Annotated in this window: 111 protein-coding genes, 1 tRNA gene and 1 pseudogene; 65 read left to right on the top strand and 48 right to left on the bottom strand. The window is 60.0% G+C overall.

Annotated features, from left to right (window positions below):
- Positions 1-277 precede the first annotated feature (277 nt).
- From AC13CE_RS08545 to miaA, 10 genes are all read right to left on the bottom strand, one after another.
- Entirely contained in the window at positions 278-1,093 is an 816-nt protein-coding gene (locus AC13CE_RS08545) for a hypothetical protein (RefSeq protein WP_221540560.1), read from the bottom strand.
- Positions 1,094-1,225: 132 nt separating this feature from the next.
- Complete coding sequence (gene leuA, locus AC13CE_RS08550) at positions 1,226-2,905, bottom strand: 2-isopropylmalate synthase (protein ID WP_221540558.1); 1,680 nt, start codon at positions 2,903-2,905, stop codon at positions 1,226-1,228.
- Between the two features lie 180 nt (positions 2,906-3,085).
- Positions 3,086-4,234, bottom strand: a complete 1,149-nt coding sequence (locus AC13CE_RS08555; RefSeq protein ID WP_221540556.1) for an alpha-hydroxy acid oxidase — start codon at positions 4,232-4,234, stop codon at positions 3,086-3,088.
- Complete coding sequence (locus AC13CE_RS08560) at positions 4,231-4,839, bottom strand: DUF4329 domain-containing protein (RefSeq protein WP_482972153.1); 609 nt, start codon at positions 4,837-4,839, stop codon at positions 4,231-4,233. The genes AC13CE_RS08555 and AC13CE_RS08560 overlap by 4 nt, the downstream gene beginning before the upstream one ends.
- 72 nt (positions 4,840-4,911) lie before the next feature.
- Positions 4,912-5,556, bottom strand: a complete 645-nt coding sequence (locus AC13CE_RS08565) for a YceI family protein (RefSeq protein WP_221540552.1) — start codon at positions 5,554-5,556, stop codon at positions 4,912-4,914.
- A 109-nt stretch (positions 5,557-5,665) separates the two neighbouring features.
- On the bottom strand, positions 5,666-6,700 hold the full coding sequence (gene ilvC / locus AC13CE_RS08570; RefSeq protein WP_221540590.1) for a ketol-acid reductoisomerase: 1,035 nt from the start codon (positions 6,698-6,700) through the stop codon (positions 5,666-5,668).
- Between the two features lie 97 nt (positions 6,701-6,797).
- Positions 6,798-7,313, bottom strand: coding sequence for an acetolactate synthase small subunit (gene ilvN, locus AC13CE_RS08575; RefSeq protein WP_221540550.1), 516 nt, complete (start codon positions 7,311-7,313; stop codon positions 6,798-6,800).
- Positions 7,313-7,609, bottom strand: coding sequence for a hypothetical protein (locus tag AC13CE_RS08580; RefSeq protein ID WP_221540548.1), 297 nt, complete (start codon positions 7,607-7,609; stop codon positions 7,313-7,315). Before AC13CE_RS08580 ends, ilvN begins: the two co-directional genes overlap by 1 nt.
- A complete protein-coding gene (ilvB, locus tag AC13CE_RS08585; protein WP_221540546.1) occupies positions 7,609-9,357 on the bottom strand; it encodes a biosynthetic-type acetolactate synthase large subunit in 1,749 nt (582 codons plus the stop codon). Before ilvB ends, AC13CE_RS08580 begins: the two co-directional genes overlap by 1 nt.
- 94 nt (positions 9,358-9,451) lie before the next feature.
- On the bottom strand, positions 9,452-10,405 hold the full coding sequence (gene miaA, locus AC13CE_RS08590) for a tRNA (adenosine(37)-N6)-dimethylallyltransferase MiaA (RefSeq protein WP_221540544.1): 954 nt from the start codon (positions 10,403-10,405) through the stop codon (positions 9,452-9,454).
- Between miaA and serB the strand changes: the two genes are divergently transcribed.
- On the top strand, positions 10,398-11,282 hold the full coding sequence (gene serB / locus AC13CE_RS08595; protein ID WP_221540542.1) for a phosphoserine phosphatase SerB: 885 nt from the start codon (positions 10,398-10,400) through the stop codon (positions 11,280-11,282). The genes miaA and serB overlap by 8 nt on opposite strands.
- A gap of 59 nt (positions 11,283-11,341) precedes the next feature.
- Positions 11,342-12,175, top strand: a complete 834-nt coding sequence (locus AC13CE_RS08600) for a Coq4 family protein (RefSeq protein WP_482972154.1) — start codon at positions 11,342-11,344, stop codon at positions 12,173-12,175.
- A 4-nt stretch (positions 12,176-12,179) separates the two neighbouring features.
- Here the strand turns inward: AC13CE_RS08600 and AC13CE_RS08605 are convergent, their stop codons facing one another.
- The 4 genes from AC13CE_RS08605 to AC13CE_RS08620 all read right to left on the bottom strand — a co-directional run bounded on the left by AC13CE_RS08605 (position 12,180) and on the right by AC13CE_RS08620 (position 16,231).
- Positions 12,180-12,776, bottom strand: coding sequence for a nitroreductase family protein (locus AC13CE_RS08605; RefSeq protein WP_221540538.1), 597 nt, complete (start codon positions 12,774-12,776; stop codon positions 12,180-12,182).
- A 70-nt stretch (positions 12,777-12,846) separates the two neighbouring features.
- The gene (locus AC13CE_RS08610) at positions 12,847-13,254 is read right to left on the bottom strand and encodes a DUF3052 family protein (RefSeq protein WP_221540536.1); all 408 of its coding nucleotides are present in this window, start codon (positions 13,252-13,254) and stop codon (positions 12,847-12,849) included.
- The gene (gene purL, locus AC13CE_RS08615; protein WP_221540534.1) at positions 13,255-15,501 is read right to left on the bottom strand and encodes a phosphoribosylformylglycinamidine synthase subunit PurL; all 2,247 of its coding nucleotides are present in this window, start codon (positions 15,499-15,501) and stop codon (positions 13,255-13,257) included.
- A 49-nt stretch (positions 15,502-15,550) separates the two neighbouring features.
- Complete coding sequence (locus AC13CE_RS08620; protein ID WP_221540533.1) at positions 15,551-16,231, bottom strand: hypothetical protein; 681 nt, start codon at positions 16,229-16,231, stop codon at positions 15,551-15,553.
- A 142-nt stretch (positions 16,232-16,373) separates the two neighbouring features.
- On the opposite strand from AC13CE_RS08620, the gene AC13CE_RS08625 reads away from it, so the two are divergent.
- The 11 genes from AC13CE_RS08625 (at position 16,374) to AC13CE_RS08675 (ending at position 24,778) form a co-directional block, all read left to right on the top strand.
- Positions 16,374-16,628, top strand: a complete 255-nt coding sequence (locus tag AC13CE_RS08625) for an exodeoxyribonuclease VII small subunit (RefSeq protein WP_221540531.1) — start codon at positions 16,374-16,376, stop codon at positions 16,626-16,628.
- Between the two features lie 21 nt (positions 16,629-16,649).
- Positions 16,650-17,540 carry a polyprenyl synthetase family protein gene (locus AC13CE_RS08630; protein ID WP_221540588.1) on the top strand — a complete coding sequence of 297 codons (891 nt, stop codon included), beginning with the start codon at positions 16,650-16,652 and terminating at the stop codon, positions 17,538-17,540.
- Positions 17,540-18,052 (top strand): pantetheine-phosphate adenylyltransferase, encoded by a 513-nt coding sequence (gene coaD, locus AC13CE_RS08635; RefSeq protein ID WP_221540529.1) that lies wholly within the window; start codon positions 17,540-17,542, stop codon positions 18,050-18,052. The genes AC13CE_RS08630 and coaD overlap by 1 nt, the downstream gene beginning before the upstream one ends.
- Before the next feature lie 84 nt (positions 18,053-18,136).
- Complete coding sequence (locus tag AC13CE_RS08640; protein WP_221540527.1) at positions 18,137-18,823, top strand: peptidylprolyl isomerase; 687 nt, start codon at positions 18,137-18,139, stop codon at positions 18,821-18,823.
- 37 nt (positions 18,824-18,860) lie between these two features.
- The gene (gene queA / locus AC13CE_RS08645; protein ID WP_221540525.1) at positions 18,861-19,889 is read left to right on the top strand and encodes a tRNA preQ1(34) S-adenosylmethionine ribosyltransferase-isomerase QueA; all 1,029 of its coding nucleotides are present in this window, start codon (positions 18,861-18,863) and stop codon (positions 19,887-19,889) included.
- A gap of 9 nt (positions 19,890-19,898) precedes the next feature.
- Entirely contained in the window at positions 19,899-20,840 is a 942-nt protein-coding gene (locus AC13CE_RS08650; protein ID WP_482972155.1) for an ABC transporter ATP-binding protein, read from the top strand.
- Positions 20,837-21,601 (top strand): ABC transporter permease, encoded by a 765-nt coding sequence (locus AC13CE_RS08655; RefSeq protein ID WP_221540522.1) that lies wholly within the window; start codon positions 20,837-20,839, stop codon positions 21,599-21,601. The genes AC13CE_RS08650 and AC13CE_RS08655 overlap by 4 nt, the downstream gene beginning before the upstream one ends.
- A gap of 62 nt (positions 21,602-21,663) precedes the next feature.
- Positions 21,664-22,605 (top strand): DUF481 domain-containing protein, encoded by a 942-nt coding sequence (locus tag AC13CE_RS08660; protein ID WP_482972156.1) that lies wholly within the window; start codon positions 21,664-21,666, stop codon positions 22,603-22,605.
- On the top strand, positions 22,606-23,742 hold the full coding sequence (gene tgt, locus AC13CE_RS08665) for a tRNA guanosine(34) transglycosylase Tgt (protein ID WP_221540518.1): 1,137 nt from the start codon (positions 22,606-22,608) through the stop codon (positions 23,740-23,742). It abuts the gene before it with no gap.
- Entirely contained in the window at positions 23,742-24,056 is a 315-nt protein-coding gene (locus AC13CE_RS08670; protein WP_221540516.1) for a Rossmann-fold NAD(P)-binding domain-containing protein, read from the top strand. Before tgt ends, AC13CE_RS08670 begins: the two co-directional genes overlap by 1 nt.
- Positions 24,053-24,778, top strand: a complete 726-nt coding sequence (locus AC13CE_RS08675; RefSeq protein ID WP_221540514.1) for a M50 family metallopeptidase — start codon at positions 24,053-24,055, stop codon at positions 24,776-24,778. The genes AC13CE_RS08670 and AC13CE_RS08675 overlap by 4 nt, the downstream gene beginning before the upstream one ends.
- Positions 24,779-24,784: 6 nt before the next feature.
- Here AC13CE_RS08675 and AC13CE_RS08680 read toward each other — a convergent pair whose 3' ends face one another.
- From AC13CE_RS08680 to purB, 6 genes are all read right to left on the bottom strand, one after another.
- Complete coding sequence (locus AC13CE_RS08680; protein WP_482972157.1) at positions 24,785-24,976, bottom strand: hypothetical protein; 192 nt, start codon at positions 24,974-24,976, stop codon at positions 24,785-24,787.
- Between the two features lie 113 nt (positions 24,977-25,089).
- Positions 25,090-25,704: a 30S ribosomal protein S4 gene (gene rpsD, locus AC13CE_RS08685; RefSeq protein WP_221540510.1), complete on the bottom strand. Its 615-nt coding sequence runs from the start codon at positions 25,702-25,704 to the stop codon at positions 25,090-25,092.
- Between the two features lie 173 nt (positions 25,705-25,877).
- Complete coding sequence (locus AC13CE_RS08690; RefSeq protein ID WP_482972158.1) at positions 25,878-26,519, bottom strand: phosphoribosylanthranilate isomerase; 642 nt, start codon at positions 26,517-26,519, stop codon at positions 25,878-25,880.
- 9 nt (positions 26,520-26,528) lie between these two features.
- A complete protein-coding gene (gene pyrF / locus AC13CE_RS08695; RefSeq protein WP_221540507.1) occupies positions 26,529-27,203 on the bottom strand; it encodes an orotidine-5'-phosphate decarboxylase in 675 nt (224 codons plus the stop codon).
- A complete protein-coding gene (locus AC13CE_RS08700; protein WP_221540505.1) occupies positions 27,200-27,562 on the bottom strand; it encodes a DUF1049 domain-containing protein in 363 nt (120 codons plus the stop codon). Before AC13CE_RS08700 ends, pyrF begins: the two co-directional genes overlap by 4 nt.
- Positions 27,563-27,621: 59 nt before the next feature.
- Positions 27,622-28,932, bottom strand: a complete 1,311-nt coding sequence (gene purB / locus AC13CE_RS08705) for an adenylosuccinate lyase (RefSeq protein WP_221540503.1) — start codon at positions 28,930-28,932, stop codon at positions 27,622-27,624.
- A 168-nt stretch (positions 28,933-29,100) separates the two neighbouring features.
- Between purB and AC13CE_RS08710 the strand changes: the two genes are divergently transcribed.
- Complete coding sequence (locus AC13CE_RS08710) at positions 29,101-31,911, top strand: DUF3857 domain-containing protein (protein ID WP_482972159.1); 2,811 nt, start codon at positions 29,101-29,103, stop codon at positions 31,909-31,911.
- Position 31,912: 1 nt separating this feature from the next.
- On the opposite strand, the gene radC is transcribed toward AC13CE_RS08710, so the two are convergent.
- On the bottom strand, positions 31,913-32,647 hold the full coding sequence (gene radC / locus AC13CE_RS08715) for a RadC family protein (protein ID WP_482972160.1): 735 nt from the start codon (positions 32,645-32,647) through the stop codon (positions 31,913-31,915).
- A 61-nt stretch (positions 32,648-32,708) separates the two neighbouring features.
- Between radC and AC13CE_RS08720 the strand changes: the two genes are divergently transcribed.
- The 8 genes from AC13CE_RS08720 (at position 32,709) to AC13CE_RS08755 (ending at position 39,317) form a co-directional block, all read left to right on the top strand.
- On the top strand, positions 32,709-35,894 hold the full coding sequence (locus AC13CE_RS08720; protein WP_345719464.1) for an intermembrane phospholipid transport protein YdbH family protein: 3,186 nt from the start codon (positions 32,709-32,711) through the stop codon (positions 35,892-35,894).
- 5 nt (positions 35,895-35,899) lie between these two features.
- On the top strand, positions 35,900-36,154 hold the full coding sequence (locus AC13CE_RS08725) for a YnbE family lipoprotein (RefSeq protein WP_247710480.1): 255 nt from the start codon (positions 35,900-35,902) through the stop codon (positions 36,152-36,154).
- An 11-nt stretch (positions 36,155-36,165) separates the two neighbouring features.
- On the top strand, positions 36,166-36,558 hold the full coding sequence (locus AC13CE_RS08730; protein ID WP_221540584.1) for a YdbL family probable chaperone protein: 393 nt from the start codon (positions 36,166-36,168) through the stop codon (positions 36,556-36,558).
- 188 nt (positions 36,559-36,746) lie between these two features.
- Positions 36,747-37,067, top strand: a complete 321-nt coding sequence (locus AC13CE_RS08735) for an AtpZ/AtpI family protein (RefSeq protein WP_221540496.1) — start codon at positions 36,747-36,749, stop codon at positions 37,065-37,067.
- Positions 37,068-37,120: 53 nt separating this feature from the next.
- Positions 37,121-37,909: a F0F1 ATP synthase subunit A gene (locus tag AC13CE_RS08740; RefSeq protein ID WP_345719463.1), complete on the top strand. Its 789-nt coding sequence runs from the start codon at positions 37,121-37,123 to the stop codon at positions 37,907-37,909.
- A 38-nt stretch (positions 37,910-37,947) separates the two neighbouring features.
- The gene (locus AC13CE_RS08745) at positions 37,948-38,175 is read left to right on the top strand and encodes a F0F1 ATP synthase subunit C (RefSeq protein ID WP_006832363.1); all 228 of its coding nucleotides are present in this window, start codon (positions 37,948-37,950) and stop codon (positions 38,173-38,175) included.
- Positions 38,176-38,257: 82 nt separating this feature from the next.
- The gene (locus tag AC13CE_RS08750) at positions 38,258-38,752 is read left to right on the top strand and encodes a F0F1 ATP synthase subunit B family protein (RefSeq protein ID WP_221540494.1); all 495 of its coding nucleotides are present in this window, start codon (positions 38,258-38,260) and stop codon (positions 38,750-38,752) included.
- Entirely contained in the window at positions 38,745-39,317 is a 573-nt protein-coding gene (locus tag AC13CE_RS08755; RefSeq protein WP_482972161.1) for a F0F1 ATP synthase subunit B family protein, read from the top strand. The genes AC13CE_RS08750 and AC13CE_RS08755 overlap by 8 nt, the downstream gene beginning before the upstream one ends.
- A 55-nt stretch (positions 39,318-39,372) precedes the next feature.
- Here AC13CE_RS08755 and AC13CE_RS08760 read toward each other — a convergent pair whose 3' ends face one another.
- From AC13CE_RS08760 to aroA, 7 genes are all read right to left on the bottom strand, one after another.
- The gene (locus tag AC13CE_RS08760) at positions 39,373-40,347 is read right to left on the bottom strand and encodes an NADPH:quinone oxidoreductase family protein (protein WP_482972162.1); all 975 of its coding nucleotides are present in this window, start codon (positions 40,345-40,347) and stop codon (positions 39,373-39,375) included.
- 1 nt (position 40,348) lies between these two features.
- Positions 40,349-40,675, bottom strand: coding sequence for a DOPA 4,5-dioxygenase family protein (locus AC13CE_RS08765; protein ID WP_247710478.1), 327 nt, complete (start codon positions 40,673-40,675; stop codon positions 40,349-40,351).
- A 2-nt stretch (positions 40,676-40,677) separates the two neighbouring features.
- Entirely contained in the window at positions 40,678-41,433 is a 756-nt protein-coding gene (gloB, locus tag AC13CE_RS08770) for a hydroxyacylglutathione hydrolase (RefSeq protein WP_473821662.1), read from the bottom strand.
- Positions 41,434-41,530: 97 nt separating this feature from the next.
- Positions 41,531-43,234: a 30S ribosomal protein S1 gene (gene rpsA / locus AC13CE_RS08775; RefSeq protein ID WP_221540486.1), complete on the bottom strand. Its 1,704-nt coding sequence runs from the start codon at positions 43,232-43,234 to the stop codon at positions 41,531-41,533.
- Positions 43,235-43,679: 445 nt separating this feature from the next.
- On the bottom strand, positions 43,680-44,315 hold the full coding sequence (locus AC13CE_RS08780; RefSeq protein ID WP_221540484.1) for a (d)CMP kinase: 636 nt from the start codon (positions 44,313-44,315) through the stop codon (positions 43,680-43,682).
- A complete protein-coding gene (locus tag AC13CE_RS08785; RefSeq protein ID WP_221540481.1) occupies positions 44,312-44,581 on the bottom strand; it encodes a CBU_0592 family membrane protein in 270 nt (89 codons plus the stop codon). The genes AC13CE_RS08780 and AC13CE_RS08785 overlap by 4 nt, the downstream gene beginning before the upstream one ends.
- Positions 44,578-45,867, bottom strand: coding sequence for a 3-phosphoshikimate 1-carboxyvinyltransferase (aroA, locus tag AC13CE_RS08790; RefSeq protein ID WP_221540578.1), 1,290 nt, complete (start codon positions 45,865-45,867; stop codon positions 44,578-44,580). Before aroA ends, AC13CE_RS08785 begins: the two co-directional genes overlap by 4 nt.
- Before the next feature lie 177 nt (positions 45,868-46,044).
- On the opposite strand from aroA, the gene AC13CE_RS08795 reads away from it, so the two are divergent.
- The 6 genes from AC13CE_RS08795 to AC13CE_RS08820 all read left to right on the top strand — a co-directional run bounded on the left by AC13CE_RS08795 (position 46,045) and on the right by AC13CE_RS08820 (position 50,014).
- Positions 46,045-46,386 (top strand): TIGR02300 family protein, encoded by a 342-nt coding sequence (locus AC13CE_RS08795; RefSeq protein WP_221540479.1) that lies wholly within the window; start codon positions 46,045-46,047, stop codon positions 46,384-46,386.
- A 92-nt stretch (positions 46,387-46,478) separates the two neighbouring features.
- Positions 46,479-46,554: transfer RNA gene (locus AC13CE_RS08800), tRNA-Ala, on the top strand.
- A gap of 177 nt (positions 46,555-46,731) precedes the next feature.
- The gene (gene ffh, locus AC13CE_RS08805; protein WP_221540477.1) at positions 46,732-48,222 is read left to right on the top strand and encodes a signal recognition particle protein; all 1,491 of its coding nucleotides are present in this window, start codon (positions 46,732-46,734) and stop codon (positions 48,220-48,222) included.
- Positions 48,223-48,260: 38 nt separating this feature from the next.
- A complete protein-coding gene (gene rpsP, locus AC13CE_RS08810) occupies positions 48,261-48,749 on the top strand; it encodes a 30S ribosomal protein S16 (RefSeq protein WP_221540475.1) in 489 nt (162 codons plus the stop codon).
- 8 nt (positions 48,750-48,757) lie between these two features.
- Entirely contained in the window at positions 48,758-49,243 is a 486-nt protein-coding gene (rimM, locus tag AC13CE_RS08815; protein WP_221540473.1) for a ribosome maturation factor RimM, read from the top strand.
- 33 nt (positions 49,244-49,276) lie between these two features.
- On the top strand, positions 49,277-50,014 hold the full coding sequence (locus AC13CE_RS08820) for a DUF5818 domain-containing protein (RefSeq protein ID WP_482972163.1): 738 nt from the start codon (positions 49,277-49,279) through the stop codon (positions 50,012-50,014).
- Here AC13CE_RS08820 and AC13CE_RS08825 read toward each other — a convergent pair.
- Positions 50,011-50,931: an NAD(P)/FAD-dependent oxidoreductase gene (locus AC13CE_RS08825; protein ID WP_221540469.1), complete on the bottom strand. Its 921-nt coding sequence runs from the start codon at positions 50,929-50,931 to the stop codon at positions 50,011-50,013. The genes AC13CE_RS08820 and AC13CE_RS08825 overlap by 4 nt on opposite strands.
- Before the next feature lie 55 nt (positions 50,932-50,986).
- On the opposite strand from AC13CE_RS08825, the gene trmD reads away from it, so the two are divergent.
- From trmD to rimK, 11 genes are all read left to right on the top strand, one after another.
- Entirely contained in the window at positions 50,987-51,730 is a 744-nt protein-coding gene (gene trmD, locus AC13CE_RS08830) for a tRNA (guanosine(37)-N1)-methyltransferase TrmD (RefSeq protein WP_221540576.1), read from the top strand.
- The gene (gene rplS, locus AC13CE_RS08835) at positions 51,727-52,095 is read left to right on the top strand and encodes a 50S ribosomal protein L19 (RefSeq protein WP_247710477.1); all 369 of its coding nucleotides are present in this window, start codon (positions 51,727-51,729) and stop codon (positions 52,093-52,095) included. Before trmD ends, rplS begins: the two co-directional genes overlap by 4 nt.
- Positions 52,096-52,513: 418 nt before the next feature.
- Positions 52,514-54,757, top strand: a complete 2,244-nt coding sequence (locus AC13CE_RS08840) for a S9 family peptidase (protein ID WP_482972164.1) — start codon at positions 52,514-52,516, stop codon at positions 54,755-54,757.
- An 85-nt stretch (positions 54,758-54,842) separates the two neighbouring features.
- On the top strand, positions 54,843-55,868 hold the full coding sequence (locus AC13CE_RS08845) for an aspartate-semialdehyde dehydrogenase (RefSeq protein ID WP_221540465.1): 1,026 nt from the start codon (positions 54,843-54,845) through the stop codon (positions 55,866-55,868).
- Complete coding sequence (locus tag AC13CE_RS08850; RefSeq protein WP_482972165.1) at positions 55,865-56,446, top strand: hypothetical protein; 582 nt, start codon at positions 55,865-55,867, stop codon at positions 56,444-56,446. Before AC13CE_RS08845 ends, AC13CE_RS08850 begins: the two co-directional genes overlap by 4 nt.
- Before the next feature lie 25 nt (positions 56,447-56,471).
- The gene (locus AC13CE_RS08855) at positions 56,472-57,119 is read left to right on the top strand and encodes a 2-hydroxychromene-2-carboxylate isomerase (protein ID WP_221540461.1); all 648 of its coding nucleotides are present in this window, start codon (positions 56,472-56,474) and stop codon (positions 57,117-57,119) included.
- Entirely contained in the window at positions 57,116-57,871 is a 756-nt protein-coding gene (locus tag AC13CE_RS08860; protein WP_221540459.1) for an alpha/beta fold hydrolase, read from the top strand. Before AC13CE_RS08855 ends, AC13CE_RS08860 begins: the two co-directional genes overlap by 4 nt.
- Before the next feature lie 69 nt (positions 57,872-57,940).
- The gene (locus AC13CE_RS08865) at positions 57,941-59,800 is read left to right on the top strand and encodes a M2 family metallopeptidase (RefSeq protein WP_221540457.1); all 1,860 of its coding nucleotides are present in this window, start codon (positions 57,941-57,943) and stop codon (positions 59,798-59,800) included.
- Complete coding sequence (locus AC13CE_RS08870) at positions 59,794-60,804, top strand: YncE family protein (protein ID WP_221540455.1); 1,011 nt, start codon at positions 59,794-59,796, stop codon at positions 60,802-60,804. Before AC13CE_RS08865 ends, AC13CE_RS08870 begins: the two co-directional genes overlap by 7 nt.
- Positions 60,801-61,262: an ATP-dependent zinc protease family protein gene (locus AC13CE_RS08875; RefSeq protein WP_221540453.1), complete on the top strand. Its 462-nt coding sequence runs from the start codon at positions 60,801-60,803 to the stop codon at positions 61,260-61,262. The genes AC13CE_RS08870 and AC13CE_RS08875 overlap by 4 nt, the downstream gene beginning before the upstream one ends.
- Positions 61,259-62,164 carry a 30S ribosomal protein S6--L-glutamate ligase gene (gene rimK / locus AC13CE_RS08880; protein ID WP_221540451.1) on the top strand — a complete coding sequence of 302 codons (906 nt, stop codon included), beginning with the start codon at positions 61,259-61,261 and terminating at the stop codon, positions 62,162-62,164. Before AC13CE_RS08875 ends, rimK begins: the two co-directional genes overlap by 4 nt.
- Positions 62,165-62,259: 95 nt before the next feature.
- On the opposite strand, the gene AC13CE_RS08885 is transcribed toward rimK, so the two are convergent.
- From AC13CE_RS08885 to rpsF, 4 genes are all read right to left on the bottom strand, one after another.
- Positions 62,260-63,699, bottom strand: a complete 1,440-nt coding sequence (locus AC13CE_RS08885; protein ID WP_221540449.1) for an AMP nucleosidase — start codon at positions 63,697-63,699, stop codon at positions 62,260-62,262.
- 125 nt (positions 63,700-63,824) lie between these two features.
- The gene (rplI, locus tag AC13CE_RS08890) at positions 63,825-64,463 is read right to left on the bottom strand and encodes a 50S ribosomal protein L9 (protein ID WP_221540448.1); all 639 of its coding nucleotides are present in this window, start codon (positions 64,461-64,463) and stop codon (positions 63,825-63,827) included.
- 12 nt (positions 64,464-64,475) lie between these two features.
- Complete coding sequence (gene rpsR, locus AC13CE_RS08895) at positions 64,476-64,700, bottom strand: 30S ribosomal protein S18 (RefSeq protein ID WP_221540446.1); 225 nt, start codon at positions 64,698-64,700, stop codon at positions 64,476-64,478.
- On the bottom strand, positions 64,700-65,065 hold the full coding sequence (gene rpsF, locus AC13CE_RS08900) for a 30S ribosomal protein S6 (protein WP_221540444.1): 366 nt from the start codon (positions 65,063-65,065) through the stop codon (positions 64,700-64,702). Before rpsF ends, rpsR begins: the two co-directional genes overlap by 1 nt.
- 204 nt (positions 65,066-65,269) lie before the next feature.
- Between rpsF and AC13CE_RS08905 the strand changes: the two genes are divergently transcribed.
- Positions 65,270-66,229 (top strand): DUF808 family protein, encoded by a 960-nt coding sequence (locus AC13CE_RS08905; protein ID WP_221540442.1) that lies wholly within the window; start codon positions 65,270-65,272, stop codon positions 66,227-66,229.
- Between the two features lie 3 nt (positions 66,230-66,232).
- Here the strand turns inward: AC13CE_RS08905 and AC13CE_RS08910 are convergent, their stop codons facing one another.
- Entirely contained in the window at positions 66,233-67,660 is a 1,428-nt protein-coding gene (locus AC13CE_RS08910; RefSeq protein ID WP_221540440.1) for a Mur ligase family protein, read from the bottom strand.
- A 29-nt stretch (positions 67,661-67,689) separates the two neighbouring features.
- Here AC13CE_RS08910 and AC13CE_RS08915 point away from each other — a divergent pair, with 29 nt between their 5' ends.
- The 5 genes from AC13CE_RS08915 (at position 67,690) to AC13CE_RS08935 (ending at position 72,226) form a co-directional block, all read left to right on the top strand.
- Entirely contained in the window at positions 67,690-68,553 is an 864-nt protein-coding gene (locus AC13CE_RS08915; RefSeq protein ID WP_482972166.1) for an LD-carboxypeptidase, read from the top strand.
- Between the two features lie 25 nt (positions 68,554-68,578).
- On the top strand, positions 68,579-69,517 hold the full coding sequence (gene fabD, locus AC13CE_RS08920; protein WP_221540438.1) for an ACP S-malonyltransferase: 939 nt from the start codon (positions 68,579-68,581) through the stop codon (positions 69,515-69,517).
- The gene (fabG, locus tag AC13CE_RS08925; RefSeq protein ID WP_221540436.1) at positions 69,517-70,269 is read left to right on the top strand and encodes a 3-oxoacyl-[acyl-carrier-protein] reductase; all 753 of its coding nucleotides are present in this window, start codon (positions 69,517-69,519) and stop codon (positions 70,267-70,269) included. The genes fabD and fabG overlap by 1 nt, the downstream gene beginning before the upstream one ends.
- A 147-nt stretch (positions 70,270-70,416) precedes the next feature.
- Positions 70,417-71,541: a DNA polymerase III subunit beta gene (gene dnaN / locus AC13CE_RS08930; RefSeq protein WP_221540434.1), complete on the top strand. Its 1,125-nt coding sequence runs from the start codon at positions 70,417-70,419 to the stop codon at positions 71,539-71,541.
- Between the two features lie 100 nt (positions 71,542-71,641).
- On the top strand, positions 71,642-72,226 hold the full coding sequence (locus AC13CE_RS08935) for a hypothetical protein (protein WP_482972198.1): 585 nt from the start codon (positions 71,642-71,644) through the stop codon (positions 72,224-72,226).
- A gap of 24 nt (positions 72,227-72,250) precedes the next feature.
- On the opposite strand, the pseudogene brnA reads toward AC13CE_RS08935, so the two are convergent.
- The 5 genes and pseudogenes from brnA to AC13CE_RS08960 all read right to left on the bottom strand — a co-directional run.
- Positions 72,251-72,424, bottom strand: a pseudogene (brnA, locus tag AC13CE_RS08940) (type II toxin-antitoxin system BrnA family antitoxin); the annotation flags it as partial.
- A gap of 505 nt (positions 72,425-72,929) precedes the next feature.
- Positions 72,930-74,684: an N-acyl-D-amino-acid deacylase family protein gene (locus tag AC13CE_RS08945; protein WP_482972167.1), complete on the bottom strand. Its 1,755-nt coding sequence runs from the start codon at positions 74,682-74,684 to the stop codon at positions 72,930-72,932.
- 77 nt (positions 74,685-74,761) lie between these two features.
- Complete coding sequence (locus AC13CE_RS08950; RefSeq protein WP_482972195.1) at positions 74,762-75,619, bottom strand: alpha/beta fold hydrolase; 858 nt, start codon at positions 75,617-75,619, stop codon at positions 74,762-74,764.
- Positions 75,620-75,649: 30 nt separating this feature from the next.
- The gene (locus AC13CE_RS08955) at positions 75,650-77,338 is read right to left on the bottom strand and encodes a PHA/PHB synthase family protein (RefSeq protein WP_482972168.1); all 1,689 of its coding nucleotides are present in this window, start codon (positions 77,336-77,338) and stop codon (positions 75,650-75,652) included.
- Between the two features lie 41 nt (positions 77,339-77,379).
- Positions 77,380-78,687, bottom strand: coding sequence for an FAD-dependent oxidoreductase (locus tag AC13CE_RS08960; RefSeq protein ID WP_482972169.1), 1,308 nt, complete (start codon positions 78,685-78,687; stop codon positions 77,380-77,382).
- A gap of 173 nt (positions 78,688-78,860) precedes the next feature.
- On the opposite strand from AC13CE_RS08960, the gene AC13CE_RS08965 reads away from it, so the two are divergent.
- From AC13CE_RS08965 to AC13CE_RS08985, 5 genes are all read left to right on the top strand, one after another.
- Complete coding sequence (locus tag AC13CE_RS08965) at positions 78,861-81,059, top strand: EAL domain-containing protein (protein ID WP_482972170.1); 2,199 nt, start codon at positions 78,861-78,863, stop codon at positions 81,057-81,059.
- Positions 81,060-81,163: 104 nt separating this feature from the next.
- Positions 81,164-83,377 (top strand): putative bifunctional diguanylate cyclase/phosphodiesterase, encoded by a 2,214-nt coding sequence (locus AC13CE_RS08970; RefSeq protein ID WP_482972171.1) that lies wholly within the window; start codon positions 81,164-81,166, stop codon positions 83,375-83,377.
- Between the two features lie 53 nt (positions 83,378-83,430).
- Positions 83,431-85,248: a translation elongation factor 4 gene (gene lepA / locus AC13CE_RS08975; protein WP_221540425.1), complete on the top strand. Its 1,818-nt coding sequence runs from the start codon at positions 83,431-83,433 to the stop codon at positions 85,246-85,248.
- A 184-nt stretch (positions 85,249-85,432) separates the two neighbouring features.
- A complete protein-coding gene (locus tag AC13CE_RS08980) occupies positions 85,433-85,762 on the top strand; it encodes a DUF6481 family protein (protein ID WP_482972172.1) in 330 nt (109 codons plus the stop codon).
- Positions 85,763-85,830: 68 nt separating this feature from the next.
- Positions 85,831-89,430 (top strand): class I SAM-dependent DNA methyltransferase, encoded by a 3,600-nt coding sequence (locus AC13CE_RS08985; RefSeq protein ID WP_482972173.1) that lies wholly within the window; start codon positions 85,831-85,833, stop codon positions 89,428-89,430.
- A gap of 3 nt (positions 89,431-89,433) precedes the next feature.
- On the opposite strand, the gene AC13CE_RS08990 is transcribed toward AC13CE_RS08985, so the two are convergent.
- From AC13CE_RS08990 to AC13CE_RS09000, 3 genes are all read right to left on the bottom strand, one after another.
- Positions 89,434-90,219, bottom strand: a complete 786-nt coding sequence (locus AC13CE_RS08990; RefSeq protein WP_482972174.1) for a death domain-containing protein — start codon at positions 90,217-90,219, stop codon at positions 89,434-89,436.
- A 122-nt stretch (positions 90,220-90,341) separates the two neighbouring features.
- Entirely contained in the window at positions 90,342-91,607 is a 1,266-nt protein-coding gene (locus AC13CE_RS08995) for a glutamate-5-semialdehyde dehydrogenase (RefSeq protein WP_482972175.1), read from the bottom strand.
- A gap of 43 nt (positions 91,608-91,650) precedes the next feature.
- Positions 91,651-92,493 carry a pyrroline-5-carboxylate reductase family protein gene (locus AC13CE_RS09000; RefSeq protein WP_482972176.1) on the bottom strand — a complete coding sequence of 281 codons (843 nt, stop codon included), beginning with the start codon at positions 92,491-92,493 and terminating at the stop codon, positions 91,651-91,653.
- Between the two features lie 153 nt (positions 92,494-92,646).
- Between AC13CE_RS09000 and proB the strand changes: the two genes are divergently transcribed.
- From proB to recN, 5 genes are all read left to right on the top strand, one after another.
- Positions 92,647-93,795 (top strand): glutamate 5-kinase, encoded by a 1,149-nt coding sequence (gene proB, locus AC13CE_RS09005; RefSeq protein WP_482972177.1) that lies wholly within the window; start codon positions 92,647-92,649, stop codon positions 93,793-93,795.
- A gap of 67 nt (positions 93,796-93,862) precedes the next feature.
- Entirely contained in the window at positions 93,863-94,663 is an 801-nt protein-coding gene (locus AC13CE_RS09010) for an outer membrane protein assembly factor BamD (RefSeq protein ID WP_221541164.1), read from the top strand.
- Positions 94,664-94,897: 234 nt separating this feature from the next.
- Positions 94,898-95,071 carry a DUF465 domain-containing protein gene (locus tag AC13CE_RS09015; protein WP_221541165.1) on the top strand — a complete coding sequence of 58 codons (174 nt, stop codon included), beginning with the start codon at positions 94,898-94,900 and terminating at the stop codon, positions 95,069-95,071.
- 174 nt (positions 95,072-95,245) lie between these two features.
- The gene (locus AC13CE_RS09020) at positions 95,246-96,268 is read left to right on the top strand and encodes a TerC family protein (protein ID WP_473820555.1); all 1,023 of its coding nucleotides are present in this window, start codon (positions 95,246-95,248) and stop codon (positions 96,266-96,268) included.
- A 54-nt stretch (positions 96,269-96,322) separates the two neighbouring features.
- A complete protein-coding gene (recN, locus tag AC13CE_RS09025) occupies positions 96,323-97,987 on the top strand; it encodes a DNA repair protein RecN (protein WP_482972178.1) in 1,665 nt (554 codons plus the stop codon).
- Here the strand turns inward: recN and AC13CE_RS09030 are convergent.
- Entirely contained in the window at positions 97,984-98,475 is a 492-nt protein-coding gene (locus AC13CE_RS09030; RefSeq protein ID WP_221541167.1) for a DUF2165 domain-containing protein, read from the bottom strand. The genes recN and AC13CE_RS09030 overlap by 4 nt on opposite strands.
- Before the next feature lie 91 nt (positions 98,476-98,566).
- Here AC13CE_RS09030 and ligA point away from each other — a divergent pair, with 91 nt between their 5' ends.
- Genes ligA through AC13CE_RS09045 form a run of 3 tightly spaced genes read left to right on the top strand, consistent with a single transcriptional unit; the run spans position 98,567 to position 101,974 of the window.
- Positions 98,567-100,639: an NAD-dependent DNA ligase LigA gene (ligA, locus tag AC13CE_RS09035; protein ID WP_221541168.1), complete on the top strand. Its 2,073-nt coding sequence runs from the start codon at positions 98,567-98,569 to the stop codon at positions 100,637-100,639.
- 4 nt (positions 100,640-100,643) lie between these two features.
- Positions 100,644-100,820, top strand: a complete 177-nt coding sequence (locus tag AC13CE_RS09040) for a glycine zipper domain-containing protein (protein WP_482972179.1) — start codon at positions 100,644-100,646, stop codon at positions 100,818-100,820.
- 44 nt (positions 100,821-100,864) lie between these two features.
- Complete coding sequence (locus AC13CE_RS09045; RefSeq protein WP_482972180.1) at positions 100,865-101,974, top strand: serine hydrolase; 1,110 nt, start codon at positions 100,865-100,867, stop codon at positions 101,972-101,974.
- Here AC13CE_RS09045 and AC13CE_RS09050 read toward each other — a convergent pair.
- Genes AC13CE_RS09050 through AC13CE_RS09065 form a run of 4 tightly spaced genes read right to left on the bottom strand, consistent with a single transcriptional unit; the run spans position 101,971 to position 105,155 of the window.
- Complete coding sequence (locus AC13CE_RS09050; RefSeq protein WP_345719481.1) at positions 101,971-102,675, bottom strand: DUF2459 domain-containing protein; 705 nt, start codon at positions 102,673-102,675, stop codon at positions 101,971-101,973. The two genes, AC13CE_RS09045 and AC13CE_RS09050, sit on opposite strands and share 4 nt — an antisense overlap.
- A complete protein-coding gene (locus AC13CE_RS09055; protein ID WP_221541171.1) occupies positions 102,648-103,550 on the bottom strand; it encodes a 50S ribosomal protein L11 methyltransferase in 903 nt (300 codons plus the stop codon). The genes AC13CE_RS09050 and AC13CE_RS09055 overlap by 28 nt, the downstream gene beginning before the upstream one ends.
- A complete protein-coding gene (gene bla / locus AC13CE_RS09060; RefSeq protein WP_221541172.1) occupies positions 103,550-104,455 on the bottom strand; it encodes a subclass B3 metallo-beta-lactamase in 906 nt (301 codons plus the stop codon). The genes AC13CE_RS09055 and bla overlap by 1 nt, the downstream gene beginning before the upstream one ends.
- Positions 104,445-105,155 (bottom strand): SDR family NAD(P)-dependent oxidoreductase, encoded by a 711-nt coding sequence (locus AC13CE_RS09065; protein WP_221541173.1) that lies wholly within the window; start codon positions 105,153-105,155, stop codon positions 104,445-104,447. Before AC13CE_RS09065 ends, bla begins: the two co-directional genes overlap by 11 nt.
- A gap of 110 nt (positions 105,156-105,265) precedes the next feature.
- Between AC13CE_RS09065 and sdhC the strand changes: the two genes are divergently transcribed.
- The 5 genes from sdhC (at position 105,266) to AC13CE_RS09090 (ending at position 109,365) form a co-directional block, all read left to right on the top strand.
- Positions 105,266-105,646 (top strand): succinate dehydrogenase, cytochrome b556 subunit, encoded by a 381-nt coding sequence (sdhC, locus tag AC13CE_RS09070; RefSeq protein ID WP_160726327.1) that lies wholly within the window; start codon positions 105,266-105,268, stop codon positions 105,644-105,646.
- Positions 105,647-105,654: 8 nt separating this feature from the next.
- Positions 105,655-106,041 carry a succinate dehydrogenase, hydrophobic membrane anchor protein gene (sdhD, locus tag AC13CE_RS09075; protein ID WP_221541174.1) on the top strand — a complete coding sequence of 129 codons (387 nt, stop codon included), beginning with the start codon at positions 105,655-105,657 and terminating at the stop codon, positions 106,039-106,041.
- Positions 106,041-107,882 (top strand): succinate dehydrogenase flavoprotein subunit, encoded by a 1,842-nt coding sequence (gene sdhA, locus AC13CE_RS09080; protein ID WP_221541175.1) that lies wholly within the window; start codon positions 106,041-106,043, stop codon positions 107,880-107,882. Before sdhD ends, sdhA begins: the two co-directional genes overlap by 1 nt.
- A gap of 140 nt (positions 107,883-108,022) precedes the next feature.
- On the top strand, positions 108,023-108,475 hold the full coding sequence (locus AC13CE_RS09085; protein WP_221541176.1) for a hypothetical protein: 453 nt from the start codon (positions 108,023-108,025) through the stop codon (positions 108,473-108,475).
- Positions 108,472-109,365, top strand: coding sequence for a glycoside hydrolase (locus AC13CE_RS09090; RefSeq protein WP_247710525.1), 894 nt, complete (start codon positions 108,472-108,474; stop codon positions 109,363-109,365). Before AC13CE_RS09085 ends, AC13CE_RS09090 begins: the two co-directional genes overlap by 4 nt.
- Here the strand turns inward: AC13CE_RS09090 and AC13CE_RS09095 are convergent.
- On the bottom strand, positions 109,362-109,997 hold the full coding sequence (locus tag AC13CE_RS09095) for a peptidylprolyl isomerase (RefSeq protein ID WP_221541177.1): 636 nt from the start codon (positions 109,995-109,997) through the stop codon (positions 109,362-109,364). The two genes, AC13CE_RS09090 and AC13CE_RS09095, sit on opposite strands and share 4 nt — an antisense overlap.
- 285 nt (positions 109,998-110,282) lie before the next feature.
- On the opposite strand from AC13CE_RS09095, the gene AC13CE_RS09100 reads away from it, so the two are divergent.
- Positions 110,283-110,672 carry a BlaI/MecI/CopY family transcriptional regulator gene (locus AC13CE_RS09100; protein WP_221541178.1) on the top strand — a complete coding sequence of 130 codons (390 nt, stop codon included), beginning with the start codon at positions 110,283-110,285 and terminating at the stop codon, positions 110,670-110,672.
- Entirely contained in the window at positions 110,669-112,312 is a 1,644-nt protein-coding gene (locus tag AC13CE_RS09105; protein ID WP_482972181.1) for a M56 family metallopeptidase, read from the top strand. Before AC13CE_RS09100 ends, AC13CE_RS09105 begins: the two co-directional genes overlap by 4 nt.
- Positions 112,313-112,390 lie beyond the last annotated feature (78 nt).

Here is a 112,390-nt window from a genome sequence, read left to right on the forward strand (position 1 = left end):
TGTTCGGCAACAACGGCTCGATCACCAGCCACTCATCATCGGTCAGTTCAAATCTACGACGCGTCATCCAAAGCTCCTTCCCGAAGCCTTGAATCAACCGCGCCCGCGCCGCGCAAGTCAATTTATGAGTTTACGGCCTAGGTAATCTGGGGTCTTTGGAACATGTCACCGTGAAAAAATCCACTGATAATGCGGGAGGACCTGGAGTTGCTTCTTGTATCGCCTTTGACCTGTCCACCCAGGGGCTTAAAATTTTCGGTCGGAGGACGACGACGGGTTATCCGCTTTCCGGCGCATGTCCGCCCTGTGAGATCAGCAAGCGACGGACCTGTGCCTTGTCGACCCCATCGGTTTGGGTGTTGACCGAGACGAAAATTTTCCCACGTTTGATTTCGCGTTCGTAGAGAGTGGCAGCGACCCCGTCGACATCATGGTCGGTCAGCATCTTGGCAATCGCTCCTCCTGTCGCGCCGATGACGCTACTGACCGCAGCGACCGGCGCAATCGAAGAGCTTGCAATCGCGCCTGCTACCGCGACTGGCCCAAAACCGGGTATCATCAGGATACCGACTCCGAGCATGGCTCCGGCCACCCCGGCACCGGTAATTGCGCCCGCTACGCTTCCCGGACTGTATCCTGTCGCGCGCTCATACTTTTCTTCGAGATATTCGCTGGCCCGCCAGAGCATGGAAATGGATTCATCCGGCACTCCTTCTACGCTGAGGATCGCAACAGCGCGATTGGCCGCATCGGAATGGTCGAAGACGGCTGTGACCAGATGTTCGCGTTCGCGGTTCAATTCATTCCGCGCATTCTGGAAGGCCTTTGAAAAGCGATCCCGTTCACGCTCGTTGCGGAAGCTGGCCCGCAAACCGGCAGAGTCATGAAGTTTCTGGACACTGGCTGTCTGGACTTTGGCAAACAGCGTACGCAGCAGCATCTCGATCGTGGTGCGGCGCAGCTTCTGGTTGGTGCCGCGATTGATCCATTCCAACCGGGAAGGTCGCGGGTGCGTTTCATCCAGATAATACAATGCGGGCAGTTCCTCTGCCTTGACCACATATGCGTGCGCGGTACCCCCAGTCTCGCCCATGCCCGCAAGGTTAACTCAAAAGCAACGAAACGCAAAAGAGCTTTTTCGGACCGTTTCAGACCGGGAAACACATATGGGTTGTAGAGCCCGGCAGAACCGCGCTTCGATAATGGATTCGTCCGAGCCGGGATCCTATTTTTCGACAGCCGAGTTGGCCGCGCCGACTACGGCGCGTACACTGGCGGTCGCGATGTCTTCGTCGATCCCTACACCCCATATGGTTGCTCCCTGCGGAGTGCGGCACTCAAGATAGGCCGCTGCGCGGCTATCCCTACCGGTGCTCAGTGCGTGTTCGGTATAGTCGACGATCTCGAGACTGAGGCCAAAGGATTCCTCGATGGTGGAAAGAACTGATGAGATGAGGCCGTTTCCGCGGCCTGCGACGGACTGCTCTCGTCCTTCGACCGCGATAGTTCCGCTGAACAGGCGAGTCCCGTCGGTGGCACGGCGCTCTTCGTAATCGACCAACTGGAAATGTTTGTTGTCGGTCTGGACATGATAAGCCTGTTTGAATGCCTCCCAGATATCGATTGCGCCGAGTTCCCGGCCTAGTTCGTCCGCCATATGCTGGACGTGCGGGCTGAAATCCGCCTGCATCTTTTTGGGGAGCTTGAGCCCTTGGGTTTGTTCGAGCACCCAAGCGAAGCCGCCTTTGCCGGACTGCGAGTTGACGCGAATAACCGCCTCGTAGCTGCGGCCGAGATCGGCCGGATCGATGGGGAGGTAGGGCACGCGCCAGTGCGGGTCGTTCTGGACCTCGTGCGCAGAGAAGCCCTTCTTGATCGCGTCCTGGTGGCTGCCCGAGAAGGCGGTGTAGACCAACTCGCCGCCATACGGATGGCGCTGGTGGACAGGGATCTGGTTGCAATATTCGACCGTCTCGATGACGCGGTCGATGTCGGAGAAGTCGAGGCCCGGATCGATGCCCTGCGTGTACATGTTGAGCGCTATGGTCACGAGGCAGCAATTGCCGGTACGTTCACCATTTCCGAACAGGCACCCTTCCACCCGGTCGGCACCGGCCATCAGTGCCAGTTCGGCTGCAGCCACACCGGTCCCGCGATCGTTGTGCGTGTGCAGGCTTATGACCGCGCTTTCGCGATTGGGCAGGTTGCGGATGAAATATTCGACCTGGTCGGCGTAGATATTGGGTGTCGCCGCCTCGACAGTAGCGGGCAGGTTGAGGATGATCGGGTGCTCGGGTGTGGGCGCGAGTACTTCCATCACCGCTTCGCAGACCTCGAGGCTGAAATCGAGCTCGGCGGTGGAGAAGGTCTCCGGGCTGTACTGAAAATGCCAGTCGGTACCGGGCTGCTTGCCCGCCTCGTCACGCATGACCTTGGCGCCGTGAACCGCGATATCGCGCACCTGCTCCTTGCTCATACCGAAGACGACTTCGCGCCAGGCGGGGCTGACCGCGTTATAGAGATGGACGATCGCCGCACGCGCGCCGGTGAGACTCGCGAAGCTGGTACGAATCAGGTCCTCCCGGCTCTGGGTAAGGACCTGCACTATCACGTCTTCGGGTATGCGACCTGAATGCACGAGACCGGAAATGAAATCGAACTCGGTCGCGCCCGCGCTGGGGAAGCCGACCTCGATCTCCTTCACACCGATTTCGACAAGTAGATCGAAGAAACGGTTCTTCTTGTGCGCGTCCATCGGATCGACAATTGCTTGATTGCCGTCACGAAGATCGGTGCTGAGCCAACGGGGTGGGGCGGTGATGGTGCGTGTGGGCCACTGCCGGTCGGTCAGCGGGACCTGGGGGAAAGGCGAGTATTTGACGCTCGGATCGCGGAGCATGGTCATTTCAGGAGTACTCGTATCGGGTGACTGCTACAGGTTCGACGGCCCTTGGGTGCGCGGCGCACCCGGATGGCACGCCAATTTCACGCCCAAGGGCGGATAAGTCGCAGAATTAGTCCGATACGGGTCATGCCATGCTGCATTGCGCAATCTTGCCGCCAGTTCAAGCGGCAGTTTGCGAAATCATCTTTTCCTTAGCCTGTCGAGGTTCAATTGTTGCACACCGGTCACGCCCATCAGGCGCATGCCGCGCTCGATTTCCTCTCTGAGGATCTGCAGCGCCCGCTCGACGCCTTCCTGCCCTGCTGCGGCCAGGGCATAGAGATAGAGACGCCCGCCCGAGGCCGCCGTCGCGCCCTGGCATAGGCTTTTCAGGACATGCGTACCGCGCCGCACGCCGCCGTCGAGAATAATCTCGATCTCGCCGCCGACTTCGTCGAAGATTTCCGCAAGCTGGTCGATAGGTGCGCGGCTGCCATCCAGCTGCCTTCCGCCATGGTTGGAAATCCATATCGCATCCGCGCCGATCTGGACTGCGCGGCGTGCGTCGGCTGCGCTCATCACGCCCTTGAGCGCGAAGGTCCCGCCCCACTCGCGCCTTATGCTCGCGGCGGTGTTCCAATCCAGCGCGGTATCGAGCATGGTGTTGAAATAGTCCTGGATGCTTACCGCCTTGCCTGTTCCCTCACTGACGTATCCGTCGAGGTTTGGGAGGCGGAATTTCGGCCCGAGAACATAATCCAGGGTCCAGCGTGGCCGGGTGGCATAGCTCCATAGGGATGAGGGGGAGAGGCGTGGCGGTGTGGTAAAACCCGATCGCAGGCACCGTTCGCGCTTGCCGGAAACTATGGTGTCCACGGTAAGCACGAGGGCATCGAATCCGGCGACCTTGCAACGATCAATCATCGACGCGTTGAGCCCCCTGTCCTTATGAACATACAGCTGGAACAGCTTCGGCGCGCCCGTGAGAGCGGCGATTTCCTCGATCGAATGCGTCGCAAGGCTGGAGATTCCGAACCAGACGCCGAATTTCTCCGCCACCTTCGCAACCGCCCGCTCTCCATCACGGTGGAAGGCGCGTTGCAATGCGGCCGGGCTGAGGACCAGCGGCAATTCGCTGCGGCGCCCCATGATCGTGCAACTCGTGTCGATGTTTTCAACACCCGCCAGTACATCGGGCACGAGGTCAACATCGTCGAAAGCAGACGTGTTTCTGGCCTTCGTTATCTCGTCATCCGCTGCGCCGTCGATATAGTCGAACACCGGCCAAGGCAGGCGCGCCTTTGCAAGTCGGCGGAAATCTTCGATGTTATGACAGTCGGAAAGCTTCACTCCGATTTCGTGACGTAACCCTCGCGGGCTTGCAAGTCATCGAAAGTATATGTGAGAGCAATCCTTTCTTCCTGTGCATCGTCATAACGGGGATCCTGCTTCAGGCAGCCTTCGCCGCATAGCTGGGTGACCGCTTCGTTCTTCCATCCGACATGCCAGATGCGTCTGCCTGGGGTGGCAATGAAACCTTCGATCCGCGCATCGATATCGTTGGCCAGATCCTCGACCGAGGGCATTTCGGAATCGAAATCGGCATCATAGCCCCCGTGCGTGTGGAAGCTGGCGACGACATGGCTGCCTAGCGGGACGCCCCAGTCGAGGTCGCATGTGGCGCTCTCTCCTTCGTAGATTTTCGAAGTCTGGAGATTGCCACGTTCGTCTTCGAAGATGACGCCGCAATATTCCTGGTTGTTGGCGATCGATCTCTCTTGAAGGCTAGCCAGCGTAGAGCGGGCGTAACGGTAGAGTTCGTCGGTGCTGGACACGCGCTCATAAGCGGGCGGTCGCTCACGAGTAAGCTGGTTGAACAGGATAATCGTGAAGGCGAGAGCGCAGACAGTGTAAAGGATTCTGGTCGTAGATGGCTCCCCCATGGGCGTATTCATGGGGGAGCATAGATCAGTTGTCGACCGGGAAATACATCTGGAAACTGTCGTCCAGTCTGCGTTTTCCTATCGCTACTGTCGCTCGAAAGCTGCGCTGATTTCCAAATCGACCATGCTGCCCACCATGGGCGCGGCGTAGTTTACGCCCCAATCCGTGCGATCAATGGTTGTTCGTGCATGAAAGCCGACTGTCTGCGCTTCGCTCATAGGATTTTGACCGGCACCGGTGAATTCCACCAGCATCGTGACCGGCCCGGTGCTACCGTTCATGGTCAATTGTCCCGAAGCAATGGCGGTCGTTTCGCTGGTGCGGCGGACCGAAGTCGAAACGAAACGCGCCGGTTCGGGATTTGCGCCGAAGAAATCGGGCTCTGCGCCATCAGCCCCCGGACGCAGCAAATGGTCTTTTAGGCCTTCACTCGGAATGGCCACGCTGGTGATCGGCACGGTGATGTCGAACTGCGTGGCCTCGATGTCGGCGGGGTCCAGCGTCATCGTGCCTTCGATGTCGCCGAACAGGCCGAAATAGTCGTTGAAGCCGAAATGACTGACCTGCCAGCTTACCAGCGTATGCGCGGGATCGAGGGCATAATTCCCCGCCTCTACACGGCTGACATCGACTGCACCGGGAATTTGCGGCTGCTCCTGTGCAGAGATGGAGGTGATCGCCAGCGTTCCACTGGCAGCAAGGGCAAGGGCCAATATCGACTTGTTCACGCGTAGTCTCCCGTTGGTATCTGCCTGTCGAAAGCAATTAAGCCGCGGGCTTCCTACCACGGGGGGCGAAAATTGTGATGAAACTGACCGATTTTCCTATCCCCAGTCGTCAATTCCGGTCCTTGTCGACCAGCTTGTTGGCACCGATCCATGGCATCATGGCACGGAGCTGTGCACCAGTCCGTTCGATTGGATGCGCAGCAGCGGCCTTGCGGCTGGCCTTGAGTTCGGGCTGACCGGCTTGGTTGTCGAGCACGAAATCCTTCACGAACCGACCCGACTGGATGTCCTTCAGGACACGCTTCATCTCGGCCTTGGTCTCGTCGGTGATGATGCGCGGACCAGTTTTGATATCGCCGTATTCGGCGGTGTTCGAGATCGAATAGCGCATGTTGGCGATGCCGCCTTCATAGAGCAGGTCGACGATCAGCTTGGTTTCGTGGAGACACTCGAAATAGGCCATCTCGGGCGCGTATCCGGCCTCGACTAGCGTCTCGAATCCGGCCTGGATGAGATGCGTTATCCCGCCGCACAGCACCGCTTGTTCGCCGAAGAGATCGGTTTCGCATTCTTCCTTGAAGTCGGTCTCGATGATGCCCGAACGGCCGCCGCCGACTGCGCTGGCGTAGGAAAGGGCAAGCTGTTTGGCGAAGCCGTTGCCCCCCGATTGGCTCGATTCCTGATGGACGGCGATGAGGCAGGGCACGCCGCCGCCCTTGATGTATTCGCCGCGTACCGTGTGGCCGGGGCCTTTTGGGGCGATCATGATGACGTCGACATCGGCGGGCGGATCGATCAGCCCGAAATGGATATTGAGACCGTGCGCGAAGGCAAGAGCGGTGCCGGGGCGCATCTTGCCCGAAATCTCGTTTGCATAGATGGCGGCCTGGTGCTCGTCGGGTGCCAGGATCATGAGGACGTCCGCCCATTCGGCTGCCTCGGCAACGGTCTTCACGGTGAAGCCCGCACCTTCGGCTTTCTTCGCCGTGGCGGAGCCTTCGCGCAGCGCGATGACAACTTCGCCGACCCCGCTGTCGCGCAGGTTCTGGGCATGGGCATGGCCCTGGCTGCCATAACCGACAATGGCGACCTTCTTGTCCTTGATCAGCTGCTGGTCGCAATCGGCATCGTAATAGACTTGCATACTCACCTCACTCGTCATCCCGTGAAAGCCGGGATGGGTGCGTTCTGTTGCACCCTAATTGAAAGCGATCCCAGCTTTTGCTGGGATGACGTTGATTTCATTCGGCACTCGGCCCGCGCATCATTCCCACAATCCCCGAACGGCCAACCTCCACAAGGCCGAGCTCGCGCATCAGGGCGATGAAACTGTCCACCTTGTCGGGTGAACCGGTAAGCTCGAACACGAAGCTCTGGGTGGTGGTGTCGACGACACTGGCGCGGAACAGTTCGGCAATACGCAGCGCCTCGACGCGCGCTTCGCCCTTACCGGCTACCTTCACCAGCGCCAGCTCGCGCTCGACATGCGCGCCGCTTTCGGTGAGGTCGATCACCCTGTGTACCGGCACCAGCCGTTCCAGCTGGGCGCGGATCTGGTCGATCACCGGTTCCGGCCCGCGTGTCACCACGGTGATACGGCTGATTGCATGGTCTTCCGAGATATCCGCCACGGTCAGGCTGTCGATATTGTAGCCGCGTGCAGTGAAGAGACCGGATATCTTCGCAAGGATACCTGCCTCGTTATCGACGATCACGTTGAGAACGTGCCGCTCGCTGGCTTGCTGCGCGATCTTCATTATCCGCGATCCTGCCATACAGGCGCAAACATACGGCCCTTGCCGTCATATTCGGTGATGAACTGACGGCCGCGACGCACGGCTTCGAAATTCTCGGTCTGGCGGCTGAGGTCGAGGCCCTCGTCGATCAGCAGCCAGCTGCCGTCATCCTGTTCCTGCGCAACATCGACGCCGAGGAAACGCTGGCCCGTCTCTTCGATCCAGTCGAGCAGTTGTTCGGCATTCTCGCGCGTATACCAGTTGCGACGCTGGGCCTTGGCGGCGAGTGCCGCAGGGAGTTCTTTCGAGATAACCATTACACGAGTGCCTTCGCTTCGTCGTCCATCGTGCCGCCCACCTGATCGCCGTAGAGCAGCATGTCGGTGTGTGCCGCGCCGCTGGGGATCATCGGGAAGCAATTTGCCTCCTTCGCCACCTGGCAATCGACCATCACCGGCCCATCATGCGCGAGCATGGCCTCGATTCCAGCGTCGAGCTGGCTTTCATCCTCGATGCGGATGCCTTTCCAGTCATAGGCTTCGGCCAGCTTCACGAAATCGGGGAGGCTATCAGAATAGGAATTCGAATAGCGACTTTCATAGGTCAGTTCCTGCCACTGGCGGACCATGCCCATGTATTCGTTGTTGAGGATGAATACCTTGACCGGCAGGCGGAACTGGCTCGCGGTGCCCAGTTCCTGGATATTCATCTGGATGCTCGCCTCGCCCGCGATATCGATGACGAGGCTGTCGGGATTGCCCAGCTGCGCGCCGATTGCGGCGGGCAGGCCATAGCCCATCGTGCCGAGCCCCCCGCTGGTGAGCCACTTGTTAGGCCCTGTGAAACCGAAATACTGCGCCGCCCACATCTGGTGCTGGCCGACCTCCGTAGTAATGATCGGATCGCGATCCTTCGTCAGCGCGAAGAGGCGTTCGATGCTCTTCTGCGGCATGATCATGTCGCTGCGTTCCGGATAGGCAAGGCAATCGCGTGCCTTCCAACCAAGGATGCGAGCCTTCCATTCGCTTAGGTTGCGCGGTTTCCGGCCACCCCACGCCTCGAGCAACTGTTCAAGCACGTGGCTGCAATCGCCTACTATGCCAAGGTCGACGGGGACAATCTTGTTGATGCTCGCACGGTCAATATCGATGTGGATCTTCCTGGCATCCGGCGCGAAAGCATCGAGGCGGCCGGTCACACGATCATCGAAGCGCGCGCCCACTGCTATGATTAGATCGGCCCGGTTCATCGCCATATTGGCTTCATAGGTGCCGTGCATTCCGAGCATGCCGAGCCAATCGGGATGGTCTGCCGGGAATGCGCCGAGGCCCATAAGGGTGCTGGTCACCGGAGCGCCGGTCGCATGCTGAAGCTTGCGGAGTGTCTGGGATGCCTGCAGGCCTGCATTGATGACGCCGCCGCCGGTATAGAAAACGGGGCGCTCCGCCGCAGCAAGCATTTCCACCGCTTCGGCAATTTCATCCGCCGCGCCGACCATACGCGGCTGGTAGCGATGCGAGGGCAGGGGCGCTTCGTCTTGCTCGCTCCAAGAGGCGAGCGCGATCTGGACGTCCTTGGGAATGTCCACCACCACCGGGCCGGGGCGACCAGTCGTGGCAATGCGGAAGGCTTCCTCGATAGTCGCGCGCAGGCGCTCCGGGTCTTTCACAAGGTAATTGTGCTTGGAACAATGGCGGGTGAGGCCGACCGTGTCGGCCTCCTGGAAGGCATCGGTCCCGATCAGCGCGGTTGGAACCTGGCCGGTGATCACCACCATGGGGATGGAATCCATGTAGGCATCGGCAATGCCGGTCACTGCATTGGTCGCTCCGGGGCCGGAGGTGACCAGAACCACGCCGGGCTTCCCGGTTGAACGCGCATAGCCCTCCGCCGCATGGGCTGCGCCAGCCTCGTGGCGGACGAGGATGTGGCGGATATCGTTGTCGGCGAAGAGTTCGTCATAGATCGGTAGCACCGCGCCGCCGGGATAGCCGAAAACGAATTCGACCCCCTGCCGCTTGAGACATTCGATCAATATGGCGGCGCCGCTGCGCTCTTCCGACACGTATTCCTCCGTTTTCAGTCACAAATCGGCCCGGCGCTGGGGTCGTAGCGCCGGGCCGACTGGATCTTCCGTATGAGAAACGAAATATCTGCTGTCAACTCATCCGGCGCAACAATGAAACAAAAATATCGTATTCATCGATAGTTTTGTTATCATCACGCGACCATGATTCCGGCGGCTGATTCCTGAACCAGGTATATTGCCTCTTGGCGTACTGGCGCGTGGCAGTCTGGCCAGAGACGATGGCTTGAGCCCGCGATAGATCGCCTTGCAGCAGGCCCGCGATCTCGGGCACACCGATCGCCCGCATCACCGGCAGCGCAGGGTCGAGATTGCGCGCAAGCAAGGCTTCGACCTCTTCGATTGCCCCATGTTCCAACATCATCGCAAAGCGCCTGTCACAACGCTCGTAAAGCCATTCGCGTTCTGGCAGCAGCACCAATGGGTAAAGCGCTATTTCGTCGCCGATCCCACCGGTCTTTCTGGCCTGCCAGTCCTTGAGCGTTCGGCCCGTCGAACGAATGACCTCGAGCGCGCGCGTAGTCCGCGAGGCATCGGCGGAGGCGAGGCGGGCGGCGGCTTCCGGATCTTCAATCTCCAGCGCCGCGCGGGCATCGACTTGCGACAGTGCACGCACCTGTTCACGTATCGCCGGCTTGATCCCGGGTACAGGCGCGATGCCTTCGAGCAGTGTGCGCATGTAGAGACCGGTGCCTCCGCACAGGATCGGCACCGCACCCTCTGCATGCAGCTCGGCGATCTCGCGCTTCGCTGCTGTCGCCCAGTCTGCGGCCGAGCAAGCATCCGCTCCATCCCATGCACCGAATAGCCGGTGCTCGATTTCGCCCATTTCCTCTTCTCCGGGCCGGGCGGAAAGTACACGCAGATCGGCATAAACCTGTGCACTGTCGGCATTGATCACCACCGCCTTCCGACCCTGTGCCTCTATCCGTTGTCCCAATTTCACCGCCAAATCGCTCTTGCCGCTGGCGGTCGGCCCTGCGATGAGCGCGAGCGGTGGCAAATCAGGGGATTTATCAATGATCATCGCCCGGCTGATAGCAGAGGCGAACAGTCTGGAAACCCGCCTCGATGCGGCGGGCAAGGCGCTGGATGAGGCAGGTATGCCGATCGCCATGGCTGGCATGGTGGATTTCTGCGGGGACGTTCTCCAGATATCCTTACCGCATGGCGAGACGAGGCAAATAGTTGATACTCTCACCGAACATTTCGGTGAAGTCGACCTGCTGGTTGCCGATCACGAAATCGAGATTCCACGCCTGTTTGTTTCGGACATGGATTCGACCATGATCGGGCAGGAGTGCATCGATGAGCTGGCCGATTTCGCAGGAATCAAGAACAAGGTCTCCGAAATAACCGAGCGTGCCATGCGTGGAGAACTGGAATTCGAAAGCGCGCTGCGCGAACGCGTCGCACTTCTGGAAGGTCTCGGCGAACGGGCCATCGACAATTGCCTCGCCGAGCGGATCGCTCCGGTTCCGGGTGCCCGCACTCTGGTTGAGACGCTTAAAAGCAAAGGCTGCCGCACCGTACTTGTGACAGGGGGCTTCCACCATTTTGCCGACCGCGTCGCGCAGCAACTTGGTTTCGAACGCGTAGTCGGGAACCGGCTGGCCGTTTCGACTGGCGTCCTGACCGGTAAACTCGCGGGCCCGGTGAGCGATGCTTCGACCAAGCTCGCCACCCTGCAGGAAGAACGCGCAAAACTGGGCGATGGCGCGCGCGTACTCGCGACGGGTGACGGTGCCAACGATATCCCGATGATGGCGGCAGCCGACTACGGCGTCGCCTATCGTGCCAAGCCGAAGGCACGCGAGGCGGCGACCGGGCGCATCGTGAGCGAGGATCTGAGCGTGATACTCAAACTGCTTGGAATCCCGCAGAAAGAATGGGTGACTGGATAGTCGGTTTTCTTTTGGAACCGATAATGATATATTGACATCATTGTCAGTAGAGCCGCCAAATGAACATCCAGACCCCTCTTCCTGCCGATATCGAGTGCGCCCGTGACGGAACACTGCTGCGTGATCCGCGGAGGCCCGAGCCGAAGTATTCCCTGCCCAAGGCGTATGGTCATTTTCGAGACCTGTTGAAGGATAAGGAAGAGACGAGCCATGTGTTCAAAATCTTCGAATCGCTGCCGTCGAAGAGTTTCATTCCACGCGTGCGCAAGCTGGCCTTGAGCGAGCAAGGCGAAATGCTCCGGGCGACCGAGCCGATCCTGCCTCCCATTCTCGATGATCACGACGCGCTGCGAGCCTTGCCGCAAGGCAGCGTCGCCCATGCATATTGCGATTTCATGGAGAGCGAAGGCCTGTCAGCCGCGGGGCTTGTCGCCGAAGCGGACAAGCTTGGCCGTCCGAAATACGGCGATCTCGTGGAATGGTTCGCCAACCGGTCGCGCGATACGCACGATCTGATGCATGTGCTTACCGGATACGGCCGCGATGGACTGGGTGAGCAATGTGTCCTGCTTTTCACCCACGGTCAGAGTCCAAGCCACGGCCATCTGCTGATTGGTTACGCCGGTGCTTTCAACATCAAGAAGATGATCGACAGCCGCGCGCCGGTGTTCAAGGCATGCCGCCAGGCACACAAAACGGGCGTTGCCTGTCCGCCGCTGGTTGCCATGTCCATCCGTGAACTACTGGCGATGGATCTGCAGGAAGCGAGGGAGAAACTGAACATTCCCGAGCCGCACTGGTACCGTGAATGTCACCGCATCTGGCGCGAAGAAGGCATCGATCCCTACGATCTGCTTGCCCCCAAGAAAGACGATGAGGCGCTCGCCGCGTAGGTTCTCAGAGCCAGCTAGCGATCTGTTCCAGCGGCTTCTTTTTTAGTGCGCGTTCGGGGACGGTCGCACCTTCGGCCGGATGTCCGACCACGATTACCATCAGCGGCTTTTCATGCTCTGGCCGGTCGCAAATCTCACGTAGGAAACCCATGGGCGAGGGGGTGTGGGTCAGCGTCGCCACCCCGGCTTCGTGCAGCGTTGTGAGGAGCATACCGCATGCGATGCCGATGCTCTCGGTGACGTAATAGTTCTGCGTGGTGCCGTCTTCCTCGATTCCGCCTTTACGCTGGGCAAAGACGACGATCAGCCAAGGCGCGGACTCGAGGAAGGGTTTGTGTTCGTCGGTACCTAGCGGGGCAAGTGCATCAAGCCATTCCTCGCTCGCCTTCCCGGCATAGAAATTTCGTTCTTCCTCTTCCGCCGCCAATCGGATCGCACGCTTCTTGTCGGGCGATGAGACGACAGCGAAATGCCATGGCTGGTGGTTTGCACCATTCGGTGCGGTACCGGCGGCCTCGATGGCAGCTTCGATCACTTCGCGCGGGACTGGTTCGTCGGAGAAATAGCGACAGGTGCGACGCTGTTTCAGCCGGTCACGCATTGCCCGGGCACGCGCGATGGACTCCTGATCCGTTAGTCGCTCGAGCGAATAGTGGCGCGCTTCGTGTCCCTCATCGCAGGTCCTTGCGGATAACTAGCTTTAGGCCAGACCAAATATCATCGATCGCGCAGACCTTGGTGTCGACTAGGCCCATCGGCAGCGCCATCTCGCGGACGGCGTCTTCGGTAATATCGGTTTCGACCCGGGACGCTCGTTTTGGCCAGCTCACCCATACTTGACCGTCCTTCGCCATGCTTTCGCGTAGCACGGCCAGCTTTTCCGCCATTGCTGCGCGTTCGGTCACGAAAATATGCGCGGCATCGGGTGCGTCTTCCGGCGCGGCCACGAAGGTCAGTTCGAGCGCATATTCGTCGATCTCGTCGATGACGTGCTCTGGCATGCCATCGAACCATACGCGCTGCCCGTCACGCAGCGAAAGCTTCTTCGCCAGCGGCGTGCCGGAATATCCGGCCGCCATTCAGGCTTCCATCCAATTGTCGAAAAAGCTGCGATGTGCGGTGCGCATTTCGTCAATCGACTTGCCGAACAGTGTTGTGCCGCCGGTCTTGCCGATACGGCGGAAGCCGACCGAGGCGGTCTCGTCGTTCTCGGTGCCCTTGGCGAGTGCTTCGTTGAGCGCCTGCGTATCTGGGACGGTCACGACGTAGCGGCCCTGGTCTTCGCCGAACCACCATGCGGCCTTGGAGTATTCTTCGTTCCACTCGACCTCGGCACCGATGCCGCCAGCCATGGCCATCTCGGCCAATGCAACGGCCAGGCCGCCATCCGACACGTCGTGGACCGCGTTGACGAGACCATCGGCTATCAGCTGGAGCACAATCCTGCCTGCGTTCTTCTCGACCGTGAGGTCGGTGGGCGGGGTACGACCTTCATCGCGGCCGTGGATTTCCGACAGCCACAGGGACTTACCGAGATGCGAACGCTCGGGATCGGCGGTCGCCCATTCCTCAGCGTGGATGAGATAGATAGCTTCGCCCTCGGCCTTGAAGGGCATGGTCATCATGTGGTCGTAATCGTCGATCAGGCCGACACCGCCGATGGCTGGCGTAGGCAGGATGGCGCTGCCGCCGCCCGTTGCCTTGCTCTCGTTATAGAGGCTGACGTTGCCGCTTACGATCGGGAAATCGAGCACGCGACAGGCGCGGCCCATACCTTCCAGAGCATGGACGAATTGGGCCATGATCTCGGGGCGCTGCGGGTTGGCGAAGTTGAGGCAGTTGGTCACTGCCAGCGGGCGCGCGCCCACTGCGCAGAGATTGCGATATGCTTCGGCAATCGCCTGTTTGCCCCCTTCATAGGGATCTGCGTGGACATAGCGTGGGGTGCAATCGGTGCTGATCGCCAGCGCCTTCTTCGTTCCGTGCACACGGACCACGCCCGCATCGCCGCCGGTCTGAAGCGTGTCAGCCCCGACCTGGCTATCGTACTGCTCCGAAATCCATCTGCGTGAGGACAGGTTGGGGGATGCAAGCAGCTTCAACAGATCGCCGCCAACATCGTCCGTGTCCGGTCGTTCGGTCATCGGTTTGATACCGGCCCAGGCGGTGTATTCTTCCTTAGAGAGATAGGGCCGATCATATTCGGGTGCGTCTGCCGCAAGCGGGCCGAGCGGGATGTCGCACACCACTTCGCCCCCGAACTCGAGCACCATGTGCTGCGTATCCGTGACTTCGCCGATCACCGCGAAATCGAGTTCCCACTTCTCGAAGATTGCTGCAGCCATCTCTTCCTTGCCGGGCTTCAGGACCATGAGCATCCGCTCCTGACTTTCACTCAGCATCATCTCGTAGGGCGTCATGCCTTCTTCGCGGCAGGGGACCTTATCCATGTCAAGGCGGATACCCGCCTTGCCGTTGGTCGCCATTTCGACGCTGGAGGAGGTAAGGCCCGCGGCGCCCATGTCCTGGATGGCGACGATGGCATCGGTCGCCATGAGTTCGAGGCAGGCTTCGATGAGCAGCTTTTCGGTGAAGGGATCGCCCACCTGCACGGTGGGGCGCTTGGCGTCGGCATCTTCCTCGAAATCGGCACTGGCCATGGTAGCGCCGTGAATTCCGTCGCGCCCTGTTTTTGAGCCGACATAGACGATGGGGTTCCCGACACCGGTGGCGGCCGAATAGAATATCTTGTCTGCATCGGCGACGCCCACTGTCATCGCGTTGACGAGGATGTTGCCGTCATAGGCCGGGTGGAAATTGGTTTCGCCGCAAACGGTCGGCACGCCTACGCAGTTGCCATAACCGCCGATGCCCGCGACGACGCCCTGTACGAGGTGCTTCATTTTCGGGTGTTCCGGACGACCGAAGCGCAGCGCATTGGCATTCGCCACCGGACGCGCGCCCATGGTGAAGACGTCGCGGAGGATGCCGCCGACGCCCGTCGCTGCTCCTTGATAAGGCTCGATATAGGACGGATGGTTATGGCTCTCCATCTTGAAGATGGCAGCCTGACCGTCACCGATGTCAATCACGCCCGCGTTTTCGCCCGGACCGCAGATAACCCACGGCGCCTCTGTCGGCAGTTTCTTCAGGTGCAGGCGGCTTGACTTGTAAGAGCAGTGTTCGCTCCACATGACCGAGAAGATGCCCAGTTCTACCAGGTTGGGCTCGCGGCCCAGAGCGTGAAGGACTCGCTCGTATTCTTCTTCGGAAAGTCCGTGCTGGGCGACGATGTCACCAGTGATCTTCTGCTCGATTTCGCTCATGGCCCGCGCCCTTACGGTGCGGGGCGCGCTGGTGCAATATCCATGCGGCTCAGATCGGCGGGCTGGCTACCCTAAGGCCGAGCTCGTTCCTGTGCCACCGGGTCGATCCGACCCAGAAGGTAATTGCGGTCAGCACGGCAAAGGCAAACAGGGCTAGCAGGATGAATGGCGCGCCGAGATCGGTGGGTTCCGGACCAAACCAGTTGATAGCCTGGAATACCAGCATGGTGACCAGTAGCATTATGGGAGGCACGATCGGCCCCTTGGTGCGCGCCATGTACGCCCAGAATGCGAGGCCCACGATCGCCAGTTCGGCTCCGATGGCAGCGAGCGGATGGTTCCAGAGGCCGAGGCCGAAGGTTGTCTCGCCTCCTGCCAGGGTCAGGTCCGGCCTGTGGCTGATCCAGTCCAGCAGCCAGTGCGATGCGACCACGATGGCAGCCCAGCTTGCAGCGATGGAGCTGCGCATCCTCATCGCCACGAGCAGCCCGAACACCGCTGCGAAAACCAGCGTGCCCACGAGGCTGTGCGTAATCGGATAATCGTAGAAATCGAATGGATTCATCGCCGTGATCCCCGGCACCAATCGCATCTGTTCGACCCCACCCAGGAAAAGGATGAAGAATGCCCAGTCCAGCAATTGTGCCGCGATAAACAGTGTACCTAGTTTTGGTGCCTCGCTGGTGATTGCGCGGGCGGCCAGGGCAGGGGCGAAATGACCGATGAACATGTTGTTACCTCAGTCGATCCCGCTCACCACGACTGTAACGATGTCTGCTGCGGCAATGTAGGCAACAATCCACGTCATATCCGCTCCCCATCCGACGCGCCTTCTTGACCGCGCGACCGCGCCCCGTCAATGCTCCACCGCTATGGCAGAGGGTCAAGACAAACCGATCGGCGAAATGAACTTCGAAGAAGCTCTGCGCGCTCTGGAAGTCACCGTGCGGAGGCTTGAAAGCGGCGATGTTCCACTCGACGAGAGCATCGAACTTTATGAGCGCGGCGAAGAATTGCGCAAAGCTTGCCAGGCGCGCCTGGATGCAGCGCAGGCGAAGATCGACAAGATCGTATCCGACAGCGAAGGCAAGCCTACCGGTACAGCGCCTTTCGATGCGGAAGTCTGAGGCGTGAATGTCATGACAACGATGCCCGACGTGCTGTCCGAGGCATTCGATCAGGTTCAGGACGATGTCGACGCGGCTTTCGATGCGTTTCTTCCGGTACCGCAAGATACGCGTGCGACACTCGTGGAAGCGATGCGCTATGCCGTGATCGGCGGTGGTAAGCGCGTACGCCCCTTGCTGGTCTGCGCGACCGCAAAGCTATTCGGTGTGGACCGCGATGCCGCGGTCGCCACTGGATGCGCTGTCGAGGCGATCCATGCCTATTCGCTGATCCATGACGATCTGCCATGCATGGACAACGACGACCTGCGCCACGGTAAGCCGACGCTTCACAAGGCTTATGACGAAGCGACAGCCGTACTGGCTGGCGATTGTCTTCACGCGCTCGCCTTCGATATCCTATCCATGCAGGGCACCTGCAGTGATCCCTTCGTTCGCTCCGAATCGATTGCAACGCTTGCTCGGGCAAGCGGGCATGAGGGAATGGCAGGTGGTCAGATGATGGACATCGTTTCCGATGAGCAAGAATATGACCTGCGGCAGATAACGCGCCTCCAGCAGCTCAAGACCGGGGCCTTGCTCGCGGCGAGCGTAGAAATGGGTGCGATCCTTGGCCGAGTTCCACCTGAGGGCCGCACGCATCTGCGTGCCTATGCCCGTGACATCGGCCTCGCCTTCCAGATTGCCGACGACTTGCTCGACGTAGAAGGCGACGAGAAGAAAGCCGGAAAGGCACTGCGTAAGGATGCTGGCCAGGGCAAGCAAACTTTCGTTACGCTAATGGGCCGCGATAAGGCCCGTGCACAGGCCGAAATGCTGGTGGGGCAGGCAGGAGAACATCTGTCTGCTTACGGAGAGGACGCACGCGTGCTTGTCGAGTTAGCGCATTTCGTCGTGAAGAGGGACCACTGATGGCTGAACGCATCGGCATCTATCCGGGGACGTTCGATCCCATCACACTTGGCCATGCCGACATCATCCGGCGAGGCAGCAAGCTTGTCGACAAGCTGATCATAGGTGTGACCACCAACCCGTCGAAGAACCCTATGTTCTCGAACGAGGAACGCTTTGCCATGGTGAAGCGGGAAATCGCCGGCATGGGCCTCGACAATGTCGAGGTGGTGGGTTTCAACGCCCTTCTGGTGAAATTCGCGCAGAAGATGGGCGCGAACGTATTGATCCGGGGGCTCCGCGCCGTCGCTGATTTCGAATATGAATATCAGATGGCTGGCATGAACCAGCAGCTCGACGACGACATTGAGACCGTCTTCCTTATGGCCGATGTCTCGCTCCAGCCGATTGCTTCGCGACTGGTCAAGGAAATCGCCCTTTTCGGCGGCGATATCGCGCCTTTCGTAAGCCCGGAAGTTTGCGAGGATGTGATTGTGCGGGTGGAAGAAAATGGGCGTCTGGGGGACTACTGAGGCGGGCCGGCAAACCATTCATTGAACCGACAGCGCCTCCCCGCTAGGGCGGGCTCCATACAGGATAATTCAACGGAATTTTCGATGCTCAAGTCTTCGCTTGCCCTTGCCGCTGCCGCTCTCACGGCGTTCGCCCCGATAGCTGCGATTGCGCAGGACGCCGAGGCTCAAACTGCGGCGCAACCCATATATCAGCCGATCAACTACAATCTGCAGGAGGATCCGGAGAATATCCTTTTCCTCGACTTGTCGAATGGCGAGCGTGTGGGCATCCGCCTTATGCCGAGCTGGGCACCCAATCATGTCGAGCGGATAAAGACGCTTTCCCGCCAGGGCTTCTACGACGGCGTCATCTTCCACCGCGTGATCGACGGTTTCATGGCGCAGACCGGCGATCCGACCGGCACCGGGCAGGGCGGTAGCGAGCTTCCCGATCTCGAGGAAGAATTCAATCCGATGCCGCACGTCCGCGGCACCGTCGCGATGGCTCGCGCGGCAAGTGAGGACAGCGCGAACAGTCAGTTTTTTGTAGTGTTCTATCCGCGTTTCAGTCTCGATCGGAAATACACCAACTTCGGCCGGGTGATCTCCAATATGGATGCGGTCGACGCGATTAACCGCGGCGAACCTCCTGCCAATCCCACCCGAATCCTTCAGGCTTCGCTCGCCTCGGATAACAAACCGGTTCCGGCACCGATGCCGGCTGCTGCGCCTGCGGTCATGGAAGAAGAAGTCACTCTCGACGATCTGAACGCGTCGAACGAAAACTGAGTTTCCTCGGAGCGGACCAGCGTCTAGGGGCGCTGCCATGCGCGTCGACCTTTTCGATTTCGAGCTTCCCAACGAACGCATAGCGCTCCGCCCGGCGAGGCCGCGCGATGCGGCGCGGATGCTAGTCGTGCAAGGGAATGCGCCATTCTCCGATTGCAATGTTAGCGATCTTTCGGACCTGCTCGAACCAGGCGACGTTCTCGTCTTCAACGATACGCGCGTCATTCCCGCTCAGCTTGAGGGGCGACGGGGCGAGGCGAGGATCGGGGCCACGCTGCACAAGCGCGTCGACCTGCGGCGGTGGCAGGCCTTTGTACGCAATGCCAAACGGCTCCGCGTGGGCGATGTCGCCGAATTCGGTGGCGGTGTTACGGCGATAGCCGAAGAACGATTGGCCGATGGCAGTTTCGTGCTTTTTTTCGAAGGCGAGGAACCTGTCGAAGTCCTCCTTGAACGCGCCGGAACTATGCCGCTGCCACCCTATATCGCCGGCAAGCGTGCTACCGATGCGCAGGACCGTGAAGATTACCAGACCATGTTCGCGCGTGAAGACGGTGCGGTTGCCGCACCAACTGCAGCGTTGCATTTTACCGACCGTTTGATGGCTGCTGTTGCCGCGCGCGGCATCGGGACGGAGACGCTCACCCTCCATGTCGGCGCCGGGACATTCCTGCCGGTAAAGGCAGAGGACACGGATGACCACCAGATGCATTCCGAATGGGGCCGTATCGAACAGGATGCGGCTGATCGGTTGAATGCCGTACGGGCTCGCGGAAATCGCGTGATTGCAGTCGGCACGACCAGCCTGCGTCTGCTTGAAAGCGCGACCGGGGAAGACAAGGTCATCAGGCCATTTGCGGGCGATACCGACATTTTCATTACCCCGGGTTACACCTTTCGCGCAATTGACGGGTTGATGACCAATTTTCACTTACCGAAATCGACGCTCTTCATGCTGGTCAGCGCGCTGATGGGCAGGGAACGGATGCAGGAAGCATATGCTCACGCGATTAAAGAGAAATACCGCTTTTATTCCTATGGTGACTCCTCGCTGCTCCTTCCCTAGATCGGTTTCATGAACGAACCGATCCTCGAGCTGGAAGGCCTCAGCAAGGTCTATCCCGGTGGACTTAAAGCCCTCGATAATGTCGATCTGACAATCCGACAGGGTGAGATCTTCGCCCTTCTCGGACCCAACGGGGCGGGCAAGACAACGCTTATCGGTGCCATCTGCGGATTGGTGCGACCGAGCAGCGGAAGCATGCGCGCCTTCGGCCACGATCTGGCGACAGGCTGGCGAGAGGCGAGGGCACGAATCGGCCTTGTACCGCAGGAACTTGCGACCGATATGTTCGAGCCGGTCGAACAGGCGGTTGCCTATTCCCGTGGGCTTTTCGGCCTGGCTCCCGATCCTAAGCGGATCGAGGAAATACTCCGCAGCCTCAGCCTGTGGGACAAGCGTAACGAGCGCATCATGGCGCTTTCGGGTGGGATGAAGCGGCGTGTGCTGATCGCCAAGGCATTGGCGCATGAGCCGGACTTGCTATTTCTCGACGAGCCTACTGCAGGTGTGGACGTAGAACTACGCAAGGGCATGTGGGCGATCGTCGATCAGATGCGCAATCGCGGGGTGACGATCATCCTGACTACCCATTACATCGAGGAAGCAGAGCTGATGGCCGACCGGGTCGGGATCATCAATCGGGGCAAGCTTTTGATGGTCGACGAGAAAGAGGCGATGATGGCCCGGCTCGGGCGCACGGAGGCACATATTTCGCTCGCCGGTCCGATATTTGAATTGCCGCCTTCGATCGCGCGATATCCGATAGATATAGAGAAGGGTGGTACTTCCCTCTGCTACCGCGGTGGCGACGGCACCGGGCGCGGCAAGGCAGAGGTAGCCGAGATTACCAAGGCTTTGATTGCAGCCGGGATCGATTACGACGGCATCGACCTTCGCGAAAGCAGCCTGGAAGATATCTTCGTATCGCTTCTGGGCGAGGAGGACGCGGCATGATTTCCTGGCGTTCCACCTGGTCGATCTACACTCGCGAATTGATGCGTTTCCTGCGCACGGCCTTCCAGTCGGTCCTTGCACCGGTGCTTACAACTGCGCTTTACTTCATCGTTTTCGGCGCAGCGATTGGCGGGCGGATGCCCGATCTCGGCGGGGTCGATTATGGTGCTTTCATCATCCCCGGCCTGCTTATGCTCACCCTGCTGGGCGAGACGACAAGCAACTCCAGTTTCGGCATCTACATGCCGCGGTTTACCGGGACCATCTACGAATTGCTGAGCGCGCCGGTGGGTGTGTCGGAAACGCTGATCGGTTTCGTCGGCGCGGCAATGACCAAGAGCCTGATACTCGCGGCGATCATCCTCGTAACGGCACGTTTGTTTGTCGATTACAGCATCGCGCACCCTCTGCTCGCGGTGGTCTACATCATGCTCGTCGCGGCGGCTTTCAGCCTGTTCGGATTCATCCTAGGCATATGGGCGGACAATTTCGAGAAGCTGGGCATTATCCCAATGCTTTTTTTGACCCCGCTGACATTCCTCGGTGGCACGTTCTATTCGATCGATATGCTACCCAAACCGTGGGACACCATCGCGCTAGCGAATCCCATCGTATACCTAGTCAGCGGGCTTCGCTGGACCTTTTATGGCAGCAGCGATGTGAACATCTGGATGAGCTTCGGCATAACGCTCGGCTTTCTCGCAGCCTGCACGGCCGTGATCGCATATATATTCAAGACGGGCTGGAGGCTGCGCGCCTGATCGCAGTTTGTTCAGGGTGGAAGTAGCGATTTGTACGCGCTAGGCAGCGTTGCATGAATTTCATGTCCACTCCCCTCGCTTCCGCCGCACTCCTGCTTCTAGCTGCGCCGGCTTCTGCAGAGCTGCCAGAAGGTGTGCAGGCCATGATCGATGCGGCGATTGCTACCGAAGATGCCAAAAAAGTCGCAACAGTTCTGGAGCTGGCAAGAGCTACCCATCCCGATGACGTTTCGACGATCGATGCAATCGAGGCGGATTGGAAGGCAGCGCAGGCGCAGAAGCACGCTGAAGCCGAAGCGGCCAGGAAAAAGGCCATCCGGGAAGCGGGGTTCTTCGCCAGATGGAGCGGGGAAGGGGAATTCGGCGGCTTTCATTCGACGGGAAACACCGAGAGTATCGGTGTGACCACTGCGTTGAAGTTGAAACGCGAGGGTCTGAATTGGACGCACATGTTGCGCGCCCGGGCCGATTATCAACGCCAAAACGGGAAAACGAGCCGAGAACAATTCGTGGCTGCCTATGAACCCCGCTGGCAGTTCAATGACGATATGTTCGTCTATGGCTTGGCGCAGTTCGAACGTGACCGACTTCAGGGTTTTGAGGCGCGCTATGCCGCCTCCGGCGGATTGGGTTACAAGGTCGTAGAGGACGATGGCCTTAGCCTGTCGGTCAAAGCAGGACCAGCCTGGCGCATCACTGAATATACCGACGGAACCAGTGCCAGCCGGATCGCCGGTTTGTTCGGCGCCGATTTCGATTGGCAGATTGTCGATGGCCTCACCTTCACACAGGATGCGAACGCAGTAGCTGAGGGTGGAGGCGAGGTGCAGGTGCTCGTCGATGGCAACAACACCAGCATCAATCTTGTCAGCGGGCTGGATCTCAGGATTTCGGAAAAGCTACGATCGCGATTGTCCTATGCGGTGGACTATAACAGCAATCCACCGGGAGATACCTTATCGACCGACACCCTAACGCGATTTTCCGTGGTTTACGGATTCTAGATGACGCCCCCCCGCTTCGGCTTCGAAATTCACGCTCGGGACGGCAAGGCGCGCTCCGGCACTATCCGCATGTTGCGAGGAGATATTCGCACTCCAGCCTTCATGCCGGTGGGCACGGCAGCGACGGTGAAGGCTATGAAGCCCGAGACTGTGCGCAGGACCGGCGCAGACATTATTCTCGGCAATACTTATCACCTGATGCTGCGACCCGGCGCAGACCGCTTGGCAAGGCTGGGCGGACTGCACAAGTTCATGAACTGGCAGCGTCCAATCCTGACTGACAGCGGTGGCTATCAGGTGATGAGCCTCTCCGATCTCAGAAAGCTGACTGAAGAGGGCGTCGAATTCCGTAGTCATATCGACGGCTCGAAGCATATGCTCACGCCCGAACGGAGCATGGAAATCCAGCGTTTGCTCGGCAGCGATATCGTGATGGCTTTCGATGAATGTCCGCGTGCCGACCGCCCAAGAGACGAGATTGCTGCGAGCATGGAAATGTCGATGCGCTGGGCCAGGCGAAGCCGCGATGGATTCGATGCAGGCGGCGATCATGCCGGGCGTTCGACCCTGTTCGGTATCCAGCAAGGTGCGCTCGACGAGGAGCTTCGCAAGATCAGTGCTGAAAAGCTGATGGAGGTGGGCTTCGACGGATATGCCATCGGCGGGCTCGCGGTTGGCGAGGGGCAGGAGGCGATGTTCGCCACGCTGGACTTCGCCCCGGGTCAACTCCCCGAGGATAGTCCGCGTTATCTTATGGGTGTGGGCAAGCCTGACGATCTCGTCGGCGCAGTGGAGCGCGGCATCGACATGTTCGATTGCGTGCTGCCGAGCCGCTCGGGTCGAAATGGTCAGGCATTTACATGGAACGGCCCGCTGAACCTCAGGAATGCCCGTTTCGCTGAAGACCAGGAGCCGCTCGACAATCGCTGCCGGTGCGATACTTGCGCCACCTATAGCCGTGCCTACCTGCACCATCTCGTGAAATCGCAGGAGATCCTCGGCGCCATGCTTATGACCGAGCACAACATCGCTTTCTACCAGCAGCTAATGCAGGCGATGCGTGACGCCATTAGAGACGGGAGCTTCACCAGTTTCGCCGCGGACTTTCGCGGCAGTTATCTAAGTACCTCCAACTGATGGCGTGGAGACGCGCTGCGATTATCGGGGCTTCCGGCGGGATCGGTTCTGCGCTCGCCGCCCAGGACGAAAAACAAGACGCGAAGGTCTATCGCCTGTCGCGACACGATCTCGACCTGACAGACATGCAGGGCATTCAATACCCATGCACCGTCGAGACCGAATTCAGCTGGCCATTTGATCGTTATGCACTGAAAGGCAAAGTTTTCATACGAGCTTATGCTGCCGAAAAATTACTTGATGTCGTCGCATCTTTAGGACCGGAGCAAGGCGGGCGCTGTTTTGGCTGGGCGGGAATGGAAATCGCGCCATGAGCACACGCCCGCCGTCCTATTCCAGTCAGGCGGGAAGGCAGGAGATTACCCTGCTTATCGTTCTTGGGTTCGTCTCGATCTTGCTCTGGCATTCGCCCTACGGTGGGTACCTGCTCTATCCGTTCAGTATCTTGGCGACGTGGTTTCACGAAATGGGCCATGGCCTCGCCGCAATGGCCTTCGGCCACGAATTCGAGCGGCTTGTCATTTTCCCGAATGGATCTGGATACGCACTTCATTTGGCTGAAGGTGATCCATCGCGCATTTCTCAGGCCATGATCGCCGCTGCAGGCCTCCTTGGGCCTACCGTGGCCGGGTGTCTCCTGATCCTTGCCTCGCGCACACATCGATCAACAAAGGCTGCGCTGGTGTTGCTCGGCGCGGCGCTACTTGGTTCGACCCTCATCTGGGTTCGCTCGACGACCGGCTGGATGGTCCTTCCGCTGCTCGGAGGAGCCAGCCTCCTGCTGGCATTCTATGCGAAAGAACCTCACCGCCGTTTCGCCGTGCAGTTCCTGGGCGTCCAAGGCTGCATCTCGATCTACCGGGATTTTGGCTATCTCTTCAGCAGGGGCGGATATATGGAGGGTCGGCTCCAGATGTCGGATACGGAGCACATCGCCCAGGCGCTTTTTCTGCCTTATTGGGTCTGGGGTACGCTCATCACGGCCGCTATCATGGCCATGGTGTTCTATGCGCTGAAAATAGCGCATCAGCGCTGATGCGCTTCAGGTCGCGGGCGTCTCGCGCATTTCCAGAATGGTCCCGCGATAGGCGATGAACCGTCCCAGAGCGTCGGTGAAACCGGCTCCGATACGGTTGGCCTGTTGCTGTGCTTCGGCGAGTGTAGCGTACCATTTCCCCGCTCGATTGCGGGTCACGAAACGATATTGGGTCATAGTTCCATCTGAACGCTGCATGTCGTAGCAGGTTTCCGGCAAGTGACTGAAAATACGACGAACCGTTGGCATATGCATAAACGAAAAGGGCGGCCCCGCAGGACCGCCCTTTGCCGTTTGCACTGCTGCAAATTTTAGCGCGAATAGAACTCGACAACGAGGTTCGGTTCCATGGTGACCGGGTAGGGCACTTCGTCGAGCTTCGGCACGCGAGTATAAGTCACCTTGTCGGTGCCGTCGGGTACGACATAGTCGGGAATCTCGCGCTCGGGCAGGCTCTGGGCTTCGATGACGAGCGCCATGTCCTTGGCCTTGCTGCCGAGGCTGACAACGTCGCCAACGCGCACGCGGGCCGAGGCGATGTTGGTCTTCACGCCGTTCAGGAAGATATGCCCGTGGCTAACCAACTGGCGGGCCGCGAAAATGGTCGGAGCAAACTTGGCGCGATAGACGACCATGTCGAGACGCTGTTCGAGCAGGCCGATCAGGTTCTGGCCGGTATCGCCTTTCATGCGCGATGCTTCCTGGTAGGTGCGCTTGAACTGCTTTTCGGTTACGTCGCCGTAATAGCCCTTGAGCTTCTGCTTGGCACGCAGCTGCAGGCCGAAGTCGCTCATCTTGCCCTTGCGGCGCTGGCCGTGCTGGCCGGGACCGTAGGGACGCTTGTTGAACGGAGAATTCGGGCGACCCCAGATGTTTTCACCCATCCGGCGGTCGAGTTTGTACTTGGCGCTCTTGCGCTTCGACATAAGTCTTTCCTTCAATCTGCAGAGCCGTCCCCCTAACTCCACTATGAAATCAGGGGCGGCCATCTAACCCGGCATCGCACCGCCCAAGCTCATGAGCTAGGACGCGGCCACCGCTTCACCGGGGTGCGGGGCCAATCAGCGAAGGCGCGCGCATAGCAGGATTGTGCATTGCGTCAAGCTTTGCGCGCGGCTTCGCAGAAGGCGCGGATGCGCTGGGGGGCCTTGACGCCCGGGGCGCTCTCCACTCCGCTGGAGGTATCGACCAGCGGTGCAGATGTCTCGGCAATCGCGCTCGCGACATTCAGAGGCGAAAGGCCACCGGCCAACCCCCAGCTTGAACGCCCACGCCAGCTATTCAGGAGGCTCCAGTCGAACCGTAAGCCCATACCCCCTGGCAGGGCTGCGCCTTTGGGCGTTTTTGCATCAAACAACAGAAAATCCGCAACATCTTCGAAGGCGGCGGCAGCCTCGATATCTTTTCCCGATGCAATAGGTATCGCTTTCCAGACAGGGAGACGGAACCGTTCCTTGATCAGGGCGACACGCGCAGGTGTTTCTTCTCCGTGGAGTTGGATGGCATCGAGGCGCCCTGCCTGTACGCCCTCGGCGATCAGATTATCGCCCGCATCGACAAACAGGCCTACCCTCCCGATCCTCGCTCCGGCGCGCATCGCAAGCGCGCTGGCTGCATGATGATCGACATGACGCGGCGAGGGCGGAAAGAACACCATCCCGAAATAATCTGCGCGGGCTTCGATCGCAGCGTCCAGCGCATCCACACTCGAGATGCCGCAAATCTTGATAAGGGCAGACATTGATCCGCTTTAGAGCGTCGCTTCGATCGCGCGCGCTGCTTCTGCGGGGTCTTCCGCACGGCTAATCGGGCGTCCGATTACCAGCACGCTTGCCCCATCGTCTCGGGCCTGGCGAGGGGTGACCACTCGCTTCTGATCGCCCGATGCACCGCCCTCCGGACGAAGGCCGGGCACGACGAAGAAGCCGTCCTTCCACTGGTTGTGGACCGACTTGATTTCGTGGCCCGAACATACCGCGCCGTCGAGACCGGCGCGATGCGCCAGTTCAGCCAGGCGCAGGACATGATCGGAAGGAGAATCCGATATTCCCATCTGCTGGATGTCGCGCTCGTCGAGACTGGTCAGCATCGTGACGGCCACGACTTTCGTATTCTCCCCAGCCGCTGCCTTCGCGTCTTCCATCATGGCGCGACCGCCGCAGGCATGGACTGTGACGATGGCGGGTTCCAGCACATGAATGGCCTGCATCGCGCCCGCGACCGTATTGGGAATATCGTGGAGTTTGAGGTCGAGAAATATCGGCAGTCCGAGTTGTGCAAGCATGTGCACGCCATGCGCACCATGGGCGTTGAAGAACTCGAGACCCAGCTTCACCCCGCCAATATGTGCCTTGGCGTTTTCCGCCAGAGCCACGGCATCGCGCAAACGCGGCACGTCCAGCGCGAGGAAGATCGGATTGCTCATGGCTTGGTGGTGGGTTCCGGCTCAACGGGATTGTCGGGCTCTGCCGGTGTTTCCTTGTGCACCGGTTCCGGGCGGACGGGCGCCGGCGGAGTAGGGTCGGCTTTGGGTGCCGCCATCGATGCCGTCGCCGTTTCCAGCCCTGAAATCCGGCGGCTGAGGCGCCAGCGCACGCCGCGATGATACAACCACATCGGAACCAGTCCGAGAAGGAAGGACACGATCACTAGGGCAGGAACGCGCGTATCCCAGACAATGCCCGGCCAGATGCGTACATCGATCTGACGATCCCAGTTGCCAAAGGAAAATGCGAGCACACCTACCAGCAGCAGGATCCAGAGTATGGTTCGGACAATTTGCATGGAAACGCAGCTCCCCTCTATCGTTTGAACGAGATGCTAAGCCCTGAAACTCGCCGCGTCTAGCGGAACACGCGGTCGAAAATGGTGTCGACCTGCCTGAAATGGTATTCGAGGTCGAACCTCTCCTCGAGTTGCTCGTTCGTCAGAGCAGCGGTCACTTCATCGTCCTGCTTGAGCAGATCGAGCAACATCAGCCTCCCGTCCGATTCCCAGACCTTCATCGCGTTGCGCTGAACCAGGCGATAGGCATCCTCGCGGCTCACGCCGTTCTGGGTGAGGGCGAGCAAGACGCGCTGCGAATGGATCAGGCCGCCCATGCGGTCCATATTGGCCTGCATGCGCTCCGGGTAGACCAGCAGCTTGTCGATTACGCCGGTCAGACGCGCAAGGGCGAAATCCAGCGTTATCGTGGCATCCGGGCCGATGAAACGCTCGACCGAGGAATGCGAAATATCGCGTTCATGCCACAGCGCGACGTTTTCGAGCGCGGGCAGTGCATAGGCGCGGATCATGCGTGCCTGACCGGTCAGGTTTTCGGTCAGAATCGGGTTGCGCTTGTGCGGCATCGCGCTCGACCCCTTCTGCCCCTTGGAGAAAAACTCTTCGGCTTCGAGCACTTCGGTACGCTGCAAGTGGCGGACTTCAACCGCGACCCGTTCGATCGAACCGGCGATCACAGCGAGTGTCGCGAAATACATCGCGTGCCGGTCCCGCGGAATAACCTGGGTCGAGACTGGCTCGGGCTTGAGGCCCAATTTCTCGGCGACGTATTCTTCCACGCTCGGATCGATATTCGCGAAGGTACCAACCGCACCCGAAATGGCACATGTGGCGATTTCCTCGCGCGCAGCGAGAAGGCGCGATTTACAGCGATCGAACTCGGCATAGGCCTGTGCGAGCTTGAGGCCGAAGGTTACCGGTTCTGCATGGATGCCATGGCTGCGTCCGATGGTCGGGGTGTATTTGTGTTCCTTCGCTCGGCGCTCGATGGCTTCGAGCAGAGCGTCCATGTCTTCCAGCAGCAAGTCGGTCCCACGGACGAGTTGCACAGCCAAGGTGGTATCGAGGACATCCGAACTGGTCATGCCCTGGTGCATGAAGCGCGCTTCATCGCCGACGTTTTCTGCCACCCAAGTCAGGAATGCGATCACGTCATGCTTGGTCACGGCCTCGATCGCATCGATGGCTTCCACGTCGATCTTCGGATCCGTGGCCCACCAGTCCCAAAGCGCTTTGGCAGCACTCTTCGGCACCACGCCAAGCTCGCCGAGCTTCTCGGTCGCATGCGCTTCGATTTCGAACCAGATCCGATATTTCGACTCCGGCTCCCAGATTGCGGTCATCTCTGGGCGGGCGTAGCGGGGGACCATGGGTCGACTCCGTGAATGGCGGGAATGTGCCGCGCCCCGCTAAAGATGCACGGGCAAGCTGGCAAGGCTGAGGCCGAAGACCAGTGCTGAAAAACGTGACCTGCGCTGCCTTTAACAGTTCGTCGAAGTTGGATTGCGTACTATGGCAATGTCGGTAAGTTGTGCTGCATGAACGACAAAACGATCTTCGCCGCACTGCGCCTGCCACTCTTTTCCGGCGCCGCGCTTGCCCTCTGTTTGGCAAATCCGTCGCTCGCCGGCGAGGTTGTTCTGTATGACGAAACGCCTGCCTGGATCGAGCAAGCGGACCTTGAAACCGCGCAGTTCGAGAGCGGGCCAGCTCAATTGATTGCAGATTGGCAGCACTGGCTCGAAGACGGTGTAGTCACGAGCTATGTCGATAGCGCCAGGCGTATCGACAATCCGCAGGCTTTGATGGAGCAGGGCACGATCTCTCTCAGCTGGCTCCCCGACAAAGGCGATTTGACGATCCACCGTGTGGAAATATTGCGCGGCGGCGAGAGTATCGATCTGATCGAAGAGGGCGCGCAGTTCGATGTCCTGCGCCGTGAACAGGGTCTCGAGCAGCGCTTGCTCGACGGCCGGTTGACCGCAACGCTGGCAGTTCCGGGCCTTCAGGTCGGAGATGTGCTGCGCGTGGCCCATTCTGTGACGATTGCCGACCAGGCCTTGGGTGACGAAATGCAGGTATTGCAGTTCCTCGGCAGCAAGCCATGGCAGGTAGGCTTCGCCCGTGCAATCGTCAGCTGGCCGGAGGATGAGGACGTCTTCTGGCGTGTGGAAGACCATGCTGGCTTGAGCGCGCCCATAACCGAAGGTGGAGTGAGAAAGCTCGAGGTTGAGCTTCCGCTCGCCGAACTGCCCGACATGCCGAATGATGCGCCGTGGCGGTTTCGCCGTAATCCCGTGCTGCGAGTGGGTACCTATGCCGACTGGCAGGAACTCTCGCGCACTATGGCTCCGCATTTCAATGAGGCAGCCGAAATTGCTTCCGACGGTGACGTTGCAGCCCAAGCCCGTGCGATAATGGCCAAGACTGACGATCCGTTACAGCGGGCCGCGTTTGCAACGCAGCTGGTACAGGATGAGGTGAGCTATCTCCTCAATGGCCTCGACGGCGGCAATTACCTGCCCCAGGTTGCCGAAGAAACCTGGGCGAAACGCTATGGGGATTGTAAAGCCAAGTCGGTGCTTTTGCACGCATTGCTCAAAGAGATGGGCATCGAATCGCAAACGGTTCTGGTGCAGACCCGCGGAGGGGACGCCATCCCCGAATTGCTGCCATTACCGGGCAATTTCGATCATATGATAGTGCGCGCGCAAATCGATGGAGAAAGCTACTGGCTGGACGGTACCAGTACTGCCACGAGGATCGCAAATATCGGTTGGGTACCGCCCTTCCAATATGCCCTGCCGCTGAGTGCAGGAGGTTCCGATCTTGTGGAAATATCGCAACGCGAGCAGTCGTCGCCCAATTTGGTGATGAACGTTGTTACTGATTACACGGCTGGGATCGACCTTCCGGCGCTGTTCACGTTGGAGATCAAATTTTACGGTCCGCAAGGTGCGGATTTCCGCAAGCTTGTTGACGAAGGCGAGGACGAGACGCTGCGCCAGATTGGTAAGAGCTTCGCCGAAAGTCAGGGGGGCGGGGCGGTAAGCTCGGTCAGCATCGAATATGACGAGGAGCTGGCATTCGGAACTCTCCACGTTGCCGGCGTTACGTCATCCGACTTCGAATGGAAGGAGGGGCGATTGGTGCTCGAACCGGACATGAAGCCCGACGCCGCATTCGACACAAGTCGAGCAAAACCCGAATGGCGCGACATTCCCGTGATGACCGCAGGACCGGTTCGGAATCAGATCGTCGGGGAAATGATTCTTCCGAACGGGATGGAAGATTTCGTCTTCGAAGGCCCGGACAAGCTCGATGCGACTTACGCAAATACGCGTGTGATTGCCGCCAACCTGCTCGACGGAAACCGGTTCTCGGGCAAGGTCGAAGTGGTTCAACGGCTCGGCGAAATCGCACCCGATCAGCTTCCTGAGGTGAAACGCGCAGTGCGTCGCTTTGCCAGCCAGGAAACCAAACTTCTCGCTCCTGAAAATATGGTCTGGCGGTGGCAACTCGATCGCGGGGATCTGGATCAGCGCAGCATGCCGATCCTCGAAGGCTTCGCTGCGGCGATCGATTTTGCCGAGGACGACGATTACGGTCCGCTGCGCGAACGCGCAGCTTTTCTCCACGATATCTATCGTTTCGAAGACACTCTGGCCGACCTCGACGTGCTGGTCGAAAAAGACACGTCCGCATGGGTCCTTCAGTGGCGTTCGAACGTCCTGTATTCGCTCGGACGTATCGAGGCATCCCTCGCCGACCTTAAACGGGCTTATGACCTCGAACCCGACAACGATATTGCACTGACGCTTGGCGAGCGGTTGGGCTACGCGGGAAGGGCAGAGGAAGCCCTTGAATTGCTTGAAAGTCTTCCGGTTTCTGACGAGGAAAGCGCTTATTTCGCGGGTACATATGCCACTGTGACAGGGCTGTCGGGTGATGTAGCGGGCGGCTTGGCCATCATGGCGGAAGAGGTCGCTGCAAAGCCCCAGAACGAAACAGCTCTCAACAGCGATTGCTGGTATCGGGGGCTATTCGATACCGGCCTCGACGGTGCTCTGGAGATCTGCACCCGCGCCATCGAACGCGCTTCGAACAGCGCACCGATGCTCGATAGCCGGGCAATGGTGCATTATCGCATGGGTAACCTTGCGGAAGCGCTGGCCGATCTGAACAGTGCCCTGGAACTCAATCCCGGCCTTGCAGCCTCGCATTACCTGCGCGGTATCATCCGGCTCCAGCAGGGTGATAAGGCAGGCCGCGAGGATATAGCTATCGCCCTTCGCATAGCACCGGAAATCGAAGCGCAATATGCGCGGCACGGACTGACAGTAGATTGAGCTAGATCAACCCTTTGGCGCGCAGCGATACATGCGCGCCGCGACCTACGATTACATGATCGTGGACTGTGATATTCAGCAATCGTCCGGCTTCGGCGATGCGATTGGTAATCTGTATGTCGGCGCGGCTCGGTTCCGGATCGCCACTGGGATGGTTGTGCACCAGGATCAAAGCGCTCGCACCGACATCGAAAGCCCGTCGGATTATCTCGCGCGGATGGATGGCAGCCTCGTCGATCGAGCCTTCAGCTGTGAGGTGATCGTCGATCAACCGGTTGCGGGTATCGAGATAGAGTACGCGGACCCGCTCGTGCTTCAATTCGCCCATGTCGATGGCAAGATAATCAAGCAGAGCTTGCCAGCTGCCGAGAACCGGTTTCTCCTGAACCGATCCGCGAGCCATGCGTCGTGCGGCCAAGGCGACCGCATAAAGTGATGCTGCGCTGGCCGTCCCCATGCCTTTGACCTGCACCAATGCACCGGGATTGGCATTTAACACGCCTGAGAAAGAGCCGAACTGGTCGATCAGACGCTTTGCCAGGGGTTTCGTGTCGCCCTGTCTGATCGCTGCAAAGAGAAGAAATTCCAGCAGTTCATAATCGGCGAGAGCCTCTGCTCCACCCTTCAGCAGCCGTTCGCGTAAACGCTCCCGATGGCCAGTGCCGGCATGGATGGATGGCTTTTTCGCGACCTCCGGCAACCTTTTTCCTCCCCCAGTCGTTTCAAGGCGTTGCATTGCCTTTGTGCTGCGATGCGCGCAAGTGCGGGATTAGATGGACGGGTCAGAAGGCCAATATGTGAGTGATAGACCGCGCTGGCGCAAAAAGCGCTGGTGGATGCCTGCGCTCGTACTGTTGATGCTGATCTCAGTGGTTGTACTGGCCTGGATCAACCGCATCGCAATCGCCGATGATTACATTGCCGATCAGCTGGATGCTTACGAATTGCCGGCCACTTACGAAGTTGAACGTGTCGGCGGACAAACGCAGATAATTTCGAACCTCGTAATCGGGGATCCAACCGCTCCAGATTTCACTGCGGAGCGTGTTATCGTCCAGCTGCGTCACCGCTTTGGCCTTCCGCAGGTAGGTGAAATCACCTTGGTCCAGCCCCGCCTGTATGGCCGTTTCATCGGGGGAGAGCTCAGTTTTGGATCGCTCGACCGACTACTTTTCGAAGATACCGGCGAGCCTGCGGCTCTGCCAGGTATCGGGCTTTCTATTCGAGACGGACGTGGTTTGGTGGAATCGGATTACGGTCCGGTTGGAATCAAGTTTGCAGGGCAGGGCAATGTCGCCAACGGCTTTGCCGGTGTGCTAGCTGCCACTGCTCCGCAACTTGCAGTAGAGAGTTGCAAGGCCGAGAACACGACTCTTTATGGTTCGGTGACAACTTCGAACGGCGAACCGAATTTCAACGGTCCGTTGCGTATTCCGGCGCTAAGCTGTGCCGGGCCTGAGACGGCGATTTCCGGTCTCTTCGCCGAACTCGATGTGAGCGCCAATCAAGAATTGGCAAATCCCGAACTGGAAGCGCGCATCGCTACTGACAATCTGCGCTTTGCAACGACCGCTGCTCAATCGCTCTCGGGGACCTTGCGTGCGCAGATAAGAGGCACCTCGACGACGTCGCGCTTTACGGTCGCTGCCCGAGGCCTGGAGACCCCTCAGGCGCTTGCAGCGCTCGTTACCGCAGAAGGCACCCTGCGAGCTTACGACGATTTCGGGCGGATCGAAGTGGAAAGCGGCGTCGAGGGCAACGGGCTGCGATTGGGCCGAAACCTGATTGGGTTCATCGAGGGTTTTGCAAGTTCCGGGAAGGGAACGCTCATCGAGCCAATTGCACGAAGCATCGGCGGCGCGCTGCAGTCGGAGACCCGTGGGAGCGCGTTGGTAGCCGATGTACGCTATCGTAGCGGCGATCAAGGCTATTCGTTCGCAGTGCCGCAGGCAGAGCTTACGGGTGGCAGCGGCGTCCGTATCCTGTCACTTTCACGCTTCGAAGTTTCCGCTCGCGGCCAAGAGCCCGCCAGGATCGTCGGCAACGCTGCGACAGGTGGTCCGGGTATCCCGCGCATAAGCGGCCGCATGGAAGGTTCAGGAACGGGTGACGCCGTCTTCAGATTGAGCATGGCCCCTTACGAAGCCCAGGGAGCGCAACTTGCCATACCGGGCATGACAATTGCGCAAGGCAGCACGGGGGCTCTTGGTTTCTCCGGACGCATCGAGGCCAGCGGGCCGCTCCCCGGCGGGGCGGTCGACCAGTTATCCATGCCTGTCGTGGGCCGACTGGAGCGCACTGGAGATCTCGTCTTGTGGCGCGAATGCACAAGAATTGATTTCCGGCGGCTTGCCTTCGCCCAACTCAATCTGGCGGGGCCGGGGCTAACCCTGTGTCCGCCGTCCGGAAAGCCTATGCTGAGGTACGGCACGGGTGGGGTGCAATTTGCAGCGGGTGCGCCAGCGCTCGATCTCGCCGGTTCGCTGGGGGATACGCCAATCCGTCTTGCCAGCGGACCTGTGGGCTTCGCTTACCCAGGCGCCTTAAGAGCCCAGAATATCGATATCTCTCTCGGTCCAGTCGATACGGCAAGCCGCTTTGTGATCTCGGATCTTGACGCTCGCATCGGCGAGACGATTTCAGGCACTTTTGCGGATGCCGAGGTGGCACTAGCCGCAGTGCCGATGACTTTGGAAAATACCGCCGGTGAATGGAATTACGCAAACGGCGAATTCAGCATAGACGGAGCAAGCTTTCGTCTCATCGACAGGGAAGACCCCGACAGGTTCGAACCACTTGTGGCGCGCGAAGCTTCGCTGTCGCTGGCGGACAATATCATTCTCGCCTCTGCCGCGATGCGCAATCCGGAAACAGACCGGATCGTTACCCGCGTCGATATTCGCCACAGTCTTGCAACAGGTGCCGGCTTTGCCGACCTGAACGTCACCGGCCTTATTTTTGACGATCAGCTTCAGCCCAAAGATGTAAGCGGACTTGCGCTGGGTGTTATTGCCAATGCCGACGGTGTGATCACCGGCGAGGGACGTATCGACTGGCTTGCCACTGGCGAGGTAACCAGCAGCGGATCCTTTTCCTCGGACGACCTTGATTTTGCCGCCGCCTTCGGTCCCGTCCAGGGCGCGAGCGGGACGGTCGAGTTCGTCGATCTCCTCAATCTCACTACCGCGCCGAACCAGAGAATCCGTGTCGCTTCGGTCAATCCGGGCGTCGAAGTGCTTGATGGAGAGGTGGAGTTCAGCTTGCAGAACGGGGAAGTGCTGTCCGTGGCCGGTGGCAGCTGGCCGTTCATGGGCGGCCAGCTGATCCTGCGCCAGGTCGATCTCAATCTCGGCGTCAGCGAAGAACGCGCCTATATTTTCGAGATTGTCGGGCTGGATGCAGCCCAATTCGTGGCCCAGATGGAGCTGGAGAACATCTCCGCAAGCGGGACGTTCGACGGCACAGTACCGATCGTCTTCGGTGCCGACGGGAACGGACGGATCGAAGAGGGCATACTTCTGTCGCGCCCTCCCGGCGGGAATGTTTCCTTTGTCGGTGAGCTAACCTACGAAGATCTGTCGACCATAGCCAATTTTGCCTTCGACGCGCTGCGGAGTCTCGATTATTCGCAGATGCGCGTCGTAATGAACGGCCCTCTTACCGGTGAAATCGTTACCCAGGTGCGGTTTGATGGTGTCCGGCAGGGCGAGGACGCCGAGACGAATTTCATAACCCGGCAGCTTGCACAGCTGCCGATCCAGTTCCGCATCAACATTCGTGCACAATTTTACCAGCTGATCACTTCGGTGAAGTCGATGTATGATCCGGCTTCCGTCCGGGACCCTCGCGAACTGGGTTTGGTAAGCGACGACGGCAAACGACTGCTTCGCCGGTCGATAACCGGTGAAGAGGTCGAACCCCAAATTGATCCGAATGACCTCATTCCGGACGATGTCCCCATTCAGGATCAGGAAAGCGAGTAGGCGCTATGGAAACCCGTGAATTGACTGACCCCAAAGGTCCTGCGAAAACCCGCAACATGCAGGGCTCAAGGGGGAGGGATGGTTTGAAGAGTTTGGCGGTGATGAGCCTGGCCTCTTTCGCACTTTTCGGCTGCGTCACAGTGGAAGCCCCTGACGAACCGATCGTGATCGAGCTCAATGTGAACATCCGTCAGGAAGTGATTTATCGTCTCGCGGAAGATGCGGGTAATACGATCGAAGAAAATGCGGATATCTTTTGATGGGTGATGTTATGATGAAGCGACTTACACGAGCCGCGCTTTCGGGTGCCGCATTCGCTGTCGCACTGGGCGGAGTTGTGGCGCCAGCATATGCCCAGCGAGATCCAGCCTACGCGGCAGCACGGGCAGCAGGCGAAGTGGGCGAAAAAATGGATGGCTATCTCGGCATCGTGGGCGCCGAGACCCCCGAACTGCGCCGTATTGTCAATGACATCAACATCAAGCGGCGCTCCGTATATTCGCAGCGCGCGCAAGCAACCAATGCCACTCTGGAAGAGTATGCGCTGACCGCCGGCTGCCAGGCGATCCTCGCCACTGTGCCGGGCGAAAAATACCAAGCCCCGGACGGAAGCTGGCAAACGCGGACCAGCGCACCGCCGATGCGCGATTCGCGTTGCCCTTGAGCATCAATCCACGAGCAGATAAGAGAGCATCCTTGCCGGTCGGCACCGGAGGGATGTTTTTTGCAACGCAAAGGTGGCAATCGGGCGGCTCTGCGTGTTGACTCGCCCATAGGCCCCTTCTAAGGGGGCGGCGCCCTTGGCGGGCAAGTCCCTGCGCGTGCCGCGCAACCCCCTGTAAGGAGCAAGGCATGAGCGACGACGAGTCCGCACGGAAACCCATTGAGGAGGATGCGCGGATCGACGCGCTGGAAAAACGGCTCAGTGCCGCCCAGCAGCGCGAAGAGCAACGCAACCGCAAGACTGGTTCCGGGGCCGATGCGAATTATCGCAGCGGCAACCGCGTTCTGGCAGATTTGCTCGGTGGGCTTCTGGGAGGTTCGGTCATCGGTTATGCCATCGGCTATTTCACCGATACCAATCCCTGGGGTCTGCTGGTCGGCCTGTTCCTCGGAATAGTGGTGGCCTTCAGGAACATTATCCGCGCGGCAAATCGAGGCCCTGAAAATTGATCCTTAACCGGGATTTCAGGGCCTTCGTTACAGGATTTAGGGACTAGACAGACGTGGCAGCCGAACAGGCCAAAGTCGATCCGATGTACCAGTTCACCATCGAACCGCTTGCAGGTTCCGGTGGTTGGGAACTTGCGGGTTACAACATCGCCTTCACCAACAGCGCTATGTGGATGCTCATCACCACGGTGGTGCTCTTCCTCTTCGTACTTGGCGGGATGAAGCGCGAACTGGTGCCTGGCCGCTGGCAGATGACGGTGGAGACCTTCACCGGCTTTATCGACAACATGCTCGAAGCGAACATCGGCAAGGCTGGGCGCAAATATGTGCCCTATGTCTTCAGCCTGTTCATGTTCATCCTCTTCGCAAATATTCTCGGCCTCCTGCCTCTGGGCGTAATCGGCCTGCATCCGTTCACCTTCACCAGCCACTTTACCGTAACCGGTGTGCTCGCAATCATCAGTTTCGCGATCGTCCTGATCGTGGGTTTCTGGCGCCACGGCCTTCATTTCTTCAGCCTCTTCGTACCGCACGGCACGCCGCTACCGATGGTGCCGGTGATCGCGCCGATCGAGTTCATCTCGTTCATGGTGCGACCGTTCAGCCTCGGTCTGCGTCTCTTCGTCGCCATGATGGCTGGTCACGTCCTGCTGGAAGTGCTGTCGAGTTTCGTGATCGACGGTACCAATGCCGGCGCTGGTTTCGGCCTGCTGGTCGGTCTGCCCAGCTTCCTGCTGATGATCGGCATCTGCGCTCTTGAGCTGCTGGTGGCCGGTATTCAGGCTTATGTTTTCGCCCTTCTGACGTCGCTGTATATCAACGACGCCGAGAACCTTCACTAAGTCTTCAATTCAAAAAAGTTTTTCCAAAGGAGTTTATCATGGAAATGGAAGCTGCAAAGCTCATCGGCGCTGGTCTCGCTGCAATCGGTGCCGGTATGGCTGCGATCGGCGTTGGTAACGTCTTCGGTTCGTTCCTCGAAAGCGCGCTGCGCAACCCGGGTGCGGCTGACGGCCAGCAGGGTCGCCTGTTCATCGGCTTCGCCGCTGCCGAACTTCTCGGCCTGCTGGCGTTCGTCGTTGCCATGATCCTGATCTTCGTCGCTTAATCGACGATTTCGGATTTGGAGCTGGTCGGGGTAATCTCGGCCGGCCCCGCAATTTCTTCCCGCCCGCTTTTCGAGAGCTGCAATGCCCCAGATAGCACAGCTTGCCGAAACATGGTCCAGTCAGGTCTTCTGGCTGCTCGTTTTCTTCGGCATAACCTTCTTCGTCATCGGCAAGGGCATGGTGCCCAAGGTGATGGATACCGTTGCTCAGCGTGACGGCCAGATCGCTGCCGACCTCGCCGCGGCCAAAGCCGCGCGCGACGCTGCCGACGAGCAGGAGGAAGCTTGGCGGGTTAAGGAAAACGAAAACCGTGCTGCGGCTCAGGCGATCGTTGCCAAAGCCAAGGACGAGGCGGCTGCCAAATCCGAAAAGAAGCTGAAAGCGGCTCAGGCCCGCATCGATAAGAAGCTGGCCGATGCCGAAGCACAGATCGAGGAAGCTCGTTCGGCTGCTTTGGCAGAGGTCGAAGCGGTCGCCGCGGACGCAGCTCAAGACATCGTCAAGACGCTGGCCGGCGTGAAGGTGACCAAGCCGGTCGCGACCAAGGCGGTGAAGGAGCAGATGGCTCATGGCTAACGTCTCTACTCCCGAAGTATTTGCTACGGACGCTCCCGAAGCGACTGTCGAAGTCGACGCAGGTGCGGGAAAGCATATCGATCCCGAACTGTGGGGGCTGGCTCCGTTTCAGGTCGTTTCGATCGCAATGCTGGTCCTGCTGCTGTTCGCCATCTTCGGTGCCAAGGTCCACAAGACCATTGCTCGCGGCCTCGACGGCAAAATCGCCGCGATCAAGGAGCAGCTTGAAGAAGCCAAGCAGCTTCGCGCCGAAGCCGAGGCGCTGCGCAAGGAATATGCCGACAAGATCGCGGGCGCAGAGAAAGATGCCGAGGCGATGCTGGTGAACGCCCGGCACGAGGCTGACGCTATTCTCGAGAAGGCCGAAGCCGACAGCAAGGCGATGGTCGAACGCCGCAAGCGCATGGCGGAAGACAAGATTGCTGCTGCCGAGCGCGAAGCTGTCGAAGATGTGCGCAATCGCGCCGTTGTGGCCGCCACGGGTGCAAGTCGCAAGCTCATAGCCGAAAGGCACGATGCCGAAGCCGACAAGGCGCTTGCCGACAAGGTTATTGCCAGCATCTGATTTACCCACTGGACGGGAAAACAAAAGGGCGGCCCTAGAGGTCGCCCTTTTTCGTTTAAGGCGTAAGAACGATTTTCCCCAGGACATCACCTGCTGACATCGCATCGAAAGCCGTGCGCCAATCGGACAGGGGAAGTATGCGATCGATATGGGGTTTGATCCGGCCCTCTGTCGCTAGTTGGTCAATCGCTCCGGTCGCGTGGCGTCCCCGATCCGGGAAGCGTCGCGTGTATTCTCCGGCCCGAACGCCAATCACGCTAAAGCCCTTGATCAGCGGTAGGTTGACCGCAATTTCCGGAATTCGTCCTGATACGAAGCCAATTACCAACAACTTACCGCCGAACGATACGCAGCGGGTGCTTTCGTCGAATACATCTCCCCCTACCGGATCGAATACAAGGTCGCACAGGCGACTGTCGGTCAGCCGGTCAATGTTTTCGCGAAACCGGCCTGTGTTGAGAATTATGCCATGCGGAGCAACGATCCGGCGCAAGGGTTCGATTTTATCCTCCCTGCTTGTCGCCGCGATAACCTTCGCTCCGAGCGTCTTGGCCAGATCGCAAGCCGCGATCCCCACGCCACCGCTTGCCCCATGGATGAGCACGCTTTGGCCGGCTTTCAAACCACCAAGCTCCACCAGAGCTATATAGGCGGTGAGATATGCGGTCCCCATCGCTGCGGCTTGCGCGAAGTCCAAATTACGGGGAATTGATCGAATTGCGGTGGTGGGAAGCGAGATATGGTCGGCAAAGGCGCCGGTCTTCGCGCCGCCCATCACACGGTCGCCGGGCGCAAATCCACTGCCCGGATCTGCCTCGATCACTTCGCCCGCCATTTCCAGTCCAGACACGAACGGCAGCTCGGGCCTGAACTGATATTCGCCCCTTGTCATCAGGAGATCGGGATAATTGAGGGACGCCGCACGCACACGGATCAGCACTTCCCCGGCGCCGCGCGCAGGGCTGGGCAGCTCTACCAACTCTGCGCCGGAAAGGTCGTCGCTCAGCCTGGTAACCTGGAGGGCCTTCATCTCAATCGAATATCGACAGGTCGAGAGGTTCGGACCGACCGAGCCAGATGACATGCTGGGTATGGTCTTCAAGATCATTGCCGCTCAGACCATGAACGAAGAGAGTCAGGTCGCCGCGGTTTTCCATCGCCCAGAGTGCGAAGGGACCGAGATCATCAGTTCGCAGGGTCAGTTGGCACGATCCGCGCGGGTGCGGCCCTACCGGTTTTGTATGGAAGTGGCCGACTGGCACACCGAAATTCTCCCGTGCTTTGCGCGCAAAATCCTGAGCCTGCGCCAGTTCGGCTTCGTCGAAATAGATGTGCGCGTGGAAGCCTTCGATCGCCATTATTAGAAATTGTCCTTGGCACTGCGCAAAGCGGCGAAGGTTTCAGCGGGCGTGGAGCCTCCCCAGCGATCGCGCAGGTCTGCGTTGTCGGCACGCAGGAAGGGATTGGTTGCGAGTTCGCGGGATAACAAGGTCGGAACGGTTGCTTCGCCTTTGGAGCGCTTCTGGTCGATTTGAGCCGCGTATAACCTCAGTTCGGCGTTGTCGGGATCGGCATGCAGAGCAAATTTGGCATTCGCTGCGGTATATTCATGAGCGCAATATAGCTGCGTATTTTCCGGCAGCTGGCGGATGCGATCGAGGCTGTTCCAGAATTGTTCCGGCTCGCCTTCGAACATGCGTCCGCAACCCAGCGCGAATACGCTGTCTCCGACAAAAGCCGTGTCGGCCTCAGCTATGTAGTAAGCGATATGACCGTTCGTATGACCGGAAACGTCGATCACCCTGGCCCGCCAATTGCCCAGTGAGACATGATCCCCGTTTCCAACCACGTGGTCGATTGGACTGAGCTTTTCGACTTCCTGCGGTGCGATTACCTTGGCGTCGGTAGCTTCGACGATGGTCTTGTTCCCGCCGGCATGATCGGGGTGCCAGTGCGTGTTCCAGATCTGTGTGATGGTCCAGCCCTTCGCCTCGGCCTGGCGGAGGTACTCTTCGCCATCGGGTGTATCGATCGCGGCGGTTTCGCCGCTTTCGGGATCGTGGAGGAGAAATCCGTAATTGTCGGACAGGCAGGGGAATTGATGAATTTCCAACATGGGTTCAAGTTAGGCATCCCGGCATCAATAGGAAAGGCCCGCCTGCTCCTGTGAGCAAGCGGGCCTCTCAGAGTATCCCGAACTGGGAGGGAAGAGCTTAGTCTTCTTTCTTCTTCAGCGCTTCGCCGAGGATGTCGCCGAGCGATGCGCCCGAATCCGACGAACCGAACTGTGCAACCGCTTCTTTCTCTTCGGCGATCTGACGTGCCTTGATCGAGAAGGTCGGCTTCTTCGAGCGGTCGAAACCGGTGACCATGGCATCGACCTTGGCGCCCGGCTGGAAACGATCCGAACGCTGTTCGTCGCGGTCGCGGCCGAGGTCCGAACGCTTGATGAAGCCGGTCGCACCGTCTTCGCCGACCTGGACTTCGAGGCCGCCATCACGAACTTCGAGCACGGTAACGGTGACGATCTGGTTCTTGCGGATGTCGCTCGACGCGCCGGCTTCGGTCGGAGCACCCTTTTCAAGCTGCTTCATGCCGAGGCTGATGCGTTCCTTCTCGACATCGACATCGAGAACGACGGCTTCGACCTGCTCACCCTTGCGGTGCAGGGCGAGGGCGTCTTCACCCGAGATGCCCCATGCGATGTCCGACATGTGGACCATGCCGTCGACGTCGCCCGGAAGGCCGATGAAGAGGCCGAATTCGGTAGCGTTCTTGACTTCGCCTTCGACCTTCGCACCAACGGGATGCGCTTCGGCGAATTCTTCCCACGGATTGCGCTGGGCCTGCTTGAGGCCGAGCGAAATGCGGCGCTTCTCGCTGTCCACTTCGAGAACCATGACTTCGACTTCCTGCGAGGTCGAAACGATCTTGCCCGGGTGAACGTTCTTCTTGGTCCAGCTCATTTCCGAAACGTGGACCAGGCCTTCGATGCCCGGCTCGATTTCGACGAATGCGCCATATTCGGTGATGTTGGTGACAGTGCCCGTCAGCTTCATGCCGACCGGATACTTGGCGGCAACGCCATCCCACGGATCGCTCTCGAGCTGCTTCATGCCGAGGCTGATGCGCTGCGTATCTTCGTTGATGCGGATGATCTGGACGGTCACGGTCTGACCGATCTCGATCATTTCGCTCGGGTGGTTGACGCGCTTGTAGCTCATGTCGGTGACATGGAGCAGGCCGTCGATACCGCCGAGGTCCACGAAGGCGCCGTAATCGGTGATGTTCTTCACAACGCCGTCGATCACCTGACCCTCGGCGAGATCGTTGATCAGTTCGCTGCGCTGCTCGGCGCGGGTCTCTTCAAGAACCGCACGGCGCGAAACGACGATGTTTCCGCGGCGGCGGTCCATCTTGAGGATCTGGAAGGGCTGGGCCATGTCCATCAGCGGAGTGACGTCGCGCACGGGGCGGATGTCGACCTGGCTGCCGGGCAGGAAGGCCACGGCACCGTCGAGATCGACGGTGAAACCGCCCTTGACGCGGCCGAAGATGCGGCCTTCGACGCGCTTGCCTTCGCCGAATTCGCTTTCAAGCTTGTCCCATGCAGCTTCGCGGCGGGCGCGGTCGCGGCTGAGCATCGCTTCGCCATCGGCGTTTTCGATGCGGTCGACGAAAACTTCGACTTCCGAGCCGACTTCGAGACCGTGCTCGTCTTCGCCGCGCATGAATTCTTTAAGGTCGACGCGGCCTTCGCTCTTCAGGCCGACATCGATGTGAGCCATGCCGTTTTCGATGGAAGTAACGGTGCCCTTGACGACGCGGCCTTCGAAGCCGCCATCATCGGCGCCGCCAAGCTGCTCGTCGAGCATCGCGGCGAAATCGTCGCGGGTGGGATTGGCTGAGGTTGCCATAAACTGAGTAGTCCTAACGTTCGTTTTGCTACCGGCCGCCGGTTTTACCGGGGTCTTTACCCGTCTCCGAACACCATTGTCCGGGCCAACGGGGCAAGAGGGCCGTGATCTCCGCGAGGCCGGATGCCGCCGCGAAGGTCCATCGAATCCTGAAGTTTCGTGAACGGGCGCGCGCCTAGGCCAATGCGCGCTGAAAAGCAAGCAAAATGGGGTGGGGTTCTGCGACCGGAAAGTTGACTGTCACCGCCGCTTTTAAACCCGTGACCTTTCGCGGGAACCGCGGTTTTTCGCGCCCCATGACCCTAGCGGCGGACAGGCTGTGTGACTTTTCAGATGCGGGGGTCCGGGCATCGGTTGGTTCGATGAATCTGGCATGGGCGCGAGAATGCCGAAGATGTTCGATGTAGGAAAGCACGTGAAATGTCCCGCCCGGGCCGAGCCGGAATTATCGGTGCATGCCGGCAGAACGAACCTGTTCCACGGCTTCGATTGCCGCCGCAATCGCCTCTTCCTTACCCAGCGCGCTTGTGTCGATCACCATCGCGTCGGCGGCAGGCACCAGGGGGGCAACCTTCCGATTTCTGTCACGATCGTCGCGGCGGCGCAGGTCTTCTGCGATTTCCGCGAGCGTTACCGCCGCGCCGCGCTCGCGCATTTCGCGGAAACGCCGCTGCGCGCGCGCTTCTACGCTGGCGGTGATGAAGAGTTTCGCCTGCGCCTCGGGTACAATCACAGTGCCGATATCCCGACCGTCGAGGACTGCGCCGCCCGGCTGCATGGCAAAGCTTCTCTGGCGATCGTAGAGCGCTTGCCTCACTGCGGGATGGACGGACACGCGGCTTGCATAACCGCCGGTATGCTCGTCGCGCAGATGCGGCTCGCTTAGCAGGAAGTCGGGAAAACCGGTGGCCGAAAGCGCATCTTCGCCATTGTCCGGATTGCCTCCGTTGAGGAACACCTGCCACCCGACAGCGCGATAGAGAAGGCCGGTATCGAGGTGAGGCAGTCCGAAATGCTCTGCCAGCGCCTTGGCAATCGTACCCTTGCCCGAAGCGGTGGGGCCGTCGACGGCAATAATCATGCTTCGCGTTCCTGCCCCTTGCGCCCCGTGCGTATCGCTTTTGCGATGCCATAGATCGCAATAGCTGCCCAGAACCCTTCAAGCACGAGACTGGGCCAGTTGGTGTGCACCAGCAGCGAAATGGTCAACAGGGCCGCCCCGGCCAGATTGGTACCGTGAAGGACAAAGGGGTTCGGCTCGTCCTTGAGTGTCAGATAGGCATAGGCACCGATGATGCAGGCGGTTCCGCAAAAGCCCACCATGCTGGCCCAGTCGAGGCCGGTCATGATGCAGCCTCCGTCAGAAGATCCATGAAATTCGGAAAGCTCGTCCCGATCGGTTCGGTGCTGTCGATCTCGACCCCGCCTTCGCTGGCCAGGCCTGCAACGGCCATGCTCATCGCGATGCGGTGATCGAGATGGGTGACTATGGTGCCGCCTCCTGACAATGGCTGGCCGCCGTTCCCTTCGATAATAAGTCCGTCTCCATTCTCTTCGACCTGTGCGCCTGCCGATTTGAGGGCGGTGGCCATGGCGGAAAGCCGGTCGCTTTCCTTGACCCGTAGTTCTTCAAGCCCGCTGGTCACGGTTGCGCCCTCTGCGAAGGCTGCAGCGACGAAGAGGACGGGAAATTCGTCGATCATGCTCGGTGCGATCGCAGGATCAACCACAATCCCCTTCAGCCGTGCATGGCGCACGCACAGATCGGCGACGGGTTCTCCGCCTACCTCGCGCTCTTCAAGATATTCGATATTCGCGCCCATTTCCCGCAATGCGCGATAGATGCCGTCCCGGGTAGGATTGAGACCGACGTTTTCGATGACGAGGTCGCTGCCCGGCACGATACTGGCGGCGACCGCAAAGAAAGCGGCCGAGGATGGGTCACCCGGTACGACAATGTCGTTCGGATGCAGATCGCAGGGGCCATGAACCCTGATCACGCGTTCGCCGTCCCGATCCTCTACCTGCACTTCGACACCGAAGCTGCGCAGCATACGTTCCGTATGGTCGCGCGTCGGCACGGGCTCGATGACAGTGGTGACGCCGGGCGTATTGAGCCCCGCCAGCAATACGGCACTTTTTACCTGCGCGCTGGCGACTGGCAGACGGTAGGTGACGGGCACCGCGGGCTGCATTCCCTCCATCACAAGCGGCAATGTGCCGCCGAGGGAGGGGGTGAAATTCGCGCCCATGGTCGATAGCGGATCGATAACGCGGCCCATCGGACGTTTGGAGAGGCTCGCGTCTCCAGTGAAGGTTGCGGTGATGCCGTGGCTCGCCAGAAGTCCCATCAACAGCCGCGTCGAAGTCCCCGAATTGCCCATGTCGAGCGCCCGTTCGGGCTGAAGCAATGAACCGACTCCGACACCGTCGACGATCCAGTCTTCGCCATCCTTCCCGATCACAGCGCCCATCGCGCGCAATGCGGCGGCTGTGGCCAGGACATCTTCCCCCTCGAGAAGGCCTGAAATCCGGCTGCGGCCAGCTGCCAGAGCGCCGAACATAAGCGCACGGTGGCTGATCGACTTGTCTCCCGGCACGCGAATGCGTCCGGTCAGTGGGCCTGCGGGCATGAAGCGGTGAGCGGTCACGAATGCGTATCCATAATGATGGCGGCGCTTTGACAGTGCACATACGTTCTGGCAAGGCGCGCGCGCTGTTGATTCCTGCCCAGCAGGTACCCATCAATACAATTACGAATTCACGGCCTCTGCGCACAGTGCGAGGGGCGGCAAAGCCAAGGATTACACATGGTCAAACCTGAATGGGGCACCAAGCGCACCTGCCCGAACTGCGGCACCCGCTTCTATGATCTGAACAAGGAAGATCCCGTCACCTGCATCGAATGCGGTGAAGAGTGGACGCCGGAACCGGTGCTCAAGTCGAAGCAGCCGATTCTTGCCGAAGAAGAGAAGAAGGACAAGAAGGCCGAAGCCGATTCCGACCTGGGCGGCGACGACGATGACGATCTGGACATTGATATCGACGAAGACGACGATTCGCCCGACAATGAAGTCGATCTTGGCGGTGACGACGATCTGGGTGTCGAAACGAAATCCAAGGGCGACGACGACGACGCCGACGAATCCTGATTTTGCTGTTGCATTGCGGCGAGGCGCCTTATATTGGGCGCCTCCCGCAAGGGCGATGCACCTCCCAGGATGCGTCGGTTCGAAAATGGTTCGGGGCCTTAGCTCAGCTGGGAGAGCGCTACAATGGCATTGTAGAGGTCAGCGGTTCGATCCCGCTAGGCTCCACCATTTTCCCGGATTTGACGGTAGCAGGCCGTGGCGACGACCGAGGCTTGCTTCCACCACACCCGGGCAAGAGTTTGGGTTTCACAGGGGTCTGACCCCACGCTGGCCGACGAGTTTTCGTCCGCCGGCGTTTTTCGCGTTTATTCGGACCTGACCGGGTTCGGAAGGAGTAGAGCAGGCATGTTCGACAATCTGTCCGACCGGCTCGGCAATGTCTTCGACAGGCTCAAGGGCCGCGGTTCGCTGTCCGAAGGTGACGTGCGCGAAGCCATGCGCGAAGTGCGCATCGCATTGCTCGAAGCCGATGTTGCGCTGCCCGTCGTGCGCCGCTTCATCGACGCGGTCACCGAAAAGGCGATCGGTTCCGAGGTCCTCAGATCGGTCACTCCCGGCCAGCAGGTCGTCAAGATCGTTAATGACGAGCTGGTCGAAATGCTCGGCGGCGATGGCGAGGATGCCGAACCGCGCGAACTGAACCTCAATGCCAAGCCGCCGGTCGTCATCATGATGGTCGGTCTCCAGGGCTCGGGTAAGACGACCACGACCGCCAAGCTCGGCAAGCTGCTGCGCGAAAAGCACGGCAAGAAGGCCATGATGGCCTCGCTCGACGTCAACCGTCCTGCGGCTCAGGAACAGCTCAAGGTTCTTGGCGAACAGGTGGACGTGGCCACCCTGCCGATCGTCCCCGGCCAGCAGCCGGTCGATATCGCGCGCCGCGCAATGGAAAGCGCGAAGCTTCAGGCGGCCGATGTTCTGCTGCTGGATACCGCGGGCCGTCTCCACGTCGACGAAGCACTGATGGCCGAGATGAAGGCCATCGCTAGCGTTTCCGCACCCACAGAGGTGTTGCTGGTGGTCGACAGCCTGACCGGGCAGGACGCTGTCAACGTAGCGCAGAGCTTTACCGGCGAGGTTCCGCTGACCGGCGTGGTTCTCACGCGTATGGACGGCGATGCGCGGGGCGGTGCAGCCCTGTCGATGCGTTATGTCACGGGCAAGCCGGTCAAGTTCGCCGGTACTGGTGAAAAGCTCGACGCGATCGAGGCATTCGACCCCAAGCGCGTCGCCGGCCGGATCCTCGGCATGGGCGATGTCGTGTCGCTGGTGGAAAAGGCCGCGACCGCGATCAAGGAAGAAGAGGCCGAAGCGCTCGCCAAGAAAATGGCGAAGGGTGAATTCGACCTCGACGATCTTCGTATGCAGCTGCGCCAGATGCAGAGCATGGGCGGTCTTGGCGCGCTTGCCGGCATGATGCCGGGCATGAAGAAGGCCAAGGCGGCGATGCAGCAATCGGGTATGGACGACAAGGTCCTGCTCCACATGGATGCCATCATCGGTTCGATGACGCCCAAGGAGCGCAAGCTTCCCAAGCTGCTCAACGCCAAACGCAAGAAGCGCGTGGCGGCAGGTTCGGGCACTCAGGTCCAGGACGTGAACAAGGTGCTCAAGATGCATCAGGAAATGTCCAAGGCCATGAAGCAGATCAAGAAGATGGGCGGGCTCAAGGGTCTCGGCGCGCTGTTCGGAAAAGGCGGCATGGGTGCCGCGATGCCTGGCCTCGGCGGCGCGGGCGGCGGCCTTCCGGGTCTCGGCGGTGGTGGCAGCAAGGGCCCCTCGGTCGATCCCGACACGCTCCCGCCTGATCTGCGTGACATGTTGAACAAGAAATAATCTGATTATTGATATTTACATTCGAAAGGTGAAGTAAAATGGCAGTTGCAATTCGTCTGTCGCGCGGTGGCGCGAAGAAGCGTCCCTACTATCGCATCGTCGTGTCGGACTCGCGCAGCTCGCGTGACGGCAAGTATCTGGAACAGATCGGTACCTACAATCCGATGCTGCCGAAGGATTCGGGCGAGCGCGTAAAGCTCGACGAAGACCGTGCCCGTCACTGGCTGAGCGTCGGCGCGCAGCCGTCGGATCGCGTCCATCGCTTCCTCGATGCCGCCGGTATCCTCGAGCGTGCGCCGAAGAACAACCCCAAGAAGGGCGAGCCGGGCGAAGCAGCCAAGGAACGCGCAGAAGAGAAGGCCACCAAAGCCGCCGAGGCCGAAGAAGCTGCCAAGGCTGCCGAGGAAGAAGCAAAGACCGCTGCGGAAGCTCCAGCTGAAGAGGCTGCTGCAGAGGAAGCTCCGGCCGAGGAAGCTGCTGCTGAAGAAGCTCCGGCTGAAGAAGCAACCGAAGACAAGGGCGAGTAATCTCTCCCATGCAGGACAAGCCCGTCACGCTGGCCGCCGTTGCAGGTGCGCACGGTGTGGCGGGCGAAGTCCGTCTGAAGCTGTTCGGCGAAGGCCTGGAAGGCCTCAGGCCGCACAAGAGCTTCAACGGAGGGGCATTGACGCTCTCCAAAGTTCGCAGCGACAACAAGGGCGGGGCCATAGCGCGTTTTGCCGAAGTGGACGATCGTACAGCAGCCGAGGCGCTGCGAGGCACAGCGCTGACGGTCCCCCGCTCCGCGCTACCGGCATTGGAAGAGGGTGAATTCTATCATTCCGACCTGCTGGACCTGCCGGTCATCACCGATACCGGGGACGAGGTCGGCCGTGTCTGCGCGGTCGATAATTTCGGCGCGACCGACATTGTCGAGATCGAGAAGCCCGACGGCAAGAAGTTCATGGTCCCCCTGACCGAACAGGCGGTTCGTTCCTGGGATGACGAAAAGCTTACTCTGAATCCCGATTTCCTCGAATAGGAACATCGCGTCCGCGCGTTCCGTTGGTCCTGTATGACCTATGGAAGAAAATCGCTCGTCTTTGCCCTTGTCCTGGGTTTGGCCGCTTGCGGCGAGAACCCGGGTGAGACCTCAACTGATCAAGATCGAACCCCGGCCTCGGACGAAACCGGCAGTCAGGCCGATGAAATCGGCCAACCTGCTGACCCAGATGGTGAGATTACCATCGAAGGTCGCATCGCCAAAGGTGTCGAGTGCCCCATCATCCGGACTCCGGATGGAGATACCTATGCCATCGCCATGGGCGAGGCAGACTTCGGGCCCGGGGACTATGTCCGTATGACGGGTCCGCTCGCAGATATGAGCTTCTGCCAGCAGGGCGACGACACGATCGAGCCACGTCGCATCGAATCCATAGAGCCGCCGGCAAGGGACCGCGATCCAGCGCGCGCAGGGGGCATAAAACTGACAGAAGATTATCTGACAGGGGCTTGGGTCGCCAAGGGAGTGGACGCGGACTGCGATACACCGGACTTCTCAGTTAGCCGAAGCCCCGGGGCATTGGTGATGGAAGCGGATATCGACGGGCATGATCCCAACGCCGCAATCGTTCTCGGTGATTACCCGAGGCTCGATCTGGATGAGCCTATGCCGGATCTGCCGATGGAAAGCAGGGGACCCGATGGAGTAGCAATCCTGCGCCCGGCAACAGATGCAGCCTATGATCCGATCAGGATCGGTTCTGCAGAGATCACCGGCGACGGCGTGGTCTTCGTCAAATGTCGCGGCTAACGCCGGAGCGGTCGCTTTTCAGCCAGATGGTTGCGAATTGTCGTGGCAGCAACGCCTGCCTGGCCCATGGCGTGACTGATCTGGTCGAGCCCGATTACGACATCGCCGGCTGCGAAAAGTCCCGGAATATCGGTTTCGAGGTGATCGTCGACGAGAATGCAGCCATCATCGCTGACCGCAGCGCCGCAGGATTGGGCAAGGCCGGACCGGATGACGGATCCAAGAGCCGGATAGACCGAGTCGAATTCCATCCGCCCCTCAGCGGTATCGAACGCGATACGTCCGTTATCGATGGCGTAATCGCCGCAGGGCCCGGCAACACGAGCGATTCCCGCATCGTCCAGCGCGGCTTCGCATTGCTCCGACAGGTCGTGATCGCCGTCTGGTGACACCAGCGTGATGTCGCTTGTATAGGTGCGGATGAACTGGGCTTCGGCGGCGCCGTCGTCGCCAGTGCCGATCACGGCGACCTTCTTGTCGGTCACCTCATAGCCATCGCAAACGGGACAGTAACGGATGAGACCGCGTGACAAGGCCTCCTCATGCAGCCGATCGTCGATATCCTTCGGACGGTTGTTGACCACACCGGTGGCGAGCAGAACGGTTCGTGCGCGATAGCTCTCATCGCCGCAGGTCACGGTAAAGCACTCGTCGGGCTTGGAGAGGTCGGTGACGCGTTTCGGTTCTCGCAAAGCACCGTAATTCGCTGCCTGATCGCGCATCCGGTCGAGCAGTTCGTTGCCGTTGATGCCTTCGGGAAAGCCTGCGTGGTTGTGGCTGGTGGGAATCCAGCTCGCGCGGCTCGTTCCGCAATCGAACATGCGAATGTCGAGATAATAGCGGGCGAGGTAGATCGCCGCAGTCAGACCCGCTGGTCCGGCGCCGATGATGATGCAATCGTCGATGTTGTCAGTCATTGGCGGGAGAACGCACGGGATGGCCAAGCGTTGCCAGCGCGATTATGGCGCGCCGATGACTTTCGCCGCCACCATCCTGACGCTCTATCCGGAAATGTTTCCGGGATCGCTCGGCATTTCCCTTGCAGGCCGTGCGCTCGATCGGGGCGATTGGACCTGCGAAACAGTTCAGATCCGCGACTTCGCCACCGACCGGCACCGTACGGTCGATGATACTCCTGCCGGTGGCGGCGCGGGCATGGTGCTCAAACCCGATGTGATCGGATCGGCGATAGAAAGCGTGGGCGAGGGCAGGCCGGTCCTTGCCATGACGCCGCGCGGCAAACCGATCACGCAGGCCCGCATCCGCGAGATTGCCGCAGGTCCCGGCGTCGCAATACTCTGTGGCCGGTTCGAGGGTTTCGACGAGCGGATTTTCGAACGCTATCCGCAGATCGAACAGGTCAGCCTTGCCGATATCGTCCTGTCGGGCGGAGAGCCCGCAGCGCTGGCGATTCTCGATGCTTGCATTCGGCTGCTTCCCGGAGTAATGGGCGCGCCCGATAGCGGAGTCGAAGAGTCCTACGAAAACGGCCTCATCGAATATCCGCAATATACCCGACCTCAGGAATGGGAAGGGCGCACGATCCCTGAAGTGCTGCGATCGGGGGATCATGCGAAAATCGCTGCTTGGCGCAAGGCAAGGAGCGAAGAAGACACACGGTTACGCAGGCCGGACCTTTGGGAACGCTATAGTGGCGTTCGGGACCAGCCTGCCTCTGGCGCGCGGCATGAAGAACCAGGAAGACCAGGCAAATGAACCTGATCCAGCAGCTCGAAGCCGAAGCGATTGAAAACCTCGGCAAGGACATTCCCGATTTCCGTGCAGGCGATACCGTCCGCGTCGGTGTGAAGGTTGTCGAAGGTACCCGCGAGCGTATTCAGAATTTCGAAGGCGTTGTCATTGCCCGCTCGAACCGCGGCATGGGCAGCAACTTCACCGTCCGCAAGCTTTCGTTCGGCGAAGGCGTGGAACGTGTGTTCCCGCTGTATTCGCCGATCGTCGACAACATCACCGTGGTCCGCCGCGGTATCGTGCGTCGTGCGAAGCTTTATTACCTGCGCGGCCGCACCGGCAAGCGCGCGCGCATCGCGGAACGCCGCGACAACGCGCCCAAGGCGTAAGCCTCGCTTCAGCGAACAGGGAAGGCGGTCCTGCGGGGCCGCCTTTTTCTTTGGGCAATTGCAAAATCAGGGCGGTGCTCCTGAAAGCGCCGCCCCAAAGGACCTCAAAATAAAGGCGATGCTCCTGAAAGCACCGCCCCAAAGGAGCCCGAAAATAAGGGCGGTGCTCCTGAAAGCACCGCCCTTGTCACGTGGGGATCATGATGAGCCGAAATTGGCCCGGTCTTGATGCCGCCGGAAGCCTGTGAGCCAGAAATGGCATCCGGTGACAATCCAGCTTCTGACAGCCGTGCCTTAAAAGAATTTAAGGAAGCGCGCTTAACCCGAAATTAGGCATGAATTGGGTGGCGCGGTCTCGCGGCTTGCTTTCTGCAAACGCGGTTGCGAGGAGACCTGTCACCAACCTTCGGGAGAGAACATGAAGTCGATCAGCCTCGCCGCAGCCCTCGCGCTCGGCACCTGTCTCGCAACCCCGGCACTCGCCGACCACCACACTGCATCGCAGGAGACCGCTATGGACCTGACCTTCGAGCGAGTCTTCGCCTCGCCCAGTCTCGACGGGCCAAGCCCAAGGCAGGCAAAATTGTCGCCCGATGGCCGCTATCTCACGGTATTGCGCAACCGCGAGGATGACCGCTCGCGCTACGACCTCTGGGCTTTCGACCGTGAAAGCGGAGAGTGGTCGATGCTGGTCGACAGCGAAGAAGTTGGCTCGGGCCGCGACCTGTCCGAAGAAGAAAAGATGCAGCGCGAACGCGCACGCGTGGGCGATCTCTCGGGCATTATCAGCTACGAATGGACGTCGAACGGGGAAGCCATCCTCGTGCCGCTCGACGGGGATCTCTATCTGGCCGGGCTGGATGGTACGGTATCCCGTCTAACGGACACTGAGGAAAGCGAACTCAATCCGGCGCTAAGTCCGGAAGGGAATTTCCTCAGCTTCGTGCGCGACCGCCAGCTTTGGGTTGGGAAGGTGGCGGGAGAGGCAGCCCCAATAACTCCGCAGGAAAGCGAAGCGGTGCGCTGGGGCGAAGCCGAATTCGTCGCCCAGGAAGAGATGGGCCGCAACACCGGCTATTGGTGGAGCCCCAATGAGCGCCGCATTGCAGTAGAGCGTTTCGACGAAAGCGATGTTGGCATCGTTACCCGCGCGGCTATCGGCGCAACCGGCACCGAAGTTTTCGACCAGCGCTATCCGGTGGCGGGCAGCGCCAATGCCGTGGTAGACCTCTACGTCATGGATCCCGATGGCGGAAACCGGGTGAAGGTCGATCTGGGTGACAATTCCGACATCTATCTCGCCCGGGTCGACTGGGCACCGGATGGAAGTGCGATCTACGTCCAGCGGCAGAACCGTGAGCAGACTGTGCTCGACGTATTGCGGGTCGATCCCGCGACCGGAGCTAGTGAGGCGGTCTTTACCGAGCGCGCGGCGATCGACGACTACTGGATCAATCTTTCCGACAACTACAAATGGCTCGACGATGGCAGCCTGATCTGGTGGTCGGAACGTGACGGATACGGCCACCTATACCGCTTCAACGATGGCGGTTGGACCCAGTTGACCGATGGCGAATGGGTCGTGACCAAACTTGTCGGAGTGGATCAGCAAGCAGGCCGGATATTTTTCACCGCCACGAAAGAAGATGTGCTTGCACAGCAGGTATATTCGCTCGACCTGACCGGTCCGGGCGAGCCTGCCCTGCTGACCGATCCGGCCTACACCCATTCCGTCAGCATGGATGGCAAGGGGCAGACGCTGCTTATCAGCCGCTCGAACGATGACACGCCGCCGCAGAGCTATATCGCCGATGCGACCGGCAAGCGTCTCGCCTGGATCGAGGAGAACAGGCTTGATGCAGGCCATCCCTATACCTCGTTCCTCGCGAGCCATCGGCCGACGCAATATGGAACGATTTCTGCCGAGGATGGCACTCCGCTCCATTGGGAGATGGTCACCCCCGTAATGGAGCCCGGCAAACGCTATCCGGTTTATTTCTACCACTATGGCGGCCCCGGGCCGCAGATCGTCAACAAGGGCTGGAACGGCGCGCTGCGCCAGGCAATCGTCGACAAAGACTATATCTGGTTCGCCCTCGACAATCGCGGCAGCGCCAATCGCGGTGTCGCCTTCGAGCAGCCGATCTACCGCGCCATGGGAAGCGTTGAAGTGCGGGATCAGAAGGCGGGGGCGGAATACCTCAAGACGCTCGACTTCGTCGATCCTGACAAGATCGCCATCGATGGCTGGTCCTACGGCGGCTACATGACGCTGAAACAGCTCCAAGCCGATCCGGGGCTATATGCGGCCGGCATTTCCGGAGCGCCGGTAACGCGCTGGGAGCTTTACGATACGCACTACACCGAACGCTACATGGGCACGCCGCAGGATGATGCGGAGGCCTATGAAGCGGCCTCCGCCATTCCGGATGCAACCAAGATCGCCGATCCCCTGCTGCTCATCCACGGCATGGCCGACGACAATGTGGTGTTCGAAAACGCCACCGAGGTCATTTCTGCCATGCAGGAAGGTAATGTGCCGTTCGAGATGATGCTGTACCCGGGCTACACGCACCGCGTCTCGGGCGAACAGATTTCGCCGCATCGCTACAATACCGTGTTCCGCTTTCTAGAGCATCACGGGGTCACACCGCCGAAATAGGAATTTATGGGCCGCAACCGAATGTGCGCTTGCGGGCGCGCGGCCAATCGCTATCTCGGCGGCACAGCGATCTTGGAGAAGTGAATTGGGTTATCGAGTTGCCGTAGTCGGCGCGACCGGGAATGTCGGACGCGAAATAATGCAGGTTCTCGCCGAGCGCGAATTCCCGTGTGACGAGGTGGCCGCGGTCGCAAGCTCGCGCTCGCACGGCACCGAAGTCGAATTCGGTGACACCGGCAAGATGCTCAAGTGCAAGAACATCGAGCATTTCGACTGGTTCGGTTGGGACATCGCCCTGTTCGCTGCAGGTAGTGGACCCGCAAAGGAATATGCGCCCAAGGCCGCAGCGGCTGGCTGCGTGGTGATCGACAACAGCTCACTCTACCGGATGGACCCGGACGTGCCGTTGATCGTGCCCGAAGTGAACCCCGACGCGATCCACGATTACAAGAAGCGCAACATCATTGCCAATCCCAACTGCTCGACCGCGCAGTTGGTGGTGGCGCTCAAGCCGCTGCACGATGCGGCGACGATCAAGCGAGTGATCGTCTCGACCTACCAGTCGGTTTCGGGCGCGGGCAAGGCGGGCATGGACGAACTGTTCCAGCAGAGCCGGGCTATTTTCGTTGGTGATCCGGTGGTGCCGGAAAAATTCACCAAGCAGATCGCCTTCAACGTCATTCCGCATATCGACGTCTTCATGGACGATGGCTCCACCAAGGAAGAGTGGAAGATGATGGTCGAGACGAAGAAGATCCTCGATCCCAAGATCAAGCTCAACGCCACCTGCGTGCGCGTGCCGGTATTCGTCGGCCATTCCGAAAGCGTGAATATCGAATTCGAGAACGAGCTTTCGGCCGAGCAGGCGCAGGAGATCCTGCGCGAAGCACCCGGTATCATGCTGATCGACAAGCGGGAGGACGAGGGATACGTCACCCCGGTCGAGAGCGCGGGCGACAGCGCCACCTACATCAGCCGCGTGCGGGACGACCCGACAGTCGACAATGGCATTGCACTCTGGTGCGTGTCCGACAATTTGCGCAAGGGTGCGGCGCTGAATGCGGTACAGATCGCGGAACTACTGGGGCGTGAATGCCTTAAGAAGGGATGATCCGCAAAAGCCTTGCTCTCGCCTCTCTTCTGTTCCTTGCCGCTTGCGGTCCGGGCGCAGAAGGAAGTTCATCCGATTCGACGACCGCTGCCGATCAAGGGAATGACGCGGTTGTTTCAGCGGCAAAAGTCGTTGTCGACGCCAATGGGCTCGCGATCGGCAGGGGGCAATTCCGCGAAGCGCCGCGGTTTGGAACACCGCGTGGCGAAGTCGATGCGCTTCTGACTACGGCATTCGGGGCCGAGCCCGGGAAGACCACGAACGACGAATGCGGCGCTGGCCCTACCGATTTTTCCCAGGCCGGCCCGCTTCAGGTGGCCTATCAGGACAATCGCTTCGTCGGCTGGTTCGTGGGCGAGGGCGAGGGTGTGGTGACTTCCGACGGGGTGCAGACCGGCGCGACGATGGCCGAGTTGCGCGACGAGCGACCGGTACAGGTAATCACCGGCAGCACGCTGGAGGGTGAGTTCCAGTACCAGAGTGCGGACTACGGCATGATCACCGGCTTCTTCGAAGGTAGCGAGACGGATGGGACGATTACGGCGTTGGCAGCAGGTGTGACCTGCTTCTTTCGCTGAGTGCGCTGCTGCGTATAAGGGCGCAATGACCCTGACCGCAGAACTCTATTTCAGTTTCCGATCGCCCTATAGCTATTTGTCTGTCGGTCGATACCGGGCGATGACGGAAGAATTCGATCTCAAGATTGCCTTGAGACCGGTTTATCCGCTGGCGATCCGGCAGCCCGATTTCTTCGAACGGAACCATCCGAACTGGCTCGGCTACACGATGCGCGATATGCTGCGCGTGGCACAGTTTCACAGCATCCCTTTCGGCGCCCCGCGGCCCGATCCGATTATACAGGACATGGCGACCCGGCAGATTGCCGAGGACCAACCCTACATCCGCCGCGTAACGCGGATGGGGCAGGCCGCCGCACGCCGCGGTGTGGGCCTCGTCTTTGCCGCAGAGGCGGGTCGTATGATCTGGGGTGGCCAGGAAAACTGGCATGAGGGTGGCCATCTGGAACGGGCCATCGAGGCGGCCGGGCTGGGCGTCGAGGAAATCATCGCAGAGGTTCAGGGAGAAGGAGAGGCGCTCGATGCCGAGATTGCCGCCAATCAGGATGCTCTCGAAAAGGCCGGGCACTGGGGTGTGCCCACTCTCGTTTTCGACGGCGAACCCTTCTTCGGGCAGGACCGCATAGAAATGGCCAAGTGGCGCATGGAACAGAAGGGATTGCAGAAGCGATGAAAATGGAAACATTCGAGAGTTTCGACGGCACGCGGCTCGCTCTTCATCGGACGGGCGAAGGCAGGCCGCTTGTCCTGCTCCACGGGCTATTCTCCAGCGCGGAAATGAACTGGATAAAATGGGGGCACGCGCAGCTTATCGCCGAACGTGGCTATGAAGTGTTGATGCTCGACTTTCGCGTTCACGGCGAAAGCGAAGCGCCTCACGACAAGGCTGCATATCCGAAAAATGTACTCGTGCGCGACGTTGCCGCACTGATAGAACATCTGGCGATCGAGGATTACGACCTGGGCGGTTTCTCGCTCGGTGCGCGCACCGCTCTCCATGCCGTGGCGCATGGCGTGATTCATCCGGCTCGATTGATCGTTGGCGGAATGGGAACTGCGGGACTGGGTGAATGGGAGAAACGTTCGGCGTATTTCAAGCGAGTGATTGACGAATTCGAGAATATTCCGCGGGGCGATCCCGCCTATTTCTCGATGCAATTCCTGAAATCTCAGGGTGTAGACCGGATTGCCGCGCGCATGCTGCTGGACACGATGCCAGACCTCGATCTCGCCAAGCTCGCCAATATTACCATTCCTGCTCTTGTCGTTTGCGGGGACGAAGATCGTGATAATGGATCGGCTGAAGAACTGGCGCAATTGCTGCCAGATGCGACATATGTAGAAGTGCCCGGAACCCATATGTGGAGCGTGACGAAGCCTGATCTCGGGCAGGCAATGGCGGATTGGCTGGGCAATCCGGCTTGATTCCACATCGTTGCAGGTGCAATCCGGCAGTCAACGAAAACATATCCAATTCCCAGGGAGGAATGTCCTATGAAGTTCGCCCCCGTCGCCTTGTCCGCGCTTGCCATATCGCTTGCAGCCTGCACGACTGCAAATGCAGAACCGGTGGCCCCGTTGGCCCCGGTAGCCGCGGCTGATGAAGCATATCCCATGACGCCGCAGGGTGCGGCTGACTGGGTCGCCATGGTAGAGAAGGACCTGTTCGATTTCTCGGTAGAATATGGGCGGGTTCTTTGGTTGAATTCGACCTATATCGTCCATGACAGCGACATGCTCGCCGCGAAATACGGCGCGGATTCGACGCAAAAGTCGGTCGCTTATGCCAACAAGGCTGCGGAATATGCGCGTGTCGAGGGTCTCGATCCCGAAGTCGCTCGGAAGCTGGACATGCTGCGCAATGGCATCGTCATGCCTGCGCCGGTGCGCGATGGCGCTGCCACCGAACTGAACGAGATCGCCACGGCCCTTGGCTCGGCTTACGGTAAGGGCAAGGGCACGCTGAATGGCGAGGAAATCTCCGGCTCGGATATCGAGGCGGAAATGGGCAATCTTGAACGCACGCCTGCGGAATTGCAGGAAATGTGGGCCAGCTGGCACAACAATGTCGGTGCGCCGATGCGTGAAGATTATCTGCGCATGACGGGCATCGCCAACGAAGGCGCCAAGGAACTCGGCTTTTCCGACCTCGGTGCCATGTGGCGCTCCAACTATGATATGGATCCCGACCAGTTCGCCGCAGAGACCGAGCGGATGTGGCAGGAGGTCAAGCCGCTTTACATGGCGCTTCACACCTATGTGCGGTCGAAGCTGAACGAGAAATACGGCGACGAGATCCAGCCCGAGACCGGCCCGATCCGCGCCGACCTGCTCGGCAATATGTGGGCACAGGAATGGGGTAATATCTATCCTGTGGTCGCTCCCGAGGGGGCTGGTGATATCGGCTATGACCTGACCGAACTGATCGAGCAGAAGGGTTATGACGAGCGGGAAATGGTCAAGGTCGGCGAGCAGTTTTTCTCATCGCTCGGCTTCGAAGCGCTGCCCGAAACCTTCTGGGAACGCAGCATGTTCACCAAGCCGGCGGACCGTGAAGTGGTGTGCCATGCCAGCGCATGGGACGTCGACAATGTCGACGATTTGCGGATCAAGATGTGCATCAAGCGCAATGCCGACGATTTCGTCACGATCCATCACGAGCTTGGACACAATTACTACCAGCGCGCCTATAACGAGCAGGATTATCTCCATCTCAATGGCGCAAACGACGGCTTCCACGAAGCGATCGGCGATATGATCGCGCTGTCGATCACGCCCGAATACCTCGTTCAAATCGATATGCTCGAGCCCGGCGAGGTTCCGAGCGCTGACAAGGACATCGGCCTCCTGCTTCGGCAGGCCATGGACAAGGTAGCCTTCCTGCCGTTCGGCTTGATGGTCGACCGCTATCGCTGGGGTCTGTTCGACGGCTCGATCCCGGCCGGGAGCCTGAATGCCGGCTGGAACGACCTCCGGCTCGAATATCAGGGTATCACGCCGCCGGTGGCGCGCGACGAAAGCCAGTTCGATGCGGGCGCGAAGTACCACATCCCCGGAAACGTCCCCTATACCCGTTACTTCCTCGCGCGGATCCTGCAGTTCCAGTTCTACAAGGCCGCCTGTGACCAGGCTGGATGGGAAGGTCCGCTTCATCGCTGTTCGTTCTATGGTAACGAGGAAGTCGGCCAGAACCTCAACGCTATGCTTGAAATGGGCGCCAGCAAGCCCTGGCCTGACGCGCTCGAGGCATTCACCGGCGAACGGCAGATGAGCGGTAAGGCGATGGTTGAGTATTTCGCGCCGCTCAAAGCCTGGCTGGACGAGCAGAACGAAGGCAAGCCGCAAGGGTGGTAAGGCTCGGCCTCGCTTTATTTCCGGCGCTCCTAGCGGCAGCCTGCGCCCCTGTTTCCGGGCAGCGGGCAGGGGCGTCGTCAAGCCAGGAGGTCTCCGGGGCGCTCTTCGTAGCGGGCAAATTCGGGAACACACTCGCCAAGGTCGATCTGGGCAGTGGCGAGGAAACTGCCCGGGTGGAAAGCTGTGCAAACCCTCACGAACTGGCGACTTCGCCGGATGACGAATATATCGCTCTGGCCTGCTATGGCGGGACCAGCGTGGATATATTCCGCACGCGCGATCTGGCCAAAATCAAGAGTATCGAACTGGGTGAGAACGCGCGCCCCCACGGTATCGTTTGGCACGATAACGGAAGCCTCTACTCCACCGCAGAAGGCCGAAAATCGGTCTTCGTGATCCGCAATCCTCTGGGCGAAACAGAAACCTTCGAATATGCGACTGGCAAGGAAGGCAGCCACATGCTCGCGGTTGCTCCCGACGCGATGCATGCATGGACGACTGACCTAGGGTCTGGGACCGTAACACGCGTCGATCTGGTAACCCGCCGCGCGCCATTGTCGGTACGGGTTGGAGGCGAGCCGGAAGGCATCGCGCTTGCTCCCGATGGAGAAACACTGTGGGTCTCTGCCCGTGGGTCGGATATGGCCTATACGCTGGATCCACAGAGCATGAAGAAGATCAAGGACATATCGGTCGGAGATTTCCCACTGCGCATCCAGCTGCGGCCGCAGGGCGATTATGCGGTTACGTCCGATCTTGCCGACGGGGGTCTCTCCGTCATCGATGTGGCCACGGGGGCAAAGGTGCGCTCCATTACCGTATCCAGCCGGGATGAAGCCGAGGCAAAGGCTCAGGTCACCATTCTGTTTTCGCCTGATGGCGAACGTATATATGTCGCCGAAACCATGGCAAATACGATTGCCGAAGTGGATTTCGGAACGGGCGAAGTGCTTCGCCGCTTGCCTGGTGACGGCGGTGGCGACGGGATCGCAATCATCGAATGAAAACGCCGAAAGTACTTCCAGTCGTCGGCTGGCGCGAGTTGGTGCATCTGCCCGAACTCGGCCTTCACGGCGTATCCGCAAAGATCGACACCGGTGCGCGCACATCGTCGCTGCACGGGACCGTGCTCGAAGAGTTCGAACGCGACGGCCAGAAATATGTGCGGTTCGCGGTCGACTATGAACGACAGCACGTTCGCCAGGTTTGCGAGGCCGTGCATGTCGATGTGAGGGGAATTACCAGCTCGAATGGCGAGACCCAGTATCGCTATGTGATCAAGACACCGCTCAAGATTGGCGATGTCGAATTCCGCGCCGAGGTAAGCCTTGCCGATCGTAGCGATATGAAATTTCCGATGTTGATCGGCCGTTCGTCGCTCCGCCGCCGATTTGTAGTGGACTCGGGATATTCCTGGTTGCAGACGCCCGAGATGACGGTCCAGAAAGGCCATAAGCCATGAAAATTGCGATGCTTGCTCGCAATCCGAATCTCTATTCGCACCAGCGGTTGAAGGACGCGGCGGAAGAGCGCGGCCACGAGTTCGATATTCTCAACACCACGCGCTGCACGGTGCATATCGCAAGCCATCGGCCCGAGGTCTATTACAACGGCGAACCTTGCATCGGTTACGACGCGGTAATCCCGCGCATCGGCGCCTCGATCACGAATTACGGTCTGGCGATACTGCGGCAATTCGAAATGCGCGGTTGCTGGCCGCTCAACGAAAGCGTTGCCATCGGGCGGAGCCGCGACAAGCTACGGTCGATGCAGATCCTGGCCAAGCACGGCCTTGGCTTGCCGCTGACCGCCTATGCCAACGATCCCAAGCAGGCGGAGGAAATCATCAAGGCGGTCAAGGGGCCGCCGGTGGTGATCAAACTGCTCGAAGGAACGCAGGGCATCGGCGTGGTGCTGGCTGAGACGATGAGCAGCGCAAAGTCGGTCATCGAGGCCTTCCGCGGGGCGAACGTCAACATTCTCGTGCAGGAATTCATCAAGGAAGCAGGCGGCACCGATATTCGTGCGCTGGTGGTCGGCGGCAAGGTCGTTGCCACAATGAAACGTACCGGCGCGGCTGACGATTTTCGTAGCAACCTTCACCGAGGGGGAAGTGCGGAATTGATCAAGATAACTCCGGCCGAACGCTCGACTGCCGTCAGCGCTGCCAAGCGTATGGGCCTGAACGTGTGCGGCGTGGATATGCTGCGCAGCAATCACGGCCCGGTGATCATGGAGGTCAACTCCTCCCCCGGACTGGAAGGCATCGAGAACGCCACCGGCAAGGATATCGCCGGGATGATTATCGATTACATGGCGGCCAATGCTAAGGTCGGGAAGACCAAGACCAAGGGGAAGGGGTGACGTTCGCTACCCACCCGAAAGCAGACAAGCATTGCAGCACACGGACTTTCATCTAGGCACAACGCCTTAGGTCTGCTCTCCACCTATATCGGTTATCACCTAAACGGCGGTTCATTGAATGCGCGCAGCTTGCGGCTGTGCAGCTTGGGTCCTTCCTCGCGCAACAGATCGCATGCCGTGACGCCGATCTGCAGATGCGCCGCGATGGCTTCCTCGTAGAACTTGTTCGCCTGCCCGGGCAGCTTGATCTCGCCGTGGAGAGGCTTGTCCGAGACACATAACAGCGTTCCGTAAGGGACGCGGAAGCGGTAGCCTTGCGCGGCGATGGTTGCGCTTTCCATGTCGATACCGACCGCGCGGCTCAGCGACAGACGCCGGGATGACTGGGTGTAGCGCAGCTCCCAATTTCGATCGTCGGTCGTGACGACCGTGCCTGTGCGCATGCGCTTTTTCAGGTCGCTGCCGTGTTCGCCCGACACCGTCTCCGCAGCGCCTGCGAGGGCCTGCTGGACCTCTGCAATGGCGGGGAGGGGAATTTCGGGAGGGAGCACCGGGTCGAGTACATGATCGTCCCGCAGATATGCGTGGGCCAGAACATAGTCGCCGATCTTCTGGCTGGGGCGCAGACCGCCGCAGTGTCCGATCATCAGCCATGCCTCGGGCCGGAGCACGGCAAGATGATCGCAGATCGTCTTTGCGTTGGAGGGGCCAACACCGATGTTGACCAGCGTGATCCCACCGCGTCCTTCACCGACGAGATGGTAGGCGGGCATTTGGTGACGCCGCCATGCCGTGTCGGACAACTGGCCCCGCGCATTCTCGGTTTTGTCGGTTAGCAGCATACCTCCGGCACCGGCCAGGGCGGTATATCCGTTTTTGCCCAGCTGGGCGCCTGCCCAGTCAACGAATTCATCGACATAGCGGTGATAGTTCGTAAAAAGTATGAATCGCTGGAAGTGCTTCGGATCGGTGCCGGTATAGTGTGCCAGACGCGCAAGGCTGAAATCGGTGCGCAGGCCATCGAACAGCGATAGCGGTATCGGATCGTCGGGATGTTCGAGTTCGATACCGTCGGCCAATTCGTCACCGATGTCGGCGAGATCGGTCGATGGAAAGTGACGTGCGATCTCGTTGGGGTCTATGCCGGCCAGTTCCGCGCCAGCTTCACCATCGAGTACGTAAGGGAAGGGGATTTCCTGGCGCGAGGAACCGACTTCGATTTCGACTTCGTAATTGCTTTCGATAAGTTCGATTTGCTCGCGGAGGTAGTCGCGGAACAGGCTCGGTTTCGTGACTGTGGTGGCGTACAGTCCGGGCGTGTTGAGGCGACCGAAAGCCCGGCTCGCACCTTCCGGCAAGACGCTGCCGCGAAACAGCAGGCGCAGCTCAGGGTAGGCGTAACTCCCGTCCTTGCGTCGCTCGGCGGGCGGCAATTCGCGATCCCGCCCGAAAGCGATAACATCGTCGCGCAAACGTCCGACGGCTGCGTCATAAACGCTTTGAAGTTTGTCGAGGATCTGTTCGATCGAATCCATACGGGCCTATTTCTCCTGGCTCTTTTCGTTTTCGTGACGCCTCTTGCCACAGACCGGCGCCGCTTACAAAAAGGGCGCGGTGACCGAAGCCGCCGCGCCCTGATTGATTTCTCGACTGCGAGAGTTCAGCCTTCGGCTTTCTCTTCGCTGTCGGAAGCTTCGGCTTCGACGCCTTCTTCGAGCATGTCCGCAGGGATCTCGCCCGGTTCGAGGGTCGGGTCGGTGCGGTTTGCTTCGGCCTGTTCTTCGATTTCGCGCTGTTCGTCTTCGAACATTTGCGCCAGAACATCGACGCCCTGCGTCTGCAGTTCGGCTTCGTCGTCCGAGCGGGCAACATTGGCCTTCACGGTGACGGAAACCTCGGGGTGGAGATCGATGCGCACGTCATGCATCCCGATCGTCTTGATCGGGTTGCCCATGATGACCTGCTTCTTGTCGATCTCGTGGCCCTTTTCGACCAGTCCGTTGACGATGTCGCGGACGTTGACCGAACCATAGAGCTGGCCGGTGTTCGAGGCGGCGCGGATCAGCACGATCTCGACGCCATCGACCTTTTCGCCGCTCTTTTCGGCTTCGGCACGACGTTCAGCGTTTTCTTTTTCGAGACGCTCACGATTGGCTTCGAAGACCTTCTTGTTGGCTTCGTTGGCGCGCAGGGCCTTCTTCTGCGGAAGAAGGAAGTTGCGTGCGTAGCCATCCTTCACGGTGACGACATCACCGATCGAGCCGAGCTTTTCGATACGCTGGAGGAGAATGATATCCATGAGGTCTTCTCCTTACTTCACGATGTACGGCAGCAGGCCGATGTGGCGAGCACGCTTGATCGCCTTGGCGAGTTCACGCTGTTTCTTCGCGCTGACGGCGGTGATGCGGGAAGGGACGATCTTGCCACGCTCGGACATGAAGCCCTGGAGCAGACGAACGTCCTTGTAATCGATCTGCGGTGCGTTCTTCGCGGAGAACGGGCAGGTCTTGCGGCGACGGAAAAACGGACGGGCCATCAGTTACGCTCCTCGCGATCCTTGCGCTTCTTCGAATCGCGCTCGTTCTTGCGCATCATCACCGAAGGGCCTTCTTCGTGCTCGTCGACCTTGATGGTCATGTAACGAATGATGTCTTCGTTGATACGCGTCTGGCGTTCGAGCTCGGCAACAACGGAGCCGGGGCCCTCGATGTTGAGCATCACGAAATGCGCCTTGCGGTTACGGTCGATCTTGTAGGCGAGGTTCTTGAGACCCCAGGTCTCGGTCTTGGTGACCTTGCCGTCGTTGTTTTCGACGATTTCGGTCGCCGTGGCGGCGAGCTGATCGACCTGAGCCTGGCTCAAGTCCTGTCGCGCCAAGAAGACATGCTCGTAGAGAGCCATGCTCTTGTCCTTTCAACTGCTGGCCGATCGCTGGCTGATCCGCGGGATTGCGGGGCCCCTCCGGCTTTCTTCAATTCCCCGCCCGAAAGCGTGGGATGCGCGCACATAACGGGATTGACGGAGAATGCAAGCCAACTTGAACCTTGCCGAGGCGGAACGGGATGGGCAGGGGGTCGTTGGCTTTGCCGAACAGGGAGATTCTGCGTGCCAGGTGGATTGGTTGCCTTACTCGACGACGTTTCGATCATTGCCCGCACCGCGGCTGCGAGCGTGGATGACATTGCCGCTGCCGCCGGGCGCGCCGGGTCGAAGACGGCCGGCGTGGTCATCGACGATGCAGCGGTAACGCCGTCCTATGTGACCGGTCTTTCCCCGGCACGCGAACTGCCGATTATCTGGAAGATCACCCTTGGCAGTCTGAAGAACAAGCTGCTGATACTGCTTCCGGGCGCCTTGCTGCTCAGCGAATTCCTGCCCCAGGCCATCGTTTTCGTCCTCATGCTGGGTGGGGGGTACCTGTCTTATGAAGGTGCCGAAAAGGTGATGGAAAAGCTGGGCGGGGCAAAGCACGGCAAGACGGTCGACGATGTAATCGACGACCCGGCCGCATTCGAAAAGAAGCGGATATCGGGCGCGATCCGTACCGACCTGATCCTTTCTGCAGAAATAATGGCCATCACGCTGAACGAAGTGGCGGCGGAAGATCTCTGGACGCGCGCCGGTGTGCTGGCTCTGGTCGGCATTGCAGTCACAATCGCTGTCTATGGGACGGTCGGACTGATTGTGAAAATGGACGACGTCGGACTTCACCTGGCCGAGAAGGAAAGCACTTTCGCGCAGAAACTGGGGCGCGGCATGGTTGCATTCATGCCGAAGCTTCTCACTGCGCTAAGCTTTATCGGTACGATTGCCATGCTCTGGGTGGGTGGCGGGATCATCCTGCATGGGCTGGCGGAAATCGGTATTGCCGGTCCCGAACACTGGGTGGAAGGAATCCAGTACGGCGTTTCCGAAATAGCCGGACAAGCCGGCGGAATACTGGGCTGGATGACCTTTGCAGGTCTGTCCGCCGTGACGGGGTTGATACTGGGCTTCATCATCGCGATCGTTCTGCACAATGTGCTGAAAATCGGTAATGATGATGCGGCCAGCGCTGCACATTAGAGTTCAGGACAGGCGTTCGAACACGCGCCGTGCAAATTCGCTCAGCGTATCGTCGCGCGCGCCCATCACCACTATCCGGTCGCCGGGGCGCGCCATATTCACCAGGCGGTCTTCGATATTCTTGCGCGAAGGGATATGCGAGGCATTGCCCCCTGCTTCGTTGATCAATTGCACGATGCGCGCACTGCCCTCGCTCCGATCGACTGTCCCACCGAAATAAACAGGGTCGGAAAAGAGCACCCTGTCATCTTTTTCCAGTTCGTTGGCGAAGGTTTGAGCCAGTTCGTCGCCCATCTGCCGTAACGGTCCATAGCCGTGCGGCTGAAAGAATGCGATTACGCGCCCCTGATGCGCGCGCAGGGTCCTCAGGGTGGCGGCGCATTTTTCCGGATTGTGCCCGAAATCGTCGATCACTGTGATCGCGGCGTGGTTTGTCCCAATAATGTCGAACCTCCGGGCCAGTCCATCGAACCCCGCCAGCGCCTCGACAGCAGCTGCGACGGGGACGCCAGCGGCTGCGGCTGCCGCGATAGCCGCAAGGGCATTGGATAGATTATGCCTTCCCGGCATGTTCAACCTGAGCGGATGCTCGGATCCGTCGTGCCGGTCCACGATCATCGCAGCCTGCCGAATCGGACCTTCGGCAATACTACCCGGCGCTACTCCGATCTGCGCCTTTTCCTGGTCGATACCGAAGGTGATGACTTCTCTGGCATGGGGCAGAAGTGCCAGCGCTTCTTTGTCATCTGCATTGATGACTGCAATGCGGCTTCGCGAGAGGTAATCCGCGAAGAGCTGGCGCAGTTCTTCCATACTCTTGTGATCAAGGCTGACATTCAGCAGTACGCCGACTGCGGGGCGATAAAGCGCGATCGAGCCATCGCTTTCGTCCACTTCGCTGACATACAGGCTTTGCCCCCCCACAACAGCGCTGGCGAAGGGGCGCTCGGGGGAGACGAAATTCTTCATCACCGCGCCATTCATGATCGTCGGTTCACGGCCCGTCGCCTGCAGGATCCAGCCGAGCATTCCGGTGACAGTCGATTTGCCACTGGTTCCCGCAACGGCGAGCCCGGCGCCGCTCGTATTGAAAAGGATCGAATTGAGTTCCGCACGGGTCAGGCGCAGGCATCCGAGCTCGTTTGCCTTGCCGATTTCCGGCACTGTGTCTTCAATAGCTGCGGAGGCGACGACAACCTGATCGCCGGAAACGATGCCGCTTCCGTCCTGAGGATGCAATTCGATTCCCTGCTTTTCGAGCGCAGCGAACTTGTCCGGCGTGCGGCCTTGATCGAAGCTGCGGTCGGAACCGGCGACCTTTGCGCCGCGACCCTTCACGATCTGAGCAAGCGGAAGCATACCCGAGCCTCCGATCCCGACGAAAAAGAAGGGGCGTGCGAAAAGCTCGTCTGGGCTGGGGAAGTCCGTCATTCAAGTCTCGCTATGCAGTTGTAAGCACGATGACAAGCGGGCATGGTCCGGGCGTGCACCGACCGATCAGAAAAGTCGCCATATGCGCCCCCGCGACTCCGCTGCGACGCAGATATGCCGAGGCTGTAACAGCACTCGCAGCGCAGGAATTTCCCGATATCGACCTGCATTTCCACGATCAGTGCTTCGAAAGCGAAGGCCATTTCGCGGGAAGGGACGAGGTTCGTCTGGCTGCACTGCTCGAATGTTCGAACGATCCACAGTTCGATGCCGTGTGGTTTGCGAAAGGTGGCTACGGTTCGAACCGTATTGCAGCGGACTTCATCAGCCACCTCAAAGACGCAGCGCACGAGAAAGCGTACCTCGGCTATTCGGACTGCGGGACTTTGCTCGGCGCGCTCTATCGTGCCGGTATCGGCTATCCCGTCCACGCCCCAATGCCGGTGGATATCAAACGCGATGGCGGCAGCAATGCGGTGCGCCGCGCAATGGGCTGGATGTCGGGCGATGACAGCGGAATCGAGCCATCGCTTACAGGCAGGCCCGCAGTCGCCTTCAACCTGTACACCTTGTCCATGCTGGTGGGTACGCAGTTCATGCCGGTCCTCAAGGGTCACGACGTCCTGATCGAAGAGGTGGGCGAATATGAATATGCGATCGACCGGCTGATGTTTCATCTGGCCGAGAACCTGCGGGGCGCCGCGGGCATCCGGCTCGGCGAAGTCACCGCAATTCCGGAAAACGATCGTCCATTCGGCGCCGATGCAGAAGAGATCGTGCGGTATTGGTGCGCGCGCTATGGCATCGACTACCTGGGGCGGGCGATGATCGGCCACAGCGCGGCGAACAGGATCGTGCCCTTCGGCCTTGAGGCCAGAGCCGCACCCGCCTAAGCGCGCTGGCGACAAGGAGAGTTTCATGACTGCATTCATTTTCCCCGGTCAGGGAAGCCAGAAAGTCGGCATGGGTGTCGAGCTTGCCGAAGCCAGCGCCTACGCCCGCGAAGTGTTCGAGGAAGTCGACGACGCGCTGAACCAGAAGCTGTCCGGCCTGATGAAGGACGGTCCCGAAAGCGAATTGACGCTTACCTCCAATGCACAGCCGGCAATTATGGCGAATTCCATTGCCACCCTGCGCGTACTGGAAAAGGAATTCGGTGTATCGCTGGCTGAGAAGGCAGAATGCGTTGCCGGCCACTCGCTCGGGGAATATTCCGCTCTGTGTGCAACTGGCGCATTCGATCTTTCGCGCACCGCAAAACTCCTGCGCCTGCGCGGGATCGCCATGCAGGACGCTGTGCCGATCGGTGTCGGCGCGATGGCTGCTCTGCTGGGTGCGGATATCGAGAAAGCCACTGCGCTGGCAGAAGCGGCTGCTGAAGGGCAGGTTTGCGAAGTCGCCAATGACAATGATCCTACGCAGGTCGTGATTTCGGGGCATGCAGAGGCTATCGACCGTGCCATCGAATTGGCCAAGGATCACGGGATCAAGCGCGGCATCAAGCTGCCTGTATCCGCTCCGTTCCATTGTTCACTGATGGAACCTGCGGCGCAGCGGATGAAAATGGCGCTGTCCGACCCCGCGCCGGGCGCATTTATGGTGCCGCTCTATGCAAACGTCACTGCCGCCCGCGTGACCGATCCGGCCGAAGAGCAGGGCTTGCTGGTCGACCAGATTACCGGACGGGTCCGCTGGCGCGAAAGTGTGCTCGCCATGCGCAAAGACGGGGTCGAGCGCTTTGTGGAACTTGGCGCCAAGGTACTCGGCCCAATGGTCGACCGCATCGACAAGGAGGCGATGACGATAAGTCTCGTCACAATGGAAGATCTCGAGAAATTCGCGAAGGAGTACGCCTGATGTTCAGCCTCGAAGGCAAAACCGCTCTTGTTACAGGGGCCAGCGGTGGAATCGGATCGTCGATAGCCCGCGCGCTGGCGCGGCAGGGCGCGAGGCTGGCCCTTTCCGGATCGAACCCGGCGAAACTGCGCTCATTTCGCGAGGAACTGAACGACGAGTTCGGGCACGATCACGTTGAAATTACCTGCAACCTCTCGGATTCCAAGCAGGTCGAAGAATTGATCCCGGCCACGGTGGATACTCTCGGCAGCATGAACATTCTCGTCAACAATGCCGGCATTACGCGCGATAACCTCGCCATGCGGATGAAGGACGAGGAATGGGACGAGGTGATTCGCATCAACCTTGAAGCCAGCTTCCGCCTGATGCGCGCCAGCGCGCGCCCGATGATGAAGGCCAAGGGAGGTCGCATCATCTCGATCACAAGCGTCGTCGGTCACACGGGCAATCCGGGACAGATGAACTACACGGCAGCCAAGGGCGGCCTGACGGCCATGTCGAAAAGCCTGGCGCAGGAGCTTGCGAGCCGCAACATCACCGTAAACTGCGTTGCGCCCGGCTTCATCCGCACCGCGATGACCGATGCGCTGAACGACGATCAGAAGGCGGCTATCAATAGCCGAATCCCGATGGGGCGCATGGGCGAGGGCGAGGAAATCGGGGCTGCCGTTGCCTATCTTGCTAGCGATGAGGCTGCCTATCTGACCGGCCAGACGATCCATGTGAATGGCGGCATGGCGATGCTGGGCTGATTCCTCCGGTTATCCCCAAGCGAAATCCGCACACTAGCGCCATAAGCTTGCAGGGCATGACAGCCTCGCTAAGGTCGCTATCCGTATTCCGGCGCTAGTGGGGCGATTCCGGCCTTCACAGCGCTCAAAAGGGACGAAAGAAGGACCATGAAGGCCACAATCGAACGCGCCACCCTGCTGCGCTGTCTCTCGCATGTCCAGTCGGTGGTCGAGCGTCGCAACACCATCCCCATCCTCTCGAACGTGCTTATCGAAGCGGAGGGTGACGGTCTTCGCGTGATGGCGACCGATCTCGATTTGCAGGTCGTCGAACACATCGATGCTGCCAGCGTCGAAAGTGACGGCGCCGTCACGGTCTCGGCCCATCTTCTTTTCGATATCGCTCGCAAGTTGCCAGAAGGCAGCCAGGTCAGTCTGGAAACGGCCGAGAACCGTATGGAGGTCAAGGCAGGCCGCAGCCGCTTCAAGCTGCCGACGCTGCCTCGCGACGATTTTCCGGTGATCGTGGAAGGCGATTTGCCGACGAGCTTTTCGCTTCCTGCCAAGACGCTGGCGGAACTTATCGATCGGACGCGGTTCGCGATCTCGACCGAGGAAACCCGTTACTATCTCAACGGCATCTTCCTGCACGTATCGGATGAAGACGAACCGGTGCTCAAAGCCGCCGCTACCGATGGCCACCGCTTGGCGCGCTTCACGCTCCCCCGTCCGGCAGGTGCAGAAGGCATGCCCGACGTGATCGTGCCGCGTAAAGCGGTTGCGGAATTGCGCAAGCTGCTGGACGAGAAGATGGACGGCGATGTCCTGATCGACCTATCGGCCAGCAAAATTCGCTTTACGCTCGGTGGAGAGGGTGGTGTCGTCCTGACCAGCAAGCTTATCGATGGCACTTTCCCGGACTATTCGCGCGTGATCCCAACAGGGAACGACAAGCTGCTGAAGATCGATCCCAAGAGCTTCTTCGCAGGGGTCGACCGCGTGGCGACGATTGCCACCGAGAAAACCCGTGCGGTCAAGATGGGCCTCGACAAGGATCGCGTGACGCTGACAGTTACATCGCCTGATAACGGCACGGCTTCGGAAGAACTGGCGGCAGAGTATTCGGCTGACGGTTTCGAGATCGGTTTCAACGCGACTTATCTCAAGGACATCCTTAGCCAGATCGACAGCGACCAGGTGGAAATCCATCTTGCCGATGCCGGTGCGCCGACATTGATCCGCAAGAATGACGACAGTCCGGCGCTCTACGTCCTGATGCCGATGCGGGTCTAGGTCGCGGTCAATATGCAGTGTAAAGAGTTGGTGTGAAGGTAACAGAATCCTAAGGCCTTGGATGCCAAACGGCCTTGCCAGAATTCAAGGAAATTTTTCGATGCCGAACCGCATTGACCGAGCACTATTCTTGGCTGGCCTAGCGGTGTTTTTGGGCGCGCTTGTTCTCATTTTCGCGATTGGCTCCAGCAACAAGACAGAAACTGAGATCGACTATTCCCACTGGTTGTTGCTGACCGGCGCGACGTTCATGTTGCCTTTCGCAGTAAACATGCGCGAGAACTTATTGGCGATCGCAAGTTCCATGGTTCTGACGATCGGACTCATCTGCACGATTGGGATGTGCGTGATAGACCTCGTCTTTTGGGGAATCGCCGATGATGCCCTCCGGAACGCAACGGTTGCCGAGCTCATCACAACACCATCAGTTTGGATGCCCTTTATGCTCTATGGGTCTGAAGAGGTGCTTTACTTCGGGATGGTCCTGGCCAGTAGCTGCTATTGGCGAGATACAAAGGTTGGAACGGCACTTGTAGCCCTTGGAGCAGTACTTGCGATCGCTGGTCCCACTTGGTTCAACGTCGCCGGGGCTGCGTGTGCCCTGCTTGGATTCCTGATTAACTTCCGGACTGTTGGATTGCCCGCTTCGCCCGCCCAAGGCGAATTTGCGGACTATCAGCGATAACGTCATCGCCCCCATCAAGGATTGCCGTGTAACGCCCAGATGCCGCGCCTGCTTGTCCAGGCCCTCGACGACCCACGCCGGAAAATCCACGTTCACGCGCTTGGGCTGGTTATTCGGGCGGCGTGCCTGGGACCAGTCGATTGCACCGCTCATGTCCTCACCGGCGTCGAACTTCTTGTCAAATTCAGTTGCCTTCATAGTATCCGATCTCCTCTTTTCGGGCGCGGCGCACCGAGATGGTCCCACGCTAGAGCCAACGCTTTCGGTAGTGCGCGGTCCAAAGCGGTCGTTCTCCGCTTTGATGCGAGCGGAAAATACACCGGAGAAATGAGTTCCAATCAGACGGATGTAAAATAGCAATCTAATTGCGCCGGATCAGGGGACAGCGTTCTTAGCCGCTCAAAATGGACGCAACGCGGATGATGCTTCATGCCACACGGCTCTCGTGCGCCCCTTGTGGTAGTGATGATAAGTTGGCTTAATCGAACCACCACATGCCAACTCAATAAGCGACTGCTCTTGACGTTTTAGGTCCGAACAAGCCGTGAGGTTCGGAAAATTTCATTATATTACAGATTGATAAAGCAGGTCGAAGTGTAAGTTTACAATTTAACAGCCGTTTAAGGGTCTGATCGCCTGAATTTCCACCACGATCGCGCCGATAGTATCGCGCGTCGCTGGCCCGATACCGGTTCGGATGCTGTTATTCGGCAGCCTCCGCAAACTCGGCCCGCTGCGGTCCCCGGATAAGGCCTCCAGGGGTCGCTCCGGTCCATTTGCCCTCGCGGAAGGTAACCACGCCGCTCTTTATCGTCGCGACATAGCCATCGGCCTTCTGGAGCAGGCGCTTGCCGCCTGCCGGCAAATCGAAGGCAAGCCAGGGTTTGCCGAGTTTGAGCCGGTCCATGTCAATAATGTTGATGTCGGCCAGGTAGCCGGGGGCGATTACGCCGCGATCCTCGAGCCCGTAAAGCCGCGCAGTGTCGTTGCACTGGCGCTTGATTGCGTTTTCCAGCGTGATGCGCTCGCCGCGTTTGCGGTCACGCACCCAGTGCTGGAGCATGAAGGTAGGTGAGGCCGCATCGCAGATTGTCCCGCAATGTGCGCCGCCATCGGACAGCGAGTTTACGGTATCGTCTGCATGCTGGAGTGGGTGAAGGAAATCGAGATTTTTGTCGGCATAGTTGAGTATCGGAAAATAGATGAAACCTCTGCCATTGTCGCGGCAGAGCATATCATAGGCGTATTCCTGCGGGTCGATCCCGGCATTCTGGGCGCGCGCCTGAACAGTGGCGCTGTCTTCGGGCTCGTAGTCGAAATCGTCGTCCATCTCGTACATCAGCGCCCAGCCTTGGGTGACTGCAGCGACGACCGGGAGAATGTCTGCGGGCGCTTCGGAATAGTCGTTCGCTTCTGACAGAAGTCGGGCCTTGAATTCCGGATCGAACAGCTTCGCTTTCTTTTCATCCCAGGGCAATTCGCTGATCGTTTTCCAACTGGGGCGATAAACGAACGGGTTCACCGTACCCTGCCACGCCATGATGATGCCGTTCCCACGAAGTGCGATCTGGGCGACGATGTTGGCGCCATTATCGTTCTCGGCGCGCATGGTGGCAATCTGCTCGTCGAGTGGCAGCTCTTTCGCAATCGATTGCAACGCCGCGAAGGTCACCGGAAGACCCGTCTCGCGGCTGAGTTTCCCCATCCATGCGAATTCATTCCATTCGCGCTTGAGATCGCTCGCCATTTCGAAGACGCCGTGTCCCGCCCGGCCCATGGCCCGGCCAAGCTCCACCAGTTCTTCTGCGGTGGCCGTCGTTCCGGGAACTAGAACGCCGCCTACGTCCTTGTGCAGCACTGTGCGACTGGTCGAGAAGCCGAGCGCACCCGCCCGAACACCTTCTTCGACAATCTTGCTCATTTCCATGATGTCGTCGTCTGTTGGCACTGCACCCGGCTGTTCGCGTTCGCCCAGGACATAAGCTCTTACAGCGCCGTGGGGGACGTGCGTCCCGACATCGACAGTGCGCGGCAGCTTCTCGAGCTCGTCGAGATATTCGGGGAACGTCTCCCAGTTCCAGGTAATGCCTTCAGCCAGCGCGGTGCCCGGAATATCCTCCACGCCTTCCATCAGACCGATGAGCCAGTCGTGCTGATCGGATCTGGCAGGCGCAAAACCCACGCCGCAGTTGCCCATGACGACCGTCGTTACCCCATGCCAACTGCTGGGCGCCATTTCCTGATCCCAGGTGGCCTGGCCATCATAGTGCGTGTGAATGTCGACGAAACCTGGAATGACCGTCATTCCGCGAGCGTCGATCTCCTCGGCGCCTTTGTCATCGATCTCGCCCACTTGCGCAATCAGACCGTCCTTGATCGCTATATCGCCGGTGAAACGCGGCTCACCGGTTCCGTCGACAATGTTTCCCCCGCGAATAATCAGATCGTATGCAGGCATGATTATGGCTCCTCTCTCGGAAGAGAAGGTTCCACATTGCAACTGGTCTGGCAAGCAACCTTTCAGGGACCGGCAGGTTAGGCGGCTCTGCCAAGTTCCGCGTCGGTTTGCGGTGCGTCGAGGAATGTCCGCAGACTGGCCACGCTTTCGTCTGCATGGGTGAGCAGGAACAGATGTCCGCCGCCCTCGATGATTTCAAGCTGTGAATTCCGGATGGCGGTAGCGAGTATCTTGCCGTTGATGAGCGGTACGATCTGGTCGTCTTCGCCCATCATGATCAGTACCTCCTTGTTCATGAAGGGCAAGGCAGGCAGGCTGGTCCAGCCGAACATGGCGAGAAGCTGATAAAGATATCCGCGCGGGGAGGGCGGCTTCAGTCTGCCGATATGGCTATTTTTCTGGTGAGCAGAGCCGTCTCTGTCCACGCCCCCATAAAGCGTCGCGAAATGCTCGTTCATGTACTCGGGGTCGATGTATCTGCGCGGATCTGCCATTTTCGAGAGTGCAGCAGGATTGCCCGGGACCATCAGCATTCCCGCGGTTGTGGCTGCCAGGATCAAGCGACGCGTTCGCTTGGGATGCTGGAGGGCAAAATGCTGCGCCATGGCGCCGCCCCATGATACGCCCATAACGTCGACCACATCTACGCGGAGATGGTCGAGAATCTGGGTGGCCGTCCAACACATGGTGAATGGATTATAGGGAAGGGTGGGATCAGGGCTTTCTCCGGTGCCGGGCATATCGAACATAATGAAGGCGCGTTCGGTCAGCATTTCGGCGAGCGGGGCCACCGCCTCGATATTGGCACCGATCCCGTTGAAAAACAGGAGCGGAGGGTGATCCCCGGGTTCGTCGAGACGCCAGTGAGCGACGCGTAAGGTGCGGCCTCCGACTTCCATCATCTCGACCGAAGCGGTCAGCTCATTCTTGGTCATAGCGTTCACGCATCTGGTCCTGGAGAGATTTCAGCACGCTTCCATAACGTACAGACCCGGGGCGGGGTCCAGCGGCGGATAGGTCTTGTTCCCCGTTTTCGCGGGTGCCTTCTTCTTTGCACCCGAACGCTTCTGCAACCAGTCCATCCAATATGGCCACCAGGAGCCTGCGACTTCTTCCGTGCCTTCCAGCCATTTGTCCGCAGTCTCAGGCAGTTTGCTCTTGCCGTCTTTCTGGACGTAATATCGCGCCTTCGGGTTGCCGGGCGGGTTGAGGATCGCCTGCATATGGCCGGAATGGGATAGCACGTAGGTAATATCCTTGGAGCCGAACAGGCGAGTGGAGCGATAGGTCGCCTTCCACGGAGTGATGTGGTCCGTTACGCCACCCAGAATGAACATATCGCTGGTAACTTTGGAAAGATCTATCTTGTGATCGACCATCTCGACCTCCCCCTTCTTGGTGAAAGCGAGCGTCTCGAAAATGGTCAGGAAGTCGCCCATCAGCGCCCCCGAAAGATTGGTTGCATCGGCGTTCCAGAACAGCACGTCGAAAGCTGGCGGGTCCTGCCCAAGCAGGTAATTGTTGATGACATAGTTCCAGATGAGATCGTTGGGCCTCAGCCATGCAAAACCGCGAGCAAGATCGTCGCCCTTGATCACGCCTTTCTTCTCCGCGCGTCGCCGAGCAAGCGCGAGACCGTTCTCGCTGATCAGTGAACCTGCTTCGATGTCGTTCTGTTTGGGGTGAAGCACACAGACCATGAGCGTGAGCGACCCCAACAGATCATTGGACTCGGCTGCTAACTTGCTGGCCAGCATGGCTGCTGTCTGTCCGCCGGAGCAGCCTGCAGAGACATTGACCTTCTTGCTGCCGGTGATCTTGCCGACTGCTTCCATCGCCTCGCGACAGGAATTGACATAATCCGCCATGTCCCAGTGCCCTTGTTCGGGCGAGGGGTTTTTCCAGCTGATAACGAATGTCTGGATACCATTGTCCAGTTGGTACTTCACCACGGACTTGTCGGGCGAAAGATCGTTTATGTACATCTTGTTGATTTGTGGAGGAATTGTCAGCTGGGGAATCGCGTAGACCTCATCGGTCGTGGGAGCATAATGGACCAGTTCCATCATCTCTGTTCGCAGCACTACGTGCCCTTTGGAGGTGGCGATGTTCTCGCCCAGCTTGAAAGGCCTTTTGTCGACCTGACTGACCATGCCCTTGTTATGGACCATGTCATCGTAAGCGTTCTTGAGGCCTTTCACGAGGCTCAGGCCGCCGCTGGTGATCGCCATCTTCTGTGCGCTCGGATTGCCGATTAGTGTGTTCGTGGGAGCAAGGCTGTCGACGATGATATTCGAGATGAACCGCGCTCGGTCCTTTTCCAGCTCATCCAGATCGAGGTCTTCGAGCCAGCGCGCCGCACCCTTCTGCACAGCGAGGTAATATTGCATCCCGGCCCGCATGAAGGGGTTATACTGCCAGGTGGGATCCTGGAAACGGCGATCCTTGGGATCGGGCGCAAGATCGCTTTTCCCGGTCATGATCTTGATCATGTCCTCGCCCATCGCCTGGCTGTGCTTCATCAGACGCTGCGGATCCGAAGTTGTCTCGCGCAGCATGACCGCGACGGCGCCGAAAATGTCCTCGCGCGTCAGGCCAATGAGCGGACCGAGTGCGGTGGTGTGCTGGACGGCTTCGTCTTCGAGCTTGGGCATAGGGGTCCTCTTTTGGATGGACAGATTAAGCGTTGTTCCAGTTAGCGAAGTGCGGCGATCATACTTTCGATATCGACGAATTTTTCACGTGGCGAACCATCACGAGCGGCGGCGTTCTCCGCTTGTTCGATCTTTTGCCAGTCGCGGAAGGTAACTATATCCAGTCGGCGCTTCTCGGCCAGTTCGTCGAAACCGGCGCGGCCGCGCTTGCGAGAGCCGTTGCCGATGTCATCGGCAACAAGTTCTATCACGCCATAGCCGTCAGGCCGGTTCGTTCCGATCGTTCCGGTCGGTCCGCGTTTTGCCCATCCTACACAGTACAAACCGGGCAGGATGCGCCCGTCATCATTCGCGAAACGGCCAGCACGTTCATCGAAGGGAGCGCCTTCTATCGGCGAAGAGCGATATCCGATGCAGGTCACGATGATATCGGCAGGGATTTCATAAATTTCGCCAGTGCCGACCGCGCGGCCTTTCTCGATCGTGGTACGCTCTATTTCAAGAGCGCTAACCTTGCCGTCTTTGCCCTTGAACGCTTTGGGGCTGGCGAAGAAATCGAACTCGATGGCGATCCGTTTTTCGCCATGGATGTTTTCCGGGATAGCCGCAAAATCGCGCAGAAGGGTAACCGACTTGCGCAAACCCGGTTCGAGGATCGCGTCGTCAGCCCCGGGCGGCAAATCGTTCTTGTCAACATGCGGACTCGCCCGTTCAAGATGCATGAGTTCACCCAATTCCTTGGGAGTCATCATGATCTGGTGAGGTCCCCGCCGCCCCACTATCGTGACCGTCTCTATTTCCGAACCATGCAGCGCATCGAGGGCATGGGCGACAATGTCGGACCCTGCAAATTCGCCCTCCGTCTTGGACAGGATTCGTACTACGTCCAGCGCGACATTGCCCATTCCAATCACCACCGCGTGCCGGCCGGAAAGATCGGGGGCGAGGTTGGCGAATTGAGGGTGGCCATTGTACCATCCGACGAAGGCGGCGCTGCCGAAGATATTGGCGAACTCTTCCCCCGGGAGATCCAGATTGCGGTCGTGCGGTGCTCCGGTGGCAAGAATTACCGCGTCATAGAGTTCCTGGAGTTCCGCAATCGATACATCCCTGCCGACCTGCACGTTGCCGACGAAACGGACTTCTTCGGAAAGCGCGGTCTTCTCATACCGCACCGAGACTTTCTTGATGGACTGGTGATCCGGTGCAACTCCCGTCCGGATAAGGCCATACGGGACGGGCAAGGAGTCGAACACATCGACCCGCACATCCTCTCCCCACTGTTTGCCCGCCGCCTCGGCTGTGTAATATCCGGCCGGACCCGATCCGACGATAGCGATGTGACGCATATACGGCCCTCTCCGAACCGTTACCATGGCGCGTAGGGCCATGCATGGCAAGCAGGCCCGTCGTGGAAAGCGCTATAGTTATTCGTTTGGTAAGGGTTTCTACTTATCTTCCAGGCCATTGGAGTAACATTTCTGCAGTGCGCACAGGGCGAAAGCCCGAGACTGGGAAACGGATGGCGGGATTTTTCTCGAGAGGATCGAGAGCGGAAACATTCGACTCTGACGAGGCGGCAGTCGTGCCGATCTCGCAGGGCGACCTCGTACGCCGCGTAGAATTGCTCGATAGCGTCGAAAATTCGGGCTTGGGCTGGTTCTGGGCAACCGACCAGCATGGTCGGATGATCTATTTGTCTCAAAACGCCCAGTCTCGCCTGGGACTGGGTGATGAAGGGGTCATCGGTAAGCACCTTACCGAAATCTTCCAGAGCGACGATGCCGAGAACGCGGAGGTCGACGGAGGGCGCCCTCTGGCCTATTATCTTGGCGCTCGCAATTCTATCGTCAAACTACCGGTCAAGGTTGCCGCGTCTGCCGAGAATCTGATCCTGGAAATTGCCGGGAAACCCCAATTCGACGCCCAGCACAATTTTTGCGGTTATCGAGGTAGTGCCAAGGACATTACCAAGACCCATGAAAGCCAGCGCGACGCGAAGCGCCTCGCGCAGTATGACGCGCTTACCGGCCTTGCCAACCGGCACCGCATGAACAAGCAGCTGGATTCATCTCTTAATAAATACCGCAGCGACAAGCGTGCCTGTGCCCTGATGATGCTGGATCTCGACCGCTTCAAGCAAGTTAACGATACGCTTGGTCACCCGGCCGGGGATGAACTCCTCAAGCAGGTTTCCGGCCGACTTGGCCAGATTTTCGGGAACAAGGGTGAGATAGGGCGCCTTGGTGGCGACGAATTTCTCATCATGCTGCCTGACGTCGATGATCGCGGGGAACTCGGCGAATTGGGCGCGCGCGTTATCCAGATGATCGCGCAGCCTTATTCCATCAACGGGTTGCGCGCGATTATTGGCGTTTCTCTGGGCATTGCCATTGCGCCCTATGACGGTCTCAATGCAGAAGAATTGGTCAAGGCGGCCGATCTGGCACTCTATGCGGCAAAGGGCGGGGGGCGTGGCCAGTATCGCTTCTACTCACGCGAGTTGCAGGAAGGTGCGAAGCTTCGCCGACAGCTTGAAGAGGACTTGCGCGACGCGCTAATCAAGGACGAGCTGGTTATGCATTACCAGCCCATCGTGAAGGCCAGCGATTACAAGTTATCTGGAGTTGAGGCCCTGATTCGCTGGGAGCATCCAGAACGCGGATTCGTTTCGCCCGAAATCTTCATTGCGTGCGCTGAAGATATCGGAATGATCGGGCAGATAGGCGAGTGGGCTTTGCACAAGGTGTGTGAGCAGGCCTCGCAATGGCCAATCGAATTGCGCGTTGCGGTGAATGTGTCGCCGACCCAGTTCACAAGCAGCGACTTCGTCCAGGTTGTGCAACGGGCATTGCAGAAGTCGGGGCTGGCACCGGACAGGCTCGAGTTGGAAATCACAGAAAGTGTTTTTGCCGGGGACGACGATCTTACGCGTACAATCTTCACCGAGTTGAAAAATCTTGGTGTACGCCTCGCTCTCGATGACTTTGGCACCGGATACTCTTCGCTGAGCTATTTGCGCAATGCGCCTTTCGACAAGATAAAGATCGACCAGAGCTTTGTTCGCGGGTCGACCGAAGAAGGGAATAATAATTCGGCCATAATCAGCGCGATCGTAAGCCTGGCTGACGCACTGGGGATGGAGACGGTCGCCGAAGGAACCGAGACCAAGGACGAACTCGCTTTAGTCAAGAAGCGGGGTGCCAGCCATGTGCAGGGCTTCATATTCTCTCAGCCAATAAGCCATGAAGAAGCACTCGAACGTCTTGCCAAAGGTCAACTGATCTACGAGCCGCGCGGACCCGAAAAATATCGGGCCGACAGAAAATCGGTGCTGCGGAAGATTGGTCTTATTCACGATGACCATCGCTATATCGTCACGCTCAGGAACATCTCCAAAACCGGAGCGCGCATAGAAGGGTTGCTCGATGTGCCGGTCGGTACAGAGGTGGTGCTGGACCTTGGCGATGGGCAACTGGCGGTTGCGACCGTTCGCCGGTCGAGAAAACATGTCCAGGGGGTTGAATTCGAAACCCCCCTGATCAGCAATGGTGCCGACGGTCTCTGCACGCGTCATCGGGTCTCGCCCTACGAGCTCGAAGCTGCGGGACGGCCTCTCGCCGCGTTGCCTCATGATGCATTCGGTGTTCTCCAGGAAAGCGGACTGAAGCGTATGCCGAGTATTCCGCGGTTTGCTGAAATGGAGTTCGAACCGACGTAAATGCTCGATGCAGAGCACAAGGGAATCGTGCGGCGTTAGCTCGATGCTAACCATTTTAGGCTAGTCCGGTTCAACCGAACCCGCCATCGACAAGGTTGAAAGCCATGGGCGCCATGCCCTTCACCGAATTTTTCAAAGGCCGCAAATCTGCCGAAATGATGGATGTGGTCGGCGTGCAGCAGCCGTCGGCGGAGTTTTCGCAATCGGATAAACTTGCGATCGTCGAGCAGCTGGAAAGCTCTGGTATTGCCTGTTTCTGGGCGACCGACACTCGGGGGATACTCAGCTACCTTAGCCCGCAAATCCAAGAGAAGTTCGGTCACAGGGCTTCCAGGATTTTCGAGGTGCCCTTGCAGCAGCTACTTCAGCCCGTTTCGACCGATGAAGATGCTCGTTCGCTGGGATTGAAACTGGGGACACGTAAAAGCTTCGCTGGCATGACCGTCGAAACGGGAGACGAAAAAGCAGATCTCGTTCTGCGTTTAACCGGCCGACCGCTATACGATGATGCCGGAGAGTTTTTAGGCTTTCGTGGAACAGCGACGGATATCACCGAAGAATTCCGCAGCGAGGAAGAGGCAAGCCGTCTCGCTAAGTTCGACACGCTGACGGGCCTCGCCAACCGCCACCGGATGGAACAGAGAATCGATTCCACTCTCCAGACTTTCCGTAGTGCTAAACGCGCTGCGGCGCTCCTTATGCTTGATCTGGATCGGTTCAAGCAGGTCAATGATACGCTCGGTCATGCAGCTGGCGACAAACTGCTGCAGCAGGTGGCAGAGCGATTGAATACAGTGGTCGCGGGTCGAGGTGAGATTGGCCGTCTCGGAGGCGATGAGTTCCAGATACTCATTCCCGATATGGATGACCGCGGCGAACTCGGAGAGATCGCCAAGAAAATCATCCAGATGCTTTCACAGCCTTATTCGGTCGAGGAAGGGCGTTGCAGTATCGGGTGCTCCGTCGGTGTCGCCATCGCACCCTATGACGGAGTCGAGCGCGAGGAATTGAGCCGTGCGGCCGACCTTGCCCTCTACGCTTCGAAAAATGGCGGCCGCGGTCAGTTCAGGTTTTACGCGGCTGATCTCGAACACGAGGCTCATCTGCGCAAACGCATGGAGGAAGATCTCGCCACCGCGATCGAAGAAGGAAACTTTACGCTCGAATATCAGCCCTGTGTTACGCTTACGGATAACAAGGTCATCGGCCTTGAAGCGAAGTACAGCTGGGAAGATCCCGAAAGGGGCCGGGTCTCGCAAGAGACCTTCATCCCGGTGGCAGAGGGAAGTCGCCTGATTATCCCCATCGGCGAGTGGGCTTTGCGGAAAGCATGCGAAGAAGCCAGCCAATGGCCCGAAGCGCTGCGCCTCTCGATCAACATATCCTCCGTGCAGTTCGAGGCCAGCGATTTCGTCGCGATGGTCGATAGCGTGCTCAAGGATACGGGGCTCGACCCGGCACGACTAGAACTCGAACTCAATGAATCGGTTCTGCTCGGCGATGCGAGTAAAGTCGATGCCGCTCTCGGCGCGCTCTTCAAGCTTGGCGTGCGCCTGACCCTGGACCAGTTCGGCACTGGACTCTCATCCCTGTCCTATCTCCGCCGTGCACCGTTCAACGCGCTCAAGATCGGTGCGAATTTCTTCGAGCCGGTCATGGGCAACGATCTGGGCGACATGGAACTGGTCCGGGCGGTGGTTGCCCTGGCAGGAGCCATGGGCATGGAGACCGTCGCGACTGGCGTCGATTCCGTGAAACTGATGGGCGAACTCAAGAAGATCGGCGTAGGTCACGTGCAGGGTTTCGTCTTCTCCGATGCGCTCGACCAAGAGAATGTGCTCGAAGAGATCGCGAAGGGCGAATGGGTGCTCGAACCCACCGACAATGGCAGCCAGCGCGCCAGCCGGCGTACGGTCTTCCGCAAGATCGGTCTGATCCACGAGGATCACTATTACGACGTGACGCTGCGCAACATGTCGCGCTCGGGAGCGATGATCCAGGGTTTGGAGGATGTGCCGATCGGTACCCAGTTCGTGCTCGACTTCGGACAGGGTCAGTTGGCCGTGTGCACCGTTCGCCGCAGCATGGACGATACCCAGGGAGTGGAGTTCGAGCAGGAACTGGTCGATGACGGAGCTGGCGGGTTGTGCACACGCCACCGGGTCAATCCCTATGCGCTGGCGGCGGCCGGTGCGCCGCTTACCGCATTGCCGCCAGGCAAATACAGCCAGGCGCCCGAGGCTTCGCCGGGGAGTTTCGCTCAGTTCAAGCTATCGGCCAACGCGCCCAAACAGGGTGGCGGCCCGCAAGAAACCTGACACGCGCGAATCCGGCTGACAGGGCGGCGCAGCGGCGCTAATGGGTCGGCGCAATGACCGACCTTTCCAAGATCCGCAATTTTTCCATCATCGCCCATATCGACCATGGCAAGTCTACCTTGGCGGATCGGTTGATCCAGCATTGCGGGGGGCTGACCGATCGCGAGATGTCCGAGCAAGTCCTTGATAACATGGACATTGAGAAGGAGCGCGGCATCACCATCAAGGCGCAGACGGTGCGCCTGAACTATACCGCGAAGGATGGCGAAACCTATGAGCTGAACCTCATGGACACGCCCGGCCATGTGGACTTCGCCTACGAGGTCTCCCGCTCGCTCGCCGCGTGCGAGGGCGCGCTGCTGGTCGTGGACGCGGCGCAGGGGGTCGAGGCGCAGACGCTCGCCAATGTCTACCAGTCGATCGAGCACGACCACGAGATCGTCCCCGTCATCAACAAGATCGACCTGCCCGCCGCCGAACCGGAGAAGGTCAAGGCCGAGATCGAGGACATCATCGGCCTCGATGCGTCGGACGCCGTGCTCACCTCCGCCAAATCGGGCATCGGCATCGAGGATACGCTGGAGGCGCTGGTCAAGCGCATCCCGCCCCCCACGGGCGACCGTGACGCCCCGCTCAAGGCCATGCTGGTCGACAGCTGGTACGATCCCTATCTCGGCGTGGTCATCCTCGTCCGCGTGATGGACGGGGTGATCAAAAAGGGCCTCAACGTCCGCTTCATGCAGGGCGGCACGCAGCATCTGATCGACCGCGTGGGCTGCTTCACCCCCAAGCGCACCGATTTGCCCGAACTCGGCCCGGGCGAGATCGGCTTCATCACCGCGCAGATCAAGGAAGTCGAACAGGCCAAGGTCGGCGACACCATCACCACGGTGAAGGGCGGGGCGGAAAAGGCGCTGCCCGGCTACAAGGAAGTGCAGCCCGTGGTCTTCTGCGGCCTCTTCCCGGTCGACGCCGCGGATTTCGAGAAGCTGCGCGAAAGCATCGGCAAGCTGCGGCTCAACGATGCCAGCTTCAGCTTCGAAACTGAAAGCAGCGCCGCGCTGGGCTTCGGCTTCCGCGCCGGCTTCCTCGGCCTGCTGCACCTGGAGATCATCCAGGAACGCCTGACCCGCGAATACGATCTGGACCTGATCACCACCGCGCCATCGGTGGTCTACCGGATCCAGCTCAACAAGTCGCGGACCGACCCGGCGCAGGAAATCATGCTGCACAACCCGGCCGATTATCCCGATCCCAGCCGGATCGAGAAGATCGAGGAACCGTGGATCAAGGCGGTGATCTACACGCCCGACGAATATCTCGGCTCCATCCTCAAGCTGTGCCAGGATCGGCGCGGCGTGCAGGTGGACCTGACCTATGTCGGCGGCCGCGCACAGGTGACCTACGAATTGCCGCTGAACGAAGTGGTGTTCGATTTCTACGATCGGCTGAAATCGATCAGCCGCGGCTATGCCAGCTTCGACTATGAACAGATCGGCCTGCGCGAAGGCGATCTGGTGAAGATGAGCATCCTGGTGAACAACGAACCGGTCGATGCGCTGTCGATGATCGTCCACCGCGACGTGGCGGAACAGCGCGGCCGCGGCATGTGCGAACGGCTGAAGGACCTGATCCCGCGACATCTGTTCAAGGTGCCCATCCAGGCCGCGATCGGCGGCAAGGTGATCGCCCGCGAAACCATTGCCGCCATGCGCAAGGACGTGACCGCCAAATGTTACGGCGGCGACATCAGCCGCAAGAAAAAGTTGCTGGAGAAGCAGAAGAAGGGCAAGGCCAGAATGAGGGAATACGGAAACGTCTCGATCCCTCAAGAGGCCTTCATCGCTGCGCTACGTATGGGCGAGGAATGACTCTCATTCTGAGGATGCCAGAGCGCCTCAGGCGGCCTGCCCCGGCGAAGGCCGGGGGTAACGTGTCTATCCCGCAGGAAGCCTTCATCGCCGCGCTGCGTATGGGCGAGGAATAATCCTCCGCCCGCGCGGCCCGATATCCAGCCGGTTCAATACCGGCCAACCAGAAACGACATGATCGATAATGCCCTCATTCAAGCAACCTACCTTCGAAGAACGCCAGGCACTTGCCGAAAAGGCCCGCGAAAAGGCGCTGAAGAAACTCGCCGACAAGCCCAGGATGGACGAGGCGACGATCGCCAAGCGCAAGGCCGTGCAGGAAGCCCGCGAAGCCGCCGCGAAGGAAAAGAGCGCCGCCAAGCGCGAAGCGCGTGAGAAGGCCAAGGCCGAGAAGGCCGCCGCAGCCGAAGCCGCTGCAGCAGCGGCAGCCGTGCCCGAACCGACCGAGGAAGAACTGAAGGCCGCGCGCGATGCGAAGTATGCCGCACGCAAGGCGCGCAAGAAGAAGGGCTGAGGGAGGGATTGGTGTTCCCCAAGGCTAACACACTTGTTTGACGACTAAAATCCACGCAATAGGCGCACATGGGGCACATCGACCGAGCCGCGCTGGAAAAGCTGATCGCCGATTTCGAACAGTCGGGCGGATCGGAAATGGCAAATGCGCAACTTTTTCTGGAGCGCTTCACTCGCGCGTTGGGCGTTGAGCAGCCGTCCCCGGCACAGGAAGACACGCGCCACAACGATTACGTGTTCGAGCGCAACGTGACCTTCCGGCATCCCAACGGCACGATCTCTACCGGACGCATCGACTGCTACAAGCGGGATTGTTTCATCTGGGAAGCGAAACAATCGGCCAAGCGCGCCAAATCGCGCGAGGCCGAGCAGCTTGAACTAGTCGGCGTGGAAGCACCGCAGAAGCTTGGGCATGCCAAGCGCGGAACCAGATCGTGGGACCGGGTGATGATAGCCGCCAAGAAGCAGGCGGAAGACTATGCGCGCGCGCTGCCGGACGATCATTCCTACCCGCCGTTCATCCTCGTTGCCGACATTGGCAATGTCATCGAAGTCTATGCCGATTTCAGCGGGCAGGGCCGCAACTACGCCCATTTCCCTGACCGCCAGAGCTACCGCCTGTCGATGGCTGACCTGCTCGAAGAGGATGTACAGCACCGTCTCCGCACAATCTGGACCGATCCCCACAGCCTCGATCCGGCGCGCATCAGCGCCGAGGTTACAGAGGATATTGCGCAGCGGCTGGCCAGGATCGCCAAGAGCCTTGAGCGGCGATACGATCCCAAGGACATCGCCGAATTTCTGATGCGCTGCCTCTTCACCATGTTCGCCGAGGACGTGGGCCTGATAGCGGAAACAGAAGAGGAAAAGCGCACCGGCATCGGTCCGTTCGAGGCGATGCTGGAGCGGATGATCGCCACGCCGGATTACTTCCCGCGTGCGCTCGAAAGCCTGTGGGCTGCCATGGACAAAGGCGATTGGTCGGGCGACATCGGCCGGCCGCTGAAACGCTTCAACGGATCACTCTTCAAGACGCGCACCGCGCTGCAACTGGAAGCAGACGATATCCGCGAATTGTGGCTGGCTGCGAAACGCGATTGGCGCGATGTCGAACCCGCCATCTTCGGTACGTTGCTGGAGCGTGCGCTGGCGGCAAAGGAGCGCGGCAAGCTGGGCGCGCATTTTACGCCGCGCGTCTATGTCGAACGGCTGGTCGTGCCCACCATCATCGAGCCGCTGCGTGAAGATTGGGGCGAAGTTCAGCAGCTCGCCGAAGATCTGGCCCGGCAGGGCAAGCAGGATGCAGCGGTCGAGGCCGTGCGCGCCTTCCACCACCAGCTCTGCACCACCCGCGTGCTGGACCCGGCCTGCGGAACGGGCAATTTCCTCTATGTCAGTCTCGAACTGATGAAGCGCCTCGAAGGCGAAGTGCTCGACGCGCTGGAATCGCTGGGGGACGACGAGGCGCGACTGCTGCTCGACGGCGAAACGGTCAATCCGCGCCAGTTCTACGGGCTGGAAATCAATCCGCGCGCAGTGCCGATTGCGGACCTCGTTTTGTGGATCGGCTTTCTCAAATGGCAGCTGCGCACGACAGAGGCGAAGAACCTGCCCGAACCGATCCTGCATGCCTATGGCACGATCCGGCATCAGGACGCGCTGCTTGCATATGACAGCATGGAGATGCTGCGCGATAAGGATGGCAAGCCGCTCAGCCGCTGGGACGGCGAGACGATGAAGCTGCATCCCATCACAGGCGAGGAAATCCCCGATCCCGACGCCAAGATGGAGCTGTACGAATATGTGAACCCGCGCCGCGCCGACTGGCCGGAGGTGGAATTCATCGTCGGCAACCCGCCCTTCATCGGCGGCAAGGACATGCGCGCCGAACTGGGCGATGGCTATGCTGAGGCTGCGTGGAAAATCCGCAAGGATGTGCCCGGCGGTGCGGATTTCGTGATGCATTTCTGGGACGAGGCGGCGACGCGCCTGCTCGCCAAGCCTCCCAAGGGCGCCAAGGGCGAGAACCCGCTGCGCCGTTTCGGCTTCATCACCACCAATTCGATCACCCAGACCTTCAGCCGCCGCGTGGTGGAGCGGCATATGAACGCCAAGCTGCCGCTCAGTCTCGTCTATGCCATTCCCGACCACCCCTGGCTCAAGGCCAGCGACAAGGCGGCGGTGCGCATCGCCATGACCGTCGCTGTGCGCGGCGAGCGGCAGGGCAAACTGGCGGAAGTGCTGCACGAGAGCGGGCTGAACACCGATACGCCGGAGGTGCGGCTGGAGGTGGATGAGGGTAAGGTAACCTCAAACCTCACGGTCGGAGCGGATGTCGCATCGGCCCTTCCCCTTTATTCCAATGAGCTACTAACGAATCCCGGAGTGAAATTGCATGGAAGTGGGTTCATAGTGAGCCCAAAGCAGGCAGCAGACTTTGGTTTAGGCAGGCACCCCGGGCTTGAGCGGCATCTCCGAAATTTCCGAAACGGGCGCGATATGGCGCAACGACCGCGTGGTGTGATGGTTATCGATCTCTACGGCCTTCATCCGCCAGAGATACAGAGTCGCTTTCCCGAAGTTTATCAACACGTTCTCGAAAACGTGAAGCCTGAGAGGGATCAGAACAACCGAAAGGTTTATCGAGAAAATTGGTGGATTTTCGGGGAGCCTCGCGAGAAGTTGAGAGAGGCTAGCAAGGATCTCGGACGTTGGATCGCCTCTAATCACACCGGTAAGCATCGCTTCTTCTTGTATATCGACCATTCCATTTTACCTGAGAATGGCCTCGTAAATTTCGCGGTTGAGGCTCCACACTATCTCGCTCAGCTATCTGCCAAACCTCACCTTACTTGGACCTTGGCAAACTGTGCATGGATGGGTGTGGGGAATGATGCTCGCTACATCACGACGACGTGCTTTGAGCCTTTCCCATTCCCAATTCTCACTGACGCGCAATCCGCCAAGCTAGACCAGCTTGGCGAGCGACTAGATGCCTTTCGCAAGGAGCGGCTGGCCGAGCACGATTTCCTCACCATGACCGACATGTACAATGTGCTCGAACGCCTGCGCGAACTCGAACAGGGCGTGGGGGAGCCGTTCAGCCAGAAGGAGCGCGACATTCACGAGGCTGGGCTGATCTCGGTGCTTAGGGATATCCATGACGATATAGATCGCGAAGTGTTCGCTGCTTATAGCTGGGAAGACCTTGGCGCGCGGCTGGTCGGCCGCCCCGGCGCTACCACGCCCAGCCCCCAAAAATCCGAAGACCAGGAAGCCGCCGAAGAGGAACTACTCGTGCGGCTCGTTGCGCTCAACCAGGAGCGTGTGGCGGAGGAAAAGCGCGGCCTCGTTCGCTGGCTGCGCCCCGAATACCAGAAGCCGCGCCTCGCCCACAAGGTGAAGGGGCAAGACGATCTCGACATCGAACTGGTCGATGCTGGTGTGGTCGAAGAGCGCGCATGGCCTGCGGACGAGCGCGAACAATTCGCCACCATGCGCGACGTGCTGGCCGAAGCCGAAGCGCCGCTCGCCGCAGCAGCGCTGTCCGCCCTGTTCAAGGGCCGCAACACGCCCAAACGCAAGCAGCGTGTCGCCCGCGTACTGGAAATCATGGCCGACATGGGCGGCGCGCGACATGGCGATGAGGGGTATTTCCTCGCAAGATAGCGCTCACTCCCGCCCCGGATTGGCCCGCCAGTGGTCTTCATCCTCGTTCCACTCTTCCAGCTCGTCCTCGACCTCGATCAGGTCTTCCAGCTCCCCCATCGCTTTCCAGTCCTTCCCATGGCCGAGCTGGAGGAAGGACGCATCCTCATTATGCTCGGGCGAGCCGTCTGCCTCGGCGCGCTTGCGCTGCGCGATCTCGGCGAGCTGGGTCTGCATGGCCTCGATCTCGTCCAGGTTCATGTCCACCGGATCGAAATGTTCGACGATCGCGGCGTTCATGTCGTCCTTCTCGGCGCGGGTGAGGGCGGGAGTAGTGAAGGAAGCGGGGTGGTTCGTTTGTGAGTCGAAGTAACTCGCGGAGAGGCGTTTGCCGCGTTCGTCGCGGGCGTTCATCCTCAGGCAGAACATCAGCAGCCGGTCGTTGCGGATGCGGCGGAAGCCTTTCAGCTTGCCGCCGATGAAGACGGGGCTGAGCTGGCCCTCGATCGCGCGTTCGAAGGCGATGTCCTTCAGCCGCTGCACGCCGAGGTCCAGCGCGGCTTCCCACGCGCGGCGGAAGCTTTCGGAGCCCGGGCGGCGGCGCAGGTAATAGGCGCCCTCGGGGCTCATGTTCACATAACGCGCGGCGCGGGTGACGCAGCCCGTATCGGCGAGCGCACCGATAAAGGCGCGCTGGCGGGCGGGCGTCCACCCGTCGTGCCGGTATTTGACGGGGACGGTGTCGAACGGAGGGAGGTCCTCTGCGGCGACGGGGGTGCGGGTTTCGGCGGGGTCCTTGCGGCGGGTCATGCGGGCGCTCCTGTAGGAAAAGCGCCGAAATGGGCGGGGCGGCAGCGCGTAGGAAAGCGGAATAGGATCGCCCGCAGGCGAAACCCTACAGCCCCGCGCTCAGGCAGCGGGGCCGTAGCGCGTTATGGACGCGTCTGGCCCTGGCCGTGGACGAGGTATTTGAAGCTGCACAGCTGCTCCAGCCCGACCGGACCGCGGGCGTGCATCTTGCCGGTGGCGATGCCGATTTCCGCGCCCATGCCGAATTCGCCGCCATCGGCGAACTGCGTGCTGGCGTTGCGCATGACAATGGCGCTGTCGATGCTGGTCATGAAACGGCGTGCCGCCTCGTCATCCTCGGTCATGATCGCGTCGGTGTGGTGCGAAGAATGGGTGTCGACCCAGTCGATCGCTTCGTCCAATCCGCCGACCACTTTCACCGAGGCGATGGGATCGAGATATTCGGTGTTCCAGTCGGCCTCGGTTGCGGGCTTGATGCTGGAATTGATGGCAACGGCTTCCTCGTCGCCCCGCAATTCGCAATCGCCGCCCATGACCTTGGTGAGGCGCGGGATGAAGTCCTTCGCCACCGAACGGTCGACCACGATGCTTTCGGTTGCCCCGCAGACGCCGGTGCGGCGCAGCTTGGCATTGCGGATGACTTCGGCTGCCTTGTCGAGATCGGCCGCCTCGTGGACATAGCTGTGGCAATTGCCGTCGAGGTGGAGGAGGGTGGGGACGCTCGCCTGGTCGCGCACCAGTTCGACAAGGCCCCGGCCGCCGCGCGGGATGACGAGGTCGATGAATTCATCTGCCTTGAGCAACTCTGCAACGGCGGCGCGGTCGGTGGTGCCGACCGTCTGTACGGCATCTTCGGGCAGGCCTGCGGCCTTGAGGCCCTTGCGCATGGCTTCGACGATCACGCGGGTCGAATGGCGGCTTTCGCTGCCGCCGCGCAGGATGACGGCGTTACCGCTCTTGAGGCACAGCGCGCTGGCATCGGCGCCCACGTTGGGGCGGCTTTCATAGATCATGCCGATCACGCCGATGGGCACCGCCACCCGCTGGATAGAAAGGCCGTTGGGCCGTTCGAAAGTCGCCAGCTCGCGGCCGACGGGATCAGGGAGTTCGGCGATCTCTTCCAGTGCCGATGCCATGCCTTCGATGCGGTCTTCGGTCAGCTTGAGGCGGTCGATGAAGCTGTCGGGCTTCTTGCCCTCCACGCTCTTCACGTCCTCGGCATTCGCTTCCAGCAGCTCGGGTGTCGCCGCGCGCAGGGCTTTGGCCGCTTCGCGCAGGGCGGTGTTCTTGGCCTCGGTGCTGGCGGAAAGCAGGCCGCGCGCCGCCTTGCGGGCGTTCTGGCCGAGCGTGGTAATGTGGATTTGCGGGTCTAGGGTCTGGTCGTTCATGGGTACTCTCTTCGTCTCGTGGTGGGCTGGAGGCGCTTCAGGTTCAGCGCAACTCGACTGCCCGGTCGTAGGCTGCCTGCAGTGTAGCATGCAGGCGGTCGGATAGGCCATTGTCGCCGTTCAGTGCATTCAGGCCGGCCGCTGTGGTGCCGCCCTTGCTGGTCACCGAATTGCGCAGGTCCTCGAGGCTTGCTGCACCAGGTTCGCTGGCCATGGCAATCGCTCCGCCGATGGTGCCGAGCACCATTTCGCGTGCTTCTTCCTCGTCGAACCCCTGCGCCATCGCAGCTTCCGCATAGGCACGTGCGATTTCGAATACATAGCCGGGGCCCGAGCCTGCGACTGCGGTCACCCGATCGAGCTTCTCTTCGCTGTCGACGGTTATGGTAGTGCCCGCACGGCCCATGAATTCTTGCGCGTGCTTCATGTGATCATCCGTCGCATGGGGGCCGGGGCAGAGGCCGCTCACGCCGCGGCCGATCGCAGCGGGAAGATTGGGCATTGTCCGGACCACGGGGGCATCGCCCATCAGTTTAGACAGGCGAGATGCGGAATAACCCGCCGCTATGGACAGGACATATCCGCCTTCCACCAGGTTTTCGGCATAGTCGGGCAATACTTCGTCAATCAGCTGCGGCTTGACGGCGGCGACAATGCAGTCGAAACTTTCGGACGAAATGTCGCTGCGTTCGCGGACGAGTTTAACACCGTCCGGCAGGTCGCCCGCCATGGGGTCGACGACGGTAATGGACTCGTCCCCGTGGACCCATTGCGAAAGTAAAGCGGAGCCCATTTTTCCGCAGCCGACAATAAGAATAGAGTTTACGATTTTAGAATTCCGTTTCCGCGCTTCGGGCGCTTTGTGTAATTCTTGCTTTAGGTTCAATCTACAATAAAGAACGTTGAAGTCTTAAACGTTTCTTGGCTCATTTCTATAAAGTTCTTGCGAGTTCGATAATTTGAAAAATCCGGTTGTGCACTGCACCATCTCTATCTACGTAGTATAGCAGAAATTTCAAGGTAGGCACATTTTCATTATATGACCCAGAAACGTAATATTGTTGTCAAAATCGGTTCGGCGCTCCTCGCCAACCAGGAAATGCTGACTCCGCGTTACGGTTTCCTCCAGCGCCTCCTCGAAGACGTTGCGAATTTGCGCGCGCAGGGAAATGACGTGATCCTGTGTTCGTCCGGATCGGTCGCGCTCGGCCTGCGCATTATCGGGGAAACGCCCGAAAGCGCAGGAATATCCGACAAGCAGGCGGCCGCTGCCTGCGGGATGCCGCTGTTGCTCAATGCTTACAAGCAGGTAGGCCACGAATTCGGCTTCGAAATTGCGCAGGTCTTGCTGACCCTCGGCGATTTCGAGGATCACCGCCGCTTCCTCAACACACGCAACACCGTTCACCGTCTGCTCGAAGCCAACGTGATGCCGATCGTGAACGAAAACGACACGATTACTACGGAGGAAATCCGCGTCGGCGATAACGATCGACTGGCTGCCAAAGTCGCCCAGATGGTCGGCGCGACGGACCTCATCATCCTGACCGGTGTCGACGGCCTTTACGACCGCAATCCCGATGACCCCGAAGCCAAGTTCATCCCCGAAGTGACCGAGGTGGCCCCCTTTATGGCGGCGACCAAGGGCAAGAGCACGCTGGGCACGGGCGGGATGGAAACCAAGCTTCAGGCCGCCAACATGGCGCAGGAAGCCGGCGTCACCACCTGGATCGCGCAGGGGGAGGTCGATCGTCCGCTATCGACCGTGCTTGATGGAAGGCGCCGGGCCACCAAGGTCCTGCCACATCCCAATCCCCTATCGGGCTGGGACAGCTGGATTGCCAACCGCCTGCAAATGGCAGGCAGCCTTGTCGTCGCGGAAGCGGTGGCGGACGCCCTCGCCGAGGGCAAGCGGCCGATCCGCCGGGGCGACATAATTTCGATGGATGGGGATTTCACCCGCGGTGATGTCCTCCACATTTACGACAGCAAGGGGATCGAGCGCGCTCGCGGCCTGTCCGATTTCACCTCTGAAGAACTGCGCGTCCTGACCCATAATCCGGATACGGAAGCGGAGCAGTTGCTTGGCTACAAGACCCGTGGGGAAATCGTCCGCAGCAACAATCTCGTCCTGCTGGAGACGCGTCATCTCCTGTGGGACGCCCCCGAGACGATCAACGAGTTATGAACCGGCGGGGAAAGCGGGCACAACTTCACTTGGCGTTCAGCGGAGCCGTGGCTATAGGCTCGGCCCTATGACGACCCATTCGCGTATCAGCCGCACGCTCGCCCTCGGTGCACTCGCCGCAGCCACTGCATTCACTGCCGCTTGCGGCGGCGGGACCAATCAGCCGGAAGATACCGCCTATGTCGCGCGCGATGTGGAAACGCTGTATTCGGAAGCGAAGCGGCAGCTGGATCGCGGAAGGCCGCAACTGGCGGCTGCCCTGTTCGACGAAGTCGAGCGTCAGCATCCCTATTCGCCCTGGGCGCGCCGCGCGCAGCTGATGAGCGCATTCAGCTATTATGTCGCCGCCGATTACAACAAGGCGACCGCTTCGGCGCAACGTTTTCTCTCGATCCATCCCGGCAACCAGGACGCGCCTTACGCCTATTACCTTATCGCGCTCAGCTATTACGAGCAGATCAGCGACGTCCATCGCGACCAGAAAGTGACCGAGCAGGCGCTGACTGCACTGCGTGAAGTCAATCGCCGTTTCCCGCAGACCGAATATGCTTCGGATGCCCGTCTCAAGATCGATCTCGTCGAAGATCACCTCGCGGGCAAGGAAATGGAGATCGGGCGTTACTACCAGCGGTCGGGCAAGTGGATTGCCGCGCAGATCCGTTTCCAGAACGTGATCGATACATACCAGACCACCAGCCATGCGCCCGAGGCTCTTTATCGCCTCGTGGAAAGCAGCCTGGCGCTGGGTATCCGCCCCGAAGCCGTGAAATACGCTGCCGTGTTGGGCGCAAACTATCCCGGCAACGAATGGTACGAGAAAGCTTACGAACTGATCGAGGACCACGCTGCTGGCGTGGCAGCAAGCTAGGTCACGTAGGGCGGTCCCGCCGTCAAAAAATTCCTCGCCAAGACTTGAAACCGGAGTGATCCTGGCGCATTTAGGAAATGCGGACCGGGCCCCTCTGGCGTGCGCTTTCCAGCTCACGTGATGTCGGACCGCATCGGACAACCGATGCGTGCTGGCAGGCCCCTCTTCCTCCCCTCCCAGCCTGATGGCCCATCGGTTGTCCGATCGATTTCATCTCGATCATGGAGACCGAAAATGACGGCCCGAACCTTCAGACTGACGCAGATTCACCAACGGATCGACGAGCGGCTGCGCATGGAGTTGCGCAAGATGCTGCCCGATCCCGGCGAGATATCCCGCCTGAAACATATGAAGCTGCGTGTCAAAGAAGCGCTTCATCGACTTGCGAAACACGGCAAACCTGCCTGACACGGCAGGCCACGGGGGCCGTCGCCGCGCAAGTTCCCCATAGCGCAGGCGGCGGCTGCCCATCGCCGCATTTCCAATCAAGGATCGGGGTGGTCGATGCCGCCTGCCGGAATTGTCTTTTCCGGGTGCACCATGCTTCCGCCCGATGCCAGCTTCCAAGGGTAATGTAGTATGATCGAATTCCTCACGCAGGACTGGCTCGGGACCCCCGTGTGGTTCTGGGCCGCCTTCCTGGCCATCGTCATCATCCTGACCGCATTCGATCTCGGCGTGCTCCATAAGGAGGACAAGGAACTCGGCATATCCGAGAGCCTCAAGCTGTCGGCCTTCTATATCGGCGTCGCCATGCTGTTCGGCGCGTGGGTCTGGTTCGAGCGCGGGCCGGATGCCGGGATGCAATATTACACCGGCTTCTTCATCGAAAAGGCGCTGTCGATCGACAATGTCTTCGTGATCAGCCTGATCTTCACCTATTTCGCCATCCCCGCCAAATATCAGTACCGCGCGCTGCTGTGGGGTATCATGGCGGTGATCGTCCTGCGCGGACTGATGATTGCGGGCGGCGCGGCCTTGCTGGCCGAGGCCTATTGGGTGCTCTACCTCTTTGCCGCCTTCCTGATCGTGACCGGGATCAAGATGTTCTTCGCCGGGGACGAGCCGATGGATGTCGGCAACAATCCGGTGGTAAGGTGGATCAGCAGTCACATGCGCGTGACGAAGGAACTGCATGCGCAGCATTTCTTCGTGAAGGTCCCGGATGAGAAGACCGGCAAGATGGTGCGCGCGGCAACTCCCCTGTTCCTGGCGCTGGTGGTCATCAATCTCGCCGACCTCGTTTTCGCGGTCGACAGCGTGCCGGCGATCTTCGCCATCACGACCGATACCTTCATCGTCTACACATCAAACATCTTCGCCATCCTCGGCCTGCGCGCGCTCTACTTTGCGCTCGCTGCGATGGTGCACCGCTTCCACTACCTCAAATATGCGCTGGCAGCGGTGCTGGTATTCATCGGGTCTAAAATCTTTGTCGCCGACTTCCTGCTGGGCGGCGAGAAATTCCCGGCGTGGATCAGCCTTGGTGTCACCTTTGCGCTGATTGCTGCGGGCGTTCTTTACTCCTTGTGGAAGACAGGGACCGGGGAAGAGGAAGACTGGCCTGCCGAACCGGCGGAAGGGGTAGAGCGCCCGCCTGTTTGAAACTGCACGGGAAAGGATGACGGGCGGGTGCGGCTAGGCTAGGAAATGCCGGAAATGCTGACCCGCCTCTCCATCCGCAATATCGTGTTGATCGAGGCGCTCGATCTCGATTTCGGGCGCGGGCTTGGGGTGCTGACCGGCGAAACCGGGGCGGGCAAGTCGATCCTGCTCGATTCGCTGGGTCTGGTGCTGGGCAATCGCGCCGATAGCGGGCTGGTCCGCGCGGGCGAGGACAAGGCGAGCGTTTCGGCCAGTTTCGAATTCGCTTCTTTGCCCGATGCCATCGCAGAAACGCTCGACGATGCAGATATCGAGATCGAAAAGGGCGAACCGCTGATCATCCGGCGCCAGCTGAAGGCGGATGGTGGCAGCAAGGCTTTCATCAACGACCAGAGCGTTGGCGTGGCCCTGCTGCGCGACATCGCCGGTGCTTTGGTGGAACTCCACGGACAGCATGACGATCGCGGGCTGGTCAATCCGCGCGGCCACCGTGCCTTACTCGACCGGTTTGCCGGGGCGGAAACGGCGCGCGTGGAGCAGGCGTGGTCGAAATGGCGCGCCACCGAAAGCCAGCTCGCCGAAGCTCGCGGGGCGCTGGAACAGGCCAAGCTCGATCAGGATCTGCTGCTGGCGCATCTGGCCGAACTGACCACGCTCGAACCGCAGGCTGGCGAGGAGGCACGCCTCGCCGAAACGCGTGCCGATATGCAGAAGGGCGAGCGGCTGGCGGGCGATCTCGAGGAGCTTCGGCATCTTTGGGAAGGTTCGGAATCGCCGCTTGCGTCACTGCGGGTGGCGGCGCGCAAACTTGACCGGATAGCGCCCGAACACGCCCTGCTTGCCGAAGCGCTCGGCGCGCTCGACCGTGCTGTGATCGAGGCGGGCGAGGCGGAAGAAAAGCTGCAAGCTGCGGCCGAAGCTCTGGTGCATGATCCAGCGGCGCTGGAGGAGGCCGAGACCCGCCTGTTCGAACTGCGCGCCTTGGCCCGCAAGCACCGCTGCGAAGTGGACGAACTGCCCGAAGTCATGCGCAGGATGCGCGGCCAGCTCGATTCCATCGAAGGCGGGGAAGCCGAGCTTGATGCGCTGGAAGCAGCGGCGGCGGAGGCGGGCAAGCGCTATCGCACAGAGGCCCAGGTCCTCCATGCCAACCGCGTGGCGGCGGCATTGCGGCTCGACGAAGCGGTGGCGCGCGAACTTGCCCCGCTCAAGCTCGATGCGGCACGCTTCAGGACGGCGGTGGCCGAACTGCCCCAGGAACGCTGGGGGCCGCACGGTATGGACAGCGTGGAATTCCTCATCGCCACCAACCCAGGGGCGGATTTTGCGCCGCTCAACAAGATCGCCAGCGGCGGCGAACTTTCGCGCTTCATCCTCGCACTGAAAGTCGCGCTTGCAGAGCAGGGCGGGGCGGCGACGGTGATCTTCGACGAGATCGACCGCGGCGTGGGCGGTGCGGTGGCGAGCGCCATCGGCGAGCGGCTCGCAAGACTGGCCTCGGGCGGTCAGCTTCTCGCCGTGACGCACAGCCCGCAGGTTGCCGCGCGCGGCCGCACACATTACATGATTGCCAAGACCTCCGACGGCACCGTCACGCGCACAAGCGTTGCGTTGCTGGATGATGCGGGGCGCCAGGAAGAGATCGCGCGTATGCTGAGCGGCGCAGAAGTTACGCCAGAGGCGAGGGCGCAGGCTGATCGGTTGCTGGAGGGGGTTTAGGTCGCGCTCTCCCTCTGCCCGACATATAGCAGCACCAGCAATGCCCAGACGCTGAATTTGAAGGCATCGCCCATTGAGCCTGCACCGATTTCGTGTTGCCACATCTGGTAGCCAGCACCGCCAAAGGTGCCGAAAAGGCCGAACCAGGTGACCACTCCAAGGCCGAGCCCCAGTTTCGCCATGCCTTTGGCGCCTTCGAATCCTTCCGCGTCGCTGCCGCGTGCGCTCCAGAGTTTCCATGCACCCCACAGGCAAATCAGGCCGGTCGCGATCTCGAACAGGAAGATGATCCAGGCGAAGATCGGAACAGCGCCGGTGTCGATTGCGGGCAGGAGGCTGTTCGTGAAAACGGCATTGTTCTCAAGTCCGAGGACATAGCCGACTGCGCCGTAGGCAGCGTCGAGATTGATGATGTTATGGATCACGTATAGCAGTGCCATCAGGCCGAAAATGGCGACAAACAGCGGTTTTAATGCACGGTCGATCATGGTTTCCCCCACCGGTTGAACTACGACCCGTTTGCGGCACTTTTCCCGTTGCGCTGGCTCATGCATAGCGAGGGAAAGGGGAATCGACCAAATGCCCGCGAGCAAGCCTGTGGACATCACCGAAGCCGATGCAGCCAATGAGCTGATGCGGCTCGCGCGTGAGATCGCGAAGCACAACAAGCTTTATCACGCCAAGGACGCGCCCGAGATCACCGACCCCGAGTTCGACGCTCTGGTGCGGCGCAATGCGGAGCTGGAGGCGGCTTTCCCGCATCTGGTTCGCGCGGATTCGCCTTCGAAAGTGGTGGGGCACGAAATCGCCGCCTCGCCGCTGTCCAAGGTTCGCCACGAGGTTCGCATGATGAGCCTCGACAATGCCTTCTCTGCGGAGGAGGTCGAGGAATGGGTGGCGCGCGTGCGGCGGTTTCTTGCGCTGGATGACAGCGAGCGGGTGGCGATCACCGCCGAGGACAAGATCGACGGGCTATCCTGCTCGCTCCGCTACGAGGGCGGCAGGCTGGTCCGTGCAGCCACGCGCGGGGATGGGCAGGTCGGCGAGGATGTAACGCCCAATGTCGCGCATATTGCCGACATTCCGCAGCAGCTCGACGGCGATGTGCCGGATGTCTTCGAGATCCGCGGCGAGGTCTATATGTCCAAGGCGGACTTTCTCGCGCTTAATGCTGCGCAGGAGGAGGCGGGAGGCAAGCTCTTTGCCAATCCCCGTAACGCCGCCGCAGGCTCGCTGCGCCAGAAGGATGCCAGCGTGACGGCAAAGCGTCCGCTCAAATTCTGGGCGCATGGCTGGGGTGCTGCAAGCGAGGTGCCAGGGGCGACACAGGAAGAAATGGTGCGCAGGATTGAAAGCTGGGGCGTTCCGGTGTCGCCGCTGTTCGCGCGCGTGCATGACATCGACGGAATGCTCGCCCATTACGATAAGATTGCGGCAGAACGACCTGATCTTCCGTATGAAATCGACGGTGTCGTCTACAAGGTTGACCGGCTCGACTGGCAGCAGCGCCTCGGCTTCGTCGCCAAGGCGCCGCGCTGGGCGCTGGCGCACAAATTTCCCGCGGAGCAGGCCGAGACGACGCTGGAGGCGATCGATATCCAGGTCGGGCGGACAGGCAAGCTCACCCCGGTGGGGCGTCTGGCGCCTGTGCTGGTGGGCGGGGTGACTGTGACCAATGTCACGCTACACAATCGTGACGAGATCGCGCGGCTCGGCGTGCGCCCGGGCGACCGGGTGGTGGTCCAGCGTGCGGGTGACGTTATTCCACAGCTTGTGGATAACCTCACTCGCGAGGCCGAAAGAGAGCCGTTCAACTTCCCCGATCATTGCCCGGAATGCGGCAGCGAGGCCGTGGCGGAAGAGGGCGAGGTCGATGTGCGCTGCACAGGCGGTCTCATATGTCCTGCTCAACGTACGGAAAGGCTTAAACATTTCGTCAGTCGCGGTGCGCTCGATATAGACGGCCTGGGCGAGAAGACGATCGACCAGTTTTTCGCGCTCGGATGGCTGGAAAGCCCTGCCGATATCTTCCGCCTCCACCAGCGCCGTGACGCCATTCTGGCACTCGACGGGTGGAAGGAGCGGTCTGTGGACAACCTTGTGGATAGCATAGAAGCGCGGCGTGAGCCCGATGCTGCGCGGTTGCTCTTCGGCCTCGGCATTCGCCACGTCGGTACAGTAACCGCACGGGACCTCATGAAGAACTTCCATACGCTGCCGGCCTTGCGCGAAGCCGCGGAAGCGGCGCGGGCGGGTGACGAGGAGGCTGCGGCGTCACTGATCTCGATCGACGGCATCGGCGGCGCAGTCGTCGAGGCGCTGGGTGATTTCTTCCACGAAGATCACAACAAGCAGGTGTGGGACGATATCCTCTCCGAAGTCTCGCCCCCGCCATATGTGGTGGAGACAAGGGAAAGCCCCGTCAGCGGCAAAACGGTGGTGTTCACCGGCAAGCTGGAGACCATGAGCCGTGACGAAGCTAAGGCGCAGGCCGAACGACTGGGCGCCAAGGCCAGCGGCTCTGTCAGTGCGAAGACCGACCTGCTCGTCGCGGGGCCGGGCGCGGGTAGCAAGCTCAAGAAGGCGGCAGAGCTTGGCATCGAAGTGATCGACGAGGCGGGCTGGGCGGAAATCGTGGCCGCGGCGGGGTGACAGGATGAACGCACAAGGTATCTCACTTGGGCTTGTCTTCGGTGTGATGTTCTGGGTGGTTTTCGATTCGATTGCCCTCGGCATGGCGCTGGGTGTCGCCTTGGGTGCGGCTTTCAGTGTCACTGCTTCCCGGAGCGACGACGACGAAGACGAGGGCTCCGAGCCCGACAGCAAGGACTAGAATAATTTGTCGGAAACCATTGTTTTACTGGTCGTTGGGGCCTTGTGAGGCGCTCTCCTGTCCTAGTCTTTACCGTCCTGATCGTGGGTGCGTTTCTCGCGCTGGCGACAGCCGTCAGCACGCCGGGTGAATCGCCGCAGGACTATCAGAAGCGCGTGTTGCTCGCCGAACAGAAGGAGACGCCTCCCCCCGAGCCGGAATTGACTGCCGCGCAGAAGCAGCTCGAAGCCGAACTTCGCGCGATTGGCGAAAGCTTCGCAGGAAAGGTCGGCATTGCCGTGAGCGAGGCCGACAGTCTTGCAACCATGTCCTTTAAAGGGAAAACACCCTTTCCGCAGCAGAGTGTCAGCAAGCTATGGGTTACGCTGACCGCCCTGGATCTGGCGGATCAAGGCGCGCTCGACCTTACCGAGTCCGTCACGCTCCGTGCCGGGGATCTGACGGTCTTCCACCAGCCCATCCGCAATATCGTCAGGGCGCGCGGTTCATTTACAACCGATTACGCGGACCTGATCCACCGCGCGATCACCGAAAGCGACAACACGGCTAATGACCGTATCCTGCGCCGTATAGGCGGGCCGCCAGCGGTCGAGGCATTCCTGCGCCGCAACCGGATCCATGGAGTGCAATTCGGAACCGACGAACGCACCAAGCAAAGCAAGATTGCCGGGCTTGAATGGAACCAGGCCTATGCCCTCGACCGAGCCTTTTACGATGCGCGTGATGCTGTGCCCGAACAGGATCGCAGGCGCGCCTTCGAAGCCTATCTTGCCGATCCCATGGATGGAGCAAGCGCCGGTGGCATAGCCAGAGCGCTGGCCCGCTTGGCACGTGGCGACCTGCTTTCCGCGAAATCGACCGGGCTGGTCTATTCCACCATGCAGGAAACCCGCAGCGGGCCGCGCCGTTTGAAGGGTGGAGTTCCGGGCGGTTGGACATTCGGCCACAAGACCGGGACCGGCCAGTTTTTCGACGGCGTGCAATCGGGTTACAACGATGTCGGCATACTGACTGCCCCTGACGGAACGCAATATTCGCTGGTCGTGCTGATCGGTCAGACGCGCGCGTCCTATGCGGAACGGATGGCGATGATGCAGGAAGTCACGCGCGCGGTCGTGCGCCATCATGAAGCGCGCTCGATAACCGAAGCCTAATTCGCGAGCGGCTTTTCGATCCATTTCATCACGCCGCCGGGTAGCGGTGTCCACCAGCCGGTTTTCACTCCCGCTTCGGCCAAAACATTGCTCACCCACTGGTTGCAGGTGTTTCCCAGATGATAGGTCCCAGGAGCGTCGTAGAAGACATCGTAGCTGGCATAGCCGCGATAGACCTCGCGGGTCGGGGACACGGGTATCTGCCGCTCGATTGCTGCCACGAGACGCGCATACTCCGTCTCGGTAATTCGCAAGGGGCGGTTCGAAGCGCCGGGGGCGGGGCGCACATAATGGGCAGCATGGAGCAGGCCGTCTCCGCCGGTAGCCGCATTGAGCGCGGTCGGAAGGCTGAGATCGCCCCAGGTGGGGGTATTCAGAAACACTTCGCGCTCGCCCCAGCTAACCGCGACATGGGTGTAGGGCCGTGAGGGATCGGGTAGGTCGCTGGCCGGAAAGGCCGTGCGCCAATCCTTCACTTGCGAGACCAGCGGCATCACGATTTCGGTGTGGATGCCGTTGTCGCCGACCATGATTTCGATGCCCTGCTCGGGCTCGGTCCAATCGGCATTGCGCGGGATGGAACTGCCGATCCAGGCGGAGAGGAAGAACAGCGCGGCAATGGCAAACAGGCTGGCGAGAATGCCTCCTATCCACCGGAAAGCACGCCGGTGCTTCACCGTATGCGGCTCTTGCGCAGCCACAGGATCGACCAGTCGCCGTTGGTGATCTGCCGCGCAAGACGGAAACCCTGTTGCCGATAGGCCGCGCGAACTTCCACCTCCTGCTTTTCGAGCAGTCCCGCGAGCAGCAGGCTGCCGCCGGGAATCACAACTTCAGCAAAATCGGGTGCCAGCTCCACAAGCGGACCGGCAAGAATATTGGCGATGAGAAGGTCGTAAGGGCCGCGGGCCCCGATCAGCGGGTGGTCTGTTCCCGGAGCGATTATCATCGTGAGTGCGCCAGGCCCTGATCCCGAGGGAATAGCATTGAGCGCACTGTTGTCCTCGACAACCCCGGCGCAGACAGCGTCGATATCGGTCGCGGTGGCCTTCGCATGCGGCCAGAGATGCATGGCGGCAAAGGAGAGCAGGCCGGTGCCGGTGCCGATGTCGGCGTGATTTCGAACGACGAGTCCGTCGCGCTTCATCCGGTCGAGCATGGCGAGGCAGGCCGCGGTCGTTTCATGTTGGCCGGTCCCGAAGGCCTGACTGGCGGGAATGACGAAATCGGTGAGGCTGTCGTCTGCCGGATATGCAGGTGTGCGGACGTGGAAGCGGCCTGCACGGATCGGCTCGATACCGTGCTGGCTCAGCGTTACCCAGTCTTCATCCGGCAATTTCTCTGCTCGGAACTGGGGTGTCCCATCTGCAAAAAGCGCTGCGACGGCGTTCCTGTCGGCCGCCGTCGGCTTGTGATCCAGCCATACTTCCAGAATCCACTCTTCCGGTCTGTCCTCGGCAATCTCGCGCCCCGAAACCACAAGCTCTTCGGGAAAATCCCATGCCTCGTCATGCGCAAGCAAGGCGGAATGAATGACCTGCTTCGTGCCCTGGACCGACAGCTTCCATGCGCTCATCAGGGGTTTTCTTTCGCAAGCCGTTCGTCAAGCCGCGTGCCGATCGAAGCAGCGTAATCTGCGCAGGAAGGGCCTCCGACAAGCGATCCAGAGGCCGCGCGTCGCACCATTTCGCTGGCGGACGGGTGAGGCGTGAGAAGAATGTCGCACGGTGTCGTCGCCAGTCTGTCCAACCCTTCGCGAAATGCGTCCAGATAGGCAGGGTGATCAGAAAAACGGTAATCGTCGCTGGAAATGGGCGAAAGCGAGTCTGCATAGACGATCTGCCGGCAGTCCCCCGAGGTTTCGCAGGACTGCCATGTCCAGCTGAGGGCGCCCGGCGAATGGCCGGGGGTGGATATCGCGGTCACGGTTGCGGTTTCGGTCTGTACCGTGCCGCCATTCCCGACAATCACGTCGACCTGGACCGGGGCCATCGGCTCGTGCAGACCGAATTGCGGATCTTGGGGATGATCTTCTCCGGTTCGCAAGACATCGACCGCTTCGCGCGATGCAACGACATGCGCGCCGCTTGCCTGCCTGAGCTTGGCATGGCCCCCGACATGATCGAAATGTTCGTGACTGTGGAGGATGCTGGCAATCTCGTTCAGCCGGAATCCCAGCTTCTGGACATTGTCCATGACGACCTCGGCTCCGGCTTCAGTTCCGCTGTCGATGAGAATATGCCCTGCGTCCCCGGTAATCAGTATCGCCGAAATCCCACAGGTCCCGACGTAGTAGGTCGATCCGTGGATACGATACGGCGGGGCAGGCTTGTCCCAATCGTCCCATTCCGAACAGCTTGCTGCCCATTGTTGCGGGGTAACCTGTTCCTGTGGCGGGAGGGGATCGGGTATCTGTATCGGCGGAGCGCAGTTCGTAAGTACAAGCGCTGCGGCGGCGAGGGAAATCGTTCTAACGGACATAGCTGGCTCCATTGGCGTCGATGGTGGTGCCGGTCATGCTCGGCGGTGCGTCGAGCGCGCAGAATTCGACGATGCGGGCAATTTCTTCGGGCTCGGCAACACGGCCGAGCGGAATATCGGCGAGCAATCCCGGCCCGCCGCGGCTATCGAGGTAATCGCCCGCCATTGCCGTGTCGGTGAAGCCGGGCGTGATCGCGAAGCTGTAGATATTCTCGCCCGCATAGGCGCGCGCAATGCTCTTGTGCATGGCCAGCATCCCTCCCTTGCTCGCAGCATAGTGCCAGTGCGCCGGCGAGTCGCCGCGATGCCCGGCACGACTCGCCACGTGGACGATGCGTCCGGAACGGCCGGTTTCGCGCCAATGGTTGACGGCATAGCGGCTGAGCTGGGCGGATGCGGTCAGGTTGATCCGCATTGTATCCTCCCAAGCATCGAGCCATTCGATGTCCGAGCGCTCTATGGGGTTGGGATTAAACAACCCCGCGTTGTTCACCAGTACGTCGATCTTGCCCCCGGCCTGGTTGAGCGCAGAATCCCATAAAGCCCGCGGTGCCTGGGGATCGCGAAAATCGGCAGGAAGGAGTCCAGAGCCTTCGCCCGAGGTGGATTGCCCGATAACCTTGGCGCCGCGCGCTTCCAGTGCTGTGCGCGTTGCTGCGCCAATCCCGCGCGATGCGCCGGTAAGTAGAATGCATGTCATGCATCATGCTATTCGAAACTTTGCGGCAAATGTCGAGGCCGCGCGCCTTGCCTGTGGCGACAGCTTCGCTAAGGAGGCGCAACGAAATTTACGCAACGGACGCAATATCCATGGCAAACCGCCCGCTTTCACCGCACCTGCAAATCTGGAAATGGGGCCCGCACATGGCTGCATCCATTCTCCACCGTGTAACCGGAGACGGCTTGGCATTGGTCGGCCTTGCGGTACTGCTCTGGTGGCTTGGCGCAATGGCAGGCGGAGCGGAAAGCTACGCCACCTTCGTCGAGATAATGGGCTCTCCCATCGGCATGATCGTGCTGGTCGGGCTTAGCTGGGCGTTCTTCAGCCATATGATGACCGGGCTGCGCCACTTCGTGATGGACATCGGCGCCGGTTACGAACTGACCACCAACAAGACCTTTTCGGTCGTTGCGCCGGTCCTCGGCATTCTTCTAACCGCCGCCTTCTGGGCGGTGATCCTTCTCAAGTGAGTTCATCCATGAGTGACGGAACCCCCATCGGACGCGTGCGCGGGCTTGGCCCGGCGCATGAAGGCGTGCATCACTGGCTGGTGCAGCGTTTCACTGCCGTCGGCAATCTCGTGCTGATGCTGTTTCTCGCGGTCAGCCTCGCGCTCTTGCCTTCTTACGATTACGGTACGGTCAGCGGCTGGGCCTCGCAGACGCTCCCGGCGACCGCACTGGCGCTGTTGATCGTAAGCGTGTTCTGGCACGCGCGTCTTGGCCTGCAGGTGCTGATCGAGGATTATGTCCACGATTCCGGCACGAGGTTCGGCACGCTCGCCCTTCTCAATCTTGCAACCATCGGCGGCGCGGCTTTCGGACTTGTCTCCATCGCCCGTATCGCCCTCGGAGGAGCCGCCTGATGGCCCGCACCGACACTTTCGAAATCGGCGGTCGCAGCTACCCTATCGTCGACCATACCTATGACACCGTCGTGGTGGGCGCGGGCGGTTCCGGCCTGCGCGCGACTATGGGCAGCGCGGAAGCGGGCCTCAAGACTGCCTGCATCACCAAGGTCTTCCCGACCCGGTCGCACACGGTTGCGGCTCAGGGCGGCATCGCGGCCAGCTTGGGCAACAACACGCCCGACCACTGGTCTTGGCACATGTACGATACCGTGAAGGGCTCCGACTGGCTCGGTGACCAGGACGCGATCGAATACATGGTGCGCGAGGCACCGCAGGCGGTTTACGAGCTGGAACACGCCGGCGTGCCGTTCAGCCGCAATGACAACGGCACAATCTACCAGCGCCCGTTCGGCGGGCACATGCAGAACATGGGTGAAGGCCCGCCGGTGCAACGCACCTGCGCCGCGGCCGACCGTACCGGTCATGCGATGCTCCACGCGCTCTACCAGCAGAGCCTGAAGTATGCCGCAGACTTCTTCATCGAATATTTCGCGCTCGACCTCATCATGGAAGATGGCCCGAACGGCAAGGTATGCCGCGGCGTCATGGCGATGTGCCTCGACGACGGGACGATCCACCGCTTCCGCGCCAAAGCCGTGGTACTTGCGACCGGTGGCTACGGCCGCTGCTATTTCACGGCGACCAGTGCCCACACCTGCACCGGCGACGGTGGCGGTATGGTGCTGCGTGCTGGCCTGCCGCTGCAGGACATGGAATTCGTCCAGTTCCACCCGACCGGTATCTATGGCGCGGGCGTGCTCATTACCGAAGGCGCGCGCGGCGAGGGTGGTTACTTGACCAATTCCGAAGGCGAGCGGTTCATGGAACGCTATGCGCCTTCCGCGAAGGACCTGGCCAGCCGCGATGTCGTAAGCCGCTCGATGGCGCTCGAAATGCGCGAAGGCCGCGGTGTCGGTCCGGATGGAGACCACATCTATCTCCACCTCGACCATATCGATCCGAAGGTGCTGGGAGAACGTCTCCCGGGCATCACCGAAAGCGGCAAGATCTTTGCCGGTGTCGACCTGACGAAGCAGCCACTGCCGGTGACCCCGACAGTGCATTACAACATGGGCGGCATCCCCTGTAACTTCCATGGCGAAGTCATGGCGGGCGACCCGAGCGATCCGGAAAAGGTCGTCCCCGGCCTGTTCGCCGTGGGCGAAGCGGCCTGCGTTTCGGTCCACGGTGCAAACCGCCTGGGCTCAAACTCGCTGATCGATCTCGTGGTGTTCGGCCGCGCTACGGGTCACCGCCTGAAGGAACTGATCACGCCCGGCACAAGCCACGACGAATTGCCGAAGGGCAGCGAGGAAATGGCGCTCTCGCGTCTCGACCATTTCCGCTACGCCGACGGCGACTCGCCCACGGCAGAGGTTCGCGCCGAAATGCAGAAAGGCATGCAGAAGCACGCCGCTGTCTTCCGTGACAGCAAGCTGCTTTCCGAAGGCGTCGAAGTGCTGAAGAACGTCAACAAGCGGATGGAGGACATCAAGGTCTTCGACCGCTCGCTGATCTGGAACAGCGACCTCATCGAAACTCTCGAGCTCGACAACCTCATGGCGCAAGCCAACGTCACCATCGCCTCGGCTGAAAACCGCAAGGAAAGCCGCGGCGCGCACGCGCACGAAGACTTCCCCGATCGCAACGACGCCGAATGGATGAAGCACACCATCGCCTGGTTCGATGGCTGGGGCGGCAATGGTGGCGATGTGAAAATCGACTATCGCCCGGTGCACGAGTACACGTTGACCGACGATGTGAAGTACATCGAGCCGAAGAAGCGGGTGTATTGACGCGAACGTCCGCTTTGCCGAAAATTCGCGGACTGGATTTCGCGCTTTGCGGCAAGGAGGGGTAAGTGTCGGTCGAACGATATCCGGACGGATCGTTGCGATTTAATGCCCACGTCCCGCTATGGACAAGCCTAGTCGTTATGGCGCTGTTTTTCGCATTCGCTGGCGTATTCAGCTACAGCGCGCTGTTCGATGTAGCCGGTAGCGTGCGGTACCGCGGAATGGGTCTGGATGTTTCGGTCGATCCGTGGGTCTGGCAGTTGCTCTTCCTGCTCGGCGCAATCGGAATGCTTGCGCCGGGCGTTTTCATTCTGCTCGGATTGTTGCGCGGCGGCACTCCGAATGTGATGTTGGACGACACCACCATAAGACTTTCCGGACGCCCCATGGCAAGCGACGTCACGCTGCGCTGGGATAATATAGTTTCGGTTCAGCGCTATCGTATTCAGGGATTTCCAGCCATTCGCCTGAAAACGCAGACGGACAAAGACATTCAACTGACAGCGCATATTTTCCCGGAAAAGGGAGACTTCGAGGCACTATGCCGGGAGATTGAGTTTCGGACAGTGCGGAAGGGGAAACCGACTGGATGACCGCACAGGCCAATTTGTGGGGCATCGCGGTTCGATCACTCGGTGCGGCGGCGGCTATGGTGCTTTCCGCATGCACAATAACTCCTGTCCGCCCGCCCGCGACTCTCGCTGCAGAACCGTATTACCAGAAATATGTGTCTGCTCGCGGGATCCCGATCCTTTCCTCGGATCGCGTGCCTGACGAAGCGCTGCTTGCAGCGCGCGATATGGCCTCGGGCATGCTGGCCCACCGGCCCGCTTTCGCCGAATGGCTTGCCGCCAACGACTACCGCGTTGCGATTATCGCTGAGGAGGAGGCGCTGCTCGACCTGCCGGACAAGGCGCACTGGACCAAGCCGTCGCGCGGCGATCCGCGGCTGACGCGGTGCGAACGCAAGCATTACGACGTTCGTATCGGTGCGCTGACCGACCGCGCCTATTGGGATGCACGGGCAAGGGGGATCGGTGGAGAGCGGACGGTCGGGTCCGAAGAGGATGTGCTGGGCCTACCCACTACGCGATATTGGGGCGAGACGATCTTCGTCCACGAGATGGCACACAATATCCTCTTCGCGATCGAGGCGGTCGATCCCGCGCTCTATGCCGAGGTCGAAGCGGCCTACGCCAATGCATTGGCGAATGATCTGTGGCTCAATGAATACGCCACGACGACGATTCAGGAATATTGGGCCGAAGGCACGCAAATCTGGTTCAATTCCAACCGGCTAGTGGTGGTGGATGGGCGGCGGATACTCAACCACCTGGATCTCGAAAAATATGATCCCAGGCTCTATACCGCTCTCGGAAAGGCCTATGGTGACAACCACAGGCTTAAATCCGATCCCTTCCACATGAGTGACGCGCGCGTGCCTCCGGGCCCCATACCCGAAAACACCGCGGAGGTGTGCTAGTCGGCGACGTCCGGTTCTACCCGCCGGATATCGACAATGGTCACCGGTTCGGCCAGCATCTGCCCCTTCATCCAGCCTTCACCCTTGTCGGGGTCACGCGGCATGGCGTGGATCGCGTGCACCACATCCATTCCATCGACCACATAGCCGAAGACCGCGTAGCCTGCAGCAGTGTCCGGGTTATCGGCATCGGGCTGTGCATCGAGACCCGTCTGATCCTTGATCATGATCGAGAAGTCGCCTGTCGCTGTCCCCGGCTCCAGCCGCGCCATCGAGAGAGCGCCATCTGTGTGGCTCAGGCCGGTCTCATCGGTCGGCTCGTGCTCGACGCCGTCCAATATGCGTTCCGGGTCGTTCTGCGTGCCGCCCTGGATAAGGCCATTGGGGGGGGCGCCCCAGTCGAGATGCATCGCGCGGTAGAAAACGGTGCCGTCGAAGCGGTCTTCATCGACATAGCGAAGGAAGTTTGCAGCCGTGGCCGGCGCGCGTTCGGTTTCGAGCGCGACAGTTATGTCGCCTGCCGTGGTTTCGAGAACGATCAAGGTGGTGTCAGCCGTGTCCTTCGCCGCATCTTCCTGAGCGGAGAGCGGGCTGGAGACGAGAGCGAGGGCAGGCAGGATTCGCAGTAGCATTTCGGGAGAATAGCTCCTTCGTAAATCAGATGATATTCGCAATCAGGGCCCGGTTCCAGGCGTCCTCGCCCGAGATATACCAGTTCTCAGGCGCTTTCTCATATATCTTTGCGATCGTTGTCGCCCATCGGCTCTTACTAATGCTTTCATCGAAGTTCCCTTGCAGTGCTCAGGAATCCTGCTGTTCCTGAACAATTATTCATCCCGGCTTAATGTTTACAAACGTAGTCGTTTTATCTACAGGCGTAATCGAATTAGCAGAGCCAGCCAGGGAGCGAGTCGAAAATGGCGCAGAGAAAGCAGGGACCCGGCGACCGGATCAGCGAAGCCGAACACTCGGTGATGGAGGCGCTGTGGGAGGAAAGTCCCTTGGCCGCCGCCGAGGTATGTGAGCGAGTTTGCACAGCTAACGACTGGTCGATCGCGACCGTGAAAACCCTTCTTAGCCGCCTTGTGGCCAAGGGGGCAGTGGGTACAGAGCCGGATGGCCGCAAGTTTTTGTATCGCCCGCTTGTCGAGCGCGACGAATATATCGGCGGGGAAAGCCGCCGCCTTGTCGACCGGCTGTTCGGCGGAAGGGCAGCGCCATTGTTTGCCCACCTTGCCGAGAGCGAAGCGCTGACCGAAGATGACCTCGAGGAAATCGAAGCGCTCTTGAGGGAGATGCGCAAATGATCGATCTGTTGCGGCAAGCGTGGGACGTGTTCCTGTTCGACACCCTGTTGTGGACCGGCGCATTGATCGCCTTGGTAATGGTCTTGCGGCGACCGGTGGCCCACCATTTCGGGGCCGGGACTGCCTATGCGCTCTGGTTTCTTCCGCTGGCCCGATTGGTTGTTCCCCCGTTCATCCTGCCAAGCTGGATGCGTCCCGAGGAGCAGGGGGCCTCGGTAGCCGACCCTGCATTTGAGCCGGTGTTGGATGCGACCTCGGCTCCCGCTGCGGAGCCCGGTTTGGCCGAACCTGTCGTCCTGATGGCAAGCGAGCAGCCGGTAGATTTTCTTACCCCGTTGCTTGTGCTTTGGCTGGGCGGAGCGATAGTCATGCTGGTCCGTCGCTTCTGGCTCTATTTCGAGCTTCGCCGCGAACTGCTCCTGGATGCGCGGCCGGTTGGCGAAGTCGGCTCGATCCGGCTTATCGAAACACCTGCGATTTCCGGTCCGATGGCCTTCGGGGTAATCGACCGTGTCGTCGCCTTGCCCGATGGCTTCATGGCAGGCCGCGAGCGTTGTCGGCGGGATCTCGCGATCGAGCATGAGCTTGCCCATCACCGCGGGGGTGATCTTCTGGTAAACATGGCGGTGCAACCGCTTTTCGCGATCCACTGGTTCAACCCGCTGGGCTGGGTGGGATGGCATGCGCTGCGGCGCGACCAGGAAGCCTATTGCGATGCCCGTGTCGTGGCTGCTCGCCCACGGGAAGAACGCGCTGCCTATGCAGGTGTTATAGCAGATTTCGCTCGCCGTCCTGCGATTGCGCCGCGCCCCGCTCTGGCCGCGCCGATGGCCTGCCCGGTTCTGGGGGACAAGTCGATAATCCACCGTTTGAGGAGTTTATCCATGTCCGATATTTCACCGCGCCGTCGCCTTGCCGGTCGCGTCGCGATTACCAGTGCCTTCCTCGCCGTGCCGCTCACCGCTTCCATTGTATATGCCGAGGGGGCGCCGCGCGTCCTTGCGGCGGCAGCTCAGGCCGCAGAAGTAGAGGAATGGACCGCTTCGGAAGTCCGCCAGCAGCAGGCTGAGCCGGAAGTCGATGTCGAGCGGCAGTTCGATCAGGCCGAGCGGGATTTGGCCGATGCGGAACGCGGTCTCGACAAAGCCGAGCGCGAGATCATCGAAATCGAGCGTGAGATCGAAGCCAGTAAGGATCGCAAGAAAGTCAAGCGCAAGATCCGCTACAAAGGCAAGGATTGGAGCGAGATGAGCGAGGCCGACCGCACCAAGCTTCGCGAGGAAATGGCCGGGCTTCGCGAGAAATTCGGCGAAAATGGCGAATTGCGTGAAGAGATGCGCGAACTTCGCCGCGAGTTAGGTGAAAATGGCGAAATGCGCCGCGATATCCGGCTCGCCGTGGCCGAGGCACAAGCCGGTGCAACACATGCAAGTGCCATGGCTCCCCAAGTCGTCGTGGCCTGCAAAGACGAATACTCACCCGTCACTTCGGAAACGGACGGGCAGGGAAGGACAACGCTGTTCGTATGCGAAACGGCGGGTGACAAGATCGCGCTGCGTGCCATCAAGCAAGCGCGCGCGCATCGCGAGCGAGCGATCACTTTCGGCCGAAGAGCGCGCCGAGGCGCTACGATCTCTTGATGAAGAGATTGCCGAGATGGAACGGGCAAGCTGACGCGGCACTCCTAGGCTGCGCCACCGAGGGCGGGCTTCCCCAAA

This window comes from Qipengyuania sp. B-5, from assembly GCF_056857815.1.

Excerpts from the sequence above, each read along its gene's own strand:
- AC13CE_RS08860 (WP_221540459.1), top strand. The coding sequence starts at position 57,116 with ATGAAAATGGAAACATTCGAGAGTTTCGACGGCACGCGGCTCGCTCTT.
- rpsD (WP_221540510.1), bottom strand. The coding sequence starts at position 25,704 with ATGTCGAAGCGCAAGAGCGCCAAGTACAAACTCGACCGCCGGATGGGT.
- AC13CE_RS08625 (WP_221540531.1), top strand. The coding sequence starts at position 16,374 with ATGGCAGAGGGTCAAGACAAACCGATCGGCGAAATGAACTTCGAAGAA.
- aroA (WP_221540578.1), bottom strand. The coding sequence starts at position 45,867 with ATGCCCGCAGGCCCACTGACCGGACGCATTCGCGTGCCGGGAGACAAG.
- coaD (WP_221540529.1), top strand. The coding sequence starts at position 17,540 with ATGGCTGAACGCATCGGCATCTATCCGGGGACGTTCGATCCCATCACA.
- AC13CE_RS09015 (WP_221541165.1), top strand. The coding sequence starts at position 94,898 with ATGACGGCCCGAACCTTCAGACTGACGCAGATTCACCAACGGATCGAC.
- ilvC (WP_221540590.1), bottom strand. The coding sequence starts at position 6,700 with ATGCAAGTCTATTACGATGCCGATTGCGACCAGCAGCTGATCAAGGAC.
- AC13CE_RS09010 (WP_221541164.1), top strand. The coding sequence starts at position 93,863 with ATGACGACCCATTCGCGTATCAGCCGCACGCTCGCCCTCGGTGCACTC.
- AC13CE_RS08660 (WP_482972156.1), top strand. The coding sequence starts at position 21,664 with ATGTCCACTCCCCTCGCTTCCGCCGCACTCCTGCTTCTAGCTGCGCCG.
- AC13CE_RS08580 (WP_221540548.1), bottom strand. The coding sequence starts at position 7,609 with ATGGTTATCTCGAAAGAACTCCCTGCGGCACTCGCCGCCAAGGCCCAG.
- AC13CE_RS08760 (WP_482972162.1), bottom strand. The coding sequence starts at position 40,347 with ATGAAGGCCCTCCAGGTTACCAGGCTGAGCGACGACCTTTCCGGCGCA.
- AC13CE_RS08675 (WP_221540514.1), top strand. The coding sequence starts at position 24,053 with ATGAGCACACGCCCGCCGTCCTATTCCAGTCAGGCGGGAAGGCAGGAG.
- AC13CE_RS08545 (WP_221540560.1), bottom strand. The coding sequence starts at position 1,093 with ATGGGCGAGACTGGGGGTACCGCGCACGCATATGTGGTCAAGGCAGAG.
- AC13CE_RS08945 (WP_482972167.1), bottom strand. The coding sequence starts at position 74,684 with ATGCCTGCATACGATCTGATTATTCGCGGGGGAAACATTGTCGACGGA.
- AC13CE_RS08655 (WP_221540522.1), top strand. The coding sequence starts at position 20,837 with ATGATTTCCTGGCGTTCCACCTGGTCGATCTACACTCGCGAATTGATG.
- AC13CE_RS08980 (WP_482972172.1), top strand. The coding sequence starts at position 85,433 with ATGCCCTCATTCAAGCAACCTACCTTCGAAGAACGCCAGGCACTTGCC.
- AC13CE_RS08750 (WP_221540494.1), top strand. The coding sequence starts at position 38,258 with ATGCCCCAGATAGCACAGCTTGCCGAAACATGGTCCAGTCAGGTCTTC.
- AC13CE_RS09105 (WP_482972181.1), top strand. The coding sequence starts at position 110,669 with ATGATCGATCTGTTGCGGCAAGCGTGGGACGTGTTCCTGTTCGACACC.
- AC13CE_RS08755 (WP_482972161.1), top strand. The coding sequence starts at position 38,745 with ATGGCTAACGTCTCTACTCCCGAAGTATTTGCTACGGACGCTCCCGAA.
- lepA (WP_221540425.1), top strand. The coding sequence starts at position 83,431 with ATGACCGACCTTTCCAAGATCCGCAATTTTTCCATCATCGCCCATATC.
- fabG (WP_221540436.1), top strand. The coding sequence starts at position 69,517 with ATGTTCAGCCTCGAAGGCAAAACCGCTCTTGTTACAGGGGCCAGCGGT.
- purB (WP_221540503.1), bottom strand. The coding sequence starts at position 28,932 with ATGGTCCCCCGCTACGCCCGCCCAGAGATGACCGCAATCTGGGAGCCG.
- recN (WP_482972178.1), top strand. The coding sequence starts at position 96,323 with ATGCTGACCCGCCTCTCCATCCGCAATATCGTGTTGATCGAGGCGCTC.
- AC13CE_RS08950 (WP_482972195.1), bottom strand. The coding sequence starts at position 75,619 with ATGACCAAGAATGAGCTGACCGCTTCGGTCGAGATGATGGAAGTCGGA.
- dnaN (WP_221540434.1), top strand. The coding sequence starts at position 70,417 with ATGAAGGCCACAATCGAACGCGCCACCCTGCTGCGCTGTCTCTCGCAT.
- AC13CE_RS09040 (WP_482972179.1), top strand. The coding sequence starts at position 100,644 with ATGAACGCACAAGGTATCTCACTTGGGCTTGTCTTCGGTGTGATGTTC.
- AC13CE_RS08670 (WP_221540516.1), top strand. The coding sequence starts at position 23,742 with ATGGCGTGGAGACGCGCTGCGATTATCGGGGCTTCCGGCGGGATCGGT.
- AC13CE_RS08820 (WP_482972163.1), top strand. The coding sequence starts at position 49,277 with ATGACCTATGGAAGAAAATCGCTCGTCTTTGCCCTTGTCCTGGGTTTG.
- AC13CE_RS08865 (WP_221540457.1), top strand. The coding sequence starts at position 57,941 with ATGAAGTTCGCCCCCGTCGCCTTGTCCGCGCTTGCCATATCGCTTGCA.
- AC13CE_RS08910 (WP_221540440.1), bottom strand. The coding sequence starts at position 67,660 with ATGACGGACTTCCCCAGCCCAGACGAGCTTTTCGCACGCCCCTTCTTT.
- AC13CE_RS09090 (WP_247710525.1), top strand. The coding sequence starts at position 108,472 with ATGACCGCACAGGCCAATTTGTGGGGCATCGCGGTTCGATCACTCGGT.
- AC13CE_RS08725 (WP_247710480.1), top strand. The coding sequence starts at position 35,900 with ATGGAAACCCGTGAATTGACTGACCCCAAAGGTCCTGCGAAAACCCGC.
- rpsP (WP_221540475.1), top strand. The coding sequence starts at position 48,261 with ATGGCAGTTGCAATTCGTCTGTCGCGCGGTGGCGCGAAGAAGCGTCCC.
- AC13CE_RS09085 (WP_221541176.1), top strand. The coding sequence starts at position 108,023 with ATGGCGCTGTTTTTCGCATTCGCTGGCGTATTCAGCTACAGCGCGCTG.
- AC13CE_RS09065 (WP_221541173.1), bottom strand. The coding sequence starts at position 105,155 with ATGACATGCATTCTACTTACCGGCGCATCGCGCGGGATTGGCGCAGCA.
- AC13CE_RS08825 (WP_221540469.1), bottom strand. The coding sequence starts at position 50,931 with ATGACTGACAACATCGACGATTGCATCATCATCGGCGCCGGACCAGCG.
- AC13CE_RS08955 (WP_482972168.1), bottom strand. The coding sequence starts at position 77,338 with ATGCCCAAGCTCGAAGACGAAGCCGTCCAGCACACCACCGCACTCGGT.
- AC13CE_RS09095 (WP_221541177.1), bottom strand. The coding sequence starts at position 109,997 with ATGCTACTGCGAATCCTGCCTGCCCTCGCTCTCGTCTCCAGCCCGCTC.
- AC13CE_RS08785 (WP_221540481.1), bottom strand. The coding sequence starts at position 44,581 with ATGACCGGCCTCGACTGGGCCAGCATGGTGGGCTTTTGCGGAACCGCC.
- AC13CE_RS08795 (WP_221540479.1), top strand. The coding sequence starts at position 46,045 with ATGGTCAAACCTGAATGGGGCACCAAGCGCACCTGCCCGAACTGCGGC.
- ligA (WP_221541168.1), top strand. The coding sequence starts at position 98,567 with ATGCCCGCGAGCAAGCCTGTGGACATCACCGAAGCCGATGCAGCCAAT.
- ffh (WP_221540477.1), top strand. The coding sequence starts at position 46,732 with ATGTTCGACAATCTGTCCGACCGGCTCGGCAATGTCTTCGACAGGCTC.
- AC13CE_RS08960 (WP_482972169.1), bottom strand. The coding sequence starts at position 78,687 with ATGCGTCACATCGCTATCGTCGGATCGGGTCCGGCCGGATATTACACA.
- miaA (WP_221540544.1), bottom strand. The coding sequence starts at position 10,405 with ATGATCATTGATAAATCCCCTGATTTGCCACCGCTCGCGCTCATCGCA.
- pyrF (WP_221540507.1), bottom strand. The coding sequence starts at position 27,203 with ATGAGCAATCCGATCTTCCTCGCGCTGGACGTGCCGCGTTTGCGCGAT.
- AC13CE_RS08610 (WP_221540536.1), bottom strand. The coding sequence starts at position 13,254 with ATGGCGGCCGGATATTCCGGCACGCCGCTGGCGAAGAAGCTTTCGCTG.
- AC13CE_RS08690 (WP_482972158.1), bottom strand. The coding sequence starts at position 26,519 with ATGTCTGCCCTTATCAAGATTTGCGGCATCTCGAGTGTGGATGCGCTG.
- AC13CE_RS08935 (WP_482972198.1), top strand. The coding sequence starts at position 71,642 with ATGCCGAACCGCATTGACCGAGCACTATTCTTGGCTGGCCTAGCGGTG.
- AC13CE_RS08605 (WP_221540538.1), bottom strand. The coding sequence starts at position 12,776 with ATGCGTGACCGGCTGAAACAGCGTCGCACCTGTCGCTATTTCTCCGAC.
- AC13CE_RS09100 (WP_221541178.1), top strand. The coding sequence starts at position 110,283 with ATGGCGCAGAGAAAGCAGGGACCCGGCGACCGGATCAGCGAAGCCGAA.
- AC13CE_RS08965 (WP_482972170.1), top strand. The coding sequence starts at position 78,861 with ATGGCGGGATTTTTCTCGAGAGGATCGAGAGCGGAAACATTCGACTCT.
- sdhD (WP_221541174.1), top strand. The coding sequence starts at position 105,655 with ATGAGTGACGGAACCCCCATCGGACGCGTGCGCGGGCTTGGCCCGGCG.
- AC13CE_RS08710 (WP_482972159.1), top strand. The coding sequence starts at position 29,101 with ATGAACGACAAAACGATCTTCGCCGCACTGCGCCTGCCACTCTTTTCC.
- AC13CE_RS08855 (WP_221540461.1), top strand. The coding sequence starts at position 56,472 with ATGACCCTGACCGCAGAACTCTATTTCAGTTTCCGATCGCCCTATAGC.
- AC13CE_RS09055 (WP_221541171.1), bottom strand. The coding sequence starts at position 103,550 with ATGAGCGCATGGAAGCTGTCGGTCCAGGGCACGAAGCAGGTCATTCAT.
- trmD (WP_221540576.1), top strand. The coding sequence starts at position 50,987 with ATGACTTTCGCCGCCACCATCCTGACGCTCTATCCGGAAATGTTTCCG.
- AC13CE_RS08875 (WP_221540453.1), top strand. The coding sequence starts at position 60,801 with ATGAAAACGCCGAAAGTACTTCCAGTCGTCGGCTGGCGCGAGTTGGTG.
- AC13CE_RS09030 (WP_221541167.1), bottom strand. The coding sequence starts at position 98,475 with ATGATCGACCGTGCATTAAAACCGCTGTTTGTCGCCATTTTCGGCCTG.
- AC13CE_RS08680 (WP_482972157.1), bottom strand. The coding sequence starts at position 24,976 with ATGCAGCGTTCAGATGGAACTATGACCCAATATCGTTTCGTGACCCGC.
- AC13CE_RS08915 (WP_482972166.1), top strand. The coding sequence starts at position 67,690 with ATGACAAGCGGGCATGGTCCGGGCGTGCACCGACCGATCAGAAAAGTC.
- sdhC (WP_160726327.1), top strand. The coding sequence starts at position 105,266 with ATGGCAAACCGCCCGCTTTCACCGCACCTGCAAATCTGGAAATGGGGC.
- AC13CE_RS08620 (WP_221540533.1), bottom strand. The coding sequence starts at position 16,231 with ATGTTCATCGGTCATTTCGCCCCTGCCCTGGCCGCCCGCGCAATCACC.
- sdhA (WP_221541175.1), top strand. The coding sequence starts at position 106,041 with ATGGCCCGCACCGACACTTTCGAAATCGGCGGTCGCAGCTACCCTATC.
- rpsA (WP_221540486.1), bottom strand. The coding sequence starts at position 43,234 with ATGGCAACCTCAGCCAATCCCACCCGCGACGATTTCGCCGCGATGCTC.
- rplI (WP_221540448.1), bottom strand. The coding sequence starts at position 64,463 with ATGGATATCATTCTCCTCCAGCGTATCGAAAAGCTCGGCTCGATCGGT.
- rimK (WP_221540451.1), top strand. The coding sequence starts at position 61,259 with ATGAAAATTGCGATGCTTGCTCGCAATCCGAATCTCTATTCGCACCAG.
- ilvN (WP_221540550.1), bottom strand. The coding sequence starts at position 7,313 with ATGAAGATCGCGCAGCAAGCCAGCGAGCGGCACGTTCTCAACGTGATC.
- AC13CE_RS08650 (WP_482972155.1), top strand. The coding sequence starts at position 19,899 with ATGAACGAACCGATCCTCGAGCTGGAAGGCCTCAGCAAGGTCTATCCC.
- AC13CE_RS08630 (WP_221540588.1), top strand. The coding sequence starts at position 16,650 with ATGCCCGACGTGCTGTCCGAGGCATTCGATCAGGTTCAGGACGATGTC.
- gloB (WP_473821662.1), bottom strand. The coding sequence starts at position 41,433 with ATGTTGGAAATTCATCAATTCCCCTGCCTGTCCGACAATTACGGATTT.
- rpsR (WP_221540446.1), bottom strand. The coding sequence starts at position 64,700 with ATGGCCCGTCCGTTTTTCCGTCGCCGCAAGACCTGCCCGTTCTCCGCG.
- AC13CE_RS08560 (WP_482972153.1), bottom strand. The coding sequence starts at position 4,839 with ATGAATACGCCCATGGGGGAGCCATCTACGACCAGAATCCTTTACACT.
- purL (WP_221540534.1), bottom strand. The coding sequence starts at position 15,501 with ATGAGCGAAATCGAGCAGAAGATCACTGGTGACATCGTCGCCCAGCAC.
- AC13CE_RS08885 (WP_221540449.1), bottom strand. The coding sequence starts at position 63,699 with ATGGATTCGATCGAACAGATCCTCGACAAACTTCAAAGCGTTTATGAC.
- tgt (WP_221540518.1), top strand. The coding sequence starts at position 22,606 with ATGACGCCCCCCCGCTTCGGCTTCGAAATTCACGCTCGGGACGGCAAG.
- AC13CE_RS08995 (WP_482972175.1), bottom strand. The coding sequence starts at position 91,607 with ATGAACGACCAGACCCTAGACCCGCAAATCCACATTACCACGCTCGGC.
- radC (WP_482972160.1), bottom strand. The coding sequence starts at position 32,647 with ATGCAACGCCTTGAAACGACTGGGGGAGGAAAAAGGTTGCCGGAGGTC.
- rimM (WP_221540473.1), top strand. The coding sequence starts at position 48,758 with ATGCAGGACAAGCCCGTCACGCTGGCCGCCGTTGCAGGTGCGCACGGT.
- AC13CE_RS08765 (WP_247710478.1), bottom strand. The coding sequence starts at position 40,675 with ATGGCGATCGAAGGCTTCCACGCGCACATCTATTTCGACGAAGCCGAA.
- leuA (WP_221540558.1), bottom strand. The coding sequence starts at position 2,905 with ATGACCATGCTCCGCGATCCGAGCGTCAAATACTCGCCTTTCCCCCAG.
- AC13CE_RS08850 (WP_482972165.1), top strand. The coding sequence starts at position 55,865 with ATGATCCGCAAAAGCCTTGCTCTCGCCTCTCTTCTGTTCCTTGCCGCT.
- serB (WP_221540542.1), top strand. The coding sequence starts at position 10,398 with ATGATCATCGCCCGGCTGATAGCAGAGGCGAACAGTCTGGAAACCCGC.
- AC13CE_RS08735 (WP_221540496.1), top strand. The coding sequence starts at position 36,747 with ATGAGCGACGACGAGTCCGCACGGAAACCCATTGAGGAGGATGCGCGG.
- AC13CE_RS08990 (WP_482972174.1), bottom strand. The coding sequence starts at position 90,219 with ATGACCCGCCGCAAGGACCCCGCCGAAACCCGCACCCCCGTCGCCGCA.
- rplS (WP_247710477.1), top strand. The coding sequence starts at position 51,727 with ATGAACCTGATCCAGCAGCTCGAAGCCGAAGCGATTGAAAACCTCGGC.
- rpsF (WP_221540444.1), bottom strand. The coding sequence starts at position 65,065 with ATGGCTCTCTACGAGCATGTCTTCTTGGCGCGACAGGACTTGAGCCAG.
- AC13CE_RS08745 (WP_006832363.1), top strand. The coding sequence starts at position 37,948 with ATGGAAATGGAAGCTGCAAAGCTCATCGGCGCTGGTCTCGCTGCAATC.
- AC13CE_RS08600 (WP_482972154.1), top strand. The coding sequence starts at position 11,342 with ATGAACATCCAGACCCCTCTTCCTGCCGATATCGAGTGCGCCCGTGAC.
- queA (WP_221540525.1), top strand. The coding sequence starts at position 18,861 with ATGCGCGTCGACCTTTTCGATTTCGAGCTTCCCAACGAACGCATAGCG.
- AC13CE_RS08780 (WP_221540484.1), bottom strand. The coding sequence starts at position 44,315 with ATGATTATTGCCGTCGACGGCCCCACCGCTTCGGGCAAGGGTACGATT.
- AC13CE_RS08730 (WP_221540584.1), top strand. The coding sequence starts at position 36,166 with ATGATGAAGCGACTTACACGAGCCGCGCTTTCGGGTGCCGCATTCGCT.
- AC13CE_RS08640 (WP_221540527.1), top strand. The coding sequence starts at position 18,137 with ATGCTCAAGTCTTCGCTTGCCCTTGCCGCTGCCGCTCTCACGGCGTTC.
- AC13CE_RS08970 (WP_482972171.1), top strand. The coding sequence starts at position 81,164 with ATGGGCGCCATGCCCTTCACCGAATTTTTCAAAGGCCGCAAATCTGCC.
- bla (WP_221541172.1), bottom strand. The coding sequence starts at position 104,455 with ATGTCCGTTAGAACGATTTCCCTCGCCGCCGCAGCGCTTGTACTTACG.
- AC13CE_RS08840 (WP_482972164.1), top strand. The coding sequence starts at position 52,514 with ATGAAGTCGATCAGCCTCGCCGCAGCCCTCGCGCTCGGCACCTGTCTC.
- proB (WP_482972177.1), top strand. The coding sequence starts at position 92,647 with ATGACCCAGAAACGTAATATTGTTGTCAAAATCGGTTCGGCGCTCCTC.
- fabD (WP_221540438.1), top strand. The coding sequence starts at position 68,579 with ATGACTGCATTCATTTTCCCCGGTCAGGGAAGCCAGAAAGTCGGCATG.
- AC13CE_RS08985 (WP_482972173.1), top strand. The coding sequence starts at position 85,831 with ATGGGGCACATCGACCGAGCCGCGCTGGAAAAGCTGATCGCCGATTTC.
- AC13CE_RS08700 (WP_221540505.1), bottom strand. The coding sequence starts at position 27,562 with ATGCAAATTGTCCGAACCATACTCTGGATCCTGCTGCTGGTAGGTGTG.